A 112,352-nucleotide genomic window follows, 5' to 3' on the forward strand; every position below is an offset into this window, starting at 1 on the left:
CGGCCGCGTGCGCAGGCCGGCGCCGCCCACCCGGACCACATCCAAGAAGGAGAGCTTCACAGGATTCTCCCGTCGCGCATCTGGACGCGGCGGGGCAAGGCCGCGGCAATGTCCCGGTCGTGTGTGATGACGATCACTGTGGTGCCGTCCGCGTGCAGGTCCCGCAGGAGCGACAGGACGGCGGCGCCGGCGGCGGTGTCGAGGTTGCCGGTCGGCTCGTCGGCGAGCACGAGGGGTGGCGACCCGACGATGGCACGGGCGACGGCGACGCGCTGGCGTTCGCCGCCGGACAGCTGGTGGGGCCGGTGGGTGAGGCGGTGGCCGAGCCCGACCCGCTCGAGGGCGGCGCGGGCCCGGCGCCGCCGCGAAGCCAGCGGCACCCCCGAATAGAGCAGCCCGTCGGCGACGTTGTCCAGGGCGCTGACCCCGGCCGCCAGGTGGAACTGCTGGAAGACGAACCCGATCGTCCGGGCGCGCAGGCCGGAGAGCCGGTCGTCGTCGAGGGCGCCCACGTCGAGGCCGGCGATCTCGACGGTGCCCTCGGTGGCGCGGTCGAGCGTGCCGATGACGTTGAGCATCGTCGACTTGCCGGAACCGGAAGGCCCGACGATCGCCAGCATCTCGCCGGCCGCGACCGACAGCGAGACGCCGTCGAGTGCCTGGACGCCGCCGGGGTACGACTTCCGCACGTCCCTGAGTTCGATCATGCCGCTGCCCCGAAGATCATGCCGCGGTCCGAAGATCATGCCGCCGCTCCGAAGGCCACGCCGCTGCCCCGACGATCATGCGGCGGTCCGAGGTTCATGCCGCCGTCCCGACGGTGAGGCCCTCGCGGAGGTCCGGGCCCGAGACCTCGACCCGGCCGCCGGCGAACAGGCCGGTCGTGACGGCGACGGTCCGGACCGTGCTCCCGTCGAGCAGCTGCAGCCCGTAGCCGCCCTCCGCGAGCGCGACCAGCGCCGAAACGGGCACGATGAGCACGTTGTCGCGGCGCTCGGCGACGAGGGTGACGTCGACGGGCGCCGAGGAGTACCGGCCGAGCTGTTCCTGCTTCACGAGCGAAACGGTCACGTCGACCGTGACGATCGACGGCGGGCCCGGTTGCACGGTGGCGACGGCGCCGATGGCCGTGATGGTGCCCGGCACGGTGGCGCCGTCGGGGAGTTTCACGGTCGCCTGGTCGCCGACGGTGGCGAGGTCCTGCTTGGTGACGTCGAGCTTGACGGTGACCTGGCGGGTCGGGCCGGTCCAGTCCAGGACAGGGCCGGTGGCGTTGTCGCCGAGGTGGCCCTTGACGGCGCCGACCCGGATCGCGGCGGGGGCCATGACGACCCGGCCGAGGTCGACGACGCCGGTCTCGGATAGGCCGAGCCGTTCCTGCCAGTCCCGCACCGCCGACGCCGTCGCCGACGTGAACGCGTCGTCGACGGTGAACCCCTTGAAGCCGAGCGCCGACAGGTTGCTCTCGAACGCCGCGACGTCGGCACCGGAGTCGCCGGAGCGCAGTGGACGAAACAGCGGCGCGGTCCCGTACATGAGCAGCACCGGTGTGCCGTCGACCTGATAGAGCGGCTGGCCGCGCTCGACGGTGCGCCCCTCGCCGGGCAACCCCGTGATCATGCCGGGCAACCGGCCGACGACGGTGGTCGCGGCGCCGAAGTCGAGGGTGCCGTCGACGTCCTCGGTCTGCGTGATGGTCCCGCGGACGATCTTCGTGGCGGCCGGCGGGGCCGGGGCGGCGACCACGGCCGGGTCGCGGTCCAGCAGCAGCCACCCACCGGCGCCGGCGAGCAGCGCGGCCGGCAGCACGAACAGGAGGGTGCGCTTCACCGGCCCACCACCACGCTCTTGCACGCGTTGGCCGCGTCCCGGAACGCGGGGCTGTTGATGTCGATGGCGCCGTTGCCGAGCATGTCGGCGACGCCGCTGGCCGGGTCGGGGTCGGCCATGTCGACGCCGTGCTCGCGCATGCACCTGGCGAACGCCCGGGCCTGCTCGAGCTGCTCCGGGGTGAGGTTGCTCAGGGTGCCGCCGTTGGGCAGCAGCTGCCGGCAGGCGGACATCGCCTCGGCCGCCTTGCCGCGGTCGACGTCGCCGCTGATCTGCAGCTCGCCGTCGGGTCCGGGGTCGGCCATCTCGACACCGTGCTCGCGCATGCACTTGGCGAAGCGCCGGTTGGCCTCCGCCCTGTCGGCCGAAGGGGACGCCGACACGGTGGCGCCGCCGCCGGCCGTGGCGACCGGGGGGCCGGTGGTGGGCGAGCAGGCGGCCAGCAGCAGCACGGCCGCCGTCGTCAACAGAACGCGTCTCATGCCAGCAGGAGACCCGCGCGGCGATAAAACGGACATGAGGGAAACCGCTTATCCCTGGCTTACGCGGCGTACGGGCACCATGGACCTGTGCGGGTTCTGGTGGTCGAGGATGAGCAGCTGCTGGCCGACGCGGTCGCCGAGGGGCTGCGACGGGAGTCGTTCGCGGTCGACGTGGCCTACGACGGCGACGGCGCGCTGCAGCGGCTCGGGGTCAACGAGTACGACGTCCTGGTCCTGGACCGGGACCTGCCGGAGGTCGGCGGCGACGACGTGTGCCGGTGGGTGAGCGCCGAGCTGCCCGAGACCCGGATCCTGATGCTGACGGCCGCGTCGGCGGTCCTCGACCGGGTCGATGGGCTGTCGCTCGGTGCCGACGACTACCTGGGCAAGCCGTTCGCGTTCGCGGAGCTGGTCGCGCGGGTCCGGGCCCTCGGCCGGCGGGCCAGGGCCGCGACGCCGCCGGTGCTGGAGCGGGGGGACCTGCGCCTGGACCCGAACCGGCGGGAGGTGTTCCGGGCCGGTCACTACGTGGCGCTGACGCGCAAGGAGTTCGCGGTCCTCGAGGAGCTGCTGCGGGCCGGCGGCGGGGTGCTCAGCGCCGAGCAGCTGCTGGAGCGGGCCTGGGACGAGCACATCGACCCGTTCACCAACGTGCTGCGGGTGACGGTGATGACGCTGCGGCGCAAGCTCGGCGACCCGCCGGTGATCGAGACGGTGGCCGGCGTCGGCTACCAGATCCGATGAGCCGGCTCGGCATCAGGACCAGGCTGACCGTCCTGTACGGCGTGCTGTTCCTGCTCGGCGGCGCGACCCTGCTCGGCGTCACGTACTTCCTGGTCAAGCAGAACATCCACCAGCGCAACACCACCTCGGTCGGGTCGCTCCCGGCGGAGATCAAGTTCGGGGACGTGGACGTCAACGCGTTCGTCCGGCAGCTGCAGAAGCGCCAGGCCGAGATCGAGAACAACACCCTCGACGCGCTGCTCACCCAGGGTGGGATCGCGCTCGGGCTGGTGACGGTGATCGGGGTCGGGTTCGGCTGGCTGATGGCGGAGCGGGCGCTGCGCCCGGTCGGGCGGATCACGGAGACGGCGCGGCGGGTCGCCGGCGGCAACCTGCACGAGCGGATCGCGCTCAAGGGGCCGGCCGACGAGATCAAGGAGCTCGCGGACACGTTCGACTCGATGCTGGAGCGCCTCGACGCCGCGTTCGACGGGCAGCGCCGGTTCGTGGCCAACGCGTCGCACGAGCTGCGCACGCCGCTGACGATCAACCGGACGCTGATCGAGGTCGCGTTGGGCCGTGCCGCGCCGCCTCCGGAGCTGGTGCACCTCGGCGAGACCCTGCTCGCGGTCAACGCGCGACACGAACGGCTGATCGACGGGCTGCTGACGCTCGTCGCCTCCGAACAGGCGCTGACCGTGCACGAGACGGTGGACGTCGCGCAGATCGCCCGGCACGTCACGGCCGACAAGGTCGCCGAGGTGTCCCTGGAGGCCGCGGTCACGGTCGGCGACCCGGTCCTGCTGGAGCGGGTGGTGCAGAACCTCGTCGACAACGCCGTCGCCTACAACGTGCCCGACGGCACGGTCTGGGTCCGGACCCACACCACCGGGTCGCGGGCCGAGCTGGTCGTGGAGAACACCGGTCCGGCGATCCCGGCGTACGAGGTGCCGCGGCTGTTCGAGCCGTTCCGCCGGCTCCGGTCGCGGACCGGCTCCGCCACCGGGACGGGGCTGGGTCTGTCGATCGTGCGCTCGGTCGCGGTGGCGCACGGCGGGCGGGTCGACGCGCGGCCGCGCGACGGCGGCGGCCTGGTGGTGACGGTGACGCTCCCCACACAAAACTAACCGACCGATCGGTTTTTTAGTTGGTACGGTCAGCGCATGCCCACCGTGGACGGCCGCCTGCTGCGCGGCGAGCGTGCCCGCACCGCGACCCTCGACGTCGCCGTGGGCCTGGCGACGGAGTCGGGCCTTGACGGGCTCTCGTTCAGCCAGCTCGCCGAGCGGGCCGGGGTCAGCAAGTCGGGCCTGTTCGCGCACTGGGCCACCAAGGAGGAGCTGCAGCTCGCCGCGGTCGCGCACGCCGAGCAGCGCTTCACCGAGGTGGTGGTGCGGCCGGCCCTGCGGGCGCCGCGCGGCATCCGCCGGCTGTGGGCGCTGCAGGAGAGCCGCCTCGCCGACATGGCCAGCGGCGCCCTGCCCGGTGGCTGCTTCTTCACCAACGCGCAGTTCGAGTTCACCGTGCGCCCCGGCAGCGTCCGCGACGCGCTGAGCGCCGCCCTCGCCGACTGGCACACCCTGCTGGAGCGGCTGATCGCCGAGGCGGTCGAGCTGGGCGAGCTGCGCGCCGACGTGCCCGCGGCGCAGCTGGCGTTCGAGCTCAACGCGCTGGGCACCGCAGCGGTCTACGAGTCGCGCCTGTTGCGGGCGGACGAGATCTACACGTACGCGCGAACGGCCGCCCTGCAGCGGCTCCGCGGCCTTGCCCTGGTTCCGTATCTGGAGGATCTGCCATGACCACTGTCGTGCTGCCCGGTCACGTGTCCCCGTTCGTCGTGCACTTCGACGACCTCGACGCGATGGGCATCGTGCACAACGCCCGCTACGCGGTGTTCCTGGAACGGGCCCTGTCCCAGTGGTGGAGCGAGCGCGGCCACTCCTACGCCGGCGGCCGGCCGACCACGTCCGACGTGATGCACGCCGTCGCCGAATACTCGATCTCCTACAAGGCCCCGGTCCGCGGCACCGGCGAGATCGGCGTCCACTTCTGGGTCGAGACGCTGGGTGAGACGAGCGCCGTCTACCGCTTCCGCATCCTGTCCGCGGACGGGCAGACCGTGCACGCCGAGGGCCGGCGGGTCAACGTGAAGCTCGACCCCCGCACCCTGCGGCCCGCGCCGTGGAGCGACGACGCCCGCACGCACGCACGCAGCTTGCTAGCGCCGGTCGCCGAAGAAGCCGCGTAGCAGCACGGCGGACTCCTCCGCCAGGACGCCGGCGAGCACCTCGGGGCGGTGGGTGAGCCGGCGGTCGCGCAGGACGTCCCACAGGGAGCCCGCAGCGCCGGTCTTCGGCTCCCACGCACCGAAGACCACGGTGCCGATCCGGGCGAGCACCAGCGCGCCGGCGCACATCGTGCACGGCTCGACGGTGACCACCAGGGCGCAGTCCTCCAGCCGCCAGGCGCCGAGCCGCGTGGCGGCCCGGCGCAGGGCCAGGATCTCGGCGTGCGCCGTCGGGTCGCCGGTGGCCTCCCGCTCGTTGTGGGCGGCGCCGAGCTCCGTGCCGTCGGGGCCGAGGACGACCGCCCCGATCGGCACGTCGGCGCCGGCGGACGCGGCGACCAGCAGGGCCCGCCGCATCGCCGGCTCCCAGCGCTCGCGCACAGGCGTCAGGCCTCGCGCAGCTCTTCGATCTCGTCGCCGGCACCGATCGCCTGGCAGATCTCGGCCGTCAGGTCGGCCGGGAGCATGCCCTCCTGGGCGCACAGCTCCAGCAGCCGCCCGCCGGGCAGGCCCAGGTCGGCGAGGAGCTCCGGATCCCCGACCGGCTCGATGTCGGGCTCGACCGAGGGTCCCTCCTCCTCGTCATCGTCGTCGTCGGCGTCGTCGACCTCCTCGTCGGCGATCTCCGGCACCTGCTCCTCGATGTCGCCGAGGAGGATGGCGCCGAGACGCGACTCCGCGGCGAAGATCGAGTCGGAGCCGAAGATCCGCAGATCCTCACCGTCGTCGAGGCGCAGGATCACCAGATACGCGTCGTCGGACTCGACGAACAGCAGTGACACCGTCGCGTCCGGGTCGGTGTCGCGCAGGCGTTCGGTGATCTCCTCGACGTCGGCGACGCCACTGAGGTCGAGCTCGGCCGCGGCCCAGCTCTTGGAGCCGCGTGTGACAGCGGCAGCGAAGTGCGACACGGTCCCCCCGGTCGGTGCTCGTCGTTACCCGAGAACACTATTCGAGCAGATCGGCGGTTGGCGCAGGGCTAGTCGGCGAGTCGTCGGCGAGTCGCGATGAGCTCGCGGAGACGATCGGCGCGGAGACGGCGTGGATGGAGCCGCTCGCGAAGCGCTTTCGCGTCCGCGAGCTCGACCAGCAGCGCGAGCCGTCGACGACGCCGCTCGGGATCGAGCCGCTGCAGCCTCAAAGCCATGTTGCTGAGAGTGATACTCGTCGCAATCCACGTCAAGACCACGCGGCAAAGTCCTTGTGCCAGCTACTGAACGTAGCTTTTCGATGCGGCTCCGCTGCCACCTCCGACGCCGATCCGCGGCTACCAGAGCAGCCAGTCGCCACCGGCCAACCGGTAGGCCACGACGATCCCGGCGATCGCCAGGGCGATGCCGCTGGACGCCGCGACCCCGACGGCGACGCCGCGGTCGCCGAACCTCGCAAGGATGAACGCCGCGGCCCACGAGACCAGCCCGGCGATCAGCGTGAGCCAGATGTAGCCGCGGGCGGACGTGGCGAGCAGCCCGAACAGCAGCATCCAGGCGGCCCCGGCGGCGGCGCCAGCGGTGATCATCTGGCTGCGCACCGGCAGCGGCTCGCGATAGGTGGGCCGCGGTGGCCCCTGGCTGACCACGAACGGCGGCGGCCGCAGGACGCCCTGCCAGGCCCCGTAGGACGCGGCGGGGGTGAGCGGCCGGGTGGTGCTCAGTCGCGGCGGCGGCCCGATGACCGGTGACCCGTTGGCGCCTGGCCAGACCGGCCGGCCGGCGGGCATCGCGGCGGTCACCCCGGCCGCCCCGTGCGGGGGCGGGGCCACCGGATGTGCGCTGCTGGGCAACGGCGGCGCCGGCGTCACGGGGTGCTTCGCGGGGCGCGAAGCGTCCGGCGAGCTCCACTGCGACTCGTTCACTGCCACGAAAAAGAGCTTAGCCCGGCCTCCCCACAGGGACGACCGGGCTGAGCCACGCGACCTACCGAAGGACGAAGGACTATCCGAACAGAGCGATCCGCTTCTGCGTCACGCCGCCGATGGTGGTGAACTCGCCACCGGCGACCACCTGGTCGAGCGCCGGGTTGGCGGCCATGGCGCGCACGCCGGCGACCCCGTTGCCCTGCGGCGCCCAGTCCAGCAGCTTGCCGCGGGCGTCGATCGCGGCGAGCTTGACCCGCGACACCGACCCGTCCGTGCAGGCGCCCTGGGAGCCGTTGTTGCTCGTCGTGCAGGCCTTGTCGTAGTGCCCGCCGACGTAGGCGACGCCGTCGAGCACGGTGAGCGCCTGCACGTCGCCGTCGAAGACCCGGGTCCACTGGACCTTGCCGGCGGGGGTGTAGGCGACCGCACGTCCGCCCTGCCCGCCCATGCCCGCGTAGATCCCGTCCGGCCCGACCGCCACGGCGAGGACGATCGCCGACGGCCGTGGCATGAAGTTCTTGTCCAGCTTGCCGTCTTCCGCGTCGACCGCGGTGAGCCGCAGCGCGTTGCTGACCCCGTTGGTCTTGTGGAAGGAGCCACCGAGATACACCCGGCTGCTCGTCACCGCCAGGGCCTCCACCCGGTCGTCGGTGGTGGGGGCCCAGCCCGCGTCGAGTTCGCCGGTGGTGAGGCTGAACGCGGCGAGGTTGGTCCGCTTGGCGGTGTCGATCGTGGTGAACTTGCCGCCGACGTACAGCCGTCCGCCACCCACCCCGAGGGTGACCGGCGAGCCGGACACCGCATGGTTGAACGCATTGACGGCGCCGGTGGTCGCGTCGAGCTCCGCGAGCGAGTCCCGCTTAGCCCCCGCGACCTTCGTGAAGTCACCGGCCGCATACACAGAGTTACCGTTCACGGCGAGCGCCCGGACCGTGCTGTCGGCCGCCGGCGCCCAGTCGAGCAGCGCTCCGGTGTGGGTGTTGATCGCCGCGAGCCGGCTGCGCGTGATGCTCTTGCCATTGACGATGGCCTTGCCGAACGATCCACCGACGTAAACGGTTCCACCGTCGGAGGAGTAGGCCACGGCCCACACGGTGCCGTCGAACGACGGCGACAGCAGCGGCGTCTTCTCGACCACCGCGGCGCCGGCCTCGGCGCCACCGAAGAGGCCGCACACCACGGTGGCGGCCGCCGCCGCGAGCGCCGTTCTTACTATTTGCCGGAAAAGTCGCATGAGGCTCACGCTAACGGGTTGTAACCGCCCAAACGTGCTCGAATGGTCACGCTTAAGGCGTTCGGCGGCCGTCCCGAGCCGAACGGGTGATCGGGTGGTGTGCGAGAGTTCCGCAGTGCGTGATGCGACCTTGAACGTGGCGGTGATCGGACTCGGACTGATCGGCGGATCGGTCCTGCGTGCACTCGCGGCGCGCGGGCATCATGTCAGCGGCTACGACGCCGACCCCGCCACCAGGGCCACCGCCCGCACCGCCGCTGCCCAGGCGCCCGCCAACGCCCGCTGGCACGTCACCGCCACCGTCGCCGACGCCGTCCGCGACGCGGACCTGGCCGTCGTCGCCGTGCCCCTCCCGGCCGTCGGCGGCGTCTTCGACGAGCTGGCGTCGCTCGCGTACGTCGGCGTCGTCACCGACGTCACCTCCGTCAAGGGACCCGTGCGGGACATCGCCCTCGACCGGCTCCGCACCGGCGGGCAGTCCCTGGCCACGTTCATCGGCGGCCACCCGATGGCGGGCCGCGAGACCTCTGGTTTCACCGCCGCCGACCCGCGCCTCTTCGACGACTGTGCCTGGGTGCTCTGCCTGGAGGAGGACGGCGCCGGCCTGCGGGACTGGATCGAGCTCGCCGCCCTCATCACCGGCCTCGGCGCCCGCGTCGTGCCCGCCACCGCCGAGGAGCACGACCAGGCGGTCGCCACGATCTCCCACGTGCCGCACCTGGTCGCCGCCGCGGTCGCGGCCCGCATCGGCAGCGACCCGCTGGCCGGCACCCTCGGCGCGGGCTCCTTCCGCGACGGCACCCGGGTCGCCGCCGCCCGTCCCGAGCTGACCGCGGCGATGTGCGGCGGGAACGCCGAGGCGGTCCTCGACGCCCTCGACGCCGTGCTCGCCGACCTGGCCGCGGCGCGGGCCGCCCTCGACGGCGCCGACCCGATCACGACCCTGGTGCCGTGGCTGACGCCGGGACACACGGCGCGGCACGAGTGGCCGCCGACGCCCGGCGAGACGGCCGACCTCCCGGCGCGGGCCGATGTCCTGCTGCGGCTCGGACGCGTCGGCGGGTGGATCACGTCGGTGGCCGACGACGGCAGGACCGTCCGCGCCGTCCGGCCCGCCTGACGGCCTGCTTCTCATGATCCGGTAGAGGTTGAGCGCCCCTGGGTGTTCAACCTCTACCGGATCATGGGGAAGTCAGGGGTGCCAGACGCGGGTGTCCGTGACGATCGCGGTGACCAGGGACGCCGGGGTCACGTCGAAGGCCGGGTTGACCGCCGCGGTCCCGGGAGGAGCGGTGGAGCCGACGATCTCCGCGGCGCCGCGGTCCTCGATCTCGACCTCGGCCCCGGAAGGGGTGGAGAGGTCCACGGTGGACTCGGGGGCGACGCAGATGAACGGGATGCCCGCGGCCCGGGCGCCGAGGGCGTGGGCGTAGCTGCCGACCTTGTTGACCACGTCACCGTTGGCGCAGATCCGGTCGGCGCCGAGGATGACGGCGTCGACCTCGCCGCGGGCCATGAGGAACGGGCCGGCGGAGTCGACGGCGAGGCGGTGCGGGACGCCGGCGCGGGCCAGCTCCCAGGTGGTGAGGCGGGCGCCCTGCAGCAGGGGGCGGGTCTCGCTGGCGATGACGCCGCCGAGGGTGCCGCGGCGGTGCAGCTCGAAGGCGACGGCCAGGGCGGTGCCGCCGACCACGGTGGCGAGGGCGCCGGTGTTGCAGTGGGTCAGCAGCCGGACCGAAGCTCCGCACAGGGAGGTGACCAGGTCGGCGCCGAGGCGGGCCATCTCGGTGGAGGAGTGGATCTCCTCGTCGCGGATCCGCAGGGCCACCTCCAGCGCCGCGGCGGCGGAGGGCAGGACCGCGGCGGCCCGGCCGGCGCCGCGGGCGAGATTGACGGCGGTCGGGCGGGCGGTCTCGATCCGGTGCACCAGGCCGGCGACTACCGACGGGTCGGCGCTGGACCGCGCGGCCAGGGCCACGCCCATGGCGCCGGCCACGCCGAGGGCCGGCGCACCCCGCACGGCCAGGCGCTGGATGGCGTCGATGAGGGCATCCACAGTGGACAGTCGGAGCCAGACCACCTCGTGCGGCAGGCGGGTCTGGTCGACGATGACGACGGCACCGTCGACCCAGTCGATCGTTCGCATGTCAACTCCCAATGGTCATGATTTTCGGCAAATCCCCAACAACGAACGTTGACGGGCGTACATTCGCGGTTATGAGCACCGGATTGGCGCTCGCGACGGTTCTGGGCCTCATCGTGGCCGGTCCGATCGCGTTGATGAGGATTCCGACCCATCTGCAGCTGACCGTCACCGACACGGCCCTGGTCATCGAGCCGCAAGGATTGGACAGCTGGTGGGCGGGCACGGGCAGGGTCGAGGTGCCGCTCGCGGCGATCGCCTCGATCCGGATCGTGCCGCGCTCGGAGGCGCCGGCCGTGCCGCACCGGCACAAGCTGCGCCCGGGGGCGCTGCACCTGGCCGGGAAGATCACGGCGGGGGTGCACGACGGCACGTTCTGGGACGTGCGCAACGGCGACCAGCTGCTGATGATCACCTGCCGGCCCGAAACCCAGTTCAAGGCCCTGGTCCTGCAGTTCGCCAACCCGTTCGCCACGCTGACCCGCACGCGGACGGTCGTTGCGCACAGCGCCTCGAGGAGCACTACCTTCTAGGGCATGAGGGATCCGCTCGCCGATCTGCGGCGCATCGCGTTCCTGCTGGAGCGCGCCGGTGAGAAGACCTACCGGGTGCGCGCGTTCCGCGGCGCGGCGGCGACGCTGGCGAAGCTGCCGGAGGGCGAGCTGGCCGCCAGAGCGAACGCCGGCACGCTGAAGGACCTGCAGGGTGTCGGCGAGGTGACCGCGCGGTGCGTGGTCGAGTCGCTCGCCGGTGAGGAGCCGGTCTACCTGCGCCGCCTCGAGTCGACCGCGGGGCAGGACCTCGACGAGGCGACCGCCGCGATGCTGGCGGCGCTGCGCGGGGACTGTCACGCGCACTCGGACTGGTCCGACGGCGGGTCGCCGATCGACGAGATGGCCCTGGCGGCGGCCGCCATCGGCCACGAATACCTGGTGCTCACCGACCACTCGCCGCGGCTGACCGTGGCCAGGGGGCTGTCGGCGGAGCGCCTCACCGAGCAGCTCGACGTGGTCGCCGACCTCAACGCGGGCTTCGCCGGCCTCGGCATGTCGTTCCGGATCCTGACGGGCATCGAGGTCGACATCCTCGCCGACGGCTCGCTCGACCAGACCGATGCGCTCCTGGAGCGGCTGGACGTGGTGGTCGGGTCGGTGCACAGCAACCTCAAGGACGAGCCGGACGTGATGACCCGCCGGATGGTCACCGCCCTCGCGAATCCGCACCTGGACATTCTCGGCCACTGCACCGGCCGGTTGATCACCGGCGGGCGCGGCACCCGGGCGGAGAGCCGGTTCGATCCGGAGCGGGTGTTCGCGGCGGCGGTCGAGCACGACAAGGCGATCGAGATCAACTCACGGCCGGAGCGGCTCGACCCGCCGAAGCGGCTGCTGCGCGTCGCTCTCGAAACAGGTTGCAGGTTCTCGATCGACACCGACGCGCACGCCCCCGGCCAGCTCGACTGGCTGTCAAACGGCTGCGCGCGCGCCGTCGCCTGCGGGGTCCCGCTGGACCGGATCGTCAACACGCTGCCCGCCGCCGACCTCCTGGCGTGGACGAAGACGCACAAATAGCCCCTGCGAAATGCCGACACCCAGCAGGACGACGAGACCGCCGACGGGCTGGTTCCAGGTCAGGTGCTCGTGCAGGACGACGACCCCGGCGACGGCACCGACGAAGGGCGGCAGGTAGGTCACCATCGAGCCGGTGGTGATGCCGGCGGTCCGCACCACGTGGTTGTTCAACGCGAACGCGATCCCGGTGCCGAACACGCCGAGCGCGACGACCGCCAGATACACCCGGGGCGAGTGCGACAGCGGCGACGGCGGGGCACCGGCGATCAGCGGCGCCGCGATCAGCAGCTGCAGCGTCGACATGGTCAGCTGGCCGACGGACAGCTGCAGCGGCGACAGCTCGAAGCGCTTCATCAGCCAGCGGGTGTAGTTGAAGGCGATGCCGTAGCAGGTGACCGCGCCGAGGAGCATCAGCTGCCCGGCGAGGGAGCTGCCGCCGACCCCGTTCCAGACGCCGAGGACGACCAGCACCCCCGCGAACCCGGCGAGCAGGCCGGCGATCTGCCGGCGGGACGGCCGCTCGGAGCGCATCGCGATCAGGGTGACGACGAGCGTGGTGAGCGGGGCGGTGCCGTTCCAGATGCCGGCGAGGACCGACGGGACCCGCTGCTCGGCGTAGCCGAAGAGCGTGAACGGCACCGAGGTGGCGACGATCGCGTAGACGAACAGGTGGATCCACAGCCGCGTCCCGCGCGGCGGGCGCAGGCCCCGGGCGTACAGGAAGATCAGCAGGGTGAGCGCGCCCAGGAGGATCCGGTAGCCGGCGATGTAGACCGGCTCGAGCTCCACGAGGGCGTCCTTGATGAACATGAAGCTCGTGCCCCAGATCAGAGCGATGGCGAGAAACGCCGGGAGCCATCGGGCCGCGTTAGGGGCGGGAGCAGTCATGGGCCTTACTCTGCGCCTGCCGACCGGCTCCCGTCGCGCGGATTTCGGACCTCTGAGCGCAGGTCAGGCCACTGGTTGCGAATTGGCCTGGACACGGGCGACAACCGAGAATGCGGTCGCGTAGGGTCGGCCCGTGGGATCTATCGATGACATCGCCGACCGCTATGTCGAGCAATGGGCGCCCCTCGACCCGATCGGGGCGACCTTCGTCGGAGTGGCCGGGCATGACGACACGTTGACCGACCTCTCGCCCGACGGTTTCGCCGCCCTCGCCGACCTCGACCGGCGCACCCTCGCCGCGCTCGCCGCCGAGACGCCCGCCACCGAGACGGAGCGGGTGGCCAAGGAGGCCATGCAGGAGCGCCTGGGGCTCGCCCTGGAGCGGTTCGAGGCGGGTGACATGACCAGCGACGTCAACGTGATCTCCAGCCCGCTGCACGGGGTCCGGAGCTCGTTCGACCTCATGGCGACCGAGGGCGAGGAGGCGGTGGCCAACGTCAAGGCCCGCCTCGCCGCGGTGCCGGCGGCGCTGGAGCAGTGGCAGCGCTCACTGCTGCACGCCGCCCAGCAGGGGCACGTGGCGCCGGCCCGGCAGATCATCGAGGTCGCCAAGCAGTGCGAGGTGTGGGCCGACCCCGACGGCGACAACTTCTACCCTGACCTGGCCGCGAAGGTCGGCGGCGGCACCAGCGCGACGCTTGCCGCCGAGCTCGCCCGCAACGCCGAGGCGGCCCGCGCCGCGACGGTCGCGCACGGCGAGTTCCTGCGCCGCGAGCTGGCGCCGCTGGGCCGGGAGAAGGAGGCCGCCGGCCGCGAGCGGTATCAGCTCGCCTCCCGCTACTTCCTCGGCGCCACCGTCGACCTCGACGAGGCCTACGCGTGGGGCTTCGAGGAGCTCGCCCGCCTCGAGAGCGAGATGCGCACCGTCGCCGACAAGATCGTGCCCGGTGGCTCGGTCGACGACGCGGTCGCCGCCCTGGACGCCGACCCGGCCCGCACGATCCGCGGCAAGGAGGCGTTCCGCGACTGGATGCAGTCGCTCGCCGACGCGACGGTGCAGGAGCTCAACGGGCGGCACTTCGACATCCCCGCCCAGGTGCAGCAGATCGAGTGCATGCTGGCGCCGACGTCCGACGGCGGCATCTACTACACCGGGCCGAGCGAGGACTTCTCCCGCCCGGGCCGGATGTGGTGGGCGGTGCCGCAGGGCGTCGAGGAGTTCTCCACCTGGCGCGAGGTCACCACGGTCTACCACGAGGGTGTCCCCGGCCATCACCTGCAGATCGGCCAGACCTACGTGCGGGCCGAGCTGCTCAACCGGTGGCGCCGCATCCTGGCCTGGTCGAGTGGGCACGGCGAGGGCTGGGCGCTCTACGCGGAGCGGCTCATGGACGAGCTGGGCTACCTCGCCGACCCGGGCGACAAGCTCGGCATGCTCGACGGGCAGGCGTTCCGCGCGGTCCGCGTGATCATCGACATCGGCATGCACCTGGAGCTGGAGATCCCGCGGGACAACCCGTTCGGCTTCGCGCCGGGCGAGCGGTGGACGCCGGAGCTGGGCTGGGAGTTCCTGCGGGCGCACTGCCGGGTCGAGGAGAAGAGCCTCCGCTTCGAGCTCAACCGCTACCTGGGCTGGCCCGGCCAGGCGCCGTCCTACAAGCTCGGCGAGCGGGCGTGGCTGACGGCCCGCGACGACGCCCGGGCCCGCAAGGGTGCCGACTTCGACCTCAAGGCGTTCCACCGCGACGCGCTCAACCTCGGCTCGCTGGGCCTCGACCCGCTGCGGGCCGCGCTGCAACGCATCTGACCGTGGGCGCACTCGACGGGATCCTCGTCGCGGACTTCTCCAGAGTCCTCGCCGGGCCGATCGCCACGATGACGCTCGGCGACCTCGGCGCCGACGTGGTCAAGGTGGAGCGGCCCGGCGTGGGCGACGACACCCGCTCCTGGGGTCCGCCGTTCGCCGCCGACGGCCGCTCGACCTACTTCCTGTCCGTCAACCGCAACAAGCGCGGACTGGCGCTCGACCTGAGCACCGAGGACGGGCAGCGTGAGGCGTTGCGACTGGCGGAGTCGGCCGATGTACTGGTGGAGAACTTCGCCCCCGGCACCATGGAACGCTTCGGCCTGGGCTATGAGCAGATCGCCAACCCGAGGCTCGTCTACGCCAGCGTCACCGGCTTCGGGCGGCACCAGCACGCCCCCGGCTACGACTTCCTGGTGCAGGCGGTCGGCGGCCTGATGTCGATCACCGGCGACCCCGGCGGCGCACCGACGAAGGTGGGCGTCGCGCTCGTGGACGTCCTCGCCGGCCAGCAACTGACGGCGGGGATCCTGGCCGCCCTGTATGCCCGGGAGCGCACCGGCCGAGGCCAGCGGGTCGAGGTCGACCTGCTCAGCAGCCTGCTCGCCGGCCTGGTCAACCAGGCCTCCGCCTACGTCAACGCCGGGGTGGTGCCGCAGCGGATGGGCAACCGGCACCCGAGCATCGCCCCCTACGAGACGTTGCGGGCGAGCGACGGCGAGTTCGCGGTGGCGGTGGGCAACGACCGCCAGTTCCGGCGCCTGGTCGAGGCCCTGGGCCTGCCGGAGGACGAGCGCTTCACGACGAACGCGGGGCGGGTCGCCGCGCGCGAAGCGCTGATCGCACAGATCGAGGCGGTGACCGTACACCTGCCGAAAGCGCGATTGATCGAGCTGCTCGCTGCCAACGGGGTGCCGTGCGGGCCGGTGAACACGGTGGCGGAGGGGATCGCGCTGGCTGAGCGACTGGGGCTGGCGCCGGTGGTGGAAGTCGACGGTGCCAGGTCGGTGGCGTCCCCGATCAGACTGTCGGAGACCCCGGTGACCTATCGACTTCCACCCCCTGGCTGAAGCGGGCTCAGGTCGCGTAGGCGATGCTCAGTTCGTCTGCGGTCAGGACGTTGGACTGCACGTACACGAGCTCGATGTTGCAGTCGGTGTAGTACCCCGGCAGCGGAATCGGCGGCGGCGGGAACGACGGGGTGAAGGTCAACGGGATGATGCCCAGCACGTTGGCGGAGAACTTCGACGTGTAGAACTTCACGTTGCCCTCGACGGTCAGCTTCTTGCTCTTCGTCAGCAGCGGCTTCGGCGCACCGGGGGTCCGCAGCTCGAACGGCGTCGACACCGAGTTCTTCATGCTGAACGCCAGCACCTTGACCTTGCTGCCGTCCTTCTTCGTCAGCTCCGCAACCCCGTCGTAGACGAGGCTGTCCATGGTCATCGTCTCGGCGAGGAGGATCGACGGCGCGGCAGCCACGTGCGGCTGCCCCTCCGCGATCTTCGCCTTCTTGTCGTTGATCGAGGCCGAGGCGCTCGGGCAGGCCGTCGCCTTCGCCGGTGTATTCGCCGTGCCCGGCACCGGCGCCGAGGTGGCCGGCGACGCGGCCAACGCCGGTGCGGTGGTGGCCGACGCCGACGGCACCGGGTCGGCCTGCTTGCCGCCGCCGAAGATGCCGCCGAGCCAGTCGAGCAGGCCCGGCTTCTCCTCCTCGGTCTTCGCCGGCGACGGGCTGGGGCTCGGCGACGCGGAGGTCGCGCCGCCGCTTGGCGCCGGCTGGGTGCCGGTGCTGGCCTTCACCGAAGGGCTGGCACAGGCGGCCGGCGCGGCGAACGCCGGCGCGGCCCCGTTGGTGGCCCCGAACAGCGAGGCACCGGCGACGGCGCCGGTGAGCAGCAGCGCGAACAGCGGGATGCCGAGCCCGCGCCGCCGGGGCAGGCCGTCGTGGCCGTTCGGCGGACGCTCGTCGTCGGCGCTGCCCGCCCCGCTGCCGGTGGGTGCGTCGTAGTCGTCGTGCAGCGGGCTGCGCTGCGCGATCGGCAGCGAGTCCGTCAGCACGCCCGAGGTGGGCCGGGGGGTGGGCTCGTCGAACGCCGGCTGCTCCCGGGTCGGCTCGTCGTAGGGGGCGTCGGTCGCCTTGCGCAGCGACGGCCGCCCATACGTCGTGTCGTCCGGGTCCTCGGCGAGCAGGTCGTTCAGGGGAGCGCGCTCATAGGTCTGCGCGCCGTCCTCATCCTCATCCGTGGCGGGTGCGGTCCCGGGCGACCAGGCGGCGGCCAGGCCACCACCGACGACGCCGAGGATCATGCCGAGGAAGAAGCCACCGAGGTTGAGCCCGATGATCGAGTACAGCGCGGTGAGCGTGCCCAGAATGCCGTAGAACAGCCGCTGGCCCGGCGACAGCCAGGTCAGCACACCGCAGAGCACCAGCATCGCGGGGATGACGTAGGACAGGAACCCCGTCGGCCCGAAGTGGACCTCCAGAGCCAGTTTCAGGTTGGCGCTGAGGAAGAGTTCCACCCCGGACAGGATCAGGTACCAGCCGCCCCAGAACGGACGCTGGGCACGCCACCCACTGAAGCCACCTGAGGTCGCACGTCGTCTGGCGTGCGAGGGGGTGGGAGTGGTCACGGGATCCTCCAGCTGAAAGGTCTGACAGCAAGCAACTGGGCCCGCGGGTATGACGCCGCGGGCCCAGGCAGTGGAACTAGAAGCACTCGAAGGGGGTGCCACCGGTGGAGAGGCTCAGGTCGAGACCCGTGAGCTTGAACGTGCCGGCGGTGGTCGACCAGGCAACCTGCTTGAGGTTGGTGATGACCACGCTGTCCGCCTGCTGGGCGAAGCTGCCCTGCAGGCCCTTGGCGTTGGCGCCGCCCTTGGTGAGGTCGGACGCGTCGATGCCGATCTGGATGTTCTCGAACGTGGCGTCACCCTTGAGCGACGTCAGGTCGATCAGCAGGTCGGTCGCCTCGGCCGGGGCACCAGCGGCCTGGCCGGCGTGGATCACCATGCTGACGGGCAGCCCGGGGACCTTGACCGACTGGCACAGGTTGTAGAGCTTGGCGGACTTGATGCCCGAGACGGCGACGAAGTGGTTCTTCGGGTCGGCCGGGTTGGCGGGGTTGCCGCCCTTCTCGGTCGCGAGGCCGCCGTACTGGACGAAGCCGGTGCCCTCAAGCTTGTCGGCGGAGACCTTGAACTGCTGGCCGGAGACGCTGAACGACGCGGCGATCGCGCCGGTCGCCTGGCCGAAGACGATGGCGCCGGCGATGAAGGTGGCAGGCACGACGACGGTTGCGAAACGCTTCCATCGCGTGCGGCCCTTCACCGCGCTGCCCTGAGCTACGGACACGTGAAGCTCCTCTTGGGTCGCGGGGGTGCAGACGGTGCGGCGCTCCCTGTCACAACGGGCGCTCGCACCGGTGTTGGTGTCTCGACGCCCCGGCCGGCCCTGCGCAAGCAGGGGGTGGAACCGGGGGGTGGGGCGTGCGGACGATGTTGCCGCCTCCCTCGTGCGCGGACAAGGCCCGTAGTTACTGACCGGTAACGGCTGAAGTCCAGAAATCACACGCTGCGTAGTCGGTTACCGGAGCGTTTCCGGGGTGTGACCGGCCTTCAAAGAGCGCAAAGACGGACAAAGGACCGTTGTGACGGTTACCACATGTGAGCAATCTTGCAAGAGGTAACGGTTCTATAACGACAAACCCCGGAGGTTCTCAATGTGCACATCGACTGTCATGAGTTCTTCGCGCAATGGACGAAATGCCACATCTTGAAAAACTCAGCATTGCCGTTTGCTTCCTGCGGTGGTTAGTTAGCTCTGATAACTAACACGGTGGCCGCCATCCACCGCCACAGTTGTCACCGCCCGCGCGCGCGAAGGGTCGGCGCCCCGCACCGCACGCGATTCAGGAAGCGCGATCGGCGCGCGTCTTGCCTGGCTGGAACCCCCATCAGCCCAGGAAGGACCCCCCGCAATGGCACCATCCCCGCGCCGGTGGAGACGGCTGCTCACCGCAGCCACCCTCGCCGCCGGCAGTTCCGTCGTGGCCGCGGTGGCCCACGCACCCGCCGCCGCCGCGATCCCCCTCCCGGCCACCGACTACCAGCACGTCCAGCTGGCCCTCGGCAGCGCCGAGCTCGGCGAGGCGATGTCCCTGGCCGTGATGCCGGACCGCACCGTGATCCACACGGCCCGCGACGGCACAGTCCGCGTCACCGACGCCGCCGGTAACACCAAGGTCGCCGGCAAGCTCTCCGTCTACACGCACGACGAGGAGGGCCTGCAGGGCGTCGCCGTCGACCCCGGCTTCGCCTCCAACCGGTGGGTCTGGCTGTATTACTCGCCGACGCTGTCGACCCCCGCGGGCGACTCGCCGGCCTCCGGCACCGCCGCCGACTTCGCGCCCTGGAAGGGGCACCTCAACCTTTCCCGCTTCACGCTGAAGGCCGACAACACGCTCGACTTCGCCAGCGAGAAGGTCGTGCTGACCGTCGACAACGACCGGGGCAGCTGCTGCCACGTGGGCGGCGACATCGACTTCGACGCGTCGGGCAACCTGTACCTGACCACGGGTGACGACACGAACCCGTTCGAGTCAGGATCCTACGCGCCGATCGACGAGCGGACCGACCGCAACCCGCAGTACGACGCGCAGCGCTCTTCGGCGAACACCAACGACCTGCGGGGCAAGGTCCTGCGGATCAAGCCGAACACGGACGGCACGTATGCCATCCCGTCCGGCAACCTGTTCGCGCCGGGCACCGCGAAGACCCGTCCCGAGATCTATGCGATGGGCCTGCGCAACCCGTTCCGGATGAGCGTGGACAAGCCGACCGGCGTCGTCTACCTGGGCGACTACGGCCCGGACGCCGGCGCCGCCGACGCCAACCGGGGCCCGGGCGGGCAGGTCGAGTTCAACCGGATCACGGCCGCGGGCAACTACGGCTGGCCGTACTGCACCGGCACCAACTCGACCAACGAGACCTACAACGAGTGGAACTTCGCCACCAACTCGACCGGCCCCAAGTACAACTGCGGCGGCGGGCCCACGAACAACTCCTTCCGCAACACCGGTCTCGCCACGCTGCCCGCGGCGAAGTCCAGCTGGATCCGCTACGGGTTCGACTCGACCCCGCCGGAGTTCGGCGGCGGCTCCGAGTCGCCGATGGGTGGTCCGGTGTACCGCTACAACGCCGGGCTCAACTCGGCGGTGAAGTTCCCCCAGAGCCTGGACGGCAACTTCTTCGCCGGTGAGTACGGCCGCCGGTGGATCAAGCCGGTGAAGATCAACGCGGACGGATCCCCGGGCGAGATCTCGACCTTCCCGTGGGCCGGCACGCAGGTCATGGACATGGCCTTCGGTCCCGACGGCGCGCTGTACGTGCTGGACTACGGCACCGGCAGCAACAACCAGGCCCTGTACCGGGTGGAGTACATCGGCGGCGGCAACCGCGCGCCGACGGCGAAGATCACTCCGTCGGTGACGTCCGGCCCCAACCCGCTGACGGTGAGCTTCTCCTCGTCCGGCAGCTCCGACCCCGAGGGTGGCGCGCTCACCTACGCCTGGGACTTCGACGGCAACGGCACCACCGACTCGACGGCCGCGAACCCGTCCTTCACCTACACCACCAACGGCACGAAGACCCCGACGCTGACCGTCAAGGACCCGCAGGGCCTCACCGGCTCCGCGAGCACCGTCATCACCGTCGGCAACAGCGCGCCGAGCGTGACGCTGTCGCTGCCGGCCAACGGCCAGCTGTTCAACTTCGGCGACACCGTGCCGTTCACGATCAGCGTCACCGACCCCGAGGACGGCACGATCAACTGCTCGCGGGTGAGCATGACCTACTCGCTGGGTCACGACAGCCACGCGCACCAGATCACCTCGAAGACCGGCTGCACCGGCTCGATCGCCGTGCCGGTCGACGGTGAGCACGACGCGGCCGCGAACATCTTCGGCGTCTTCGACGCGGCGTACACCGACAACGGCGGGCTCACCACGCACGTGATCCGCACGCTGCAGCCCAAGCACCGCCAGGGCGAGCACTTCGGCGCCCAGTCGGGCGTCCAGGTCGCCCCGCACGCGGCGGCCGAGGGCGGCAACACGGCCGGCTTCATCGAGAACGGCGACTGGATCTCCTACACGCCGTACCTGCTGAACAACGCCACCCAGTTCACCGCCCGGGTCTCCTCGGCGGGCGCCGGCGGCACGATCGAGGTCCGCGCCGGCTCGGCGACGGGCACCCTGCTCGGCACCGCCACGGTCGCCCCGACCGGCGGCTGGGAGACGTTCGCCAACGTCACGGCGAACCTCTCCGGGGCGCCTTCTTCGGCGACCACGCTGTACCTGGTGTTCAAGGGCGGCACCGGCTACCTGTTCGACGTGGACGCGTTCACGTTCACGACCGGGACGGTCAGTGCCGGCCCGACGGTGAGCCTCCGTTCGCTGACGAACAACCAGTACGTGACCGCGGCGAACGCGACCACCGCACTGATCGCCAACTCGGCGACGATCGGCACCGCGCAGCAGTTCGAGCTCGTCGACCTCGGCGGCGGCAAGGTGGCGCTGAAGTCGAAGGCCAATGGCCAGTTCGTCTGCGCGGAGAACGCCGGCGCGAACCCGCTGCTCGCCAACCGGGCGACGGCCGGCTCGTGGGAGACGTTCAACCTGATCCGCAACGCCGACGGCAGCGAGAGCCTGCAGGCGACGGTGAACAGCCAGTACGTCACCGCGGAGAACAACGGCGCCGGCTCGCTCATCGCGAACCGGGCGGCGATCGGGCCCTGGGAGAAGTTCGAACTCATCGGCGCCTGATGTTGGAAAATGTGCGGTCCATTGTCCCGCGTGTGCGGGACATTGATGAGTGCCTCTTGACACTCTTCGTTGGATCGTGAGTGTATGTGTTGGTCCGTGGGGACGTCCGTCGTCTCCACGGACCAGCCTCGGCCGCCACCGGGGCTGACGCATACCTCGAGGAGCCTGATGAAGCTCTCCAGATGGTTCGCGCTCTCCCTGGCCCCTGTGCTGGCCACGGCGGGCACCGTGATCGCCATGGCGAGTCCGGCGAGCGCATGGACCCCCAAGACACCACCGATGACCACCCCGTGGACCAACTCGGTGTCCACGACCAACCCGCTGCCCGAGTACCCCCGCCCGCAGCTGACCAGGACCGACTGGCAGAACCTCAACGGCATCTGGGACTTCGCGGTCACCGGCAGCGGCCAGACCAGCCCGCCCGCCACGTTCGGCGAGCAGATCCGGGTGCCGTACCCCGTCGAGTCCGCCCTGTCGGGCATCCAGCGCAAGGTCACCGAAAACGACAAGCTCTGGTACAAGCGCACCTTCACGATCCCGTCGGGCTGGGCCGGCCGCCGGGTCCAGCTCAACTTCGGCGCGGTCGACTGGCAGAGCACCGTGTGGGTCAACGGCACCCAGGCGGGCGCCGTCCACAGCGGCGGCTACGACGCCTTCACCTACGACATCACCGGCCTGCTCAACGGCGGCACCAACACGATCATCGTCGGCGTGTACGACCCGACCGACGCCGGCACGCAGGCCGTCGGCAAGCAGCGCCGCAACGACGTGCTCCCGCACGCGGGCGGCGGCATCTTCTACACCGGCTCCTCGGGCATCTGGCAGACCGTCTGGCTGGAGCCGACCCCGACCGCCCGGATCACCCGGGTGGACCTGGTGCCGAACATCTCCAACAACACCCTGTCGGTGAACGTCCAGGGCGCCGGGCTGTCCGGGCAGACCGTGACCGCCACCGTCCTGTCCGGCACCACCCAGGTCGGCACCGCCAACGGTGGGGTGGGCTCCGCGTTCAGCGTCCCGGTGCCCAACGCGCACCGCTGGTCGCCCAGCGATCCCTTCCTGTACACCGTCCGCGTCGACCTCAAGAGCGGCTCGACCGTGGTGGACTCGGTCGGCAGCTACGCCGGGATGCGCTCGATCTCGATCGGCAACATCAACGGCAAGCTGCGCATCCTGCTCAACGGTCAGTTCGTCTTCCAGTCCGGCACCCTGGACCAGGGCTACTGGCCCGACGGCATCTACACCGCGCCCACCGACGCGGCCCTGCGCTCCGACCTGCAGGCGCACAAGGACCTGGGCTTCAACATGGTCCGCAAGCACATCAAGGTGGAGCCGCAGCGCTGGTTCTACGCCGCGGACCAGCTCGGCCTGCTGGTGTGGCAGGACATGCCCGCCATGCCGACCGGCAAGAACCCGACGACGGCCGCCCGCACCCAGTGGGAACTGGAGTTCGACCGCATCATCGACCAGCACCGCAGCTCGCCGGCGCTGGTCATGTGGGTCGACCAGAACGAGGGCTGGGGCCAGTACGACCAGGCCCGCATCGCCAACGAGGTCAAGGCCTACGACCCGTCGCGCCTGGTCAACAACATGAGCGGGGTCAACTGCTGCGGCTCCGTCGACGGCGGCAACGGCGACGTGATCGACAACCACATCTACGTCGGTCCCGGCTCCACCCTGCCGACCGCGACCCGGGCCGCGGTCCTGGGCGAGTTCGGCGGCCTCGGCCTTCGCGTGTCCGGCCATGAATGGTCGCCGGGCAACGGCTTCAGCTATGAGGACCAGGCCAACGCCGCGGCGCTCAACAACCGCGTCGTCGGCCTGTATGACCAGATCCGCACCGGCGGCATGCCCGCGGGCCTGTCCGCGTCGGTCTACACCGAGATCACCGACGTGGAGAACGAGAGCAACGGCTTCCTCACCTACGACCGGCAGGTGGTGAAGGTCGACGCGGCCCGGGTCCGGGCCGCGAACCAGGCGCTCATCAACGCCTCCACCAACCCGCCGCCGCCGGCCACGCTGCCCAGCGGATACCACTCGTTCCGGGTCGTGACGCCGTGCTGCACCACCAGGTACATCCGGCACCAGAACAGCCTCGGCTACACCGAGGTCGTCGACGCCAACAGCAGCGCGCTGCTGAAGCAGGACGCGACCTGGCGGATCGTGCCGGGCCTGGCCGACTCGACGTGCTACTCGTTCGAGTCACGCAACTACCCCGGCCAGTACCTGCGGCACCAGGCGTTCCGGATCCGCAAGGACGCCAATGACAACTCGGCGCTGTTCAAGGCCGACGCCACCTGGTGCGCCCAGCAGGGCACCGGCGGGGTCCGGCTGACCGCCTGGAACTTCCCGGGCCAGTTCCTGCGCCACCGGGCGTCGGAGCTGTGGCTGGCGACTCCCGGCGGCCCGAACGCGTGGGACAACCCCACCAGCTTCACCGAAGACACGACGTGGTCCGTGGAGAACCCCTGGGCCCCGTAGTAAAGGGTGGATCGAAACGGGGGGACGCCGACCGGCGTCCCCCCGTTTCTGTTTCTGGCTCCGTCGGCTTCGCAGGCGGTTCCGCGAGGGCCTTAGGCGCGCATCACGGTGGCAATCGGGATCCGCGCGGCGCGGATCGCCGGGATCAGGCCGCCGAGCAGCCCTGCCACGAGACCGGCGATGACCCCGGCGACGCCCGCCTGCCAGGGGAACGTGAGGTCCTGCAGCTGCGGCACGCGTGAGCCGAACAGCCCCGCCCCCACGTCGATCGCCACCACGCCGAGACCGATCGCGGCGGCCGCGGTGAGCAGCCCGGTCAGCAGCGTCTCGGCCAGCACGATGCCGGCCAGCAGCGAGCGTGGCGTGCCGACCGCCCGGCGCAGCGCGAACTCCTCGACCCGCTCGCCGACCGTGGCCAGGCCGACGTTGAGGATGCCGGCGACGCCGATGAGCAGTACCAGACCGGCCATGCCGAGGAAGATCCAGCGGATGATCGCCAGTTCTTCGGCGATGTCCTTGCGGGCGTTGATGGTCTCGACGTGCAGCATGTCCCGGGACACGCCGAGCGCGGTGATCTTGCGGACCACCAGGGCCTCGGTCTCTCCCGCCGTGGGGGCGAACAGCAGCTGCATGCCGGGGCCGTACATCTGGTTCGCGGTGGTCTTCGGCATCCAGTTGCGCATCTCGTCGACCCGGACGTAGGCGGTCGGCTGGCTGTTGCCGTCGTCCACCACCCCGACGATGCGCGGGGTCGGGTTCGCGGTGGCGCCCTCGACCCGCATCTCGGCCGGGATCTGGTAGCGGGTGAAGCCCTTCGCGGCCTCCTTGTTCAGCACCAGCCGCGGCGAATACGACGGGTCGCCGCTGAAGTCGAGCCAGTTGCCGGCCACCGGGCGGAACGGGCGGAACTGCCGGATGTCGCCGGTGAGCCCCTGCAGGACCAGCTCGACCGCCTGCCCGCGGGTCGGCTGCGCCGCCTGCTCGTCCTTGATGGGGCGGCACTCGCCGGTCATCGGGTTGCAGTCCATCTGCATGGGCGGCCCGTAGTAGCCGCCGTCGGTGTTGTCGAACGGCGCCGCGCCCTGGTTGATCGGCACCACGTTCGGCTCGCCGATGATCGCCTGATACCCCATGACGCCGACGGCGTCCGCCTTGCCGGCGACCGTGGTGAGCGCGGCGTCCATCGCGTCGGGCATCGACGGGATGTACATCTGCCGGGTGCCGTCCTTGCCGATGTGCAGCTCCAGGTCGGCCAGGCGCAGGGTCTTGGCGGTCTCCGCGCCGGCCTGGACGGTGACGACCGCCAGCACGCCCAGGAACAGGCTGATCATGGACAGGAACGTGCGCAGCTTGCGCGACCGGATGCCCTGCCCGCCGATGATGAGCGCGGAGCGGAACCGCCCGGAGAGTCGGATCATGTCAGCACCCCGTCGCTCAGGGACAGCACGCGTTGCATCTTGGCCGCGTGGGCGTGATCGTGCGTGACGAGGATCAGGCCGCAGCCGCGGTCGGTGGCGGCGCGCATGACCTCGATGACGAGATTGCCGGTCTCCGTGTCCAGAGCGCCGGTGGGCTCGTCGGCGAGCAGCAGGCTCGGGCTGCGCACGAGGGCCCGGGCGACCGCGACCCGCTGTTGCTCACCGCCGGAGAGCTTCGCGGGCCGCTGCTTGGCCAGGTGTGCGATGCCGACCTGGTCGAGCGCCTCGAGCACGCGGGCGCGGCGGTGCCGGCGTGGCAGCCAGCCCTGCCCGTTGACCAGGGCCATCGCCACGTTCTGCGCGGCGGTGAGGTGTTTGAGCAGGAAGAAGCGCTGGAAGACGAAGCCGAACTCGGCGCTGCGCAGGGCGGCGGCCTTGCGCTCGGGGATGCGGGCCAGGTCGCGGCCGTTCATGAAGTAGTGCCCGTCATCCGGCCGGTCGAACAGCCCGATGAGGCTCAGCAGGGTGCTCTTGCCCGATCCCGACCGGCCGAGGATCGCCACGCTCTCGCCGCGGTCGACGGTGAGGTCGACGCCGTCGAGGATCACCCGCGGCTCCTGCTGGCCCTTGAGGGTCTTGGTGATGCCCACCATCTCGATGAGCGGACTCACTTGGTGAACCCGGGCATGGGCTCTTGGTTCTTGGCGGCGGGCAGGTTCGGTCCCGGCACCGCCACGGTCTCGTCGCCGGTGAGGCCGCTCTTGATCTCGATGACCTTGCCGTCGCTGAGGCCGAGCGTGACCTCGCGGGTCTCCCGGGTCTGGTCCGCCTTGACCACGTCGACCTTGCCCTTGCCCTGCGATCCGGCGACCGCCTCGACCGGCAGGACGAGGGCGTTCGCGGCCCGGGCGGTGATCACCTCGACCGTGGCGGCGGCGCCGTTGATCGCCTTGACGTCGGCCGGCGGAATGCAGACGAGCCGCATGCCCGTAGGCTCCGACGGCTGTTGTTGCTGCTGCTGGCCGATCACCCTCGGCGGGGCCGCGCTGGCGGTCGGGTTGGGCGTCGGGGTCACCGGCTCGGGGATCGTGCCGGCCGGCAGCGCCGCGAGCGTGCCGAGCACCGTGCACGGGAACGGCCCCGGGCCGCTCTTGATCTGGGCCTGCACCGACTCGAGCTTGTCGGAGATCTGGTACGCCTGCGACCCGTCGATGTCCGCGACGACGCCGTAGCCGACCTGCTTCGCCGAGACGATCGGCATGCCGGCGGTCACCTTGGACCGGTCGTCGACGAGCCGGCCGCTGAAGATGGCCCCGGCCGGCACCTCGATGGGCGTGGCCTTACCGCTGACCCAGATGTTGGCGACCTTGGTGGGCTTGGTCGGCGTGCTCGTCGACGCCTTCACGTCGAGGTAGCGGATCTCGCCGTCGATCGGGGCGACCAGGCCGAACGTGGGGCTCAGCTGCACCTTGCCGGTCAGGCTCACCTTGTTGGTCAGGTCCTGGCGGGTCGGCTTCACCGTCGTCATCGTGACGCCCCGGTCGGCGAGGCCGGGCGTGTTCACCTCCTCCCCGCCTGACGCCGTGCAAGCACCCAGTGCACTCAGCGCACCGGCGGCGGCCACCGCGAAAAGGATTCGTCGCACCCGGGTTCACCCCCAGCAAGGATCGAAGTCCGGCAAAGGGTAGCGGTCGTCAGGGTGAGGTGATGCCCCGTCATGCATCTGATTCGGGTGAGGAAATGTACTGAAGATGACAGCGTTCCGAAGCAACCCCTCCCTTTTCCTGGACCTTCTTTAGAGACGCAGGCGACCGCCCCGCGCCGTTGCCGGTGCGGGGCGGTCGCCTGCGGGTGCGTCAGACCTTGTAGGTGAAGATCGACGCGGGGGCAGCGACGCTGGTGCCACCCTTGGTGATGACCTGGATCTGCACCGTGCCGGGCGAGCGCGGCGGCAGGTACACCTTGAGCCTCGTCTCCGACAGCTTCGCGAAGGAGACCACGGCACCGTTCGAGGTGACCCGGTCGACCGTGCCGAAGTTGCTGCCGGAGACCTCGACGGTCGTCCACGACTTGGTCCCGCCGGTCGCGGGGGTCACCGCGGCCACGGACGGGGCCGGCGGCGCGACGTAGGTGAACGGCGTGGCGGTGCCCTCGACGACGCCGCCGATGGTGGTGACCCTGATCTTCGCCGGCCCGGCCGGGTGGACCGGCATCGTGACCTTGAGCTGGGTGTCGGAGATGCGCTGATACATGGCGCTCACGTTGTCGACCCGGACGGCGGTGACGCCGCTGAGGTTGGTGCCGGTCACGACGACGGGCGTGGTGGTGTACGTCGGTCCGCTGGTCACGCTCAGGGCCGTGATCGTCGGCGCGGGCGGGTTGACGATCGCCAGTTTGCCGGCGGCGACCGTCGCGCTGACGCCGGACGGCGTCACCACCGTGACGTCGTAGATGCCGGTGACGAGCTTCGCCGGCACGGTGAACGCGACCGTCGTCGACGACATCACCTTCACGTTGGCGGCGGCGTTGGCGCCGATCCGGACCGCGGTCGCGCCGTCCAGGTTCGCACCGGTGACCGTCAGGACGTTGCCGCCGACCACGGACGCGGTCGCGGCGCTGAGGCTGGTCACGACGGGCAGCGGCGGCTGGTACAGGAAGCGCGCCTGCGAGTTCAGCGCGCTCGCTCCGGCGGCGTTGATGACGGTCACGTCGACGGCGCCCCTGGCGTGCGGCGGCGTCGTGGCGACCAGGGTGGTGACCCCGTTGGTCTCGACCTTGCGGAACTGCGCGGCGGTCTCGCCGAACTTCACCGCCGTGGCGCTGCTCAGGTTGCCACCGGCGATGATGACCTCGGTGCCACCCGTGACCGAGCCACGCACCTGCGACAGCGTCGACACCGACGGCCGCGGCGCGGTGACGGAGGACGGTGTGTTCACCCCGCTGATCGTGTACGCGGCCTGCACGTTCTTGTTGACGAAGTCCCACCCGAGGTGCGCGTCGCCGGCGGCGCCCCACGAGGTGCCCCACTGGTTGCGGATCCACAGGCCCTCGGCGTCGTACCCGTAGGCGGTCACCATGTGGCCGCCGAGGTTGGCCCCGGTCGTCGTCTTGTAGAGGGTGTTGCCGGTGAGGTACATGAAGTCCTTGAAGACCGGCATGCCGATGGCGACCGGCGAACCGGCGGCGATCGCCGTCTCCAGCGCGACCTGCCCGGCGGTGCCCTGGCCGGCCCCGGCGAACAGGGTGGTCCACTTGGCGACCTTGTAGTTGCGGGCGTTGGCGATCTCCGCGGCGGTGGGCTGGATCGTGTAGTTGCTGGTGCCCTGGACGTAGTCGTCCTGGGTGTCGACGCCGTTCGTGGTGGCCTCGGTCAGCGCCTTCTCCGGCTGCAGGCCCGTGTTCGGCGCGCCGCCCTTCTGCACCGAGCGCATGTACAGGTACAGCGGCGCGTACGGGGCGCCGGCCGCGGCGTCCTTCTTCGCGTAGTAGCCCATCAGGGAGTGGGCGATGGTCCAGGCCACGCACGAGGCGATCTGGCCCTGGTCGCCGACGGCCGGCAGGTTGGCCTTGACGCTCGCGCTGTCCGGCAGCGCGGCGGAGACGCCGATCGTGTTCTTCGCGTCCGTGCGGGTCGTCGGAGCGGTGAACCCGCCGACGGCGTGCGGCAGGCCGGCGTTCGGCTGGGTGGCGGCGGCAGCCAGGGGCACCGCCACGAGGGTGCCGCCGGCCGCCATCAACAGGCCGAAGGCGGTGCGGACGATGATTCGTGCTCCAGGGCGCATCCGTGCTCCTCAAAGTCGCTGACCGCGTCGTGCCTGCCATCGACTCCGCGGGAGGCGGCCTGAGGCGTTGCCGCGAAGACCACCCGGCCGGTGTCCACCGGCCGGAGGACATCCGCACTAGGCTGCGGGACCATGCCGGTGATCGTGCTGCTCGCGGCGATGGGGGCCTTCCACGGCCTCAACCCCGGCATGGGCTGGTTGCTGGCGGTCGCCAACGGGGTGCAGGAGCGCAGCCGGGCCGCGGTGCTCCGGGCGCTGGTCCCGATCGCCGCCGGGCACGCCGCCTCGATCTTCGTCGTCGCGGGCCTCGTCAGCGCCCTGCAGTCGGTGGTCGCGACCAGGTTCGTGGCGATCGGCGGCGGGATCGTCCTGGTCGGCTTCGGCCTGTGGCGGGCGGTGTCGCGCCGCCACGTCGGCGCACCCGGGCTGCACCTGTCCGCGGCCCAGCTCGCCGGGTGGTCGTTTCTCATGTCGAGCGTCCACGGCGCCGGCCTCATGCTCGTGCCGGTGCTGGTCGCGAACCCGCCCGCCGGTCTCGGTCACACCCATGGCGCCGGCGGCGACCCGCTGTGGATGGGCTTCCTGGCCACCGGCGTGCACACCGCCGCCATGGTCACCGTCGCCGGCGTGATCGCGCTGGTCGCCTACCAGGTGGTGGGCTCGCGGCTGGAGCGGCTGGCCCGCGTCGACCTGGACACCGTCTGGGCGGTGGCACTGGTCGGCGCGGGCGTCGCGACCGTCGCGGTGTCGTACTAGCCGACGTCGGTGACCTGGATCGACTCGCTCAGCGGGTGTACGCCGGGCGACGGCATCCGCACCCACGCGACCCGGACCGTGCCGCCGACCCAACCGACGCCCAGCGGGCCGGGGCGCAGCTCCTTGCCGACGGGGCCGCCGCTCACCGGGAACGGGGTCACCTTGCCCGTCGCGATGTCGATCTTCAGCAAGCTCACGGTCGCTTGTTCGTCGTCTCCGCCCTTCACCGCCATCGCGAGGGTCCGGCCGTCCGGGGACAGCCTGGCCGGCCACGCCGTCCGGCAGGACCACTCGGGCAGGCCCGGCAGGTGCACGGTGAACAGCTTGCGGCCCGTGGCCAGGTCGGTGGCCGTCAGGTCGCAGGACTGCTCCGGCACCGAGAGCAGCAGCCCGCCCTGGACCGACAGCCTGGTGGTCGCCCAGTCGGGCACCGACTTCAGCGCGGAGAGCGGCTGCTCGGCCCCGGTCTGGAGATCGTGCGCCATGATGCGGCCCGGGGTCCGGTACAGGTACGCGGTCGTCGCGGTCGCCCCGATCAGCTCGACGTCCTGGCCCTGGACACGCACCTCACGCTGCTGGGTGATCCGTCCGTCGGGGGTGAGGACCAGCAGCCTGATCGCGAAGTCGGTGACGTCGGGGCCGTCCTGCCGCTGGATGCCGGGCTTCAGGTCCTTGCCGCCGAGCACCACGAACCGGCCGTCGTCGAGCGCGACCCACGAGCGGACGTCGTCCACGACCGCCGGGAACGGGGTGGCGACGAGCCGCTTGTCGGGTCGCAGCTCCAGCATGGTCCGCACGTCGTAGACCGTGACCTTGCCGCCGTTCTTGTCCTGCCCCAGCGCCCAGCCGACGTCGAGTGGGAGCCGCTGCGGCTGGGCGTCCGGTGCCGGCGTTTCGGGTGCCGGGGTTGCCGGCGTCTGTTGGACCTGGGCCGGCGGTTGTGGTTGTTCGTGCCGTTGGGTGAGCGTCACCGTCGCGCCGGTCGCCGCGACGACGGCCACCATCGCCGCCACCGCCACGGCGGTGCGGCGTCGCTTGTTGATCCGGTGGCGCCGCAGCACCGTGGAGAGGTCGGAGCGGCTGTCGGGGACCGCGTCGGCCGCCCGGCGTACCGTGGCGGCGATGTCATCGATCGTCATGACTGCTCCTCACTCAGCGCCCGGCGCAGCTCCGCGAGGCCGCGCGCCATCCGGCTCTTGACGGTCCCCTCGGCGACGCCGAGGACCGCGGCGGTCTCAACGGTGGACAGGTCCAGCAGGACCCGGCAGACGATCACGGCGCGCTGTGGCAGCGGCAGCCGGCGCAGGGCGACGAGCGCGCCCGCATGCGTGTCCGGCCCGTCGACGCGGGCGCCCGTCTCCGTGGACGGCAGCGGGCGCTCCCGCCGGACCTTGCGCCACCAGGAGGTGGCCCAGTTGAGTCCGACGCGGAACGCCCATCCACCCGGGTTGTCGTGGTCACGGACCTTGCCCCAGTGGGCGTAGGCGCGTGCCAGCGCCTCGTCCGCGGCGTCGCGGGCGAGATGCGGATCGCCGAGCGTGACGGCGAGCGCGCGGTAGAGCCGATCGGCTTCGGCCCGGTAGAACGACTCGAAGTCGTCGACCGGTGCCCTGGACATCGCTGTCATCACTGGCGTCCCCACAGCACACACACGCGTGAGGACACCGCCGCGTTCCCTACTTTTTCAGGGCCGTTGCCACCGCTTGGGCGAGCGTCGTCGTCGGGCGCCCGATGAGCGCCGACAGGTCACCGGTCGCCACGTCGAGGCTACCCTGCGCGATCGACACGTCGGCGGCGGCGAGCACGCGCGCGAACCCCTCGGGCAGCCCGAACCCGACCAGCGCCTGCGCGTAGTCGTCGGCCGGGAGGTCCTGGTAGGCAACCTTGGTGCCCGACTGCGCGGTGACCTCGTCGGCCAGGTCGGCCAGGGACATGGTCGTGTCGCCGCCGGTCTCGTAGACCTTCCCGGCGTGCGCGTTCCCCGTTGCCGCGAGGACCGCGGCCGCGCCGGCGGCGAAGTCCGCCCGGGTCGCGGCGGCCACCCGGCCCGCACCCGCGGCACCGAGGATCACGCCGTGCTCCAGCGCCGTGGCCAGGCTGGCCGTGTAGTTCTCGAAGTACCAGTTGTTGCGCAGGAAGGTGTACGGCAGGCCCGACGCGACGATCAGCTCCTCCGTCGCCTTGTGCTCGGGTGCGAGCGGGTTGGTCGAGGTGTCCGCCCTGGTGATGCTCGTATACACGATGTGGCCGACCCCGGCCCGCACGGCGGCGTCGACGACCGCCCGGTGCTGCTCGACCCGCCGGCCGGCCTCGTTGCCGGAGATGAGCAGCAGCCGGTCGGTCCCCTCGAACGCCGGCACCAGCGTCTCCGGCCGGTCGTAGTCGGCCAGCCGGACGTTGTCGCCGCCGGCCGCGGCCGGGTTGCGGACCGCGGCCGTCACCGGCACGTTCTGGCTCTTCAGCGCGGCGACAACGAGACGGCCGAGCTGGCCGGTGGCACCGGTAACGGTGATGGTCATGAGAACTCCCTCGTCCTGGTTACTCTCCCACAGTAAGCACTAACTTCTAGAAAGTGCAAACCGTGAGTTACCGTTGTCTCATGTCCTTCGAGGAGCTGGTGTTCGACGTCTTCGCGCGAAACTGCACGTCGCGACCCGTCATGGACACGGTCGCCAGCCGGTGGGGCATCCTGTCGCTGGTCGCGCTGCAGGACGGCACGCACCGGTTCAACGAGCTGCGCCGCCGCGTCGACGGCGTGAGCGAGAAGATGCTGTCGCAGACGCTGCACGCCCTCGAGCGGGACGGTCTGGTCCTGCGGACGGTGCAGAGCACGATCCCGCCCCGCGTGGAATACAGCCTGACCGACGCCGGCCGCCGCATCGCGACCAAGCTCACGGAGCTGATCGAGCTGCTCGAGGCCTCCATGCCGGACATCTCCGTCGCACAGGCCCGCTACGACGAAGCCCGCTAGATTGCTGTTGCGTGCGCCTCGATCAGCTCTGCGTGGTGTTTGCGTGTGCCTCGATCAGCTCTGCGTGGTGTTTGCGTGCGCCTCGATCAGCTCCGCGACCCGCAGCAGGGGGCCGAACTGTGCCGGGATGCCGTCGGGCACCCCGATCCGCCCCGGCACGAAGGTCATCAGCTCGTCGCCCTCGACGCTCCAGTCCGGCAACCGCCCCGCGACGTGCTCCGCGACCAGCGGCCCGCCGAGCACGGTCCGGACCAGGCGCGGGTCCGGGGCATTCACCCGGTACGCACGGTCGAACGCCTCGTATCCGACCGCGGTCGCCTTGTCCCCGAACAACGTGCGCCACAGCTTCGACCCGCCGCCGCGCCGGTGCACGGCCACGGTCGGCCGCGGCATCCGCAACCGCACCACCACCGCGACATGATGATGGGTGGTGCTCGTCGTCTGGCTGGCCCCGTTGGCATCGGTCGACGTCGACGTCGTCGTGTGCGAGTAGTCACCGATACCCACCGGCCGACCACCCAGCGTCCCGAACAGCGCCAGCGACACACCCCGCCGGTTCCGGCCGGGCATCCGCCGCCCCCATTCGACCTGCGGCCGGTCCACCACCTGCCAGCCGTGCCGCTTCGCCCAGAGCCGCAACGCCTCCCGTCGCTGCCGCTCCCGCCGCGCCGCCACCACCGCCGCGACGACGATCAGCACGACGGCCACCCCGAAGCAGGCGACGACACTCACCACGATCGCCGAAGGCTCCATGAAACCCACGCTAAAGTCCCCGTGCCAGTTCCGCCTCCATCGCCTCTCGAGGACCCGCATGCACCTGTTCGAGTCCCTGATCGAGCCGGCCGCCGCCCTCACCGTGACCCCGGCGGCCGCGGCCCGGCACTCCTACGGCGGGCTGCCCGGCCTGCCTGACGGGACGGACTGGCCCACGTACGGCGGCGCCCCCATGACCCTCCTCGCCCACCTCGACTGCGCCGACCTCGCCGCCCTGCTACCGGAGACCTGGACCCTCCCGGCCACCGGCGCCCTGCTGTTCTTCCACGAGGACGCCTTCACCGCCGGGTCCGCATGGCACGGCGATCCGGGGCACGACGACGGTTGCCTGGTGCTGCACGTGCCCGCCGGCCTTCCCCCGCGACCCGCCCCCACCGGCGTCCAGGTCATCCCGCCGCTGCCGCTCGCCGCGAACCGGATCGGGTCCGTCCCGCCGTACGACGCCCCCGCCCTCCGCGACGCCTTCACCACCGATCCGGTCGCCGCGATGAACGCCCGCGACCTGGCCGAGGACACCGCCGGCCGGCCGCCCCGGCACCAGGTGCTCGGCTGGCAACGGGACGCCTTCCTGCACCTGCCCGGCCTGCGCCCCCTGCTCCAGTTGGAGGCCGAACCGGGCACCTCCTGGGGCGAGGTCGTCAACGTCTCCTTCTGGCTCCCCGAGGCCGACCTGACCACCGGCCGCCTCACCGACGCCCGCCGCTACCTCGAAACCGCCTGACCACTCCCGCCCGGCGGAAGGACCCCCACCATGCCGGCGTCGGCAGACGGGTCCTGGGCCGCGACGTCGCGCAGATGTTCGCCGAAAAGCGTGAAAGGCGGGGGCGTGTGGACGCCTCCCACGCTTCACGCTTGCACCGAGACGCGGCGGCGGATGCGGCTGTCCGTGACCTCAGGCGCCACCCGGCCGCACGTACGCCACGACAACCCCCGGTCCGATCCGTCTCAATGGGGTGGTGCCGGACCTGGCGCGGCCCACGTTGCCGGTTCGGTGGCCCCGGGCGTCGCACCTTGGAACGTTCCCGCTGGACGTCTCGCCCGAGGCCACCTGCGTTTCGTCGCCTAACCTGCGATCAGGAGCGCCTCCAAAGCGTCCATGGCGCCGGGGTGGGATTCGAGCAGGGCCTGGACCGTGGACCTGCCGGGTGTGGCGGGCGTGTTGAGCAGGTCGAGGTCGAGCCAGCCGGGGCCGTCCCCGCCGTCGCCCGGAATGCCGACCAGTCCGGCAACGTCGTCGCAGGTCGAAGGGTGCTCTGCCAGCAGGCGGAGCACCGGCATGGCCGCGTCCCAGCGCGCCGAGCCCGGACCGGACCCATCGCCCGGTCCACCCGCGGCACCGCGCCCTGCCCAGCCCGCGGAGCCCCCACCTCCGCCGACAAGCCCGCCCGCCGGTCCGCCAGGCCCGCCGGCGGCACCGCCTGGGCGCGGTCCAGCGATTCCTGGTGATCCCGGGCCCTGGGTCGGTGTGCCGGTGGTGGCGGTCCACGGTGGGACCCAGGCATCGACGGCGGGGAGCGTGGCGGGGAAGGTGCGGCCCGCCTCGCGGATCAGGACCGGCACCAGCTCGCCGGCCTGGTCGCGCAGGGTGGTGATGAGCGTTGGCAGCCAGGGCAGGAGGACCGGGTCGGGCAGGTGGGCGAACGCGTCCGACATCACCTCCACCACGAAGGCGGCCAGCTTCGGCACCGGCTCCAATGCCTGGACGAAGCCGCTCAGGTATTGCGGGAACGTCGGCACGACCAGCGGGTTGCCGAGCAGGTCGGCGCACCGCGCCCGCAGGTCCGCCAGCGGCAGCAGGCCGAGCTGGTGGTGAGCGGCCCAGAGCAGCGCGACCTTGGCCGGCGACTCGGGGTGCGACTGGCGGACGGCGAGCTCCAGCTGGGCCCGGTCGCAGCCGAGGGACAGCGCGAGGCCCTCCATGGTGAAGAGAAAGCCGAGCATCGCGCCGACCTGCCGGACGCCGGTCTCGTCGTCGACGAAGGCGGTCGGCAGCAGGGTGCAGTAGTGCGCATAGCCGGCGGTGACGAACGACCCGCACCACGCGGGCAGCTCCGGCTCGGTGGCCCGGTAGTGCGCGAGGAGCCGACGGATGCGGCGCAGCACGTCGGGGGCGTCGTCCACGGTGCGCTCGGCCGCGAGCAGCTCGACGGCCCGGGCGCCGAGCTCGTCGGTGAACCGCCGGCTGCCGAGGAACAGGATCGAGTCCTCGACGGCGCGCAGGGCCACGGCCGCGGTGGCGTCGGGTGCGTACACGGACCGGCGCAGCCGCCGCTCGACGACCTGCTCGACGGTGACGCCTTCATAGCCCAGCTCGATGATGTACCGCTGGTGCTTGCCGATGGAGAGGTCCCAGCTCTCCTGGATGGAGCGCTCACCGAGCCGGCGCGAGCCCATGATGGGGCGGACGGCGCCGTCGGGCAGCAGGTAGCGCAGCATCCACAGCAGGTGCGAGCAGGGGGTCAGCTCCGGACGGCCGTTGAGGTCGAGCAGCGCCCGCTGCACGGTGCTCTTGCGCAGGTCGAGGCCGATCGGGGTGAGCCGGTCGTAGACGTCGCGGGCGAGGGGTGGCAGGGCGTCGTAACCGACCTGGCCGACCCGGTCGCCACCGAGCAGGATCTCGCAGAGCCGCCGCACGTCGCGCCGGCCCGGGATGACGTCCTTCTCGATGCAGGTGACCGCCGCGTCCTGGAAGTCATACGGCGTGGGACGGGCCCGGTTGCGCATGCCGGCCAGCAGGATCGACGTCTCGAACACGGCGATGGCGTCCGCGGTGCTGGCCAGGTAGCCGTTGCGGCGGGCCAGCCGGACGATGTCGACGCACCAGCCGAGCAGCTCCTCCTCGTCGAACCCGTGCAGGTCGGGCGGGCTGGCCAGGAACTGGGTCAGCTGGTCGGCGACCGGGCCGGCCTCGACCGCCCCGGCCGCCGGGCGGGCCGCCCGTTTGCGGCTGCCACGCTGGCCTTCGAGTTGGAACGTGGCGAGCTTCGAACGGCTGACCGCCTTGGCCCAGGTCGCCGCCGCGATCGACACGGAGCCCGAGGCGAGCCCGAACTGGCCTTCGATCGCGGAGTGGCTGGAGGGGATCAGCCCGTAGAGCCACTTCGTCGCGGTGCGCGGGGTGATGTCGAACGGGGCCGCGTCGGGCCCGGTGCCGAACTGCTCGACCCGGCTGGCGGCGTGGAAGGCGCCGCACACGTACAGGCAGTCGGACCGGTCGACGCCGGACGTGGCGAGGTGCTCCCGCATGCGCGTCCACATGTAGCGCTCGCGGTCCTCGTCGACGGTGACCCGCTCGGCGCCGCTGGGCGCCAGCCGCCTGAAGAGGCTGCCGATGAGCACCATGACCTGCCGGTAGGTGGCGTAGTCGGCGTCGACGAGCGGCTGCTCGACATACTGGTCCCACCACTCCGACCAGTGGCGCACCTTGCCGTGGTGCAGCAGGTGCGTCTCCAGCTCGGCGAAGCGCGGCCGCAGGTCGCCGATCTCGATGCCGACCGCGTCGCCGTGCAGTTCACCGGCGTCGTCCTCGTCCGAGGAGTCGGAATCCGGGGAGTCGGCGTGCGCCGGTGTGGCGGGGGTGCGCGGCTGCCATTGGAAGACGTGGTCGGTGGAGCGGTCGACCAGCACCAGCTCGACGCCTGGGGTGTCCAGCGCGTAGGCGATGGCCTGGTATTCGGCCGAGGCCTCGGTGATGGGCGCGATGACGCTGAGCGGGCCCCAGTCCTTCGGGAACGTGTCCAGCTCGGACGCGAACGCCTGCAGGGCCACCGGCAGCCGGCAGTTGCGCAGCTCCGTCAGCAACGGCGTGAGGTCCTCGCACAGCTCCAGATAGATCACCTTGGGCTGCTTCTCGCGCAGCCTGCGGACCATGGCGAGGGCGGACGCCGGCGAGTGGTGGCAGACCGGGAAGATCTCCAGCTCCTCGCGCAGCGCCCGGTCGACGTCGTCGACGATCCCCGCCAGGATGTCGGGCACGGCGCCCGGCGAGGCGGCGAACGCGGTCGCCGCCTCGACGAGCTGTTGCCGCAGCGCCCCGAAAGGCTCGCTCATGACAGGGTGGCGATCGCCTCGCGGCCGCCCTCGAGGAAGGCCGACCAGTCCCCGCCGTCCTGCTTGCTGCGCGGCTCGACGACGCCGTGCCAGTACTTGTTGAGGATCGCGAGATCCTCGGGGCTGCGCCGGGCGAGCGAGCCGACGAGCGAACCCGCCAGGGTCTGCGCGCGCAGCGTGCGGTCGCCGAAGAAGGTGCTGTGCAGGATCGCGTCCTCCAGCACGCCGATCTGCTCGGCGGTCGACAGCGCCGACTCGAGCTTCTCGTCGTCGCTGGTCGCCGACGCGGCCGCGGTGCGCAGGTCGGCGAAGCTCTGCAGCAGGATGTCCAGCAGGTTGGGCGGCACGTCGAGCTCGATGCGGTGCCGGCGCAGCAGCTCCGCGGTGCGGAACCGGACGATCTCGGCCTCGCTGCGCTTGTTCGTCACCACGGGGATGCGCACGAAGTTGAACCGGCGCTTGAGCGCGGAGGACAGGTCGTTGACCCCGCGGTCGCGGCTGTTGGCGGTCGCGATGATCGAGAAGCCGGGCTGCGCGAAGACGATGTTGTCGTCGTCGAGCTCGGGGATCGACACGTACTTCTCGGACAGGATCGAGATGAGCGCGTCCTGCACGTCACTGGTGGAGCGGGTCAGCTCCTCGAACCGGCCGATGACGCCCCGCTCCATCGCCGTCATGATCGGCGACGGGATCATCGAGGCCCGCGACTGGCCCTTGGCGATGACCATCGAGACGTTCCACGAATACTTGATGTGGTCCTCGGTGGTGCCGGCGGTGCCCTGCACGACGAGTGTCGAGTTGCGGGAGATGGCCGCGGACAGCAGCTCGGCGAGCCAGCTCTTGCCGGTGCCGGGGTCGCCGATGAGCAGCAGGCCGCGGTCGGAGGCGAGCGTCACGATGCTGCGCTCGACGAAACTCCGGTCGCCGAACCATTTCTGCGACACCTCACGGTCGAGGCCGTCGGCGCGTTCCGAGCCGAGCACGAACAGGCGGACCATCTTGGGGCTGAGCCGCCACGAGAACGGCTTCGGCCCGTCGTCGATCGACTCGAGCCAGTCGAGCTCATCGGCATATTTGACCTCGGCGGGGGCGCGCAGCATGTCGTCGGTCATGTCGGTCTCCTATGCGAGGAAGTTCTTGAGTTCGGTGATGAGCTTGCGGATGTGGCCGGAGATCACGGGCGTGCCCATGTCCTTGAACCGCTGGCGGAACCACGGGTTGACGCTCTGCTGGCCGCCGCTGCTGACGGAGCCGATCGGGATGAACCTGACGCCGGACCGGTGCACCGCCTGGATGCCTTCCAGCAGCGGCTGGGAGCGGTCGAACTCGTAGAAGTCGGAGATCCAGACCATCACTGTGTTGGCCGGGTCGGCGATCTTCGGCCGGGCCATCGCCATCGCGACCGGGCCGTCGTTGCCGCCGCCGAGCGAGGTGCGCAGCAGCACCTCGAACGGGTCGTGCACCCATGGGGTCAGATCCAGCGCCCGCGTGTCATAGGCGATGAGGTGCACGTCGACCTTCGGCAGCCCGGCGAAGATCGAAGCGAGGATGGTGCAGTTGACCATCGAGTCGACCATCGAACCGGACTGGTCGACGACCACGATGAGCCGGGCCGGCGTGGTGCGCTTCGCGGTCTGCTTGTAGAAGAGCCGGTCCACGTAGAGCCGCTCGTCCTCGGGGCTCCAGTTGGTCAGGTTCTTCCAGATGGTGCGCTCGAGGTCGAGGTTGCGGTAGACCCGTTTCGGTGGCACCGACCGGTCGATCACGCCGGCGCTGCTCTGCTGCACCTGGGTGCGCAGCACCTCGGCGACCTCGTCGACGAACCGGCGGATCAGCGCCTTCGCGTTGGCGAGGGCCACGCCCGACAGGTTGCTCTTGTCGCGCAGCAGCTGCTCGATGAGCGACATGCTCGGCGTCAGCTGCTTGGCCAGGGCCGGGTTGGCGAGGACCTCCCGCAGGTGCATCCGCTTGACCAGGTCGCCTTCGAGCCCGCCGAGAACACCGGCGAGACCACCGGCGTTGGGCCGGCCGCGCAGCTCGCCCGGGTCCATGCCGAGGGCCCGCTCGAACCAGCCGGCGTCGGCCTGCCAGTTGGCCAGCTGGGTGGCGCTCACGTTGCCGCTGCCGGTCGCGAACACGTTGATGAGCAGCTTCGACACGAGCGCCGCGCGCCGGACCTCGTCGCCCTGCGGGGTGTCGTCAGCGGGTGCCATCAGCCCGTCGAACGCACCCGCCAGGTCGGGGTGGCGCTGCACCAGGTTGTCCACGGAGACGCCCGGGTCGAGCAGCGCCGCGGGCAGGCCGATGTCCTCGACGATGGCGACGCTCGCCGACTCGAGGGCATGCTGCTCGTCGGCGTCGAAGACACGGGCCAGCATCCGCCAGTACAGAACCTGGCGACGGTTCTCATCACTCATTTGCGCAGCAACCTTCCGGCCCGCTCGCGCAGCACCGCGACCGCGTCGCCGGCCGCGGCGGCCGCCTTGACCACCTTCGGGTCGGTCGGGCCGAGCGCCCAGTCGGTGGTGTGCACCCCGACGGGCTGGCGCTTGACCATGGTGAGCACCGCGATCGGCTGCAGCGACCACCCGCCGTCGTCCCACCGCAGCAGCCCGATGCAGGCGTGCGAGGCGGCGACGAGCTGCGGGGTCAGCGGCCCGCAGGACGGCAGCCGGGTCGTGTCGACCGCGATCGTCCGGTCCCCGAGCGTGAACGCCCCGTCGACGGCCGTGTAGCCCTCGACGAACACCGGCTCGCTGATGCGGGCCGGGTGGCGCTCCAGCGGCGGCACCGCCGGGGCGGCCGCGCCGGCGAGCAGCACCCGGGCGGTGGCGAACGGGTCCGCCGGCGGTCCGGCCTTGGCCCGCGCGTCGCTCCACAGCAGGTCGCCGCTGTCGAGCAGCGGCAGGTCGGTGACGTCGAGCGTCAGCCGCTCCGCGAGCGCGCCCAGCAGCACCGGATGCGCCGCGAACAGCCGCCACACGGCCGGGCCGACGATGGTGTCGACCTTCGGCGCGGCCACGCTGGTGCGCACCAGCCGCGGCGCGGTGCCCGGCGTCTCCAGGATGCCGTGCACCTGGATCTGCACCGCGGTGGCGTGCTCGTGCACGTCGGCGCCGAGGACCAGCAGCCGCCCGGTGACCGGCTCGGACGGGGTGAGCCGGCCGCCGTCCTGCGCGAGCAGCATCGCGCGGCTCCACAGGTCGCCCCACCGCCGGACCGGCAGCCGGTCCATGGTCGCGATCGGGCTGCACGCGCGCAGCTCGGCCGCGAGCCCGTCGAGCAGCGTCGCGAGCCGCCGCAGCCGGGGCTCGGCCAGCGCCGCCTCGATGGTCTGTCCCGCGGCGGTGACCAGGTCGTGGTCGACACCGCGCCAGCCGGTGATGGCGAGCTCCCGCAGCCACGACCGGCTCCCGGCGAGCAGGTTGGCCGCGGTGGCGGCGTCGCCGGAGCCGCCCGGCCACGACGCGCGGGTCCGGCCGAGCGCGGCGTCGGCCTGGCCGAGCAGCGCGTCGTGCACGGCCCCGAACAGCGCCGACCGGGCGCCGGCGAGGACGAACAGGTGCTCGTCGGAGATCGACCCGGCGGCGATCTTGTCGGCGGCCTCGGCGACCCGGTCCCGCAGCGGGCTGCCGGCGAACGCGTCGACGAGGCCGCCGAACGCCGACGGCGACACCCGGGCCAGGCCGTCGACGAGACCCTGGTCGAAGGATGAAACGAGATCCAGCGCCTCGGGCACACCCGGGGCAGGATCGGCGAGCAGGGCGCTGAGCTGGGTGGGAAGCATCAGTGCGCCGCCCCGACCGACGGGAACCAGTGCAGCTCGGGCACCGGTGCCGTGGTGTCGGGCAACTCCAGATAGGCCAGGTGGCGCAGGAAGCTGCTGAACACGGTCGCCGCCGGGGACGGCTCATGGTGCGCGCGCAAGCCGGCGGTGAGGCTCCTGCCCTCCTCGACGTCGATGCGCAGGTAGCGGGCGACCCGGTCGGCGCCATACTGCAGCACCGCCTCGTCGAGCAGCGCCTGCAGGTGCTTGCACGGATAGGAGCCGCGCAGCCCGCCGCAGGGCCGGTTGTTGTTGGTGCTGCAGCTCAACCCGTGGCTGCCGGCCCCGATCGAGGAGACATAGACCCGCTCCACGTCGGAGCCGCTCGACACGACTCCCTGCAACCGCCCGTCGGCCAGCTCGACGAACGGCACCTTGGCCAGCTTGCGGGGCTTCACCGGCGGGATGATGGGCGCCACTGAGCGCCTCTCCACGTCCACAGCCATCGACCTCCAGCGTCGGACGATCCTTGACGCCGGTAGTTTTACAGCATCGGTACGACAAAATTTTCGACGGCTTCGTTCAGGCAGCTCGGGACGCCTTCGAGGTGACACAGCCACTCATCTGGCTCGATGTTCTCGAGGAAGCCGGCGTACCCCACGGCACCTCGACCTCGAACGGCGGCAACGCGCCGAGCACGTCGCCGCCGGACGAGATGAGCACGAGCGTGACGACCCGCGGGTCAGATCGCGCTGGCGTGCCCCGCGATCACTCTCCAGCCGGAGGCGTCGTCGTGCAGCCACGTGCGGGTGTACCGCAGCCGCCCGTCGAAATCGTTGCCCTTGAACGTGCCCGCCAGCCGGCCCACGAACCAGGTCACCCCGGTCCGCCCGTCGACCAGCGAGAGCAGGTCCTCCTCCTGCACCGCCGTCATCTTCTGCGCACCGGTGCGGTGCAGGAGGAGGTCGTCCTCCTTGCGGTACAGCACGCCGTCAGGGCCGGTGAAGACGAGCCGCTCGTCGATCAGCTCGTCGAGGACCGCCGCGTCACCGGCCAGCTGCGCGGCCTGCAGGCGCCGCTCGGCGGCCAGCAGGGTCTCCACGGAAGCCGACGCGGTCACAGCGTGCGCGCCAGGCGGTCGGCCACCAGCCGGGTGAACCGGGACGGGTCGGTGAGCTCCCCGCCCTCGGCGAGCAGCGCAACCCCGTAGAGCAGCTCCGCCGTCTCCTCGAGACCGTCGCGATCGTCGCCGGAAAGCGCCGAACGCAGACCCGTGACCAGCGGATGCGCCGGGTTCAGCTCCAGGATCCGTTTGGTGTGCGGCATTTCCTGCCCCATCGCCCGGTACATCTTCTCCAGCGTCGGCGTGATGTCGTGCGCGTCGCCGACGATGCACGCCGCCGAGGTGGTGAGCCGCGAGGAGAGCCGGACCTCCTTGACGTCGTCCTGGAGCGTCTCGCCGAGCCAGGTCAGCAGCGGCGCGAACTCCTCCTGCTGCTCGGCGGGCGTCTCCGAGGCACCGAGGTCGACCTGCCCCTTCGCGATCGACTGCAGCGGTTTGCCGTCGAACTCGTTGACCCGCTCGACCCACACCTCGTCGACCGGGTCGGTGAGGATCAGCACCTCGTAGCCCTTGGCGAGGAACGCCTCCATGTGCGGCGAGTGCTCGACCATCGCCCGCGACTCGCCGGTCATGAAGTAGATGTCCTTCTGGTCCTCCTTCATCCGCGACACGTAGTCGCGCAGCGTGGTCAGCTCGCCGGACGCGGTGGACGGCAGGAGGAGCAGGTCGAGCAGGGTGTCGCGGTTGTCGGCGTCGTCGAGCAGGCCTTCCTTGAGCGCCCGGCCGAACTCCCCCCAGAAGGTCCCATATCGATCCGAGTCCTTCCCGCGCAGCTCGGTCAGTGTCGACAGCACCTTTTTGACGAGGCGCCGCCGCACGACCTGGATCTGCCGGTCCTGCTGCAGGATCTCGCGGGAGATGTTGAGCGACAGGTCGTGCGCGTCGACGACGCCCTTCACGAACCGCAGGTATTGCGGGGTCAGCGCCTCGCAGTCGTCCATGATGAAGACGCGCTTCACGTAGAGCTGCACGCCGTGCTTGCCGTCGCGGCTGAACAGGTCGAACGGTGCCCGCGACGGGATGAACAGCAGGGCCTCGTATTCGAAGGTGCCCTCCGCCTTCATGTGGATCGTCTCGAGCGGGTCGGTCCAGTCGTGCGAGACGTGCTTGTAGAACTCGTGGTATTCCTCGTCGCTGACCTCGCTACGGGGGCGGGCCCAGAGCGCCTTCATCGAGTTCAGCGCCTCGGTGGAGCCCTCCATGCGGATGGGCCAGGCGATGAAGTCCGAGTAGCGCTTGACGATCTCGCGGACCTTGCGGTCCACGGCGTAGTCGTGCAGCTGGTCGTCGGTGTCCTCGGGCTTGAGGTGCAGCGTGACGGAGGTGCCCTGCGGCGCGTCGTCGGCGGCCTCGATCTCATACGTGCCCTCGCCGGTGGACTCCCATCGGGTGCCGCCGGTGTGGCCGGCCCGCCGGGTCACCAGCGTGACCTTGTCGGCGACCATGAACGTCGAGTAGAACCCGACGCCGAACTGCCCGATGAGCTCCTGTTTGGCGGTGGCGTCCTTCGACTCGCGCAGCTTGCGCAGCATCTCGGCCGTGCCCGACTTCGCGATCGTGCCGATGAGCTGGATGACGTCGTCGCGGGACATGCCGATCCCGTTGTCCCGGACGGTCAGCGTCCGCTCCTCGGCGTCAACCGCGAGGGTGATGTGCAGGTCGTCGGTGTCCGCGACAAGATCCTTGTCGATGAGCGACTCGAGCCGGAGCTTGTCCAGGGCATCCGATGCATTGGAGATCAGCTCCCGCAGGAAGATGTCCTTGTTCGAGTAGATCGAGTGGACCATCAATTGCAGGAGCTGCCGCGTCTCGGCCTGGAACTCCAGCGTTTCGCTGCTCACGTGAAACCCCTTCCGTGAAGATGCCGCAGAAAAGAATACGTGGGACCTGCGGTACAAAGGTGCCCATGAGGCGGTATCTGCTCAGCGTGATCGAACCCAGTGAGGGCAATCCCCCGACGCCGCAGGAGATGGCGGAGATCGAGGCCGACGTGGACGCGTTCGACCAGGGTCTCCGCGACGCGGGCGTGTGGGTGTTCTCGGGTGGCCTGCTCCCACCCGGCACCGCCACCGTGCTGCGGCCGAAGGACGACGGCGTGCTGCTGAGCGACGGGCCGTTCATCGAGGGCAAGGAACACCTCGGCGGCTTCTGTGTGATCGCCGTCGAGGACCTCGACGAGGCGCTCGAATGGGCCGGCAAGGCGATGCGTGCCACGCGCCTGCCGATCGAGGTGCGGCCGTTCCGGTGACGGCGGACCCGGTCGAGCAGGCCTTCCGGGAGCAGTACGGCCGAGCGGTCGCCGTCCTGGTCCGCCTCCTCGGCGACCTCGACCTCGCCGAGGAGGCGGTCCAGGAGGCCTTCGCCGCGGCGGTCCAGCACTGGGCGCAGTCGGGCCCGCCGCCGAGCCCGGCCGGCTGGATCATCACCACCGCCCGCAACCGGGCCGTCGACCGGCTGCGCCGTGAGGCGAAACGCGAGGACCGGCACCGCGAGGCCGCTCTGCTGCAGGCAGGTGACACCCCGGAGCCGCTCGACCGCCTCCGCCTGATCTTCATCTGCTGCCACCCGGCGCTGCCGACGAGCGCACAGGTGCCCCTCACCCTCCGCCTGCTCGGCGGGCTCACCACCACGGAGATCGCGCACGCGCTACTGGTGCCGGAGTCGACCGTCGCGCAGCGGATCGTCCGGGCGAAGCAGAAGATCCGCGACGCCGGGATCCCGTTCCGCGTGCCCCCGGCGGAGCGACTGCCCGAGCGGCTGCGACCCGTCCTCGCCGTCATCTACCTGATCTTCAACGAGGGATATGCGGCCAGCTCCGGCGACCGGCTGATCCGCGACGACCTGTGCGCGGAGGCGATCCGGCTCGGCCGGCTGCTGCACGAGCTGATGCCGGACGAGCCCGAGGTCACCGGCCTGCTCGCGCTGATGCTGCTCACGGAGGCGCGCCGGCCCGCACGCACGAATCCCGGCGGCGAGCTCGTCCTCCTGCGCGACCAGGACCGCAGCCGCTGGGATCAACGCCTGATCGCCGAAGGCCACCTGCTCGTCAGGCAGTGCCTGGCCCGCGACCGCCCGGGCGTCTATCAGCTGCAGGCGGCGATCAACGCCGTCCACACGGACGGGCCCGGCACCGATTGGCAGCAGGTGTTGCAGTTGTACGACCAGCTCCTGCACCTGTCACCGACGCCGGTTGTGGCGCTGAACCGTGCCGTCGCCGTCGCGGAGGTGACCGGACCGGCCGCGGCGCTGGATCTCGTGGACGCCCTTGACCTGGCCCGCTACCACGTCTTTCACACCGTGCGAGGGGATCTGCTGCGGCGGCTCGACCGCGAGCCGGAGGCCAGGGAGGCGTTCCGCCGGGCGGCCGAACTCGCCGGCAACGACGTGCAGCGGTCATACCTTCTGACACGTTGCTCTTCCGAACCGTGACAAGCGGTGGCACGCTCGAATGGTGAACCACGCAGCCTTGGCCGAGCTTCTCGCGATCGCCTTCATGGTCGCCGTCCTCGCCCTCGCGATCGTCGCGGTCCCCGCACCGAAGCGTCGCGACGGCGGCAACGCCCGCGGGATGAGCGCCGACCCGCGCGCGTGGCGCGGCAACTTCTACGTCAACCCCGACGATCCGGCGCTGTTCGTGCCGAAACGCCAGGGCGCCGGCTGGACGCTCAACTTCGCCCACAAGTGGACCTGGCGACTGGTCTGGATCATGGTCGGTTCACTGGTCGCGGCCGTCGTCCTCAGCACGACCCTCGCGCACGACTGACCCGGCCCTTTCCAGGCGGCGGGCCAGCGCCATGACCTCGTGGCGCAGTTCGTCGGGGCGGTGGATGGTGAACCCCCAGCCGAGGCCGGCCAGCATCTGCGCCATCCCGTCCAGGTGCTCGGCCCGGCACGTCAGCAGGACGCCGTCCGGGTGCTCGGCGAGCGTGCCGACCGTGGCCGGGATGCGCCGGGCCGCCTCGACCAGTCCCGTGTGGAGCAGCACCTCGACGTCGTGCTGGTACGGCACCGCGGCCAGCCCGGCCACCACGTGCGCGACCGGGTCGAATCCGGCCAGCGGCTGGAAGTACACCTCCAGGCTCTTGATCGAACGGATCCGGTCCAGCCGCAGCGTGCGGACCTCACCGCTGCGGTGGTCATGGCCGGCGGTGTACCACCGTCCGTTGTGGACGACGACGCCATAGGGGTCGAAGTCGCGTTCGGTGTCGTCTCCGCGCCAGGACCGGTAGGTCACCCGGATCCGGCGGTGCGCGCGGGTCGCCTCACCCAGCACCAGGAGGTGGCCGGCCGGCGGTGGCGCCGAGTCGCGGGCGGGCGCGGTGAAGCCGAGCGTCTCGCGGACCGCCTGGACCCGCTCCCGCAGCTTCGCCGGCAGGACCCGCTCGATCTTCGCGAGCGCCAGGGGCGTCGTCACTCCCTGCCGGGCGGCGACGAGCAGGCCGAACACGACGGCGACGGCCTCGTCGTCGGTGAACATCAGCGGCGGCAGCTTGTAGCCGGGTAGCAACCGGTAACCGCCATACCTGCCACGGTCCGCCTGGACCGGCACGCCCAGGTCGACGAGGGTGCCCACATACCTGCGGACGGTGCGACCGTCGACCTCGAGACGACGGGCCAGCTCAGGGCCGGTCAGGCCGGGCTGCGCCTGCAGCAGCTCCAGCATCGCGAGGACCTTTTCGGTGGACTGCGCCACCCGGTCTTTATATCAGGGCGGAATCGGCCCGGATTCAGTTCTACGGTCATGCCATGACGAAATTCATCCTGGTGCCGGGCATGTGGCTCGGTGGTTGGGCGTGGGACGCGGTCTCCGCGCGACTGCGGGCGGCCGGCCACGACGTGACCGCACTGGACCTCGACATGACCGCCGGGGCGACCCTCGACACCCACATCGGGCAGGTGACATCCGCCGTTGCCGGCGCGGAGGACGTGGTGCTGGTCGGGCACAGCTATGGCGGGCTGCCCGTTCGTGGCGCGGCCGACCGGATTCCCGGCCAGGTCGCCCGGGTGATCTATGTGGACAGCGGGCCGCTGCCCGACGGCGTCTCGCAGGCCGACATGGGCGGACCGGCCACAGTGGACGGCGAGTTCATCCCGCCGCCGTCGTTCGACCCGGCCGACGACCCGGTGCAGTTCGCCGGCCTCGACGGCCTGACGGACTCGATCCTCGCGCGGGCGGTCCCGCACCCGCTGGCGAGCGCCCGGCAGCCGTTGCGGCTGGACAGCGCCTCGCAGCCGCCGACGGACCTGCTGTGCACGACGTTCGCGGCCGAGGTCGTGCATCAGATGATCGACGCGGGACATCCGTTCTTCAGCGGGCTCGACCGCCGGGACTACCGCGTCCACGAGCTGCCCACCGGGCATTGGGCCATGTTCAGCCGGCCGGACGACCTGGCTGCGCTGCTGTCATCGTTGGTGACGGTTCCGGCCAGCTGACCGCCGGTTCCTGCCATCGTCGTGGCAGTTTCGGGGGCCGGGGGTAGGTTCTGGCCATGCGGACGGTCGCGGTGCTGGCCCTTGACGGGGTGATTCCGTTCGACCTGTCGACGCCGCTCGAGGTGTTCGGGCGGACCCGGCTGCCGTCGGGTGCTGGGGCGTATCGGGTCGTGGTGTGCTCGCCGCTTCGGTCGGTGTCGGCGGGTGGGTTCCGGCTCACCGATTTATCGGATTTATCGGTTATGTCTTCTGCGGCGCTGGTCATCGTGCCTGGTTGCGCCGACCCTTCGGCCGCGGTCCGGCCGGATGTGGTGGACGCGTTGCGTTCGGCCGCCGCGGCGGGGACCCGGATCGCCTCGATCTGCTCCGGGGCGTTCATCCTCGCCGCGGCCGGCCTGCTCGACGGGCTCCGGGCGACCACGCACTGGGTCGCCGCCGCTGAGCTCGCTCGGGCGTATCCGGCCGTCACGGTCGATCCCGATGTCCTGTACATCGACAACGGCCAGATCCTCACGTCGGCGGGCGCGGCGGCCGGCCTGGACCTGTGCCTGCACCTGATCCGCCGGGACCACGGCTCCGCGGTCGCCGCCGACGCGGCCCGGCTGTCGGTGATGCCGCTGGAACGGGAGGGCGGGCAGGCGCAGTTCATCGTGCGCGACCAACCGCCGACGCCGCAGGGCGCCGAGCTCGAGCCGTTGTTGCGCTGGATGCAGGACAACCTGGCCCGCGAGCTCACCCTGGACCGGCTGGCCGCGCGGGCGGGCATGAGCGTGCGCACCCTCAACCGGCGCTTCCGCGACCAGACCGGCACGACCCCGTTGCAGTGGCTGCACCGGGCGCGGATCCGCAGGGCGCAGCACCTCCTCGAAGCGACCACCGACCCCGTGGAGCGGATCGCGGCCCAGGTCGGGTTCGGCTCGCCGACCGCATTCCGGGACAGGTTCAAACGCATCATCGGTACTGGTCCGCACGCATATCGGCGGGCGTTCCGGGGTGCGTGATCCGATTTTTTGTCGGTGGGTGGGTGCAGACTGCAGGCATGGGTCCGGGGAGTCGTGGTCGTAGCCACAAACGCAGACATCGCCAGCAGTCCGTCCACCGCCGCACGCCGCACCGGCGGGCTCCTTCGACCGCGGCCGGCCCACCGGGCCTGTTCGCGGCGGTCGTCGGTGACGTCGACCCCCTCCTGCGGCGCATCCTCGGCGGCCCCGCGGCGCTCGTCCCCGACGACGACCCGACCGACGCCGAGTTCGCCGGCGCGGCGTTCGTGTCGATGGCCGCGCTCACCATCGGCGACCCGATGGCCTCCGTCACCGCCGGCGGCACCCTCGAGGCGGTCCTGCTCTCCGACGTGATCCCCAGCTTCGAGCGAGCGGTCACGCCCATGGCCCCCGCGGTCGTGCTCGGCCTCGGCAGCGTCGCGGGCGGCCGGGTCGCCGCCGCGGCCGCCGCCACCGTCGAGCGGATGGTCGCGGCCGGCGCCCACCGGCCCGTCTGGTCGCCGGAGCTGGCCGGCCCGCTGCGCGCCGGCGGCTGCCACCGCCTCGTCGCCGCCGACGGCACCCACGTCGGGCTCGGCTTCTCCGTCGCCCGCGCCGGCTGGACCAAGTCCGTCGAGTGCTACCTGGACCGCACCGACGGCAGACTCGTCCGCACCTACCTGACGTTCCTCGTCGGCGTCGGCTCCCCGGCCCACGAGCAGCAGCTCGGCGTGCGCCGCCACCTGCACGAGGCGATCCGCGCCGTCCGTGAGGACGTGCCGCCGGCCGACTTCCGGGCCCTGGTCGAGGACGCGCTCGAGCGCAGCGACGCCCACGACCGGCACCGGCCGACGCCGCTGATCGACCCGTTCGTCTTCGCCGGCGAGCACCTGTCGCTCACCGGGGCGTCGCCGATCGACGACGCGCCGGCGAGCCCGCTGACCCGCACCGTCGCGCCCCTGCTGCGGTCCTGGATGCGCAGCCTGCCCCGCGAGGTGCGCAGGTTGCAATGACCGGCGACACTGGGTGCTGCGAGACGAGCGGTTGATTTCGCAAGTCGAACGGTAGGTTTTGCGGGACGAGCGGTAGACGAGGATCGCGGCAGTGGACGACATGCAGGACAGCCCCGCGACGGTGACAACCAGGCCGGCGTTGGCGAACCTCCTGCGCGACCTGCGCCGCCGGCAGGCCCGCGCCACCGGCCGTCCCCCGCTGACCTACCGGCAGCTCGCCGCCCGCACCGGCTGGTCACACGGGATCATCGGCGAATACCTGGCCGGAAGGGTCCTGCCGCCGACGGACCGCTTCGACGATCTCGTGCGGTTGCTCGGCGCCACCCCGTCGGAGCAGGCCGCCCTGGCCTCGGCCCGCGACCGGGTCGAGGAGCAGCGCGCCGCGGACCACACCGTGCAGGCCCCTCGCGACCGGTCCGGGGTCGCGCCCCGGCAGCTGCCCGCCGACCTGGTGACGTTCGCCGGCCGGACCTGGCAGCTGGCCCTGCTCGACCGGCTCACCGCCGACCGGCGGCCAATCGTGCTGTCCGGCACGGCCGGCGTCGGCAAGACCGCGCTCGCGGTGCATTGGGCGCACCGGGTCGCCGGGCTCTTCCCCGACGGACAGCTGTTCCTGGATCTGCGCGGCTTCGGGCCGAGCAGCCGCGACCCGGTCGCTCCGGCCGATGCGCTGAGCGTCGCCCTCGGCCTGCTCGGGGTCCCGCCCGCCCAGGTTCCGGCCGAGCCGCAGTCCCGCGCCGGCATGTATCGCGGCCTGCTGCGCGACAAGCAGATGCTGATCGTGCTCGACAACGCCGCGACCGCCGAGCAGGTCCGCCCTCTGCTCCCCGCCGGCGACGGCGCCGCTGGCGATGGCGGCGGCGGTGGTAGCGGTGCTGATGGCGGCGGTGGCGATGCTGATGGCGGTGGTGGCGGTGACGGTGCTGATGGCGGCGGTGGCGGTGGCGGTGCTGATGGCGGTGGCGGTGGCGGCCGTGGTGGTGGTGGCGGTGGCGGTGCTGATGGCGGTGGGAGTGGCGGTGCCGGTGCCGGTGGGATCGGCGGCGGCAGTGCCGGTGGGATCATCGGTGGCGTCGCTGGTGGCGGGGGCAGCCTCGTCCTGATCACCAGTCGCATCGATCTTCCCGCCCTGGTCACGATCGACGGCGCCCGACCGGTGACCCTCGACCTGCTCGACGCCGCCGACGCCCGCACGCTGCTCGCCGGCCGCATCGGCGCCGCCCGCACCGCCCGCGAGCCCGAGGCGGTCGACAGCATCGTCGCCGCCTGCGCCCGGCTGCCCCTCGCCCTGTCCGTCGTCGCCGCCCGCGCCGCCCTGCACCCCGACTTCAGCCTCGCGGCGATCGCCGCCGAGCTGTCCAGCGCCCATGGCCGCCTCGACGCCCTGCGCTCCGACGACCCGAAGGCCGACGTCGAGACCGTCTTCTCCTGGTCCTATCAGCGACTCACCCCGCCGGCCCAGCGCCTGTTCCGCCTGGGCGGCCTGCACCCGAGCCCCGAGCTGGGCATCCCCGCCGCCGCGGCGCTCGCCGGCCTGTCCGTCGCCGCCGTCCGTCCTCTGCTGGCCGAGCTCATCCGCGCCCAGCTCATCACCGAACCCCGCCCCGGCCGCTTCGGCATGCACGACCTGCTGTGCGCCTATGCGTCAGGCCTGGCCCACCAGGACGAGCCCGCTCAGGAGCGCGCCGCCGCCCGCCGCCGTCTCATCGAGCACTACACCCGCGCCGCCACCACGGCCGCCATGGTCCTCAACCCGTCCCGCCACCCAGCCGGCCTCAACCCCACCGTCCCCACCCCACCCCACGATCCCGCCACGCCGTTTCCCTCCCCACCGCCGCCTTCCCCGCCGCCGCCTTCCGCCCCATCTTCTTCCGCGCCGCCTTCCTCCGCGACGCCGTCCTCCGCCCCGTTTCCTTCCGCGCCGCCTTCTTCCGCGTCGCCGTCCTCCGCCCCGTCTTCTTCTGCGCCGCCTTCTTCCGCGTCGCCGTCCTCCGCCCCGTCTTCTTCTGCGCCGCCTTCTTCCGCGCCGCAGGCCACCCGGCCGCGGCTGGCGCCCTTCACCGGTTCCGGCGAGGCCGACGCAGGCGAGCCCCATCGGCCCGGGCGAACGGCCGTGCGGACGGACCGGTCACCGGCGCATGGCGATCGCGACATGGTGGTGCCGGACCTCGCCTCCGTGGACGGCGGGGCGGCCTCCGTGGACGGGCTCACCCCCGTGAACGGGCTCACCCCCGTGGGCAAGCACGCTCCCGTGGACGGCGGGCTCGCCTCCGTGAACGGGCACGCCTCCGTCAACGCGCCCACCTCCGTGGACGAGCCTGCCGACGAGGCGGCGGCTGCGGAGTGGTTCGCGGCGCAGCGGCGGGCGCTCATCGCATCGGTGCAGGTGGCGGTTGCGTGCGGGTTCGACCGGGAGGCGTGGCGGCTGGCCTGGGCGATGGCTGACCACCTCGACCGGGGTGGGCACTGGGGCGACTGGATCGCGACGCAACGGGCCGCGGTCGGCGCCGCCGAGCGGCTGGGTGACACGGCGGCCCTTGCGCTGGCGCACCGGAGCCTGTCCAGCGGGTACATCCGCAGTGGACGGCACGTCGAGGCGCGGCGGCACCTTCAGGTGGCGTTCGACCTGTTCGTCGAGCATGCGGACCACGCCGGGGCGGCCAGGTGCCAGCACGCCCTCGCCTGGCTGCTGGAGACGCAGGACCGGTTCGCGGAGGCCGTTGCGCACGACGAGCGGGCGCTGGACCTGTTCCGGCTGGCCGACGACCCGGTCGGCCAGGCGAGGGCGCTCAACTCGGCCGGCTGGCACCACGCCCGGCTCGGCGACCACGACCTGGCGCTGGAATGCTGTGAGGAGGCCCTGGAGCTGCAGCGGGGGCTCCGGGACGCGGCCGGGGTCGCGGCGACCCTCGACAGCCTCGGCTACATCCATCACCGGCTCGGCGAGCACGACCAGGCGATCGAGCGCTATCAGGACGCATTACTGCTGTACGCGGAGCAGGGTGACCGCTTCAACGAGGCCGACACCTCGATCCGGCTCGGCGACACCTGGGCCGCCGCCGGGCGGTGGGACGCGGCCCGGCTGGCGTGGCAGCGCGCCGTCGAGACACTCGACCGCCTGGCCCACCCGAAGGCGGCCGAGGTCCGGACCAGGCTGAAGGACCTCGACACACCGACGGTCGACGGCCTGCGGTGGCCCGTCGCCACCTGACAGCGCTGAAACCGCCGGGGACGACGATCACCGCAAACGCACTGCCGACGGCGACGGACCACCGACGCGGGCCGCCCCAAGGCAAGCCCGCCCAACCAGAACACCCAGGAGCGCGATCGTGCCCGATCGGGCCGGGCCGCCCTCGCGATCCTGGACAGCGTTGGACAGCAAAACAGCGTTGGACAGCGAAACACGGAGCGGGCCCGACGACGCTGTCGGGCCCGCTCCTCCCCATTCCCGCGAACTCAGACCAAGCGAACTACGACCACAAAGCCGGGACGTTCGGCGGCTCCCAGCCGACCTGCGAGGTGTGTCCTTGCAGGCAGCGGTAGGACCGGCCGCCGTAGGTGACGGTCGCGCCGGTCGCGTATGCGGTGTTCGGTGCCCACGTTCCGCCCTGCGGCGGGGTCGTCGTGGCCGTTGCGGTGGGGCTCGGGCCGCCACCCGAGGTGATGAGGGTCAGTCCGTAGGCCTGCAGGATCTCGTTGACCGGCTGGTAGTACATGGTGCCTCCGGAGGTGCAGTTGCCGGAGCCGCCGGAGGTCACACCCTGCGCCTGGGTGCCGGACAGCCATGAACCGCCGGAGTCGCCGGGTTCGGCGCAGGCGTTGGAGCGCACGAGGCCGGTCACGGTGCCCTGGGAGTACGTGACGGAGGCGTTCTTCTGCTGGATCGTGCCGCAGCGCCAGCCCGTCGTGGAGCCGGAGCGGCAGACGGACGCGCCGACGGCCGCCTCGGTCGAGCCGGCCACGGCGACGGTGCCGCCGCTGTAGTTGTTCACCAGGCCGCGTGGGGTGTTGCCAGCGTCGACCTGCACCCACGAGTAGTCGTTGCCGGGGAAGCTCGAACCGCGGAACGTGCCGCTCGGCTGGGTGGTGCGGGCGCCGGTGGTGCCGCAGTGGCCGGCGGAGACGAAGCCGCCGGTGACGGAGAACCCGATCGAGCACCTGGTGCCGCTGCCGATGTAGTACGCGTTGCCGCCGACCACGTCGATGTACGGCTTCGGGTCCTCGCTCGTCGCCTCGACCCTGACCGCCGACGGGTCGACGGCGGCCGCGGCCAGGAAGCCCGTCGCCGCGGATCCGAGGACGACGACGGCGTTGGCGCGCAGGTCGGCGTACCAACCCTTGACGGTTCGCGGCGCGGCGGCGGCGTGTTGGTCGAGCCGGGCGACGATGTCGTTGAGCTGCGCCTCGCTGCGGCCGACCAGGACCGGGGTGGCGCCGAGGTTGTGCACGGCCTTCGACTGCGCGAGGTCGGTGACGCCGACGGCGACCGACCGGCCGTCGGTGCTGACCCAGGTGCCGCCGTAGCCGGCGCCGAGGGTCTTGCGCAGCACCTGCTGGGTGGTCGCGGCGCGGCTGTCGAGGGTCAGCCGGTCGCGGGCCTGTGCCGGGGTGAGGTGCAGGTCGCGTTGCAGGGCGTTGAAGACGGCGGGTGCCACACCGGGCGGTGGTGCGGCGGCGGTGTTGGTGCCGGCGAGGGCGTTGTGGGTGAGTACGCCGGTCGTGACCAGGGCGGCGGTCACGGTGACGGACAGCACCAGGGCAGTTCTGCGCATCGCAGTTCCTTCCCGGAGGGAGGGTGGTGGCCGGCATCGGGGCGGGGGAGGCTCCCGGCACCCCGATGCCGGAGACTGTGGGGGTGCGCAACTGGCTGATTAACTCCAGTTACCGTCGTTGTTGCGTGAACGCTAGGACTCGTACAGGCGGCTGTCAATACGCAGTTGATGTGGGAAGGTGGCGCGGTGACGGAGGAGGAGTCGCTCGGCGCGCGGATCAGGCGGCTGCGCCTGGAGCGTGGGCTGACGCAACGGGAGCTGGCCGAGCCGCGGTACACCCGCGCGTTCCTGGCCGCGATCGAGGCTGGCGTCCGCGTCCCGACTGCCGAGACGCTCGCCCACATAGCGGGCACGCTTGGGGTCGACGCCGACGACCTGCGCCACGGGCGCCCCGCGGACGCGGCCGACGTGCTGGCGGACGTGCTCGCCGAGGCGCGCCGCGAGCTGTCCCGCGGCAGGACGCGCGACGCGGCCGCCAAGGCCGCTGACGTCGAGCGCCGGGCCCGCCGATACGCGCTGCCCGAGCTGCGGTGCCGGGCCGTCCACCTGGCCGGGGACGTCGAGCTGCACAGGGGTGACGTGGGTGCGGCGATCCAGCTGTACACCACCGCGAAAACGTTGCTCGAGCCGCAGCACGTCACCCTGCGCGCCGCGGTGGTCGCCCGCGAGGCCTACTGCCTGCAGATCACCGGCGCGACCAGCGAGGCGATCACGTTGCTCGAGACCGAGTTGCGGAGCGTCCGCGCCGACGCCGACCCCGATCCCGACGCGCAGATCCGGTTGACCAGCGCGCTGGTGTACACGTTTCTGGAGCTGGACTGGCGCGAGCGCGCCCGCCGGCTCGAACGCGAGGCGCTGCCGCTGCTGCCGAGGGTGCGCAATCGCGAGTGGCTGGCACAGTTCAGCGTCACCGTCGCCCAGCTGCGGCGTGATCACGACCTCGCCGACACCGAACGGCTCCTCGGTGAGGCCCTCGCCATCTACACCGATCTCGGCCTCACCCGGGAGATCGGCATTTGCCAATGGGCACACGGGTACGTCCTGCGCCGCGTCGGCCGGGTCGGCGAGGCCGCCGCGAGGTTCGAGCAGGCCCGGGCCATCCTGCGCGAGGTGGGCGCCGTGCAGGACCTGGCCGGCGCCACCCTCGAGCTGGCCGAGGCGCGCCGCCTCGACGGCGACCTGGACGGGGCGGAGCGGCTCGCCACCGAGGCGGCCGGCATCTGCCACCGCACCCAGCACCAGGAGTGCATGGCCGAGGCGGACCGCATCCTCGGCCGGATCGCCGGCGCCCGCTCTCCCGGCGACCCATTCGCCGATCAACTCCTCAGCAGGGCCGCCGATCGTTACGCGGAGTCAGGACTCACCGCCGAACTTGTGACGACGAGCAGGTTGTTGGGCGAGCAGCGGCGTGCTGCCGGTAACGTCGAGGGTGCGGCAGAGAGCTTCCGGCGGGGGCTTCTCGCCGCCGCCCGCCCGTTGGTGACGCCACATGAATGACGGCATCGGCGGACGGATCCTGGCCCTGCGCACCGGCAAAGGGCTGACCCAACGTGACCTCGCCGAGCCCAACTACACGGCCGCCTATGTCTCATCCGTCGAAAACGGTCATCGCGTCCCGTCCAACGACGCCCTCGCCCACTTCGCCAACCGCCTGTCCGTCGACGTCACGCAGCTCACCACCGGCCGCCACCCTGGCGACGCACTGTCCATCGAGATCCAGCTGATTGAAGAGCGACAACCGCAGCTCTGGTACGAGCACCGCGCCGCCGATCCGGTCGAACCCCCGGTTCGCCGGGCCACGGCCGAGGTCGTGCTGGGCCGCCGAGCCCTGAAGATCGCCACTCCCGACGACGCCGCAGCTCACTTCGAGCGGGCCCGACGTCTCATCCCACCGACCCTTGCCCACCTGCGGACGTCGGCGGTCGTCGGGCTCGCCCTGTGCGCGCGACTGCAGGGCGACCCGGGGTATGCCGCGTACCTGCTGACCGACCTCCGCGACGAGCTGCACCGCGCCGGGCTGCCGGATCCCGTGTCGGTGCTGGCGATCCACGCCGTGCTGGCGTTGTGCCAGTCGGACCTGGGTGAGGACGCCGCCGCGGCCGCGGAGACCGCGCTGGCGCTGGCCGGACCGGGAGCGGGCGTGGTCGAGGCGCAGCTGGCGACGGCCCGGACGCTTGCCGCGTCGAACCATCTGCCCGAGGCGCGGGCGGCGCTCGTCGCGGCGGGTGGCGCGAGCCTGGAGTCGTGGCTCGCGGACGAGATCGCCGGGGCGCAGCGGATCCGGGCCCGGGGGCGGCTTTCGGCGGGCGACCTGGCCGGTGCGCTGACGGATCTGACCGCGGCGCGGCGGCGTTCGACGGGGCCGGCGGCGCTGGACGCGATGGTCGATCTGGCGGAGGTGCATCGTGCGCTGGGCGACCCGGCGACGGCGCGCGCCCTGCTGTCGGCAGCCGACCGGCTGGTCGACCCGAACGGACTGGGCGGCGTTGACGAACTGGCCGACGTTGACGGGCCGGCTGGCGTTGACGGGCCGGCTGGCGTTGACGACCCGGGCGGAGCTGACGACCCGGGCGGCGTGGACGGGACAGCCGGCGTGGACGGGCCGGGCGGCGTGGACGGGCCGGCCGGCGGCTCCGCGGTTGATGTGCGGCGGGCGCGTGCTCATCGCGTGCGGGCGCTGCTCAGTCAGGACGCCGGCGATCTCGACGCGGCCGAGCGGCACCTCCGCGCCGCGATCACCATCCATCGCCGCACCGGCCCCCGGCGCGAGCTCGCCCAGCTCTCCCTCGACCTGGCCGACCTGCTGACCGCGATGCGCCGCCCGGACGACGCCCTGTCCGTCCTCGCCGACGGCCTCACCGCCGTCGACGGCCACGCCGGATAGCCACGCCGCGACTGCCTCCCACGACGGTGCGGCACACAGTCACGCCACGGCACGACCGCGACGCGTCACGCACGCCACGGCCGCGACACGTCGTGGCACAAGGCCGCTGGTGTTGCACACGGTCGCGGCGCGGCACGACCGCGATGCGTCGCACACGCCACGGCCGCGACACGTCGCGGCACAAGGCCGCGAGTGTTGCGGCGCGGCACAAGGCCGCGGGTGTTGCGGCGCGGCACGGCCGTGACGCGGCGTGGCACAAGGCCGCGGGTCCGGCACATGGTCGCGGTGCGGCGGGCAGCCGTGCCGGCGAGGGAGGCAGCCGTGCGCTGCGGGGTCAGTCCGCGAGCCGGGCCGGAAACCCACCCGTGGCGATCGGACCCCACGACTCGATCGTGACGCGCAGCAGCGACTTGCCCTGCTGGCGCATCGCTTCGCGGTACTCGTCCCAGTCGGGATGCTCGCCGGAGATGCAGCGGAAGTACTCGACCAGCGGCTCCAACGCCTCCGGCAGGTCCAGCACCTCGGCGACCCCGTCGACCTGGACCCAGGGACCGTTCCACTCGTCGGAGAGCACGACGACCGAGACGCGGCTGTCGCGGCGGGCGTTGCGGATCTTGGCGCGCTCCGGATACGTCGAGATGACGATCCGCCCCTGCGCGTCGACCCCGCTGGTGACGGGTGAGGCCTGCGGGCGGCCGTCGGCTCGGGTGGTGATGACCAGCGCCCGGTGCCGGCTCGAAAGGAACTCGATCAGCTCGGAGCGGCCCACGTCAGTGTTTGTCGCGATGGTACGACCCATGCCTCAACCCTAATCGCAGCAAGGGTTGAAGGATTTCTGAACTATGGTTAGGTCGGCTGGTGACCTCCGACGCACCTGGCTGGGACGCCATCGACGCCGCGCTCGACCGCCTTTACCCCGGCATCGAGCCCAAGCACTACGCCACGCTGCTGAAATGGTCGCTCGGCGGGCCGGATCCACTGGATGGCATCAGCTTCTACGCCCGTGAAACGCCGGTGCCGCACTGGCACATCGTCAGTTACGGCATGAGCGAGCTGTATTCGGCGCCCAATCCGGACGCGGAGTGGTCCGGCTGGGGATACGAATTCACGTTCCGGGTGCGCCGCCAGCCGGGCGAGACCCAGCCGCCGGTCTGGGCCGCCAACTTCCTGCAGAACCTGGCCCGCTACAACTTCAGCAGTGGCAACGGCTTCGCGCCCAACCATCAGATGGATCTCAATGGGCCGATCGCGCTGGAGTACCAAACCCTGATCCGCGCCATCGCCTTCGTCGAGGACCCGGAGCTCGGCGTCATCGATGCCCCGTTCGGCAAGGTCCGGTTCCTGCAGGTCTTCGGCATGACCCTGGACGAATACGCGGCCACCCAGACGTGGAGCGTGGAGGCGGTGCTCAACCTCGTCGCCGGGCACGCCCCACTGTTCGTCACCGACCTGCGCCGCAAGTCGCTCACCGACATCCCCGCCTTCGCAGAGAAGGTCGCCGCTGGCCGCCGTCGCGACGGTTCGTCCACCAGCAGCCTGGCCGTCGCCGAGTTCGCCTGGCTCCCGGACGGCGACGGCTACCGCCTGATCGTCGGCGCCCACGCGGTCGAGCGCATCGCCGCGGTCCTGCGTGGTCGCCTCCGCTTCGGACGAAGCCTGGTCGTCGACGGCCCCGACAGCAGCGTCGAGTTCTCGTCCGGCAGTTTCGGCCTCGGTACCAACAGCGACCCCGTCCTACTTAAGATCGTTCTGACGGACGAGGCCCTGGATCACCTGACCGGCGTGCTCGTCCCCCTGGCCGGCGTCTCCCCCGTGCCGGAAGCCCCCGGCCTCATCGTCGACGTCCGCCCAACCCTCATCCGCGACGGCGACGGCAACGTGGTCGAACGCATCGGCTGACCCGCCGATTCCGGAAGAAATTGTCGGTCGTCTCCATAGACTGGAAGCATGCTTGACCACCTCGGGATCCAGGTAGCCGACCTGACCGCCAGCAAGGCGTTCTACGACGCGGTCCTCGCACCGCTCGGCGCGAAACGCATGATGGAGTTCCCCGGCGTCGCCGGTTACGGCGTCACCAAGCCCGACTTCTGGCTCGGCCCGGTCACCATCGACGTCGTCCAGCGCGAAGTGCACGTCGCGTTCTCCGCCGCCGACCGCGCGACGGTCATCGCCTTCCACGAGGCAGGCGTCGCATTCGGCGCAGAGGTCCTCCACGCCCCACGACTCTTCCCCGAATATCACCCCGACTACTTCGGCGCCTTCCTCCGCGACCCCGACGGCAACAACGTCGAAGCCGTCTGCCACTTACCCGCCCCGTAGCCAGCACCACCCGCCGCCACCACCGCGAACACGTCGGCGGCAGCGGGCTCGACGACGCCCCGGGTCGGGCTCATCATGAAATTCCCCGCGGAACATTGCCGGGCAAAACGTCGGCGCGGTCGGGGGGCAGGGCGGCGCCGTGACCACGGGCGGCCGGTTCCACCACGACACCGCAATCGGATGCCGCCACGGACCGGTCGACGTCAATCACCACGCCTGGGCGCAACCGACGGTGACGCCTGCCGTTGTCCGGCGGGGACCTCGTCGTCGGACAGGCGGTAGAGTTGGCGTACCGCCCGGCCCCGGGCGACGTTTCCTTTGGCCGCACCGTCGGCGTGTCCGTTCTACCGGCGCGCTGCCCATTCGATGGGCAAACCCGTTCGATGGGCAGGCGATGGTGATTCCCGGCTGACTGATGACCACCGTCCAGCAGTCACCACTTCGGGAGCAGCCATGAACGTAGCGAAATCCAAGATCCTCGAAGTCCTACGCAGCCGCGGGCAGAACGACCGAGCGGACTGGGTCGACCGGACAATGCCGGACGAGATCGACACCGCGAAGAACTCGGGCCTGCTCAGCCTGCTGAAGCTCGACGCCGCCGACCTGACCGACGAGCCGGACCGCCAAGCAGGCTAGCGGCGAGCCAGGGAGGCCAGGCGCCAGGGAAGCCAGGCGCCAGGAAGCCACGGAAGCCACGGAAGCCACGGAAGCCACGGAGCGAACGTCAGCGCCGGGATGGGGTGAGGGCCGCGCCTACGCCGTCCAGGTGGCGTAGCACCTCGCGCCACGAGCGCCACAGGCTGGTTTCGCAGTAGTCGACGCCGTTCTCGGCGCAGAAACGCCGGACGAGGACCTGGGCCCGGCGCAGGTTGGGGCGCGGCATGCTCGGGAAGAGGTGGTGCTCGATCTGGTAGTTCAGGCCGCCCAGCGCGGTGTCGACGAGCCAGCCGCCGCGGACGTTGCGGGACGTGAGCACCTGTCGGCGCAGGTAGTCCAGGTTGTTGTCGGCGGAGAGGATCGGCATGCCCTTGTGGTTCGGGGCGAAGGCGCTGCCCAGGTAGATGCCGAAGAGGCCCTGGTGCACGGCGATGAACACCAGGCCCTGCAGGGGGTTGAGGACGACGAAGACCGCCGTCAGGTACAGCACGGCGTGGGCGGCCAGCAGCGTGATCTCGGTCGGGCGGCGGCGCAGTTTGGCCCGGAACACGGCCTGGACACTGCTGAGGTGCAGGCTCATCGCCTCGAGGGTCAGCAACGGCAGGAACAGGTAGCCCTGCACGCGGATGAAGGCGGCCCGCAGGCCGCGCAGGCCGGCGGCCTGGCGGGCGCTGAAGGCCAGCGGGACGACCACGATGTCGGGGTCGGCGCCCTCGGTGTTGGGGTTGGCGTGGTGCCGGCTGTGCTTGTCGACCCACCAGCCGTAGCTCAGCCCGATGGCGAGGTTGGCGTGGAGGATGCCGAGGAGGTCGTTGGCGCGGCGGGACCGGAAGATCTGGCGGTGGCCGGCGTCGTGACCGATGAACCCGACCTGCGTGAACAGGGCGGCCAGGAGCACCGCGGTGAGCAGTTGCCACCAGGACTGGCCGATGAGCACGAACGCCGTCCAGGTGGCGACCAGCAGCCCGCCGACCGCCGCAATCCGGGTCGCGTAGTAGCCGCCGCGGCGCTCGAGGAGGCCGGCCTGTTTCACGTGGCGGGAGAGTTGGGCGTACTGCGAAGGCTGGACGAACGCGCTCATGATGTCCCCGACCGTGGGAGGCGTGAAGGCGGAAAGCGCAGCACCACCAGGCCGTTACGCTACCGCTCCCGGAGCGTGCCCGCACGGTGACGGTCAGAAGACGTCCATCGCCGCGGCCACCTGCCGCTCGGTCTCGCTGCCGCGGTGGTCGGCGCGCAGGTCGTCGCGGACCCCGGCGATGTCCTCGGCGCTGCGGTTCTGGCTCAGTTTCCACTTTGCCTCGACCCTGGTGATCACGAGCTCGATGCCGACGATCGCGCGCAGTTGCCCCTCGATGAAGGCGCGTGGCGCGTCGGCCACGGACCAGGGCGACGGGCGACCGGCCTCGTGGCGCTCGGTGAGCCGGCGCACCAGGTCCTCGGTCCACGCGGGGTCGTCGTGGGCGACGAGCGTGCCGTAGACGTGCGCGGTGATGTAGTTCCAGGTCGGCACGACGCGGCCGTGTTCGCGTTTGGACGCGTACGCCGACGGTGACACGTACGCGTCGGGACCCCGCACGATCGTCAGCGCCTCGCTGCCGGTGTGCTGCCACTGGGTGTTGTTCCGGGCGACGTGCCCGGACAGCACCCCCGCCGCCGGGTCGAACAGCAGCGGCAGCGTGGTCGCGACCATGCCCTGGCCGTCCCAGGTGACCAGGTCACAGGCCGCCGCCCGCGACAGCAACTCGTGGACGGCGGCATCGGACGGCGCGGCGAAGTGCTTGGGCACATACATGAACACCAAGCGTAAACGGTGTCAGCAGCCGCGCCAGACCACCGGCGAGAGCCCACCGGGCCCGTCGCTGTGACCGACCAGCGTGTGGCCGTCGCCGGCGAAGCCGCTGACGATGGCCCGCCGCCCGTCCAGCGACGGCAGCGTGAAGAGGGCGCCGTCGCGCCAGACCGTCGCCTGCTCCCCGGGTCCCCGCCCGGCGATCGCGCCGGTGCCGTCCACCGCGACCGGCACGACGGGTAACCCTGTGCTCGACGGCCCCGGTGGCCAGGTTCCAGCGGACCGGCGTGCTGCGGGCGACCAGCTCCTCCTTGCCGTCCTCGCCGCCCGGCCGGTGGACGCGACCCCGATCGCCCAGTCGCCGCTGATCGCCTGGCCCTCGCTGCTGAGGTACCCCTCCGGCAGCGCCAACGCACGGCCGGTGCCGTCGGGTGTCCAGCGGTATGCCCGCTCCCGTGTGCCGACGGTGCCGACGGTGCCGTCCTCCCCGATCCCGGCCGCCATCGTGTCCTTGCCCCCGGCCTGGAGCAGCCGCGCCCGGTCGTGGGTGGCCGGCCAGACGACGGCCTTGGCGCTGGAGTCCGGGTAGTAGACGATCCCGGCGATCTCGCCCCGGTCGTTGACCGCGACCGCGTCGCTGATGACCGCCCCGTCCGGCATGGGAAGGTCGGCCACGGCGCCGTCGCGGAGAATGGCGGCCCGCCGGTCCTCCAGCCTGCCGTGGGTACCGACGGAGACGGGAACACCAAGACGATGCACGGCACCCGACACGGGGTTCAAAACCCGTGTCGGTGCCGTGTCGGCCCCGTGTCAGCGGCCCCGCGCACGGTGGGTCCATGACAGACGTGATGGTCGAGGCCGAGGGCCTCGTCAAGCGATTCGGGGAGACGAGGGCGCTGCAGGGCGTCGACCTCGCCGTCCCCCGCGGCACCGTGCACGGCGTGCTCGGACCCAACGGTGCCGGCAAGACCACCGCCGTGCGCATCCTGTCCACGCTGCTGCGGCCGGACGCCGGGCAGGCCCGTATCGCCGGCTTCGACGTGGTCCGCGACGCCGAGAAGGTCCGGTCCCGCATCGGGCTGACCGGCCAGTACGCGAGTGTCGACGAGGACCTGACCGGCCGGCAGAACCTGGTGCTCTTCGGCACCCTGCTCGACCTGCGCAAGAGCGCCGCGAAGCACCGCGCCAAAGAGCTTCTCGAGTGGTTCGACCTGACCGAGGCCGCGGACCGGCCGGCCAAGACCTACTCCGGTGGCATGCGCCGCCGGCTCGACCTGGCCGCGAGCCTCGTCGGCCGCCCGGACGTGATCTTCCTGGACGAGCCGACGACCGGCCTGGACCCGTCCAAGCGCGAGGACATGTGGCAGGTGGTGCGCACGCTGGTCCGCGACGGTTCGACGGTGCTGCTGACCACGCAGTACCTGGAGGAGGCGGAGGCCCTCGCCGACGAGATCACCGTCATCGACCACGGCCGGGTCATCGCCAACGACACCCCGGAGCAGCTGAAGCGGATCGTCGGCGGGCAGACCCTCGAGGTGCGTCCCGCCGACCCGGCGGACCTGGAGAAGACCGGGCTGATCCTGGCCTCGGTCGCGACCAACCAGAAGCCGGCGGAAATGACCCGCAAGGGCGTCCTGGCGGTCCCGGTCAGCGGCGACGAGGCGCTCACCGAGTCCGTCGCCCGGCTCGCCACGGCCGGGATCGTCGTCACCGAGCTCTCCATGCACCTGCCCAGCCTCGACGAGGTCTTCTTCACCCTGACCGGCCGCAAAGACACCGAAGGGAACCACAAGTGACCGCCATCGCCGTACAACCCTTGAAGAGCCAGTTCAAACCCCTGCGACTGGTACGCCATTCGCTCGAACTGACAAAACGCAGCCTGATCAAGACCTGGCGGACCCCGGAGGCGTTGATCGACGTCACGGTCCAGCCGGCCCTGTTCCTGGTCATCTTCGTCTACATCTTCGGCGGCGCGATCGCCGGCGGCACGCACGAATACCTGCAGTTCCTGATGCCGGGCATCCTCGCCCAGACGGTCGCGATGGGCGCCATCTCCATCGGCGTCAACCTCAACAACGACCTGGAGAAGGGCATCTTCGACCGGTTCCGGTCGCTGCCGATCGCCCGGTCGGCCCCGCTCATCGGCGCGGTCCTCGGCGACGTCGTCCGATACGTCATCGTCACCATCTCGACGTTCGCGTTCGCCTACCTGATGGGCTTCCGCATCCATGCCAGCCCGCTGCACGCGATCGCCGGCTGCCTGCTCGCGGTCCTGTTCGGGGTCTGCCTGAGCTGGGCGCTGGTGTTCGTCGGGATGCTCGTGCGGACGTCCGGCGCGGTGCAGGGCATCGGGTTCCTGGTGATCATGCCGCTGACGTTCGCGTCCAACGTGTTCGTCGGCACGTTCACGCTGCCCGGCTGGATGCAGGGGTTCGTGAAGGTCAACCCGCTGACGCACCTGGTCCAGTCGATGCGCGGGCTGTTCCTCGGCACGCCGGTCGGCAACCACGTGTGGTGGACCCTCGGCTGGTGCGCGGCCTTCGTGATCGTGTTCATGCCGCTAGCCCTGGCGGCCTACCGTAAGAAGGTCTGACATGAGGGCACGGACGCGGTCGGTGGCTTCGGTCACCGGCCGCTCGTGCCAGTTCCAGCCGTCCTCGCCGGCCGGCGGCACCCCGGCACCGTCCGGGAACAGCAGCTCGACGTTGCCGCCGAGCCGCAGCCCGAGCGCCCACAGCTCCGCCGCCGAGGGTGCGCCGCGGTGCGCCGCGAAGGTCGCACCGGCCAGCGTCAGCACCCCGAACACCGGGATGTCGTAGGTGGTCAGCGCCTCATCCAACGCCTGCCGGAGCAACCCACCGGCCCGGGAAGGCGCCGACAGGCGCAGCAACAGCACGGCGACGCAGCTGCGGTACAACACCCGCACCTGCGGCACGTTGATCTCGATGCCTTCAAGGACGGCGAGGACCCGGCCGGCCCGCGCCTCGGCCTCGGCGTGGTCGCCGTGCGCCAGGGCGAGCTGGCCGAGCACCAGGTCCGCCAGCCCGGCGTCCATCTCCTGCGTGCCGGGCGCCCGGGCCACGGCCCTGAGCCGGTCGGCCGCGGCGGTGTCGCCGGCGAACGCTGCCCGCGCGTCGAGCTGGACCCGGATCGAGCCGAGGTCCTGGGCGGCGCCGAGCAGGTCCATGTGCCGCTCGCTGCGCCGCAGCCACTCCTGCGCGTCCGGCCCGCCGCGCCCGCCGATGGTCTGCGCGGTCGTGCCCATCCCCCAGTGGTCGCCGACCTCCTCGAAGCGCTGGTAGGCCAGGGTCGCGTCGGCGACGGACCGGGCGAGGTCCCCCCGGTTCTCGTGCATGAGGGCCCGGAAGTAGAGCCCGAAGCCCTGCACGTACCGGTCGGGGTTGCCGACCAGGTCACCGGCGGCGAGCACGGCCGCGTCGAGGTCCGACGAGCTCAGCGCGCGCAGCGACGACGCGAGGGTCCAGGCCCGGGTCGACACCTCGTGGCTGCGCGGGCCGAACGCCCGCAGGACCTTCAGCACGAGCGCGAACAGCCGCGGCGTGTCCACGACGAACGCGTTGAGCCCGGTGAACAGGCACAGCCAGGTGGCCCGTTCGGCGTTGACGACCGGATCCCCGCGCAGCAGCGCCGAGCGGTGCTGGGCCGCCGGGTCGTCGACCCGGAGCACCCGCAGCGTCCACGTGATGACCTCCGGGTGCAGGCCGCGCACCGTCCACAGGTGCGCGAGCGCCGTCATCACGTCGACCGCCGCCGCGTCGTCCTCGTGGGCCAGGGCCCACCGCAGCGCGGCGATCAGGTTGTCCTGTTCGAGCCCGCACTCCCGGAACGCCGGCAGCTGGTCCGGCGTGAGGAAGGCCGCGGCGACCCGCGCGCCCAGCCGCGCCGCCCACCGGACCAGGCCGCCCATCGCGGCGTCGCGGGTGCCGGCCGCGTCGAGGCGGACCTCGCCGTATTCCCGGACGGTCTCCAGCATCCGATACCGCGGCACGCCGTCCTCGCCGGCCTCCAGCGACAGCAGCGACTGCTCGACCAGCATCGCCAGCCCGCGCCGGACGTCCCGATCCTCCACAGCGGCGACAGCGCCGGCGAGCGCGGCGGTGAACGGCGCCGGGATCACCGCGAGCCGCTCCAGCAGCTCCCGGTCGCCGGCGCCGAGCAGCTCGCGGCTCCAGTCGACCATCGCCCACAGGCTCGCGTGCCGGTCCGGCAGCCCGCGCAGCGCGTCGTCGAGCAGCCCGAACCGGTCGGCGAGCCCGGCCAGGACGTCGTCGATCGGCATGTGCCGGAGCCGGGCCGCGGCGAGCTCGAGCGCGAGCGGCAGGTTGTCGAGCCGGTGGCACAGCTCCAGGGCGGCGTCCGGATCGCCGGGCGTCGCCCCACCGGCCCGGACCCGCGCGTCGAGAAGGTCCAGCGCGGCGGCGTCGGGCAGCGTCCCGAGCCGGTGGACCACCTCGCCGGGCAGGCTCAGCGGCGCCCGGCTGGTCGCGAGCACCGCGAGGTCCGGCGCGGCGAGCAGTTCCGCGGCCGCTGCGGCCGCCGCTTCCAGGACGTGTTCGCAATTGTCAAGAACCAGAAGCCCGTGCAGCTCCGGTACGACCAGCGCCAGCCGCTCGCCGGAACCGGCCGACCGCCACTCCGCCCGGCCCACCCCGGAGTCCGGCCCACTGACCGCGGCGAGCACCGCCGGCAGCACCTCGGCCGAGGTGCGCACGCCGGCCAGCTCCACCACGTGCACGGCCCGCCCGCGGGCCACGACCCGCCGGGCGACCTCGGCGGCGAGCCTGGTCTTCCCGGCCCCGCCGGCGGCCACGACCGTCACCAGCGGCGCCGTTTCCAGGGCCGCGAGGACCGCGGCCACGTCCCGCTCCCGCCCGACGAGCGGGGTCATCGCCCGCCGCCACCCGGCCGGCAGCGCCGTCTTCGGCGCGACCCGCGGCGTGAGCTCGCCCCGCAGCAGCGCCACGTGCGCGGCCGCGACCGCCGGCGACGGGTCGGCGCCGTAGCCGTCGGCGAGGTCGGCCCGCAGGCGTTCGACCACTTCCAGGGCCTCGGCGTCGCGACCCTGCGCGGCGAGGATCCGCACCAGCAGGACCGCCGACGGTTCGTGCGGCGGCCGGTGCGCGACGAGCCGGCGCAGGTCGGCGTCGTCCCCGGGCCGGCCGGCGGCGAGCGCCGCCTCCGCGGCCAGGCCCGCGGTCTCTGCGAACAGCGGGGCCGGGCCGGCGGCGTCGTCGAGGTCGGGCGCCTCCGGGAAGAGCGCTCGGGCCTCCCGCGCCGCGGCCGCCGCCGCGTCGGGGTCACCGCGGTCCAGGGCGCGCCGCCCGTGGTCCAGCAGCGCCCGGCCCACGACGACGTCGACCTCGACGGCCTCGACGGGCACCAGGTAGCCACCGGGAGCGGCGGTCACCGCCAGTCCGAGCCGGCGGGCCCGCGACACCAGCGCCTGCACCGCGCCGGGTGCGTCGTCGGGCGGATCGGCGTCCCAGACGGCGTCGACGAGCGCGCCGACGGACACCGCCCGCCCACGCGCGTCGATGAGCGCCCGGACCACCGCCGCCAGCCGCGCGCCCTTCACCGGCCGCCCGTCGACGGTCAGCTCCCCCAGCGTCGTGACGCGCATGGGTCCGATCATGCCGGGTCCGGACAGACGAACGCCCCGGGGGAGGGCCCCGGGGCGTTCGCCGCTACTTGTGTTCGGTCGCGCTCTTAGGCGACGTGGGTCCACCAGCCCCAGGTGCCGGAGTTCGGCGCGGACTGGACGCGGTGCCAGACCGATCCGTCCGCACCGACCGCGAAGACCTCCATCACACCGTCGGCGCGGGTGAACGCCGTCGGGTTGCTGTAGATGAGGCCGCTCATGTTGGTCCAGCCGGACCACTGCGACGGGTCGGCCGGGTCGGTCTGGACCTGCGAGTACAGGTTGCTGTCCTGACCGCGGGTGAAGACCGCGACGGTGCCGTCGGCGTTCTGCGCGACCTCGATGTCGATGGCGTACTTCTCCGCGCCGAGGCGGGTCCACCAGGCGAAGGAGCCGTCGCCGTTCTGCAGCCGGTACCAGATCGAGTGGTCGCCGCCGATCGCGAAGACCGTGATCCGGCCGTTGGCGTTGAGCACGGCGGTCGGGTCGCTGAAGATGAGGCCGCTCAGGTTGGTCCACGCGCCCCAGGTGCCGTTGGCGGCCTGGACGCTCGTGTACAGGTTGTTGTCGCCGCCACGGGCGAACATCTGCGACAGCCCGTCGTGGTTGGTGATGATCGGCCCGTGCATCGCACCGGCGGAGCCGGGAGCCGCACCATCGGTGGTGATGGGGGTCGACGCGGCGGTGCTGTACACGGTCGGGCTGGCGTAGGCGACGACGGTGACGTCGTATGCCGTGCCGGGCGTCAGTCCGTTGATCGAGCAGGTGACAGCCGGCGCGACGGCCGTGCAGCTCAGGGCCCCGGCGCTGGCCGCGGCCGGTGCGGTGGGAGTCGCGGTCGCGACGTAGTACACGACGGCGGCACCACCGACGGGAGCGGCAGGGGTCCAGGCGATCGTCGCCGAGGTGGAGGTGACGTCATCGGCGGCGGGCGGCGTGACGGCCGGCGCCGAGGGCTTCGGCACCACGGCGGGCATGACCGTGGGCGGCACCGAGGCGGTGGCGGCGGACTGCGTGCCGCTGCTGTTGATGGCCGCGACCGCCAGGGTGTAGGTGGCCCCGTTGGTCAGGCCGGTGACGGTGCAGGTCATGCCGGTGGTGACGCACGTCTTGATCACACCGGCCGACGTGGCGGTCACCCGGTACTTGGCGGCGGTGCCCGACGCCGGCGCGGCCCAGGACACGGTGGCCTCGGTGTCGCCACCGGTCGCCACGATGCTGGTGGGCACGCCCACACTGCCCAGGATGTTGATCTCGTTCGAATCGGCGGCCGCCGAGGTCAGCGCGCCCTTGGCCGCGGTGACCTTGAACTTGTACACCGCGCCGGCCACCAGGGACGTGGCGGTGCAGGTGATCGCCGTGGAACCGGTGACGACCGGCGTGCATGTGGTGGTGGGCGCGTCGGCGACGTCGTTCTTCCACGCCGTGACCGCGTAGCCGGTGACCCCGGCGGTCGCCGAGGGGGTCCAGGACACGGTTGCGGTGCCCGCGACCGTCGTGCTGGCGACCACGTCGGTCGGCGCGTCGGGCGCCACACCGGGCGTCGCCGGTCCGCTGGCGGTGCTGGCCGCCGAGACCGTCGAGCTCGGGCCGTTGGCGACCGCGGTGAAGGTGTAGGCGGTGCCGTCGGTCAGTCCGGTCACCGTGCAGGTGTAGACCGAACCGTTCGTGCTGGTGCAGGTCTTGTCCGTGGCAACGCCGGCGGCCAGGGCCGTCACGGTGAAGTTGTTGACGGTGGCCCCGGTGTTGTTACCGGGGAGCCAGGAGACGTCCACCTTGCCGCTGACGCCGGTGGCGGTCGCCACCACGCCGCTCGGTGCCGCCAGCGCGGTAGGCGTCGTGGCGGCGCCGGCCGCCGTCACGGTCGGCGTGGCGGACAGATCCGCGGTGTTGGCGAGATTCCGCGCCTTGGTGGTGACCGTGTACTGCTGGCCGGCAACCAGATTCGGGATGTAGCACTGCACCGTTGTCGCGTTTCCGCCGGGCGTGGCGACGGTGCAGCTCGAGTCCGGGGTCGAGTCGGCGTCGGTGCCGTCCGCGTATGCGGTGAAGCTGCTGAGGTCGTCCGCTGCCGCTGGGACGACAGCGCCGGTGGCGTCGGTGTCGGTGTTGGTGAAGACCACCTTCAGCGACAGCGGAGCGGCCGTGACGTCCGCGGAGTAGGTGGTGAGGTTGCCGGCTGCCGAGGCCGGCGAGGCCACCAACAGGGAGCCCGCCGTCATTGTCAAAACAGCCGCCGAGCCGAGCAGGCCGCGTCTGGGCCCTGCCCGGCGGTCGCGCGGTTTGCTCACTTGAATCATTGCGTCCAACCCCCCGTTGCGAGGCGCCAGCACCGGTGCCGACGCGCCATCTCCTAGCAATGTATGGCGGTGCTGTACTTTTCGGAGCAAATTGGGTAATAAGGCTTTTTGACAGGTGGCGAGGACTCCCGCCGTGCTAGTGACGATCGGCCCTGGGCAGGCCAGACCCGGTGTGAGACGCCCAGTTGGCGCGGTTGGGCGGCAATCCGCGCGACCGTCTGCACCCCGCGCGCGACCCGCGCGCGACCTTCGGCGCCGCGGTCAGGACCGGTCCGCGCCCGCCGGATTCCGCGCGATCGCATCGCGGGCCGCGTCGATGACCGCCTCGCGGCTCGGGACCGGCACGTCCGTGCGGGTGCGGGAGCCCGCACCGGCGGGTGCGTCCGGTGCCTGGTCCGCGGCGGCGTGCAGCAGCGCGGCCGGCTCGTGGTCGCCGGGGCGGTGCGGCAGGTCGGCGAGGTCGCGCAGGGTCGCCCACTGGTGGGTCCAGTTCCCGGTTCGCGCGAAGGAGCCGACGACCTCGCGATAACCTTCGAGCGCCTCGTGGACCCGGCCCGCGCGGCCGCGGACCGTCAGCAGCCCCACGGTCGCCACCCCGACCAGGAAGGTCGCGCCCGACGTGCGGGCCAGGTCGATCGCGCGGGAGTAGTGCGCCTCGGCCGCCTCGCCGCGCCCCGCTGACGTAGGCGATCCAGGCCAGCATGGTGAGGCTCACCGCGCCGGCGGCGTCCCGGCCGTGCGGCGCCCGGGACCGGTCGGGGTCCCCGGCGTAGGCCGCTGCGAGCGCCTCGTGGCTCCGGCTCACGCGGGCGGCCGCGGCGGCGAGCGCGGGCTCGATCGCCGCCGCTTCCGCCGCGCCGCCCAGACCCCGCCCAACCTCGTCTACGAGATCAAGCTGCAGCCAGCCGGATCCGCGCGGCCAGTGGGAGGTGGTCGCTGCCCGTCGCGGGCAGCGGCCACAGCTTCGTGACCGTCGCCGAGCGGGTCATGACCTGGTCGATGCGGGCCACGGGCAGCGCCGCCGGCCAGCTGAACGCGAGGTCCGACCGGGCCGGGGTCAGCACCGCCGTGACCGGGCGCAGGCCGCGGTCGTCCACGGTGCTGTTGAGGTCGCCGAGCAGGACGACCGTGCCGAGGGGTTCGGCGCTCAGCGCCCGGCCGAGCCGCACGGCGCTCTCGTCGCGCCTGGTGACGTTGAACCCGGCGCGCAGGCCGAGGCGCACCGACGGCAGGTGCGCCACGTAGACGGCGACGTCTCGCGCCGGCAGCCGGACCACGGCGCGCAGGCCCCGGTTCCAGTCCTCGCCGACGCCGGTGGGCCTGATGTCGATCGCCCGGGCGGCCAGGATCGGGTGCTTCGACCAGAGGCCGACGGTGCCGTGCACCACGTGATGCGGAAACTGCGGCGCGAGCGTCGCGGCGTAGGTGTCGACCGCCTCCGGAAGGAGCTCCTCCAGGGCGATGAGGTCCGGCCCGACCTTCGCCAGGGCGCGTGCGGTGCCCGCCGGGTCGGGGTTCTCGTCGCTCGCGTTGTGCTGCACGACGGTGAGGTCGTAGGCGGCGCCGGGTCCGGGCAGGGCACCGCCGAAGAGGCCGAGCCATGCCACGACGGGCAGCAGCACGGCGAGCAGCGCGACGAACGACCGGCGCAGCAGCGCCGCCTCCAGCACCACCGGGATCACCAGGCAGAGCCAGGGCAGGAACGTCTCGAGCAGGCTGCCCAGGTGACCGCCGCCGCCGGGCACCGCGGCGGGCGCGGCGAGCAGGAAGGCGGCGAGCCCGGCCAGCCCCGCCGGCACCGCGCCGCGCCGCCAGCTCCACCGCATGACGTCCATCTTCGCGGGTCGCGTCCCGCGCGGATGTCCCGGACGTCGCGCTGGTCCTCACGGTGCCCGGTGCGGGCGGCCGCCTCACGGTTCGGGTCGGGTGCCGGGCTGAGTTCCGGCGCCGTCGCCGTGGCCGTCGTCATGGTCCGCGGCGTGAACGGCGGCGACGCGGCGGCGGCCGGGTTGGGGCTCGGCGGGCTCGGCGGGCTCGGCGGGCTCGGCGGGCTCGGCGGGCTCCGCGGGCTCGGCGGGCTCCGCGGGCTCGGCGGGCTCCGCGGCGAGCAGTTCCCGCAGCCGCGGCGCGGGCCCGCCCATCAGGATCGGGAATCCTGGGCGGCGACTGGTCCGGGCCCGGTGGACGATCCGGCGCCGGCGGAGGGCGACACCGTCGCGTAAGTCCCCGGTCACGGCAGTTGCCAGCGCTGGCTCGTGCCGCCGGTGCACCGGGCGAGGAACGGCTGTGTGCCGCCCTTGCCGGTCAGGCACTGCTGGGACGAGCGGGCGACCAGCGTGCCCCGGGCGGTGTCCCACTGCTGTGCCGCGCCGCCGGTGCAGCGGGCCAGGACGAGGCGCAGCGCGGTCGGCTGCAGGCACTGGCCGGCCGTGCGCAGCGTGCTGTCGGCGGGGGCGGTCCAGGTCTGGGTGGTGGCGCCGGTGCAACCGTGCAGCTGGACCGCGCCGGTGCGGGCCTCCAGGCAGAGGCCGGCCGGGCCGACGAGCGGGCCGGCCGCGACCGGCGCAGGCCCGGGCGCGAGCCCCAGTGCCGCGGCGCCCGGCGCGGGCACGACCGCGACCTGCAGCTGGCCGGCCGGCGCGGCGGTGACCTCCGCCGCGACCGGCTCGGCGCCCGGCGCGGAGGTGGCGGGCCGGGCGCCGGCCTTCAGGGCGAGTCCGGTCGTGGCGAGGGTCAGGACCAGCACGGTCCAGGCCACCGCCGGGTAGTGCCCCGGTCCGCGGCCGGGGCGCGCCTGGTGGACGCCGTCGATGCGGTGGGTGTTCGGCTCGGCCACGGGCGGCGGCAGCAGGGTGGTCCAGGAGGAGTGCCGCGGGTGGTAGAGCGGCGGCACGGGTCGGTTCGCGGCGGGCGCGCTGTTGGGGTGCGCGGCCGGCGGGATCTCGTGGTGTGCGATGACTCTTACGTACGGGCGGACCAGGACGGGAGGCATGCCGCGACGCTATCGGCCATCAGTGCGCACCGATGCGGTCCGGACCGGGTGAACCCGCAGAATCACCCTGCGTCTCACCCGGCCGTTGGAGCGCTTTCACGGGTGGTCCGGAAGATCAGTCCGGCACGCATTCTCGAAACCCTTGCCCGGCACCACGGATGGATCGCACGGAACGTCCGTATTTCCACTGGAAGATCGATCGGTTCGCAGAAAATCGGGGGTGCCGGGACGTAGCGCACGGCCGATTTACACGGTAGAAACAACACTCTGGAGAGAGCGCTCTCACGCCTGCGCCGACGCATTCCGCGATGCATCTCCTACACCCCTTCATATCCGTGTACCTCACACCCGCCCGCACGATCGAGAGGACGCACCCGTATGACGATCCAGTCCGAGCATTCCGTGAGGCGGTGGGTCAGCCGTAGCACCATCGGCCGAGTGTTCGCGCTCAGCCTGGTCGCGACGACTGCCACCGCCACGATGGGGACGGCGGCCGTCGCGGCCCCGTCGACGCACGGCGGGTCGCAGGACCTGGGCCCGAACGTCACCGTCTTCGACCCGAGCACGCCGGTCAGCGAGATCCAGGCGAAGCTCGACGCGACCTACGCCAAGCAGGTCGACAACGAGATGGGCACCGCGCGGTACGCCTACTACTTCAAGCCCGGCACGTACGGCACCGCCGACCAGCCGCTGCAGTTCAAGGTCGGCTACTACACCGAGATCGCCGGCCTGGGCGCGAACCCCGGCGACGTCGTCATCAACGGCAAGGTCGAGGTGTACAACCGCTGCCTCGAGAACGGCGGCACCAGCAACTGCCTCGCGCTGGTCAACTTCTGGCGCACGCTGTCCAACCTGTCGATCAACGTCAACGGCAAGGGCCAGGACGGCTGCCGCGGCTCGGCCAACTTCTGGGCCGTGTCGCAGGCCGTCTCGCTGCGGCGCATCAACGTCACCGGCGGCAACCTGTCGCTGATGGACTACTGCACCGCGGGCCCGCAGTACGCCAGTGGCGGCTTCATCGCCGACTCGAAGGCCGGCACGATCGTCAACGGCTCCCAGCAGCAGTGGCTGACCCGCAACAGCGAGGTCGGCACCTGGTCCAACGGCGTGTGGAACCAGGTCTTCGCGGGCGTCGTCGGCGCCCCTGACGACTCGGCCTTCCCGAACCCGCCGTACACCACGCTCGCGACCACCCCGATCAGCCGCGAGAAGCCGTACCTCTTCGTCGACGCCAACGGCAAGTACAACGTCCGCGTGCCGTCGGCCGCGAAGAACACCAGCGGCACCACCTGGTCGGCCGGTCAGACCGCGGGCCGCACCATCCCGCTGTCGGACTTCTACGTCGCCAAGCCGGGCGACTCGGTCAGCAAGATCAACCTGGCGCTGCTCGCCGGCAAGAACCTGCTGCTCACCCCCGGCACGTACGACATCGCCCGCAGCATCGAGGTCCGCTGGCCCAACCAGGTGGTCCTCGGCATCGGTCACGCCACGCTGACCGCGGTCAACGGCTCCACCCCGCTCGAGATCGCGGACGTCCCCGGCATCATCGTCGCCGGCGTCACGATCGACGCGGGCACCAAGGAGTCCGACGTCCTGCTGCGCGTCGGCAAGGAGCACAACTGGCTGCGCTTCAGCGACCCGAAGAACCCGACCACGCTGTCGGACGTTTACTTCCGCGTCGGCGGCCCGCACATCGGCAAGACCGACACCGCGCTCCAGGTCAACAGCGACAACGTGCTCATCGACCACACCTGGGTGTGGCGCGGTGACCACGGCGTCGAGGGCTTCACGGGCGGCGTCAACGGCGACAACCAGCGCTGGGTCACCAACACCGGCCGCTACGGCGCCGTCATCAACGGCGACAACGTGACCGCGACCGGCCTCTTCGTCGAGCACTTCCAGAAGTACAACACCGTCTGGAACGGCGAGCACGGCACCACGGTCCTGTACCAGAACGAGCTGCCGTACGACCCGCCGACGCAGGCCGACTGGATGAACGGCACCGTCGAGGGCTACGCCGGCTACAAGGTCAACAACAAGGTGAAGTTCCACAACCTCTACGGCGCCGGTGTCTACGTCTTCAACCAGAACAACCCGACGATCCACACCGAGAACGGCTTCGAGGTCCCCTCGACGCCCGGCGTCAAGCTGCACCACATCATGACCGTCAACCTCAGCGCCGGCATCATCGACCACGTCGTCAACGGCGTGGGCGACCCGGCCGACACCACCAAGATCGGCGTGCCGGTCTACCTCGCGGACTACCCGGCCGCGTAACACCACAGCACCAAAAGGGGCCCGTCGCGTGCATCGCGACGGGCCCTTGCCTGTGCCGTCGACCGTCAGCTCACTGCCTGCTTCACGAGGGCGGCGATGCGGGTCTCGTCCGCCTTGGTCAGCGTGGTCAGCGCGAAGTACGCGGCCCACATGCTGCCCTCGTCCAGGTTGGCCTCGTCGCTGAAGCCGAGCGTCGCGTAGCGGGTCTTGAACTTCGCCGCGCTCTGGAAGAACAGGACGACCTTGCCGTCACGGGCGTAGGCGGGCATGCCGTACCAGAGCTTCGGGGTGAGGACCGGCGCGTTCGCCTTGACGATGGCGTGGATGCGCTCGGCGGTCACGCGGTCGGCGTCGGACATCTCGGCGATCTTGGCGAGGACCTCCGGCTCGGTGTCGGCCTTGGCGCCGCGGCGGGCGGTCGACTTGAGCTCCTTGGCGCGTTCCTTCATGGCACCGCGCTCGTCCTCGGTGAAACCCTCGTGCTTCGTGGTGGCGGTGGTGGTGTTCTTCGTGGTCGCCATGATGACGTTCCTTTCGGATCGGAAAAGACGGGTTGGAGGAGGGCGGGACTACCAGGCACCGGCCTGCTGGCGGGTCGGCACGTTGAGCCGGTTGAACGTGTTCGTGATCGCGATGTTGAGCAGCAGCGCGGCCAGTTCCTTCTGGTCGAAGTGCTTGGCCGCCATGTCCCACACCTGGTCCGGCACCGGGTCGGCCCGGTCGGCGAGCCTCGTCACGGCCTCGGTCAGGGCGAGCGCGGCGCGCTCCTCGTCGCTGAACCAGGGCGTCTCCCGCCACGCGGCGACGGCGTCCACCTGTTCCACGGTCGCGCCGTTGCGGCGGGCCTGACCGGCGCCGCCCGCCACGCACGGCCCGCAGCCGTTGATCTGGCTGGCCCGCAGGTGGCTCAGCGCCAGCAGCTTGCCGTCGACCCCGGCACCGGCGACGGCCCGGCTGACGGCCATCAGGGCCTCCATGGCCTCGGGGATCAGCATCGCCGGGTTCGGCATCCGTTCGGTCGGCATCTCGTGCTCCTCTGTGCGGTGGCGGTGGTGCGGTGGCGCTCGCTGACAGGACCCATCGGATCACCGGGGCGCCCCGCACCGCGTGGGCCGTGGGACACCGTGGGACAGTGGAGATCCGCCTGACCTGCACAAACAGGCCGCCGATCCGTTGCCGTAGGGCGGGACGGGTACGGTGTTGCACGTGTCCGGCCCGCAAGAACAGCTGGTGGCCCAGCTCGCCAGGATCAAAGACCTGAGTGGACTCAGCCTCCGGGCGCTCGCCACCCAGGCGGGCCTGAGCAGCTCGTCGCTGTCCCGATACCTGACCGGCAGGCTGGTGCCGCCGTGGGAGGCGGTCGTGGCCCTGTGCAAGGCCGTCGGCCGGGACCCCCGCCCGCTGCGCCCGGTGTGGGCCGAGGCGACCAAGGCCGGCGCGGCGCCCGCGCCGCGGCGCAACGACCTGCCGGCCGACCTGTTCGACTTCACCGGCCGGGAGGCGGAGTCAGCGCAGGTCGAGGAGCTGCTCCGCACCGCCGGCGCGGTCGCGATCGACGGCATGGCGGGCGTGGGCAAGACCAGCCTGGCCGTGCACGTCGCGCACCGGCTCGCCGCCGCGTATCCGGACGGCGGGCTCTACCTGGACCTGCACGGCTTCACCCCGGGCCAGGAGCCGCTCGAACCGCTCGCGGCGCTGGGCCGGCTGCTGGCCGCGCTGGAGATCACGCATCCGCCGGCCGGCGCCGTCGAACGTGCGGCGCTGTGGCGCTCGGAGCTGTCCCGCCGGCGGGCGCTCGTCGTGCTCGACAACGCCGTCGACGCGGAGCAGGTGCGCCCGCTGCTGCCCGGCGCGGGCAGGTCCGCGCTCCTGGTCACCAGCCGGAACCGCCTGGTCAGCCTGGACGGCGTGCCACCGGTGTCGGTGGAGCCCTTCACGACCGGCGACGCGGCCGACCTGTTCGGCCGGGCGGCGGGCCTCGGGGCCACCGACGACCAAGCGGTCGGTCAGGTGCTCCAGCAGTGCGGCGGGCTCCCCCTGGCGCTGCGGATGGCCGGTGCCCGCCTGCGTCACCGGCCCGGCTGGACCGTGGCGGTCCTCGCGGAGCGGCTGCGCGACACCGCCGGCCGCTTCGACGCGGTGTTCGGCATGTCCCTGCATCAGCTCGACCCGGCGCAGCGCCGCATGTTCCGGCTGCTCGGCGTCCTGCCCGGCGCCGACTTCGACGCGGCGGTGGCGGGCGCGCTGGCCGATGTGCCCGCCGGGCGGCTCGGCGCGGTCCTCGACGAGCTGGTCGACGCCCACCTGCTGCAGGAGCTGGCGCCCGGGCGGTTCCGGATGCACGACCTGATCCGGCAGTATGCGGCCGACCTCGCCGACGACGAGGAACCGCAGGCCGACGCCGCGCTGCGCCGGGTCGTGCACCACTACCTGGCGCAGGCCGTGGCCCACGATCGGATGCTGCCCTCGCCGCAGCGCCCGCAGCCGGCGGCGGGCAACCCGGCGGAGGCGCTGGCCTGGTTCGACCTCGAATACGTCAACCTGGTCGCCGGCTTCGACGCCGCGGTGCGGCTCGGCGTCGACGAGGTGGTCGCGGAGCTGCCGCAGGCCATGCGGGTCTGGTTCTTCCGGCACCGCGGCACCGACGATCAGACCCGGCTGCTCCAGGCGGCCGCCGACGCCGCCGCCCGGCTCGGCCGCCACCAGGAGCGGGCGGCGCTGCTGTCGGACCTCGGCTTCGCGCTCGCCGCCGCCGGGCGCCTGGCCGAGGCGCTTGCCGCCTATGAGGTCGCCGAGGGCGAAGGACCGGACGACGAGTTCGCGGCCGGCCTGGCGCTGCGGACCGGCCTGGCGCGCCGGGACCTCGGTGACCTCGAAGCGGCCCAGGAGCAGCTGCGGCGGGCCCGCGAGCTGTTCGAGAAGCTCGGCCGCCCAGCCGGGCAGTCGCAGGCCCTCGCCTTCGAAGGCTGGGTGACGCTGCGCCTGGGGCGGCGCGCCGAGGCCGTCGACCTGGCCCGGGCGTCCGTCGCCCTGGCGGCCGGGCCGGGCCGGGTCACCGGGTTGGTCACGCTCGGCCTCGCGGTGGAGGATCCGGCGGAGTCGCTGCGGACGCTCCACGAGGCGCTGCGGCTGTCCGAGGAGCACAACCTGCAGCACAACCAGGCGTGGTGCCACAACGCGCTCGGGGTCGCGCTGCGCGGCATGGGCTCGCTCGACGAGGCGCTCGAGCACCACCGGCGGGCGGTCGCGCTGCTGGAGCCCCTCGCCGAGGTCCAGCTGGAGATCGACTGCCGGCACGAGTACGCCGAGACGTGCCGAATGGCGGGCCGCCCCGACGAGGCCCTGGCGCTCCTCGACCGGATCGTCGCGCTGGCGCGTGAGCTGGGCCGCCCGCACGACGAACAGCTCGCCCGGGCGGCCCGGCAGAAGATCTAGAGCACGAGCCCGCCGTTCACCGCGCGGCCAGGTCTGGTGCCGCGACGTGGCCGAGCTGATCGGTTCAGTCCACCAGGGCCGGGATGGCCGAGAAGGCGTTGTCCGGGTCGTATCGGCGCTTGGCGGCCAGGAGCCGGTCGAGGTTGCCGGCGAACGAGTCGCGGGCCCGCGCGTCGTCGTCGGGGCCGAGCAGGTTGGGGTAGGCGCCCGGCAGCGAGACCGGGTCCAGCCCGGCCACCACCGAGTCGGCCCAGGCCCGGTGCCGGTCGGCGGCGTCGGTGGGCGGGTACACCGCGATCACCTCGACGACCTGGTGCGGCACCCGGTTCGCGAACGCGGTCGCGGCCGGGTCGACCCGCGCCGCGGCGCCGTGGAACCGGTTGACGATCAGCGTCGAGAACGGCGAGGAGATCTCCGCGGCCGCGGCGATCAGCGCGTCGGCGGCGACCGGCGACACCGAGGGGAGCCAGCGGCTGCGCAGCAGGTAGTGGTTGCCCTCGACGATGTTGGCGTCGAACATGCCGAGCGCGGCGACGTACGGCATCACGCCGACCTGGTCGACGAACGGGTGGCCGAGGGCGCGCAGCTTGGCGATCGCCCGCTCGCCGGCGGCCAGGTCGGCGCCGGACCAGAACGGGCACAGGAACGTCATCGGCCCGTCCGGGCCGGGCAGGAACCCGGTCATGACGGTCAGCTCGTCGGGCGCGCCGGCGACGATCTCGGCGTAGCCGGCGAGGACCGCGCCGGCCTCGGCGAACGGGAACAGCAGCATGCCGGCGAGCACGGTGGGCAGGTCGTGCAGCCGGAACCGCAGGTCGGTGACGACGCCGAAGTTGCCGCCGCCGCCGCGCAGCGCCCACCACAGCTCGGGGTCACCGTCCGGCCCGGCGGTCACGGTGCTGCCGTCGGCGAGGACGACATCGGCGCCGAGCAGGTTGTCCAGGGCCAGCCCGAAGCGGCCGATCAGCGGCCCGTACCCACCGGCGGTGGTGAGCCCGGCCACCCCGACGGAACGCACGACGCCGGTGGCGGTGACCAGGCCGTGCGGTGCCGTGGCGGCGAGCAGGTCGTCGGTCGTCGCGCCGCCCTGCACGGTGACGGTGCGCCCGGCCGGGTCGGCGGTCGCATCCCGCATCCCGGTGAGGTCGATGACGAGCCCGCCGTCGCGCAGGGCCCGGCCGGCCCAGTCGTGACCGCCGGCCCGCACGGACAGCGGCAGCCCGGCGTCGCGGGCGGCCAGGACGGCGGCGGCGACCTCGGCCGTGTCGCGGCACCGGGCGATCAGGGCCGGCCGGCGCGTCACGGCCGCGTTCCAGACCTTCCGGGCGCCGTCGAACCCGCCGTCGTCCGGCAGCAGGAGGCGTTCGCCGAGCCGTGGCCGGAGCGCCCGGACGGCGGTGTCGATGTCGGCTGCACTGATGGCGGTCATGGCGGCTCCCCGGTGGATTGGTGCGGCGACGGTACCGCGCACCTCACCATCCGTGCCGTCACGAACACGACGCGCTGCGATTGAACCGGTGCCGGCGCACAGCCGTACGCCGCGTCATAGACGGGTGTCACGCATGGCTGTCACGATGAACAGCATGTCCGGACGTCTGCAGCAGCAGCCGAACATCGGCCATTACGCGCTGCTCGCGCTCATCCCCCCGGCCGCCGGTCTTCTCGTCTGGCGGGCTTCGGAACACTTGGCCGGCCACGGGTACGGCTGGGTCATCATCGGCGGTGGCGTCCTCATCGGGGTCGCGACCGCGGCGGTCTGGGCCCGGCGAATACGGACCAGCGTCTCCGCGTCGCTGGTGGCCACGGGGTTCGTCGTCGAGTTCATCGGCGAGCTGATCCGCAAGGACGGGCCGGCGGACGCGATCGGGTTCGCCGAGGGGCTGCTGGCGGGAGGGCTCCTGGTCTGCGAGGTGGTGCTCGCGCTGTGGCTGCACGGTAACTACCGCCTGGAGGTCGGCCACCGCGTCCGGGTCTGGCTGCTCGAGGGCGAGACCGGCGACGACCCGGAGTACTACCAGGCGATCTGCGAGTGCACGTGGCACAGCGAGCGGTTCGCGATGGAGGTCGGCGACGACTCGGAGGAGCGCGCCTTCGCGGCCGCCCACGGGCACAGCCCGACCGTCCGCACGGACATCGCGATGCGGCACTGAGGCGCGACGGCCGGCCGACCACCACGGGTCGACCGGCCGTCAGGGCAGATCAGGAGCAGATCAGGACAGGTCGAACCGGTCGTTGTCCATGACCTTCGTCCAGGCCGCGACGAAGTCCGCGACGAACTTGTCCCGGGCGTCGCTGCTGGCGTAGACCTCCGCGAGGGCCCGCAGCTGCGAGTTCGAGCCGAAGATGAGGTCGACCGCGGTCGCGGTGAACAGCACCTTGTCGCTGGCCAGGTCGCGGATCTCGTACACGTGCTCCTCGGACTCCGACGCCTTCCACCGGGTGCCGGGGGACAGCAGGTTGGTGAAGAAGTCGTTGGTGAGCACGCCCGGCCGGTCGGTGAGCACGCCGTGCTGGGTGCCGCCGACGTTGGCCCCGAGGGAGCGCAGGCCGCCGATGAGGACGGTCGCCTCGGGCGCGGTCAGGTCCAGCATGTAGGCGCGGTCGATGAGCAGCACCTCCGGCTGGGTCTTCTCGCCGGGACGCAGGTAGTTGCGGAACCCGTCGGCGCGCGGCTCGAGGACCCGGAACGACTCGACGTCGGTCTGCTCCTGCGTGGCGTCGGTGCGGCCCGGGTGGAACGGCACCGTCACCTCGACGCCGGCGTCGCGCGCCGCCTTCTCCACGGCGGCCGAACCGGCCAGCACGATCAGGTCGGCGAGCGAGATCTTCGCGCCGCCGGCCGCGTTGAACTCCGCCTGGATGCCCTCGAGCGCGGTCAGGACGGTCGCCAGCTGCTCGGGCTGGTTGACCTCCCAGCTGCGCTGCGGCTCGAGCCGGATCCGGGCGCCGTTGGCGCCGCCGCGCTTGTCGGTGGACCGGAAGCTCGCGGCGGAGGCCCAGGCGGTGGAGACCAGCTGGGCGGTGGTGAGCCCGGACTCCAGCACCTTCGCCTTCAGGGCGGCGACGTCGGCGTCACCGACCAGGCCACCCTCGGCGGCCGGCACCGGGTCCTGCCACAACTGCGGCTCGGCGACCCACGGCCCGAGGAAGCGGTCGACCGGGCCCATGTCGCGGTGCAGCAGCTTGTACCAGGCCTTGGCGAACGCGAGCGCGAACTCGTCGGGGTTCGCCAGGAACCGGCGCGAGATCTGCTCGTACGCCGGGTCGACGCGCAGCGACAGGTCGGTCGTGAGCATCGTCGGCCGGTGCTTCTTCGCCGGGTCGTGCGCGTCCGGGATGATCGCCTCGGCGTCCTTGGCCACCCACTGCTTGGCGCCGGCGGGGCTGGTGGTCAGCTCCCACTCGTAGCCGAAGAGGATCTCGAAGAACCGGTTGCTCCACTGCGTGGGCTTGTCGGTCCAGGTCACCTCGAGGCCACTGGTGATGGCGTCGGCGCCCTTGCCGCTGCCGTGCGTGCTGAGCCAGCCGAGGCCCTGCGACTCCAGCGAGGCACCCTCGGGCTCCGGGCCGACGTGCTGGTCGGCGTCGCCGGCGCCGTGCGCCTTGCCGAAGGTGTGGCCGCCGGCGATGAGGGCGACGGTCTCCTCGTCGTTCATGGCCATCCGGGCGAACGTCTCCCGGATGAAGTACGCCGCCGACAGCGGGTCGGCGTTGCCCCGGGGACCCTGCGGGTTGACGTAGATGAGGCCCATCTCGGCCGCGCCGACGTCGCTGGCCATCTCGGCCTCGCCGGTGTAGCGCTCGTCGCCGAGCCAGGTGTCCTCCGGGCCCCAGAAGATCTCCTCGGGCTCCCAGACGTCCTCGCGACCGAAGCCGAAGCCGAAGGTCTTGAAGCCCATCGACTCCAGCGCGACGTTGCCGGCGAGCACGAGCAGGTCGGCCCACGAGACCTTCTGGCCGTACTTGGCCTTCACCGGCCACAGCAGGCGGCGGGCCTTGTCCAGGTTGGCGTTGTCGGGCCAGCTGTTGAGCGGGGCGAAGCGCTGCCCGCCGTCGCCGGCGCCGCCGCGGCCGTCGTGGATGCGGTACGTGCCCGCGGCGTGCCAGCTCAGCCGGATCATCAGGCCGCCGTAGTGCCCGAAGTCGGCCGGCCACCAGTCCTGCGAGGTGGTGAGGACCGTGGTGATGTCGCGCTTGAGCGCCTCGACGTCGAGTTTGGCGAACTCCTTGGCGTAGCTGAAGTCCGCGCCCAGCGGGTTGCCCTTGGACGAGTGGGCGTGCAGCACCGACAGGTCGAGCTGGTTGGGCCACCAGTCCCGGTTGGTGCGCGGGCGGCCGCCGGTCTTCGGCTTCGGCGAGTCGATCGCCGGGTTTTCGCTCTCGCTGCCATGTGCGGCGACCGAGTCGTGCGCGACGGGGCAGCCGGCTGCCTTGTCCTGAGAGTCGCTCATCTGCTTCCTTTCGAACCTAGCGGCGTGATGGTTTCGCGGCACAATCGGGGCAGACGCCCCAGTACACAACTTCCGCCTCGTCGATCACGAAGTCGTGGTCGTCCGAGGCGGTGAGACAGGGAGCATGACCAGGGGTGCAGTCGACGTCGGCGATGGCGCCGCAGGAGCGGCACACGAGGTGGTGGTGGTTGTCCCCGACCCGGGCCTCGTAGCGGGCGGTCGCCCCGGCGGGCTCGATCCGGCGCACCAGACCCGCGACGGTCAGTGCTCTCAGTACGTCGTACACCGCCTGGTGGGAGACCGTGGGATGTTCGGCCCGAACCAGCGAGATCACCGTGTCCGTGTCGACGTGCGCGTGGTCCCGCAGGGCGGCGAGCACCGCCAGCCGGGGCCGCGTCACATGCAACGAGGCCGCCCGCAACCGCGCCTCGAGGTCGGACGTCACGCGATCAACACTAGGCCACTTGTCTGGAACAGTTCAAGTTTTCGGCCGGCGCGTTTGCAAAACTCACCCTCGCCCGCGCGGACCGCACAAGCCGGGGCGCCACCTGCCGTTTCGGCTGGTGAAGCCCCCTGCTGCCGGGATGCTTCGACGCCGGTCGACTGAAGACCCGTGCCGGCTCCTCAGTCGTCGTGATGCCGCTCGTGCTGCTGGGCAACGCCGGGTCTACAGCGGGCGGCTGAACATCTTGCGGTTGGCGAAGTTGTGGTAGCCGGCGCGCTGGAAGGCCTTGAACATGGCGACGTTGCCGGCGTCGCAGTCACCGCGGATCTCCGTCGCCCCGGCGGCGACAAGGACCTTCGTCCCGCGGGCCACGGTGGCGGTGGCGTAGCCGTGACCGCGTCCGGCCGTGGCGACGGCGACCAGGCCGATCACCGCGGAACTCGCCGTCCGGGCGGGCAGGCTGATCGCGACCGGCCGGTCCTGCTGGTCGTAGCCGATCTCGAACCAATCCTGCTCGTGGTGCAGCTCCAGCATGTCGGCGAGGTTGCGCTCGGCGGCGCCACGCAGGCCGTGTTCGTCGATCTCGGCGAGGAAGATCGCGTCCTTCGTGTCGGTGAAGGTGTCGGCGAGCAGCTCGACGAACGGCTCCTCGCCCAGCTCGGCGAGTGACCGCCAGCGCAGCCGGTCGTCCTGGGCGGGAAGCGGATCGCCGGCCTGCCAGAGGAACCGGCATCCGTCGCGGGTGACGGAGAAACCGTGCGCCGCGAGCAGGTGCTCGCGGCGCTGCGGGTCACGCTGGAACTGCGGGGCCTGGGCCGGCGAGTCGAGCACGTGCCCCTGCGTCTGCGCACCGAGCGAGCGGGCCAGCTCGGCGGCGTGCGTCAGCAGGGCGGCGGCGGTCTGGTCGTCGCCCGGCTCCAGCAGCACGAGGTCCATGGGCACCGAGCGGCCGGAGATCGTCCACAGCACGACGTTGCCGACGAGCTCGTCGTCCCGCTCGGCCACCAGGCACCAGGCCGGCTGCGTGCAGCCGCTGTCGAGCAGCCCGGACAGGTAGGCCGCGGTCGCGCTGTTGCGTTCGTCGTCGTTCGGGTGCGCCGTCAGGGCGGGCAGTTCTTCGGGCCGGGCGGGGCGGATCGTCAGCACAGTCAGTGGTCCTTCGTCGGTGGTTGTCGGCAACATATGCGGGCTGCGGATGGGAGAGCAGGAGCCCACCATCGCCCCACCGTCGCGGCGGAACAACGCGAAAGACCGACCCGCCGCATAAGCCGCCGGTTATCGTTCGACGTCAGGCGCGGCCCGGGTCACGAGCCGTCGTCGCTACCGCCGCCCAGACCGTCAAACTCCGAACAGCGGCGACAGGCTCACGACACGCATCGTCCCACAATGACGGACACGGCGAAGGGCCTGAGCCGTATCTGCGCAGTTCAGGCCCTTGCCGATCGTGCGTGCCCGAAGGGCTCGAACCCCTGAGGAGCTATGCGGGTTCAGGTACGGCTTGGGCGGTTGCCGGCGACGACTCCTCGACCACCGGTGGCTTCAGGAAGCTGGTCCCCCAGGCGACCGCGATGGTGACCACGGAGAAGATCAGACCGGTGATCACGGTGGCGGAAGCGCCGGAGTCGTCGATCGCGAATCCGCCGACGAACGCGCCGAACGCGATACCGACGTTGGCTGCGGAGACAGGCAACGACTGCGCGAGTTGGCCACCGGGGCCGGCCAGGGTGATCACCCGAACCTGGAGCGAGGGCACGATGCTGTAGTGGGACAGGCCCCAGGCGAGCAGCACGAGCGCCACGAGCCACGCGATCGAGCCGACGAAGTAGAGCACCAGCAGGGAGACCGCGATGCCGATGGACCCGATGATCAGGGTGCGCGCGGCGTTCCGGTCGGCGAACCTGCCGCCGCTGAACGAGCCGACCGCCGTGGCCACACCGTAGGCCAGGAGGAACACACTCAGCAGGGCTCCGGAGATGCCGGTGACGCTTTGCAGGAACGGCACGATGTAGGTCAGCGCCGCGAACGTCGTCGCGAACACGATGAAGTTCAGGAACAGCACGGCGAGCACCCTGGGGGCGAACGCGTACCTGGCCTGGTGGCCGGCATTGGCGCCGGCGAGCGGCACGGACGGGATCAGCGCCACCGTGGCGACCAGTGTGACCACAGCGATCGCCACGATCGCCATGAACGAGCCGCGCCAGCCGAGGGTCTGACCGACCAACGTGCCCAGCGGCACGCCGAGCGCGGTCGCCACCGAGACACCGGAGACGACGATCCCGATCGCCAGGCCCATGCGCTCCGGCGGGACGACCGACATGCCCGCATTGAACGCACTCGCGATGAACAGGCCGCCCAACGCGCCGATGAGGAAGCGCAGCCCGAGGAACACACCGTAGTCGGCGGTCAGCACCGCGACCAGGTTGCACACGATGAACAGCGCGAGCGTGCCGATGAGGACGATCTTCTTTTCCAGCTTGATCGTCAGCGCGGTCAGGATCGGACCACCGATGGCAAGGCCCAGGGCGTAGGCGGTCACCAGGGTGCCGGCCGCGGGGATGGTCACGTGGAGGTCTGCGGCGATCCGGTCCAGCACGCCGACCACGAGCAGTTCGCCACTGCCCAGGACGAACATTCCCAGGAACAGCGTGGCCAGGGCCAGGTTGGCCCTGGCCGGGCTCAGCGCCGCTTGCCGGGCGCTCACTTCTTCCACTCGATGATCTGGAGGTAGTTCCCGTCGGGGTCGGCGAACGTGCCGAACTTGCCCTTCGCCCGGTCCTCGACCGAGATCCACTCCACGCCGGCCGCATTCAGCTGGGCCTCCACAGCGTCGAAGTCGTCGACGTGGAAGTTGATGATCGTGCGACCCGGTTCGTTGTTCTTCGCCTCGACGTCGTCGCGCCCGTCGATGACCAGCAGGAAGCCGCCCAGGTCGATCGCGCCCTCGCCGGTGAACTCCGGCGCCAGCGCCTTGATGTACCAGGCCCGTAGCTCGGCGGGACGGGTCGTGCCGAGCAGCATGCTTCCGGGCTTCAGCGTCGTCATGTCGAATCTCCTCGTTGTGTGATCACGATCGCGTCCATCGCTGTCGCGGCCGCCCTGGGTCCAGTACTGCCGCGCGAACCAACAGTAAACACGGTAGGTTGTTAAAAGCAACCATGATTGATGGTGAAAGACAACTAGATACTGTGGTAGTTTCAGATCAGATTGGGAGGAGAGCGGCCATGCCAACCAGCCGGAGCTATCGGGACTCATGCGGGATTGCCCGAGCCCTCGATGTCGTCGGGGAGCGATGGGCGCTGCTGGTCGTCCGCGAGCTGCTCTTGGCGCCGCAACGGTTCTCAGAGCTGCGGCACGCTCTGCCCCACGTCAGCTCGAACCTGCTCGCGGACCGACTCCGAGAGCTCGAACACAACGGGGTGATCCGCCGTGGACTCGCACCGGCGGAAGACCCCCGGGTCTACGAGCTGACCGAACGGGGCCGGGCGCTGGAACCGATCCTGCTGGCTCTGGGCGACTGGGGTGTCGACGCCCCGCAACCCCCGCCGCCGACCGCGCTCAGCGCCACCTCAGTGCTGATCTTCCTGCAACATGCCGCTCGCCCCGACCCCGCGGCGCCGCCAACGAATTGCCGTCTCGAACTCGACGGCCGGGTCTGGACGGTCCGCCTGGCGTCCGGCCGGGTTCAGGTGCAGCCCGGTGAACCCGCGACGGCGGCCGCCTCGCTCCGCGCGGAGCCCAAGACGCTCAGCGCCATGCTGGCCGATCCAGCCACACTCGCAACCGCATGCGACGACGGCAGCGCCGCCGTCGTCGGAGATCTGTCGGTCATCGGCCGGCTGCTGCACGCCGTCACCGACCCGTGGCCCACCGGCGAGCAGACGGGCACCTCTCAAGAGCGCCACTCGGACATGGCCGGTCCCCACACCCGGTAGATCACCAGTCCTGGTGAGGACCGCACCGCTCGGTCGCGTGGACGGTGGAGCGCTCGAACGGCATCACGGACCGTCACGACACCACCGCGGCACCCGCGTGACGCCCACCGTCCACAGCGGACAGACACAAAAAAGCGGCTGCCCCGCGTTTCCGCAGGCCAACCGCCTCTTGATCTTGCGCGCCCGAAGGGACTCGAACCCCTAACCTTCTGATCCGTAGTCAGATGCTCTATCCGTTGAGCTACGGGCGCTCGGTGCTCGCCTAGTGTACACACCAGGTTTTGCTGGTTTTGCGCGGAGGCTCCGGGATTCGAACCCGGGATGGGCTTTAAGACCCAAACCGCATTAGCAGTGCGGCGCCATAGACCGAACTAGGCGAAGCCTCCAACAGCGCCTGTCGCCAGGAGCCGCCGTCCGAGGATACAGGGACAGCAGAGGACCGGGCAAAGCGGGTACGCTCCCGGCGCGTCGCGGCGACCGCCATCACTGGCGGGAGCGCGGTTTCCGCTGCTCAGAGTGTCGGCGTGGCGCGCCACCCCCTTTCGCTACCCAGGAGCGCCATGCTCACGCGTGTCCTCCGCCGTCCCCTGCTGCTGGCAGTGGCGACGGCGACCACCATCGCCGCCGCGGTGGTTCCCATCACACCGGCCTCCGCGGCCGACCCGACGAAGGGCAATCTGGTCGGGCATCTCACCGATTCGCACGGGGCGGCGGTCGCCGGGGCGCGGGTCACCGCCCAGGTCGACGGCTGGCCGTTCAGCACCGCGACCACCGACGGTGCCGGCGGGTACAACTTCGCGGACCTGCCGCCGGGGCAGTACCAGGTCGGCTTCACCGTCACCGCACCCAGCGGCCAGGCGAGTTACACGCAGTGGGCGCACCAGCAGACGGAATGGTGGAGCGCACCGGCGTTCACCGTGGACGCGGGAGCCACGGTGGCTGTCGACGAGCGGTTGCTGCCCACCGGCACCGTCAGCGGCCGGCTGCTCAACTCGGACGGCACGCCGGCGAGCGTGGCGGTGACCTTCCACGACGCGGCCACGCAGAACACCGCGGCGACGGCCTCCTCGGCGGCCGACGGGCACTTCGAGGTGCTGGTGCCGGCCGGTGGCTACAAGGTCTCGTACGTCGTGAACGGCCAGTCCACGCAGTGGTCCGGCGGCAAGCGGACCTTCGCGACCGCCGACACCGTCACGGTCGCCGACGGCCAGGCGGTCACGGTCGAGGAGCACGCGCTGCCCGCCGGGTCCATCGGCGGCCGGCTCACCGCGGCGGACGGCGCTCCCGTCGCCGGCTCGTGGGTGACGGTCACCGACGAACTGGGCAACGCCACCAACGGCACGACGGACGCCGACGGGCGGTACCGCGTCGACGGCCTGCCCACCGCCGGCCGGTTCACCGTGGGGTTCGGCGCGGCGCACGCGGTCACCGTGTGGGCGCACGGGTCACTGACGGAGGTCGGCGCGCAGCGGTTCGTGGTGACCGAGGGTCAGACGGTCACGGTGGACGAGAGCCTCCCGCCGACCGGCGCCGTCCGGGTCGTGGCACACGACGCGACCACCGGCGCGCCGATCCAGCGGTTCTGCGTGTGGACCGTGGCGCCCTCGACCTACCAGGGCTGCGCCGGGAGCGGTGAGGTCCTCATCGACGAGGTGTACGCCGGCGCCTGGCACCTGAACGTGAGCCTCGACGACGGTGTACACCTGGACCGGGTCGCCGGGGCGGTCGTCACCGGCGGGCAGACAGCGCAGGTCGACGTCGCCCTCACCGCGGGCGCCACGATCACCACCACGCTCACCGAGCGTGCCACCGGCGGCCCGGCGCAGGGCTGCGTGCAGCCGGTCGACGTCGACGCGGCGCTGGTCGACACCGGCTTCCGCCAGTGGTGCACCGAGGAGGGCGGCAACACGCTGCGGATCGGTCCGCTCGCACCCGGCACGTACCAGCTGATCGCCGACCCCGGCCCGGACGCGCTCGGACTGCAGTGGGTCGGCGCGACCGGCGGCACCGGCAGCCGGGAGGCGGCCCAGCGCATCACGGTCGCCGCCGGCACCGTCGCGGCCGGACCGGCGGTCCTCTTCGACCGGGCCGGCACCATCCGCGGCCGGTACACCGACGCCGTCACCGGCGCGCCGGTCGGCGGTGCCTGCGTCTCCGTCATCACCCCGACCCGCAACGCGGTCGGCGGCGACGGCTGCGGCCGGGCCACCCAGCCGGACGGCACCTACACGCTGGCCGGCATCGGGCCCTACACGTGGGCGGTCGGCTCCGCGAAGTCGTCCTACCAGTGGCGCTGGACGGGCAACGCGGTCAACCGCCACGAGGCGAGCACGGTCACGGTCGTCGCGGGCAGGACGGTGACGGCCAACCTGAAGGCGCGTGCCGGCGGTGGGACCGTCGTGGGCACCATCCGCGACAGCACCGGCGCCCCGGTCCTGGCGCACCTGAGGGTCGTCGACGCGCTGACCGGCGAACCGGTCGCGTTCGCCGCCGACACCGGGATGGACGCCACGTACACGATCGCGAACGTCCCGCCGCAGCAGGTCAAGGTCTACTACGTCGTGAGCGACGGCCGCGCGGGCTGGCTCGGTGGCACCAACCTGGCCACCGCGCGGACGTACAAGATCAAGAATGGTGTGCCGACGACGATCACCGTCACCATCCCGGTCGCCTGACCGTGCGGCCCGGGGGACTCGTGCCAGGTCCCCGGGCCGCACGACGGGTGCTGAACCCGCAGGCGCATTACGCTCTTGCGGATGGGAGAGGATCCGAAATCCACTGAGCCCACTGGCTCCGACGAGTCACCCTCCCGCCCGAGGGTGCTCGGCGACACGTCCCTGCGCTTCGAACCGCCGCCGCTGGAAGCCGCCCCGGACGCGCCGCCCCCACCTGCCGCTTCGCCGCGCCCGGCGACCACGCCGTTCGGTGCGCCGCCGGCCCCGGTGGAGCCGCCCCGCCAGGTGCCGCCGCAGCCACGGACCCCTCGCCCGTCGACGGCGCCGGTGACCCCGTTCGCCCCGCCGCCCCCGGCGAAGGCCGCGCCCGCACCTGCCGCCCCGGCCAAAGCCGCGCCCGCACAAGTGGTGCCTGCGAAGGCCGCCCCAGCCAAAGCCGCGCCCGCGAAGGCCGCACCCGCACCGGCGGTGCCTGCGAAGGGCGCCCCAGCCAAGGCCGCACCGGCGGTGCCGGCAAAGGCCGCGGCCGCACCGACGGTGCCGGCAAAGGCCGCGGCCGCACCGACGGTGCCGGCAAAGGCCGCCCCCGCCAAAGCCACGCCCGCACAGGTGGTGCCTGCGAAGGCCGTTCCCGCCAAAGCCGCGCCCGCACAGGTGGTGCCGGCGAAGGCCGTTCCCGCCAAGGCCGCGCCTGCGAAGGCCGCGCCCGCACCTGCGACGGCCGCGCCCGCACAGGTGGTGCCGGCGAAGGCCGCGGCCGCACCGGTGGCGAAGACGGCGCCCGAAACGCAGGCTGCGGCAACCGCGCCGACGACGGTGACGGCTCCCCCGACGAAGATTCCCGCGGTGAGGCAACCCGAGCCACCCGTCGTCGAGCCGGTGGTCGCCGTCGAGCCCGGTCCTGTGGCGCCCGCGAAGGCGGCAACCGCGCCGAAGAAGGCGCCCAAGAAGGCCGTCGCGAAGAAGGCGCCGGTGAAGCAGGCGGCCGAGCCGGTCGTCGAACCGCCGGCGGAGACGCAGCCGGTCCCGGAGCCGACCGCCACCGAGACCGCCGCGCCCACGAAGAAGGCCGCCGCCAAGAACGCCGCCGCGAAGGCACCGGCACCGGCGAAGAAGGCGGTGAAGAAGGCCGCCGTCAAGGCGACCTCGACCCAGGAGGTCCTCTTCCCGGCATCCACCGCACAACCGAAACTCGAGCCGGAACCCCAGCCGGAACCCCAGCCTCAGCCGGAACCCGCGCCGCAGCCGGCGCAGCCTCAGCCGGAACCCGCGCCGCAGCCGGAACCCGCGCCGCAGCCGGTCGTCGAAGCGGCCGAGCCGCAGCCGGCCGAGCCGCAGCCGGCCAAGCCGCAGCCGGTCGATGCGCAGCCGGTCGATGCGCAGTTGGTCGAGCCGCACGTGGTCGAGGTGCGGGTCGAGGTCGACGAGGCCGACCCGACCGACCTGGGCACCGTGGAAACGGCGGCGGCGGAGGAGGAACCAGCGGCGGAGGAAGCGGTGGTGCCGGCGCGGGACGGGCGGATCAATCCCGCCTACCTGCCGGAGCTGCTGGCCCTCGCCGCCGTCGCCGGGCTCGGGGAGAGCGCCCGGCAGCGGGTCGAGTGGTACGCCGTCAACTACCCGGGCGCCGGCGGCGACGCGGTGTCCAGGGCGATCACCCGTGAGTTCGTGCGGCGGGCCAGGCGGCTGGGGTTCGCCGCCGGGGCGGCCGGATCGCTGGGGCTGGTGGTGGAGGCGGCCGGGGTCAACTGGTTGCACGCGAAACTGGTCCTGCACCTCGCCGCGGCGCACGGGCACGACCCGCTGGACCGGCAGCGGGCCGCCGAGTTGCTCGTCCTGCAGCGGGTGTACGCCGAGGTCGCCACCGCCGAGGCAGCCATCATGGCGGCCGAGCAGGCGCAGCGCTCCCGCCGGGCCGGTCCCGGGGTGGGGGTGTCCAGGCTGGCCGGTCCGCTGGGCCGGACGCTCGGCGGTGGTCTGCTGCAGGCCGCCGGCCTCAGGCTCGCCCGGCGGGCGGTGCCCGGCGTCGGACCGGTGATCGGCGCGGTCGCCGCGGTCAGGTCGACCGAGGCGATCGCGATGCGCGCCACCCGCTACTACCGCCGCAAGCCCAACCCGTGATCCGGAAGACCTTGTGCACCCCTGGGTGTGCAAGGACTCACGGGCCGACGGCGACCGTGGTCCAGGCGCGTGCCGTGGTGCCGTCGCTGAACTCGACCATGCCGAGGTAGCGACGCAGCGGGTCGAGGCCCTTCCACGCGACGTCGAAACTGACCACCTGGCCGGGGCGCACCTGGGCGGTGCCGGGCGTGACGGTGAGGTTGCCGGCGGCTGTGTCACCGACGAGGAACGTGTGCGCCCGGACGGGTGTGGTGTCCGCTCCGGGCGGGGACGCGAAGCGTACGACGTACACCTCGAACACCCCGGTGGAAGTGAGCGCGATCTCCTCGTCCGCGCTGGTGCCGTCGCTGCGGTCCACGAGCTCGCCGTCCTGGTAGACGTAGAGGTCGACGTCGGTGCCGGGGGCCTGGTCGGCGGCGTAGGTGGCCAGCCGGGCGACCTCGGTGCCGGACGGCACGGTCACGGTGAACTTGAAGGCGGCGGGGCCGGTGGCCGGGGCGGTGGGCACGAAGCCGGCGGTGCTCCCGGTGAGCTTCTGCTCGTTGACGACGGACGGGGCGAGGCCGTAGACCCTGGTGGTGATGGCGCCGGCGTAGCCGCCGGTGAGGTCGATCGTGGTGGCGCCGACCGCGCCGGAGCCGGTGACCTCGCCCGGGCCGGCCAGCGCGACGGGCCGGGCGCCGATGGGGCTGCGCACGGTGTGTCCGCGCAGGTCCGCCCAGGTGAGGGAGCCGAAGGTCCAGGTCCGGTACGCGGCGTCGGTGCGCGTGATGGTGACCTCGAACGTAGCGCTCTTGCCGGGCGCGACGGTCAGGGTGCTGGGGTTGACGGTGACGGCGATGCCCTGGGGGTTGGTGACGGAGGCGACGTAGACGCTCGGCTGGTTGGACACGTTGGTGACGGTGCGGGTGACCGTCTGCGTCCCCGGCAGCGCGGCCACGGCGATCGACGGGTAGTTGAGGTCGCTCGGGTCGATGCTGCCGACGGTGGGGCACCAGTCGCTGACCCGCTGGAGCTGGCCCAGGCCGCAGGCGTAGCGGGCCCAGTCCTGGGCGCCGGACTCGTAGACGAGGCCGGGGTCGAAGGCGCGGGCGGGGGTGACGTGGCCGGCGCCGTAGTCGAACGGGCTGGCGATCTTCCCGGCGCGCTGGATCATGCCGTCGGTGTTGTCGAAGACGCTGGCCGTGGTCATGAGCGCCGACTGGACGGCGGACGGTGACCAGCCGGGGTGCGCGGCCCGGATGAGAGCGGCGATGCCGGCGATGTGCGGGCTGGACATGGAGGTGCCGGACTCGCCGTCGAACAGGTTGCCGTGGTGGCCGGCCGGGGAGACGCCGGCGACGATGTCGACGCCCGGGGCGGTGATGTCGGGCTTGATCAGGTCGCCGCCGCCGGCGACGGCGGGTCCCGCGGAGGAGAACGCGGCCATCGCGGGGGCGCGGGGCACGACCTTCGACACGGCGGACAGGGACGCGGTCGGCGCGGCGGTCTTCAGGTACGCCTTGATCGCGGCGCCGGCGACGTGGTCGACGTGCACCGTCGGGATGATGTGGTAGTCGGCGTTGAGGGAGTTCTCGCTCGGGTTGTAGAGGACCATGCCGACGCCGCCCGCGTCGCGGACCGCGATGCTCTTGTCGGTGCGCGGGTTGACCCCGCGCTTGCACAGCACGATCTTGCCTTTCACAACAGCGGGGTTGAGGGCGCCGGGGTAGCAGAGCTCGACCTTGTCGGCCTCGGCGGTGGGGAGGCCGGCGGCGACCGAGTCGACGAGCGGGGCGGACGGCACGGCCGGGCCCTGGCCGGCGCCGAGGTAGGTGGTGCCGTTGCCGAGGGTCACTGACTTCTCGGCGCCGCGGTCGTGGGAGCTGGCGGCGACGGTCGTCACCCAGGGCGCGTTGTGCGCGACGGTCGACGGGTCGGGGCCGCTGTTGCCGGCGGACGTGGCGATGAAGACGCCGGCCGCGGCCGCGTTGTAGAAGGCGAGGTCGATCGGGTCGACGATGAGGTCCTCGGAGCCGGACACGGAGTAGTTGATGACGTCCACGCCGTCGCTGACCGCGTCGTCGACGGCGTCGAGCAGGTCGACGGTGCCGCCGGATCCCTCGCCGTCGGACTGCCGCCACAGCGCCTTGTAGACCGCGATCCGGGCGGCGGGTGCCATGCCGGAGACCTTGCCGACCGGGTCGCCGTTGATGGTGGCCGGGATGTCGTGCAGGCCGGCGGCGGTGGTGGCGGTGTGGGTGCCGTGGCCGTCGTAGTCGCGGGGGGAGCGGAACTCGGACTCCCAGCCGCCGAAGCCGCTGCCGTCGTAGTACCGCGCGCCGATGACCTTGTTGTTGCAGGTGATCTTCTGCTGGGCGGTGCCGGTGCCCTCGTCGCACTTGTCGACCCCGCCGGCGGCCCACTTCTTGTCGATGACGGCCTGGTCGGGGCGGGGCTCGGGGAGCGGGGCGAGGCTGGGGCTCTCGGGCCAGAAGCCCGTGTCGATGACGCCGACGATGATGCCCTCGCCGGCGTGGGCCGGGTCGCCGAACTGCTTGGCCCAGGCGCCGCCGTCGCCGGCGAGGCCCAGGAAGTCGGGGGTGGAGATGGTGTCGAGGGTGCGCCGTTCGTTCTTCCAGACCCGGCGCACGCCCGGGGTCTGCTCGACGCGGGCCTTCTGCGCCGGGGTCAGGGCGGCCGCGAAGCCGTTGAAGGCCGACTCGTACTCGGCGACGGCCTTGCTGACGCCGGCCCGCCGCATGATCGTCGCGCGGTCGGCGCGGATCCGCCCGCGGGCGGCCTCCTGCCGGCCGGCCGGATCACCCGCCAGCTGGACGATGTACAGCGAGGTGTCGGTCTGCGCTCGGGCCGGGACCGGCACCGCGAAGGCGGACGAGGCGACAAGGGTGACGGCAAGAAGGATTCGGCCCACACACGAAGCCTAATTGTGGCGATTTGCCCTATGTCAGGAACGTCAAATACTTCTTGAACAGGGCGTACCCCACGAAGGCGACGATGTCGAGGATCGTGTGGGCGACGATCAGCGGCATGACCCGCTTGGTGCGCTGGTAGAACCAGCCGAAGATCAGGCCCATGACGAAGTTGCCGATGAACCCGCCGAAGCCCTGGTAGAGGTGGTACGACCCGCGAATGGCCGCACTGGTCACGATCGCCGTCCACGGGTGCCAGCCCAGGTCACGCAGGCGGGTCAGCAGGTAGGCGATCATGACGATCTCTTCGAGCACGCCGTTCTGCAGCGCGGAGAGGATCAGCACCGGCACCGACCACCAGTTATCGCCGAGTGCCGCGGGCACGATCTGCGCGCTGATGCCCAGTTGGGTGGCGGCCCAGACGAGCGCGAGACCGGGCAGGCCGATCAGGGCGGCCAGGCCGACGCCATAGCCGAGGTCGGAGGCCGGGTGCACGTCCAGCCGCCAGTTCTCGTGGTCGCGGCGCAGGAGGTACACCGCCAACAATGGAGCGACGAAGCCCAGCCCTATTTTGACCAGTTGGTATGCCAAGTCGAGCCACGGCCGGTCGGGCGCGATCGACGGGTTGAGCGTGGCGGTCTGCTCCGACAGCGGCTTGACGTAGGTGAGCTTGTCAATGATCTCGAGGATCGAATAGATCGCAGACCTGCCGAGCGACACGCCGAGCAGCAGCAGCACCTCGATACTGACGACGCGTCTGTCGATCACGCCGAAACTGTAATGCGGTGGGGGCGCCGCCCGCACGAACGGCGCCCCCACCGTCCTACGAGTCCCCGAAGGCGTCGTATTTGATGCGGATTGCGGGGACCTGCATCTCCGCGAGGGTGCGCAGGGTCGAACGCACCATCTGCGGCGAGCCGGAGACGAAGAAGTCGTGGTCGTTCCACGGGCCGTAGCCGGCGACCACGTCGGAGATCTTGCCGTGCTCGCCGGGGAACTCGGGGTCGTCGCTGGTGGCGGCCACCACCGACAGCCACGGGTACCGGGCCGCGAGCCGGTTGAGGCAGGCCAGGTCGTACAGGTCGTCGCGGTCCCGGGCGCCGAAGAAGACGTGCACCCAGCGGGTCCGGTTGGCCCGGGTCATCTCCTCGATCAGGGCCTTGATCGGGGCGAGCCCGGTGCCGCCGGCGACGCAGACGATGTCGCGGGTCGAGCGCCGGTCCATCACCATGGAGCCCATCGGGGCGCCGAGGCGGATCATGTCGCCCGGCTGGACCCGCCGGACCAGGGCCGAGGACACCCAACCGGCGCCGAGGGCCCGCACGTGGAAGTCGATCGAGCCGTCCTTGCGCGGGGCGTTCGCCGCCGAGTACACGCGCCACAGCCGGGGCTGATACTTGCATTCGACGCTGATGTACTGCCCGGCGCGATACTCGAGCGGTTGGAGCGGCCGGCACGTCAGGACGGCGATGTCCTGGCTGCGCCGCTCGTGATACAGCACCTCGGCGTGCCAGTACGGCGGGTTGGTCGAGTCGGCCTCGGCGCCGGCGATCATCTTGGCCGCGATCACCGCGTAGGCGTCGCGCCAGGCCTGGTCGAACTCGACCGTCCACTCGTCGCCGGCGAACGTGCGCAGGGCCTCCATCAGCGCGCCGCCGACGGCGTCGTAGTGCTCGGGCTGGACGTGGAACTTGCGGTGGTCCCGGCCGAGCGACTGCAGGTATTCGGCGAACACGTCGGGGTCGTCGACGGTCTGCACGGCGGTGACGATCGCGCCGAGGAGGCGGGAGCGCTGCACGTCCATCTGGACTGGGAAAAGGTCCCTGAGCTGTGGATTGTTCAGGAACATCCGCGCGTAGAAGTAGCTGGCGAGCTTGTCCTGCTGCTCCTCGACGAGGGTCCAACTCTCCTTCAGTAAACGCGACAGATTGCTCATCGGTGCCCTTCGCGGTCAAACGTAGGTGCCGTAGGAGAGCCAGCGTCGCCACCAGGGAAGACCACGCATCGCACTGACTGTGCGACGTCTCGTGTCGGTCGCTTGTTTTCCCCTCGACGCGCCGCTAGTGGGCACTGGACACGGGGGTGTCCAGGGGGCCGTTCGGCTGTGTCGCACTGACTGTCCGGTCGTCTCACGGACCCGGTGTTTGGCTGACCGCAGGCGTTCGTTCTCCCGGAGGTGCACCGTGCCGACACTGTCCGACCACGAGGTCCGTTCCGAGCTCGATGACCGGATGCAGAACTTCGTCCGCCGTCAGGAGATGCTGTTCGTGGCGACCGGCGAGCCGGAGGACGGGCACGACTGCACCTTCGTGACCGGCGGCGCCGGCTTCGTGCGGGTCCTGTCGGTGAACCGGCTGGCGTGGCCCGAGTTCGACGACGCCAGCCTGTCCGACGCGATCTCCGACATCGAGCGCGACCCGCGGGTCAGCCTGCTCTTCGTCGACTTCGCCCGGGGCGCGATCGGCCTGCACGTCAACGGCAAGGCGAAGATCCTCGACGACGACGCCATGCGGCGGGCGTACCGGGCGCTCAACCTCGACCCGACCCTCGATCTGGTCTCGGACCGCCGCCCGTCCCGCTGGATCACCGTCTACGTGGAGTCCGCCTACATTTCGGCTGCGGGCGAGTTGTGACGCTTTCGCGTTTGCTGCGACGCTTTTCGCGTTTGTTGTGACGCTTTTCGGGTTTTAGGCGTAGTGCCACGGTTTGCCGGTTTGACGGTACTCCGTCGTCGGTACCAGTGGCGCGTCGTGCTCCATCCGGTCCAGGTAGAGGCGCCCGTCGAGGTGGTCGATCTCGTGGGCCACCAGGCGGGCCAGGGCGCGCTCGAACACCGTCGTGATCGTCGTGCCGTCGAGGCTCTCGCTCTGCACGGTGATCTTCAGCGGGCGCCGCACCAGCCCCCGGACGTCGAAGAACGACAGGCAGCCCTCGAACTGCTCGTCGGCGTCGCCGGACTCGGCCACGACCTTCGGGTTGATCAGCACGATCTGCTCCGCGTCAGGCTCCGCCGGGCGGATGACCGCCACCGCCAGCCCCGGACCGAGTTGCGGGGCGGCGAGCCCCACGCCCTTCACGAAAGGGTGCAGCGCCTCGATCCGGTCCAGCGCCGTGGACAGCTGGTCGATGACATCCTCGGCCCGCGCCGACTCCCCGGGCAGGTCCAGCCGGCGGACCGGCCGGTCGAGGCCGGCGTCGCCGCGCTGGATCACGCCGGCCGCGCGCATCGCGTCACTCGAGGCCGGCTGCACGAAAGGGGGCTCCTCCCAGTCGTCCGGCTGCTCCACCGCCCCCTCGGGCCGGGTGCCCCGGAAGCGCCACTCGAGGCGGTAGCGGTCGTGCAGGGTCGCCTGCTCGGTGTGCCACGAGAAGACCGCCCGCCCGTCGGCGGACAGCTCCTGGGTGATGGGGGTGCGCAGCGGCACCTCCTCCGCCGACAGTGAGGTCTGCACGCCCCAGACGACCGGCCGCATCCGCGCCGGGAACTCGACCTCGATGGTGAGCTGCCGGGTGGGCAGGCGGACGGTGCGCTGGAACCAGTGGCCCCACTTCTCGACGCTGATGTGCCACGAGTACGCGATGGTGGTGCGCTGCCCCGGGTACAGCGGGAAGCGCCCCTGCGCGTTCTCGAACAGCAGCCACGCCTCCTTGAGCGCGTCCCGGTCGGTCTTGGACCGCCAGTCCATGGGCTCACCCGCGCACGACGCGACCATCGCCAGCTCGTCCCACGACATGGGGTGGTCGCGGTGATGGCGGTTGGAGCGCGCGGGATCGTCCGGGTAGCGGTCCACGGAGATCCGCACCAGGTAGCGCGTGACCGGCTCGGTGCCGGCGTTGTACAGCGCACGGCGGACCGTGCACCGGTATTTGCCGTCGACGTAGGACAGCCGGGCGGTCTCCCGCTCGACGACCAGTCCCGTGCCAGGCGGCAGCCACTGATCCGGCACCGGCGGGTCACGGCCGGGCAGCCCGACCCGGCTCCGGGCGGTTGCGCGCAGTTCGTCGTATTCCTTGTACCGCTGCCAAACGGCGCCACCGCTCTGCAGGATGGCCTCGGCGCGCCGGGCGAAGTCCTCGGTGGGGCGGTGCCGGCGGGCCTCGACATGGCTCACGTAGGAGGCGTCGAACCCCATCGCGGCGGCCAGCTGCTTCTTGGACATGCCGCGCTCGATGCGCCACCGCGCGAACTCCGCGACGAACGCCTCTGACGCCCGCTGCACGGGAGAGTCGCTCGTTGTCATGTCCGGCCCAGCCCGCAGGGAGACGGCCCCTGCTCGATCAGTGTCCCTGGGGGACGCAGCCGAACAGGTCAAGCGGACAATTTGCCGACAAAAGGGTTGACAACACCACCTCATCGGCGTTGATCAACCTTCCGAGTTCAGCAACACGCTTGTGCAAAGTCACACAAAGTTACGACGGATGACAGACAATCCTAGAGTGGTTAGGCTTACCTAATCGCTGTATCGTGAGCGCTTGGCATGCACGTCTGGGGGTATCGGCCGGTGGTGAGCACCGCACACACGCAGTCGACGAGCGCCGCGCCGCGGCGCCCCCGCCGCGTGTCCCCCGGCCGAATCGGCGACCCAACGTGACCGCGCTCATCAGCCGCACGACCGCTGACCCGCTCGCGCCGGTGATCGCATCGCTCGCGCGGATGGGTATCCGGCACGGAAAAGCATCACTCCAGGGGCTGTCGACCGGACTGGTCACCGCTGACCTCCCCACTGGCACGGCGCGGTTCGACACCGGCCGGACGCCCGGCTGGCGCAACGCCGGCGAGCTGCTGACCGCCGATGGCGTCCGCGACTGGCTCGACGCCGCCGCGGGGCGCTGGAGCGCCCAGCCGCACGCGGCCGCCGCCCTGGCCTGGAAGTGCTACTCCTACTGGCTGGCCCTGCCGGCCGTGATCGGCTTCGCGACCTCGCGCCGCGTGCCGCTGATGACGCCGGACCACGTGCTGGTCCGCTTCAGCGAGCGGCAGCCCTTCCTCACCCTCGCGCTGCGCGGTCCGGTCACCGCGGTCCTCGCGACCGACCCGATCGTCGCAACCGAGACCCCCGGCCTGCTCATCGTCGAGGACGAGGACGAGCTGCTGGGCGTCCTGCGCCGCTCGCTGGTCGACGCGCACCTGGACCCGATGCTCGACGAGGTGCGCAAACAGGCCCGCCTCAGCCGGCGGACGCTGTGGGGCTCGGTCGCCTCCGGGATCTCCTACGCGATGTCCCGCGGGTTCGTCGCGCCGCCCGACATTGTCCTGGACACCACCCACCGGGTGCTCGACGCGCTCGACGCCGACGACCTCGTCGACCTGGCCGTGCGGGAGCAGGGCGGCCTGGACATCAAGCGGCGCACCTGCTGCCTGGCGTTCACCCTGCCCACCCCGAAGGTCTGCTCCGGCTGCTGCATCCGCCAGTAGATTCTTTTCCGGGGCCGCTGGGTAAGTTGAGGAACATCAACGACAGCGTCTCGACCAAGCACACCGGGCACGTCCGCCTGGGCGACCACCTGTGCCTGCCGTTCGCGAGCGATCTCGAGCAGCGCGAGGTGGTCTCCGCCTACATCGCCGACGGCCTCGTCCGCGGCGAGCGGGTGCTCTACTACTCCGACCGGACCGCGCCCGGCGCCATCGACGCGTGGCTCGACCCGCGCGGGGTCGACGGTGCCCTCGCGATGGCCCGCGGCCAGCTGGAGGTGCGCCCGGCCGCGGACGACGAGTTCGACCCCGACGTCCTCGTCGACGGCATCCGGCACGCGGTCCGCGACGCCCGCGCCGCCGGCTTCCAGGGCCTGCGCCTCACCGGCGAGATGAGCTGGGCCCTGCCCGACACCGTCCGCCTGCACGAATACGAGTCCGGGGTGGCCTCGACCGTCACCGGCTCGGACGGTCTCGCCGCGATCTGCCAGTACGACGAGCGCCTCTTCGACAAGGCGGACTTCAGTGGTCTCGTCTCCCTCCACCCCGGCCTGGTGAGCGTCGACCCGCTGCACGACGACCGGCGGTTGCGGGTCGTGCCCACCTACTCGCCGCGCGGCCTGCGCGTCCACGGCACCGTCGACGAGCTGACCGCCGCCCCCTTCGCCGAGGCGCTCGCCCACACGGCGGACTGGCCGGAACGGGTCGTCGTCATCGACTTCGCCGACCTGCAGTTCATCGACGTCGCCGGCATCCGCACCCTCGTCCGCGCCGCCGAGGCCCTCCCACCGGACCGGACGCTGCAGGTGCGCCACCTCGCCCCGACCCTGCGCAACGTGCTGCGGATCGTCGGCTGGGACAACACCCCGGGTCTGCTCATCGTCTCGGGGGGTGCTTCGTGACACTGATCCACCAGGCGCTGCTGTTCGAATCGCCTGAGCAGTTCCTCGCCGCCGCCCTGCCCTTCATCGTCGAAGGCGTCGACCGCGGCGACACCGTCCTGGCGGTCACCTCCACCGACAACACCCGCCTCCTGCGCGAGCAGCTCAGCGGCGCCGCCGACGAGGTCACCTTCCTCGAGCCGGCCGGCTGGTTCGACTCGCCCGGCCGCACCCTCGACGCCCACCACCGCCGCATCGACGCCCTCGCCACCGAGAGCGCCTTCCTCCGGGTCATCGGCGAGCCCGTCTGGGCCGGCCGCGACGACCTCGAGACCTCCGAATGGGGCCGGTACGAGTCCGTGGTGAACATCGCGCTCGCCGACTCCCGTGCCTGGGTCGTCTGCGGCTACGACCGCAGCAGCCTGGCCAGCGCCATCGTCGAGGACGCCCGCCGCACCCACCCCCGGCTCGCCGTCGGCACCGCCAGCGAGATCAGCGCCGACTTCACCGATCCCTCGTCCTACTACGCCTCGCGCGACACGCCGTTGACGCCGTACCCGACCACCGGCGTCGAATGGATCCCCGTCCACCCCGACCTGGCCCCGCTCCGGCAGTTCATCGCCGACCACGCCACGCGGCTGGGCGTCGTCGCCGACCGGATCGACGACTACATCCTGGCCGTCAACGAGATCGCCACCAACGTCCTGCGTCACGGCGGCGGCAAGGGTGAGGTCCGCATCTGGGCCACGGACCGCAGGGTCGTCTGCGAGGTCACCGACACCGGCACCGCCACCGGCAACTTCCTGGGCTTCCTGCGCGCCGGCCCGCACTCGGAGCGGGGGCACGGGCTGTGGATCGCGCGGCAGATCTGCGACCTGATGGAGATGCGTACCGGCTCCTCGGGGACGACGGTGCGGTTGCACATGCGGCGGTCGTTCTAGTTTCTTCGTTCTTCTATGTCGGGCTTTTCTTTGTCAGGCTTTTCTTTGTGGGGCTCTTCTTTGTGGGGCGGTGCCCCGCGCGGGCACCGCCCCTGACGTGCGTCCCGTGGACTACCCCCAGCGCACGGGATTCCTGCGGCGTGGGACCGTGTTGATCGGCCACCACCTCCCCCCTCGGTTGACGCCCAGTTACCTTTGCATTACGCAAGATGCGTTCACCATCAGCAGACCGGCGTACCCCATTGGATGGACACGTGACCGCCTCCTTCTTCGAAGCCGAAGGCCCGCCCGAGGCGGAGTTCCACCCCGGCATCGCCCGGCGCATGGCCCACAAGACGGTCGCCGCAGGTGCCCTGATCAGGGATCCGTCCGACCGGATCCTGTTCGTGGTGCCCAACTACAAGCCCTACCTGGACCTGCCCGGCGGCATCGTCGAGCCCGGCGAACCCCCGTCCGCCGCCTGCCGCCGTGAAGTACTCGAAGAAGTAGGGCTCGACCGCCCGACCGGCCGCCTCCTGGTCGTCGACTGGACCCCGGGCCGCGGCCCCTGGAGCGACCAGGTCCAGTTCGTCTTCGACGGCGGCATCCTCGACCCGGCCACTGTTCTGCGCCCCGCCGCCGACGAACTCACCGGCATCCAGTGGCTCCCCCTGGACGCCGCCCAGATCCGCGCATCCCTGCACCGCCGCCTGTCGTTGGCATTGACAGCACTCACCACCGGCACCCCGATCCACGCCGAGATGGGCCACCGCTACCTCTAGCGTTACTCAACGCTCCGTCACTACCTACTCGCCTCCGAACGGGGGAACCCGGACGGCCCCACACCCCTGCTGACCAGCGCAGGAGCACGACCATTCGTGTGCTGACGACCCAGCGCCCGACCGCGCACACTCTGTGTCGTGACACGGTTCATTGAGGAAGCAGCATGATCGGCCACACGCCCCGCCACCGGGAGCCCGGCCACACCGCCAAGATGCTGCGCAAGGTGCGCTGGCTCCGGGTGACGCACCCACGCCCGTCAACAACGATCACCCTGGACCTGGATCCCGCCTGCCGCACTGCCGCGCTGTCCTCCGCGGCGGTCGCGCCGTAGGACCGGCCCGACCAGACCGACACCGACGGTCGTGCTCCACACCCACCACCAATAGAAACGCCTATACCCGCGGAGGCGGCCCCGGTGCGACGGAGCCGCCTCCCGCAACGTTCCGGCGCGGCGCTCTTCGATGAAGAGCGTGGGCGGGAGATGAACCAGGTCCTGTAGGAGTTCCTCGAGTGAGACCGAGGACGGGCCGACGATGACGCCCGCCGAGCGGCGTTGCTGCTGCTCAGCGGGCGTTTCGGCCTGGTGCTTGCGGAGGGCGTGGGATTCGAACCCACGGAGACGCGGAACGCCTCACCGGTTTTCAAGACCGGCGCCATCGGCCACTAGGCGAGCCCTCCAGCGGAACGTCGACCAGTCTGCCAGATCGCCTCCGAGCGTTGGCGGTCACCCGTGTGAGGGACGCCGGACGTTCGGGGGGTGGTGGCGGACTGGGCGACCGCGACCAGATGACATCGTGACACTCCGCCTCAAATGCCGCGTGACATCAGCCTGACCTGCGCAGACTCAGGGCGCAAGTGAAAAACCACAGGCGGGGGGCCTACGGCATGCATCTGTTCTTCAACGATCCACGGGTCGCGTACGTCACCAGGCATCGGCGGATCGTGCGGCATCCGTTGATGGCGCTGGTGGCGGGTGGGGTCGGGGTGGCGGCGCTGGGTGTGGTGATCGGTGCGGCGGGGTGGGAGCCGCCACAGCAGGGCAGGCCCGCACCGCAGGCGGCGCATCAGGGGATGGCGATGCCCGATCCGGTGCAGGACGTCAACCTGTACGGGGTGCCCGCCGCGCCGCAGCCGGTCCTGGACCTCGGTGCGCCGCCGCGGTCGCTGGCGGCACCGGCAAAGCCGCAGCAGCCGGCGAACGCGAAGGCCAAGGCCAAGGCGAAGACGGCCGAGAAGACCAGAGCGGCCACAACAGCGCCCACAACCCAGCCACCGGTGATCCCCGAACCAACCGTGGAACCCACCAACGAACCCACCGCAGAGCCGACCCAGGAGCCAACGGCAGCACCGACGGCAGAGCCAACGGCGGCACCGACCCGCTGGCACCCGGGCGTACAACACGAATGGCCGCAGAACCATGGTCACTGGCCGTGGGAGCAGAGTCAGGCCGCGACGCCGGACGCCAGGCAGCCGTAGCGCAAAATGGTCGGCATGCGCGCGATCACGATCGAGCAGCCGGGCGGTCCTGAGGCACTGCGGTGGACGGAGGTCCCCGATCCGGTGCCGGCACCGGACGAGGTGCTGATCGAGGTGTGCGCGGCCGGGGTCAACCGGGCCGATCTGCTGCAGCGGCAGGGGCATTACCCGCCGCCAGCAGGAGCGCCGCCGTATCCGGGCATGGAGGTGTCGGGGCGGATCGTGGCGGTCGGGGGTGGGTCGCACCACTGGCAGGTCGGTCAGGACGTGTGTGCGCTGATCTCGGGCGGTGGGTATGCCGAGTTGGCGGTGGCTCCGGTCGGGCAGCTGCTGCCCGTGCCGCGGAATGTGCCGGTGGAAGACGCGGCCGCGCTGCCCGAGGTGGCGGCTACGGTCTTTTCCAACGTCGTGGACGTGGCGGGGATCAGGCCGGGCGAGACGCTGCTGGTGCACGGTGGCGGCAGCGGGATCGGCACGTTCGCGGTGCAGCTCGGCAAGGCGCTCGGCGCGCACGTGGTGACGACGGCGCGGCAGGGCAAGCACGAGGCGTTGACGCGGCTCGGTGCGGACCGGGTGATCGACTACACGGTTGAGGACTTCAGCGCGACGGTCAAGGCGGACGTCATCCTCGACATCATCGGCGGCGCGTATCTGGCGGGCAACGTGAAGGCGCTCAACGAGGGTGGCCGGCTCGTCGTGATCGGGATGCAGGGCGGCCGGAAGGCGGAGCTCGACCTGGGTGCGCTGCTGGCCAAGCGCGGCAGCGTGTTCGCGACGGCGTTGCGCTCGCGTTCGCTGGCGCAAAAAGCTTCAATCATCCGTGGTGTACGGGAGGAAGTCTGGCCCCTGATCGACGAGGGCCTCATCGGGCCGGTCGTGCACAGCAGGGTGCCGCTGCCGGACGCCACCGAGGCTCACCGGCTGATGGAGTCCAGCGAGCACTTCGGCAAGATCATTCTGACGAGGCCGTAGTTCATTCTGACGAGGCCGTGGATCAGTCCGACGAGGCCGTGGATCAATCTGACGAGGCCGTGGACAGGATCACCGGGCCGGGGCCGCGGGTGGCGAGCCGGTCGGCCGCGTTGGCGAGCTGGCAGTTGCTCAGGGACAGGCAGCCGCATCCGATGCAGCCGGTCAGCGTGTCCCGGAGCCGCTCCAGCAGCGCGATCTGCGCGTCGAGGTGGCCACGCCAGTTCCGGGACAGCCGCGCCCAGTCGGCCCGGGTCGGCGTGCGGTTGGCGGGCAGGGAGGCCAGCGCTTCCTTGATCGTCTCCAGGGGGATGCCGACCTGCGCGGAGATCCTGATGAACGAGACGCGGCGCAGCTCGGTGCGCTCGTAGCGGCGCTGGTTGCCGCCGGTGCGGGTCGAGTGGATCAGGCCGAGCTTCTCGTAGAACCGCAGCGCGGATGGGGCGACTCCGCTGCGCGCCGAGAGTTCGCCGATCGTGAGGAGCTCAGCCATGCGGGTCAGCGCTTGCGCGACGGCTTACGGACCCGCTCACGGGAGAGGATCCACAGCGCCTCGACGCCGTCCTTCCAGGTGATCTTCTTGCCCTCTTCGCGGGTGCGCGCGCGGTAGCTGATCGGCACCTCGTAGGGCCGGTGCCGGTTGCGCAGCAGCTTGCCCGTCACCTCCGCCTCCATGCCGAAGCCGGCGGAGCGGATCTGCAGCGACCGGTAGAGCTCGACGGGCATGAGCTTGAAACAGGTCTCGAGGTCGCCGAGATAGCAGTTGTACAGCATGTTCGCGGCAGTGGTGACCGCCTTGTTGCCCATGACATACCAGAAGGAGAACGAGCTGTGGCTGCCGAAGGTCCGATTGCCGTAGACCACGGTCGCGCGGCCGTCGAGCACCGGCTCGAGCAGCTTCGGGATGTCCTGCGGGTCGTATTCGAGGTCGGCGTCCAGGATGACCATGTAGTCACCGGTGGCGTGCTCGACCGCAGTGCGGATGGCTGCGCCCTTGCCCTTGTTCCTGGGGTGCAGCACGACGCGGATGCGCTCGTCGTGCAGTGCGTTCAGGATCTCGGCGGTGCGGTCCCGACTTCCGTCGTCGACGATGACAAGCTCGGTCTCAGTCGGGTAGTCCACGTCGAGCGCCTGCTTGATGGCGTCGGCGACCCGGACTTCCTCGTTGTAGACCGGCATCAGGATCGACAGTTTCATCACGATCTCCGAAGGTTCGGGCCTGGGAACATCAGACTAGCCTCCCATCACCCTTGCGTGTGATGTCCCCGCCTGGGGTTGCACACCTCGTACGGTGTGGCCTATGACGAGCGCAGCGAAGCAGTTGGGCGACGAAGCGTACATCGCGGTGACGACGTTCCGCCGCGACGGGACGCCGGTGTCCACCCCGGTGTGGGTCGCGGGGGACGGCGAGGCGTTGGTGATCTGGACCGTCGGCGAGTCCGGCAAGGTCAAACGGATCCGCAGGGACGGCAGGGTGACGGTCGCCCCGTGCACGGTGCGCGGCGTGCCGACCGGCGAAGCGGTGCCGGGACACGCGACGGTCCTCGGCGCCGACGGCGGCCGGACCGCGCGGGAGCTCATCAAGCGGAAGTACGGCCTGCGCGGCCGCCTGTTCGTCTGGATGAGCATCAGGCGGCGCGGCGCGGACGCGACGGTCGGCGTGCGGATCACGCTGGACTGAACGGCCGGCGTCGCACAAAGCAACGCGCTCGGATCACCGGGGGGTGACGATCCGAGCGCGTTGCGGGAACAAGCGTGTTGTTTTGGCACCTGAGGGAGGCGCGAGGTAGGGTTGCGCCTCAGTCGCCCTGGCGCTGCTGCGGGATCTGTCCCTGGAGCAGGGCGCGCACCTCGGATTCGCGATAGCGGCGGTGCCCACCGAGGGTGCGGATAGCGCTCAGCTTGCCCGCCTTCGCCCATCGGGTGACGGTCTTCGGGTCGACGCGGAACATCGACGCGACCTCAGCCGGCGTTAGCAACGGCTCAGGCTCATGCGTGCGAGATGGCATCGGTCACTCCTCCACAGGTACCCAGGAACGTCGGACGGGGTCCCGCCGGCCGACGCGTTTCCTATGGTCCGGCTAGTCCCCGATGTCCGACATGGGCCGAACGGCTGAAGGTCCCTGTATGGACGGATGATGAATAAGTGAATTTTCCCATTTTGATGACACGAAATGGGATAAAGCGGGACCGGATGTGACGCTGTGTGGGTGAGTCGATACGAATCTAGCTCACCCGACCGGGTGAGCGGTAGCCCACAAAGTCCTCCCAATAACCCATAACGGACACCCCTGAGGAGCGATTCGGTTGCTAAGGGTGACACCCGTTCGTGGCAGTAGGGATCCGGACATTTATCACCGCCGATGCCAAGATCCAGACCTCCGGCCGATGTCACCCGAAGGGGTTACCCGGACCCCGACCGATCCACTGACAGGCCGCGTTCCGCCGTCAATCACCGCCAGTGATCGCCCGGGCGACGGTGCGCCAGGCACCGGCCTTCCACTTGCGCGGTGGTGCGAATCCGAAATTCCGGGCCTAATAGCGCGGCGCTGGGCGGTGGGGTCAGCGGCGGCGGGTGGCGGAATGCCCGGACCGCCCAGGGTCGGCGCCGGGCGAGGACCGCGGCACCCGCACCCTGTGCCGCGCCCCCGGCCGCGGACCGGCGGGAGCGGTCAGTTGCAGCGCTCCAGCAGCTGCACGGCACGCCAGCGCTCGACCAGCTTCTCGTACACCTCGGTCGCCTCGTCGGCGTCGCCGCGCGCCACGCTCGACAGCCCCGCCGACACCAGGCCCGGCGAGTCGTCCTCGACGAGGGTCTCGTCGGAGAGCAGACCGACCAGGCCGCCGTAGTCCAGCTCCACGATCGACCGGGAGTGGAACTCCTCCAGCCACCGGGCGGTCTCCTCGACCGCGACGGTGATCGGCGCGTCGCCGATGGCGCGGCGCAGCACCGCGTATGCCCGGTGCGCCCGCCGGCGGGCCTTGGAGATCTCGGTGCGATAGCGCAGGACCCGGCGCCCGGGGCGCAGCGAGAGCTCCCGCTCCTCCAGGTCGACGAAGACAAACCAGCGCAGCGGCACGCCCCAGGTGGCGACCTGCTCGTGGACGCGGGGCAGACCGCGCTCCAGGACGTGGTCGCCGCTGCGCCAGTCGTCGACGATGGTCTGGGCCAGGCCAGCGAGGACCGGCGGGACGAAGGCGTCGGCGATCACGCTCGGCACGCCGTCGCGGGCGGTGAGCGCGGCCTCGGCGACGCGGATGCGCAGGTTCCAGGGGCAGACGAGCAGGGTGTCGTCGGCCTCCAGGACGTAGGCCTCGTCGGGAAGGTCGGGCAGGCGCGTCCATCCGGCGCCGAGCGCCTCGATGACCGCGGTCCGCTGGCGGCCGGGCCCGTCGGACAGCGCAACGGCCCGGCCCTCCTTCACGTAGCGACGCCAGTACAACTGGTGGTCGCGGTCGAAGGCGGCCAGCGGCTCGTATACCCGCAGGTATGACGCGAAGAGCGACGGCACGGCCCGATCGTCGCACGAAACTGTCGTCCATCGGTATTAGGGTCGGGTACACAGGCGCCGTCTCACGAGGATCGGCCCCACCGACACAGGAGCATCCATGGGTGTCTTCACCACCAGCCACGAGCAGGTCGTCTACTGTCACGACCGGCCGTCCGGCCTGCGCGCGATCATCGCCATCTACTCGACGGCGCTCGGACCGGCGTTGGGCGGGACCCGTTTCTATCCGTATGCGTCGGAGGATGACGCCCTGCACGACGTGCTCGACCTGTCGCGCGGGATGGCCTACAAGAACGCCCTGGCGGGGCTCGACCTCGGCGGCGGCAAGGCCGTGATCTGGGGTGACCCGGACAAGGACAAGAGCGAGGCGCTGCTGCGCGCCTATGGCCGGTTCGTCCAGTCGCTCGGTGGCCGGTATTACACGGCGTGCGATGTGGGCACGTATGTGCAGGACATGGACATGGTGGCGAAGGAGACCCGGTTCGTCACCGGACGCTCCGAGTCGCACGGTGGCGCGGGTGATTCGTCGGTCCTTACCGCCTATGGGGTCTTCCAGGGCATGCGAGCGGCCGCCGAGCACCGCTGGGGCAGCCCGACACTGGCCGGTCGGCGGGTCGGCATCGCCGGTCTCGGCAAGGTCGGCAAGCACCTCACCAAACACCTGATCGACGACGGCGCGGCGGTCGTCGCGACCGACGTCTCGGAGCGTGCGGTCGAGTGGGCCCAGTTCACATATCCGCAGGTCGACCTGCTCGATGGCGCCGACGAGCTGGTCGCCGCGGACCTCGATGTGTATGCGCCGTGCGCGCTCGGCGGGGCGCTCAACGACGAGACGGTGGCGGTGCTGCGCGCCAAGATCGTCGCGGGTGCGGCGAACAACCAGCTGGCTCACCCGGGGGTGGAGAAGCTGCTCGCCGAGCGCGACGTGCTCTACGCGCCGGACTATGTCGTCAACTCGGGCGGGGTCATCCAGGTGGCCGATGAGATCGAGGGCTTCAACTTCGCCAGGGCACAGCAGCGGGCCGGCCGGATCTTCGACACCACACGGGAGATCCTGCAGCTCGCGGCCGCTGAGGGGGTCCCACCGGCGGTTGCCGCGGACCGTCTCGCCGAACGGCGGATGGCCGACGTCGGAAGGCTCCGTACGATCCTGTTGTAAGCGTGACGACCACGGTCCGACGGTGGTGCTTACCCAACTGGTCCGGTCGGGTAAGCAACGCCACCGAATTGGTCAGCAGGGGCGAGATGCCGAAAGGTGCCCTCGACATGTACCGTAAGAGCCACGAGAGATGCCTGACGTTGTCGGGGCCTGCCGGTAATGGCTGCCCCGTAATTCTGTGCGAGGGGGTCGAGCCATGGGGCGCGGCCGTGCGAAGGCCAAGCAGACTAGGGTGGCCAGGGAGTTGAAGTACCACTCCCCCAACACCGACCTCGACGCGTTGCAGCGCGAGCTCGCGGGCAGCCCGAAGTCTTACGACGACTACGCCGGTTCCGGCGAGCAAGTCGACGATGAGGCCGACGACGAGGACGACGGTAACTACGACGACTCCTCCAGCGACAGCGATTGGCGCTCACGGAGTCGTTGATCATCGGTCAACCCGGCTGACGGGCACGTGGAGACCCCACGTGCCCGCGTCGTGTCCGAGGCGCCCGCGCGGTGGCCGTTCTCTCGACGGCGCACCGCGTGGGCGTCCAGGCACATCTTGATGCTTCTGGAGCGACCCTCAACGGGGACGGTTGTTCCAGTTGTAGAAGGTCGGGATGTTCTCGAAGTGGTTCCAGGCGCAGACGGCGTTCGCGCCGTCCTCACCACTCGCCTCCGCTCGGGCGGCCCTTGCCACAGCGGCCTCGTCGAGCAGCACACGAAGGCCGTCAGCGGCCCCGTGGACTCGCTCGGTGACCGGGTCAGCGTGCTCCGGCATGGTCCAGCACTCCCTCCAGAAGGCAAATCTTGCTGTTGCGGCAGTGATTCGTCTCGGTGCCGTCGAACCTGCCGTGCTCGAAGTAGCGGTTCGCCGCGTGGGCGCCGCCGCAGAAGCCGAAGTACGGGCACGTCGAGCGGCACGCCTCGACGCCGCGCAGGTACTCCGGCACCCATCCTGCGGAACCGGCAGCACCGGCCAGGATGGTGGCCAGGGACGTCTCCAGGACGTTGCCGGACGAGAAGTCGCCGTAGTGGGCGTCGGTGAACCCCGCCAGCTCGGGTGAGAGCAGGAAGACCCGGCCGTCGGCCGCGATCGTCGGGATCGGGTCGAGCGCGGCCGGCAGGACGTCGTCGGCACCGCCGGACAGGACCGCGCCGGCGTAGCGGAGGGTCCACTCGATCTCCCGCACGTGGATGCGCGGGTCGCGCCGCCACGCCGCCACGAGCTCGGCCCAGAAGGCGCGGACCGGGGCGGCGCCGAAGTCGTTGGCGCGGGCGTTGACGCCCTCCTGCTCCTCGATGTTGATCCCGAGGACGTCGCAGCCGAGGTCGAGGAAGTAGTCGTAGAGCCGGGTGGCGAGGCCTGGTGCCGGGCGACCGACGACGCACAGCGCCGAGAACGGGATCTCGTGCCGGCGCAGCGTCTCGATGCCGCGGAGGATCCGCTGA

101 protein-coding genes, 3 tRNA genes and 1 pseudogene (2 of these 105 running past the window's edge) are annotated in these 112,352 nt (G+C 71.5%); 46 read left to right on the plus strand and 59 right to left on the minus strand.

Annotation, left to right across the window (positions count from 1 at the left end; genetic code table 11):
- The 4 genes from Dsi01nite_RS27680 to Dsi01nite_RS27695 all read right to left on the minus strand — a co-directional run.
- On the minus strand, positions 1-60 hold the 5' end (the start) of the coding sequence (locus Dsi01nite_RS27680) for an ABC transporter permease (RefSeq protein ID WP_203849197.1). 1,104 nt of this gene lie to the left of the window's left edge; only the first 60 of its 1,164 coding nucleotides appear in the window; the start codon lies at positions 58-60; its stop codon lies off the left edge, out of view.
- A complete protein-coding gene (locus Dsi01nite_RS27685) occupies positions 57-707 on the minus strand; it encodes an ABC transporter ATP-binding protein (RefSeq protein WP_203849198.1) in 651 nt (216 codons plus the stop codon). The genes Dsi01nite_RS27680 and Dsi01nite_RS27685 overlap by 4 nt, the downstream gene beginning before the upstream one ends.
- Before the next feature lie 94 nt (positions 708-801).
- Positions 802-1,830, minus strand: a complete 1,029-nt coding sequence (locus Dsi01nite_RS27690) for a peptidoglycan-binding protein (RefSeq protein WP_203849199.1) — start codon at positions 1,828-1,830, stop codon at positions 802-804.
- The gene (locus tag Dsi01nite_RS27695) at positions 1,827-2,312 is read right to left on the minus strand and encodes a hypothetical protein (protein ID WP_203849200.1); all 486 of its coding nucleotides are present in this window, start codon (positions 2,310-2,312) and stop codon (positions 1,827-1,829) included. Before Dsi01nite_RS27695 ends, Dsi01nite_RS27690 begins: the two co-directional genes overlap by 4 nt.
- An 87-nt stretch (positions 2,313-2,399) precedes the next feature.
- Here Dsi01nite_RS27695 and Dsi01nite_RS27700 point away from each other — a divergent pair, with 87 nt between their 5' ends.
- The 4 genes from Dsi01nite_RS27700 to Dsi01nite_RS27715 are packed head-to-tail and all read left to right on the plus strand — an operon-like array spanning position 2,400 to position 5,283.
- Positions 2,400-3,056: a response regulator transcription factor gene (locus Dsi01nite_RS27700; protein ID WP_203849201.1), complete on the plus strand. Its 657-nt coding sequence runs from the start codon at positions 2,400-2,402 to the stop codon at positions 3,054-3,056.
- Positions 3,053-4,162 (plus strand): sensor histidine kinase, encoded by a 1,110-nt coding sequence (locus Dsi01nite_RS27705; RefSeq protein ID WP_203849202.1) that lies wholly within the window; start codon positions 3,053-3,055, stop codon positions 4,160-4,162. The genes Dsi01nite_RS27700 and Dsi01nite_RS27705 overlap by 4 nt, the downstream gene beginning before the upstream one ends.
- 36 nt (positions 4,163-4,198) lie before the next feature.
- Positions 4,199-4,834 carry a TetR family transcriptional regulator C-terminal domain-containing protein gene (locus Dsi01nite_RS27710; protein ID WP_203849203.1) on the plus strand — a complete coding sequence of 212 codons (636 nt, stop codon included), beginning with the start codon at positions 4,199-4,201 and terminating at the stop codon, positions 4,832-4,834.
- Positions 4,831-5,283: an acyl-CoA thioesterase gene (locus Dsi01nite_RS27715; RefSeq protein ID WP_203849204.1), complete on the plus strand. Its 453-nt coding sequence runs from the start codon at positions 4,831-4,833 to the stop codon at positions 5,281-5,283. The genes Dsi01nite_RS27710 and Dsi01nite_RS27715 overlap by 4 nt, the downstream gene beginning before the upstream one ends.
- Here the strand turns inward: Dsi01nite_RS27715 and Dsi01nite_RS27720 are convergent.
- The 4 genes from Dsi01nite_RS27720 to Dsi01nite_RS27735 all read right to left on the minus strand — a co-directional run bounded on the left by Dsi01nite_RS27720 (position 5,254) and on the right by Dsi01nite_RS27735 (position 8,414).
- On the minus strand, positions 5,254-5,679 hold the full coding sequence (locus tag Dsi01nite_RS27720; RefSeq protein ID WP_203849205.1) for a nucleoside deaminase: 426 nt from the start codon (positions 5,677-5,679) through the stop codon (positions 5,254-5,256). The two genes, Dsi01nite_RS27715 and Dsi01nite_RS27720, sit on opposite strands and share 30 nt — an antisense overlap.
- Before the next feature lie 29 nt (positions 5,680-5,708).
- Complete coding sequence (locus tag Dsi01nite_RS27725) at positions 5,709-6,233, minus strand: tRNA adenosine deaminase-associated protein (protein WP_203849206.1); 525 nt, start codon at positions 6,231-6,233, stop codon at positions 5,709-5,711.
- 356 nt (positions 6,234-6,589) lie between these two features.
- The gene (locus tag Dsi01nite_RS57555; RefSeq protein ID WP_239136214.1) at positions 6,590-7,183 is read right to left on the minus strand and encodes a hypothetical protein; all 594 of its coding nucleotides are present in this window, start codon (positions 7,181-7,183) and stop codon (positions 6,590-6,592) included.
- A gap of 73 nt (positions 7,184-7,256) precedes the next feature.
- A complete protein-coding gene (locus Dsi01nite_RS27735; RefSeq protein ID WP_203849207.1) occupies positions 7,257-8,414 on the minus strand; it encodes an NHL repeat-containing protein in 1,158 nt (385 codons plus the stop codon).
- A gap of 115 nt (positions 8,415-8,529) precedes the next feature.
- On the opposite strand from Dsi01nite_RS27735, the gene Dsi01nite_RS27740 reads away from it, so the two are divergent.
- Positions 8,530-9,534, plus strand: a complete 1,005-nt coding sequence (locus Dsi01nite_RS27740) for a prephenate dehydrogenase/arogenate dehydrogenase family protein (protein WP_239136215.1) — start codon at positions 8,530-8,532, stop codon at positions 9,532-9,534.
- A 72-nt stretch (positions 9,535-9,606) separates the two neighbouring features.
- On the opposite strand, the gene mtnA is transcribed toward Dsi01nite_RS27740, so the two are convergent.
- Positions 9,607-10,560, minus strand: coding sequence for an S-methyl-5-thioribose-1-phosphate isomerase (mtnA, locus tag Dsi01nite_RS27745; RefSeq protein WP_203849208.1), 954 nt, complete (start codon positions 10,558-10,560; stop codon positions 9,607-9,609).
- A 71-nt stretch (positions 10,561-10,631) separates the two neighbouring features.
- Here mtnA and Dsi01nite_RS27750 point away from each other — a divergent pair, with 71 nt between their 5' ends.
- On the plus strand, positions 10,632-11,090 hold the full coding sequence (locus tag Dsi01nite_RS27750) for a hypothetical protein (protein ID WP_203849209.1): 459 nt from the start codon (positions 10,632-10,634) through the stop codon (positions 11,088-11,090).
- Between the two features lie 3 nt (positions 11,091-11,093).
- Positions 11,094-12,128 (plus strand): PHP domain-containing protein, encoded by a 1,035-nt coding sequence (locus Dsi01nite_RS27755; RefSeq protein ID WP_203849210.1) that lies wholly within the window; start codon positions 11,094-11,096, stop codon positions 12,126-12,128.
- Here Dsi01nite_RS27755 and Dsi01nite_RS27760 read toward each other — a convergent pair.
- Positions 12,024-13,016, minus strand: a complete 993-nt coding sequence (locus Dsi01nite_RS27760; protein WP_203849211.1) for a DMT family transporter — start codon at positions 13,014-13,016, stop codon at positions 12,024-12,026. The two genes, Dsi01nite_RS27755 and Dsi01nite_RS27760, sit on opposite strands and share 105 nt — an antisense overlap.
- Before the next feature lie 133 nt (positions 13,017-13,149).
- On the opposite strand from Dsi01nite_RS27760, the gene Dsi01nite_RS27765 reads away from it, so the two are divergent.
- The gene (locus tag Dsi01nite_RS27765; protein ID WP_203849212.1) at positions 13,150-14,823 is read left to right on the plus strand and encodes a DUF885 domain-containing protein; all 1,674 of its coding nucleotides are present in this window, start codon (positions 13,150-13,152) and stop codon (positions 14,821-14,823) included.
- A gap of 2 nt (positions 14,824-14,825) precedes the next feature.
- A complete protein-coding gene (locus Dsi01nite_RS27770; protein WP_203849213.1) occupies positions 14,826-15,890 on the plus strand; it encodes a CaiB/BaiF CoA transferase family protein in 1,065 nt (354 codons plus the stop codon).
- A gap of 7 nt (positions 15,891-15,897) precedes the next feature.
- Here Dsi01nite_RS27770 and Dsi01nite_RS27775 read toward each other — a convergent pair whose 3' ends face one another.
- Together Dsi01nite_RS27775 and Dsi01nite_RS27780 are read right to left on the minus strand one after the other, a co-directional pair.
- Complete coding sequence (locus tag Dsi01nite_RS27775; RefSeq protein WP_308442108.1) at positions 15,898-17,553, minus strand: DUF6114 domain-containing protein; 1,656 nt, start codon at positions 17,551-17,553, stop codon at positions 15,898-15,900.
- Positions 17,528-18,172 carry a DUF6230 family protein gene (locus Dsi01nite_RS27780; RefSeq protein ID WP_239136216.1) on the minus strand — a complete coding sequence of 215 codons (645 nt, stop codon included), beginning with the start codon at positions 18,170-18,172 and terminating at the stop codon, positions 17,528-17,530. The genes Dsi01nite_RS27775 and Dsi01nite_RS27780 overlap by 26 nt, the downstream gene beginning before the upstream one ends.
- 625 nt (positions 18,173-18,797) lie before the next feature.
- Here Dsi01nite_RS27780 and Dsi01nite_RS27785 point away from each other — a divergent pair.
- Together Dsi01nite_RS27785 and Dsi01nite_RS27790 are read left to right on the plus strand one after the other, a co-directional pair.
- Positions 18,798-21,638, plus strand: coding sequence for a PQQ-dependent sugar dehydrogenase (locus tag Dsi01nite_RS27785; RefSeq protein WP_203849215.1), 2,841 nt, complete (start codon positions 18,798-18,800; stop codon positions 21,636-21,638).
- A 168-nt stretch (positions 21,639-21,806) separates the two neighbouring features.
- The gene (locus Dsi01nite_RS27790; RefSeq protein ID WP_239136217.1) at positions 21,807-24,119 is read left to right on the plus strand and encodes an AbfB domain-containing protein; all 2,313 of its coding nucleotides are present in this window, start codon (positions 21,807-21,809) and stop codon (positions 24,117-24,119) included.
- Between the two features lie 92 nt (positions 24,120-24,211).
- Here Dsi01nite_RS27790 and Dsi01nite_RS27795 read toward each other — a convergent pair whose 3' ends face one another.
- The 4 genes from Dsi01nite_RS27795 to Dsi01nite_RS27810 all read right to left on the minus strand — a co-directional run bounded on the left by Dsi01nite_RS27795 (position 24,212) and on the right by Dsi01nite_RS27810 (position 29,319).
- Positions 24,212-25,537 carry an ABC transporter permease gene (locus Dsi01nite_RS27795; protein ID WP_203849216.1) on the minus strand — a complete coding sequence of 442 codons (1,326 nt, stop codon included), beginning with the start codon at positions 25,535-25,537 and terminating at the stop codon, positions 24,212-24,214.
- A complete protein-coding gene (locus Dsi01nite_RS27800) occupies positions 25,534-26,208 on the minus strand; it encodes an ABC transporter ATP-binding protein (protein WP_239136218.1) in 675 nt (224 codons plus the stop codon). Before Dsi01nite_RS27800 ends, Dsi01nite_RS27795 begins: the two co-directional genes overlap by 4 nt.
- Entirely contained in the window at positions 26,205-27,182 is a 978-nt protein-coding gene (locus tag Dsi01nite_RS27805; protein ID WP_239136219.1) for a permuted SH3 domain-containing protein, read from the minus strand. The genes Dsi01nite_RS27800 and Dsi01nite_RS27805 overlap by 4 nt, the downstream gene beginning before the upstream one ends.
- A 211-nt stretch (positions 27,183-27,393) precedes the next feature.
- Positions 27,394-29,319, minus strand: a complete 1,926-nt coding sequence (locus Dsi01nite_RS27810; protein ID WP_203849217.1) for an IPT/TIG domain-containing protein — start codon at positions 29,317-29,319, stop codon at positions 27,394-27,396.
- Positions 29,320-29,451: 132 nt separating this feature from the next.
- Here Dsi01nite_RS27810 and Dsi01nite_RS27815 point away from each other — a divergent pair, with 132 nt between their 5' ends.
- A complete protein-coding gene (locus Dsi01nite_RS27815; RefSeq protein WP_203849218.1) occupies positions 29,452-30,075 on the plus strand; it encodes a hypothetical protein in 624 nt (207 codons plus the stop codon).
- Here the strand turns inward: Dsi01nite_RS27815 and Dsi01nite_RS27820 are convergent.
- From Dsi01nite_RS27820 to Dsi01nite_RS27830, 3 genes are read right to left on the minus strand one after another with little or no spacing between them, the layout of a single operon-like run.
- Positions 30,072-31,214: a hypothetical protein gene (locus tag Dsi01nite_RS27820; protein ID WP_203849219.1), complete on the minus strand. Its 1,143-nt coding sequence runs from the start codon at positions 31,212-31,214 to the stop codon at positions 30,072-30,074. The two genes, Dsi01nite_RS27815 and Dsi01nite_RS27820, sit on opposite strands and share 4 nt — an antisense overlap.
- The gene (locus Dsi01nite_RS27825) at positions 31,211-31,693 is read right to left on the minus strand and encodes a SigE family RNA polymerase sigma factor (RefSeq protein ID WP_239136220.1); all 483 of its coding nucleotides are present in this window, start codon (positions 31,691-31,693) and stop codon (positions 31,211-31,213) included. The genes Dsi01nite_RS27820 and Dsi01nite_RS27825 overlap by 4 nt, the downstream gene beginning before the upstream one ends.
- Positions 31,694-31,751: 58 nt before the next feature.
- Positions 31,752-32,594, minus strand: a complete 843-nt coding sequence (locus tag Dsi01nite_RS27830; protein ID WP_203849221.1) for an SDR family oxidoreductase — start codon at positions 32,592-32,594, stop codon at positions 31,752-31,754.
- Between the two features lie 80 nt (positions 32,595-32,674).
- Between Dsi01nite_RS27830 and Dsi01nite_RS27835 the strand changes: the two genes are divergently transcribed.
- The gene (locus Dsi01nite_RS27835) at positions 32,675-33,046 is read left to right on the plus strand and encodes a winged helix-turn-helix transcriptional regulator (RefSeq protein WP_203849222.1); all 372 of its coding nucleotides are present in this window, start codon (positions 32,675-32,677) and stop codon (positions 33,044-33,046) included.
- A 54-nt stretch (positions 33,047-33,100) separates the two neighbouring features.
- On the opposite strand, the gene Dsi01nite_RS27840 is transcribed toward Dsi01nite_RS27835, so the two are convergent.
- On the minus strand, positions 33,101-33,799 hold the full coding sequence (locus Dsi01nite_RS27840) for a hypothetical protein (protein WP_203849223.1): 699 nt from the start codon (positions 33,797-33,799) through the stop codon (positions 33,101-33,103).
- Positions 33,800-33,857: 58 nt separating this feature from the next.
- Here Dsi01nite_RS27840 and Dsi01nite_RS27845 point away from each other — a divergent pair, with 58 nt between their 5' ends.
- Positions 33,858-34,541: a DUF1963 domain-containing protein gene (locus Dsi01nite_RS27845; protein WP_203849224.1), complete on the plus strand. Its 684-nt coding sequence runs from the start codon at positions 33,858-33,860 to the stop codon at positions 34,539-34,541.
- A gap of 341 nt (positions 34,542-34,882) precedes the next feature.
- On the opposite strand, the gene Dsi01nite_RS27850 is transcribed toward Dsi01nite_RS27845, so the two are convergent.
- From Dsi01nite_RS27850 to htpG, 7 genes are all read right to left on the minus strand, one after another.
- Positions 34,883-37,870 (minus strand): DUF5682 family protein, encoded by a 2,988-nt coding sequence (locus tag Dsi01nite_RS27850; RefSeq protein WP_239136221.1) that lies wholly within the window; start codon positions 37,868-37,870, stop codon positions 34,883-34,885.
- Positions 37,867-38,982: an ATP-binding protein gene (locus Dsi01nite_RS27855; RefSeq protein ID WP_203849225.1), complete on the minus strand. Its 1,116-nt coding sequence runs from the start codon at positions 38,980-38,982 to the stop codon at positions 37,867-37,869. The genes Dsi01nite_RS27850 and Dsi01nite_RS27855 overlap by 4 nt, the downstream gene beginning before the upstream one ends.
- A 9-nt stretch (positions 38,983-38,991) precedes the next feature.
- Positions 38,992-40,287, minus strand: a complete 1,296-nt coding sequence (locus tag Dsi01nite_RS27860; RefSeq protein WP_203849226.1) for a VWA domain-containing protein — start codon at positions 40,285-40,287, stop codon at positions 38,992-38,994.
- On the minus strand, positions 40,284-41,657 hold the full coding sequence (locus Dsi01nite_RS27865) for a hypothetical protein (RefSeq protein WP_203849227.1): 1,374 nt from the start codon (positions 41,655-41,657) through the stop codon (positions 40,284-40,286). The genes Dsi01nite_RS27860 and Dsi01nite_RS27865 overlap by 4 nt, the downstream gene beginning before the upstream one ends.
- Positions 41,657-42,142 carry a hypothetical protein gene (locus Dsi01nite_RS27870; protein WP_373318847.1) on the minus strand — a complete coding sequence of 162 codons (486 nt, stop codon included), beginning with the start codon at positions 42,140-42,142 and terminating at the stop codon, positions 41,657-41,659. Before Dsi01nite_RS27870 ends, Dsi01nite_RS27865 begins: the two co-directional genes overlap by 1 nt.
- A 236-nt stretch (positions 42,143-42,378) precedes the next feature.
- Entirely contained in the window at positions 42,379-42,738 is a 360-nt protein-coding gene (locus Dsi01nite_RS27875; RefSeq protein ID WP_239136222.1) for a nuclear transport factor 2 family protein, read from the minus strand.
- 14 nt (positions 42,739-42,752) lie between these two features.
- A complete protein-coding gene (gene htpG, locus Dsi01nite_RS27880; RefSeq protein WP_203849229.1) occupies positions 42,753-44,600 on the minus strand; it encodes a molecular chaperone HtpG in 1,848 nt (615 codons plus the stop codon).
- Between the two features lie 65 nt (positions 44,601-44,665).
- Between htpG and Dsi01nite_RS27885 the strand changes: the two genes are divergently transcribed.
- Genes Dsi01nite_RS27885 through Dsi01nite_RS27895 form a run of 3 tightly spaced genes read left to right on the plus strand, consistent with a single transcriptional unit; the run spans position 44,666 to position 46,522 of the window.
- Positions 44,666-45,007 carry a YciI family protein gene (locus tag Dsi01nite_RS27885; protein WP_203849230.1) on the plus strand — a complete coding sequence of 114 codons (342 nt, stop codon included), beginning with the start codon at positions 44,666-44,668 and terminating at the stop codon, positions 45,005-45,007.
- On the plus strand, positions 45,004-46,188 hold the full coding sequence (locus Dsi01nite_RS27890; protein ID WP_239136223.1) for an RNA polymerase sigma factor: 1,185 nt from the start codon (positions 45,004-45,006) through the stop codon (positions 46,186-46,188). Before Dsi01nite_RS27885 ends, Dsi01nite_RS27890 begins: the two co-directional genes overlap by 4 nt.
- A gap of 37 nt (positions 46,189-46,225) precedes the next feature.
- Positions 46,226-46,522, plus strand: a complete 297-nt coding sequence (locus tag Dsi01nite_RS27895) for a DUF5808 domain-containing protein (RefSeq protein WP_203849232.1) — start codon at positions 46,226-46,228, stop codon at positions 46,520-46,522.
- On the opposite strand, the gene Dsi01nite_RS27900 is transcribed toward Dsi01nite_RS27895, so the two are convergent.
- Positions 46,475-47,452, minus strand: a complete 978-nt coding sequence (locus tag Dsi01nite_RS27900; RefSeq protein WP_203849233.1) for a helix-turn-helix transcriptional regulator — start codon at positions 47,450-47,452, stop codon at positions 46,475-46,477. The two genes, Dsi01nite_RS27895 and Dsi01nite_RS27900, sit on opposite strands and share 48 nt — an antisense overlap.
- 53 nt (positions 47,453-47,505) lie before the next feature.
- Between Dsi01nite_RS27900 and Dsi01nite_RS27905 the strand changes: the two genes are divergently transcribed.
- The 4 genes from Dsi01nite_RS27905 (at position 47,506) to Dsi01nite_RS27920 (ending at position 53,396) form a co-directional block, all read left to right on the plus strand.
- Positions 47,506-48,192: an alpha/beta fold hydrolase gene (locus Dsi01nite_RS27905; protein ID WP_203849234.1), complete on the plus strand. Its 687-nt coding sequence runs from the start codon at positions 47,506-47,508 to the stop codon at positions 48,190-48,192.
- Between the two features lie 56 nt (positions 48,193-48,248).
- Positions 48,249-49,193 carry a GlxA family transcriptional regulator gene (locus tag Dsi01nite_RS27910; protein ID WP_203849235.1) on the plus strand — a complete coding sequence of 315 codons (945 nt, stop codon included), beginning with the start codon at positions 48,249-48,251 and terminating at the stop codon, positions 49,191-49,193.
- Positions 49,194-49,231: 38 nt separating this feature from the next.
- On the plus strand, positions 49,232-50,185 hold the full coding sequence (locus Dsi01nite_RS27915; protein WP_203849236.1) for a hypothetical protein: 954 nt from the start codon (positions 49,232-49,234) through the stop codon (positions 50,183-50,185).
- Positions 50,186-50,285: 100 nt separating this feature from the next.
- Entirely contained in the window at positions 50,286-53,396 is a 3,111-nt protein-coding gene (locus Dsi01nite_RS27920) for a tetratricopeptide repeat protein (RefSeq protein WP_239136236.1), read from the plus strand.
- Positions 53,397-53,655: 259 nt separating this feature from the next.
- Here Dsi01nite_RS27920 and Dsi01nite_RS27925 read toward each other — a convergent pair whose 3' ends face one another.
- Entirely contained in the window at positions 53,656-54,957 is a 1,302-nt protein-coding gene (locus Dsi01nite_RS27925; protein ID WP_203849238.1) for a carbohydrate-binding protein, read from the minus strand.
- A 186-nt stretch (positions 54,958-55,143) separates the two neighbouring features.
- On the opposite strand from Dsi01nite_RS27925, the gene Dsi01nite_RS27930 reads away from it, so the two are divergent.
- Entirely contained in the window at positions 55,144-56,454 is a 1,311-nt protein-coding gene (locus Dsi01nite_RS27930; protein WP_203849239.1) for a helix-turn-helix domain-containing protein, read from the plus strand.
- A complete protein-coding gene (locus tag Dsi01nite_RS27935; RefSeq protein ID WP_203849240.1) occupies positions 56,447-57,841 on the plus strand; it encodes a helix-turn-helix domain-containing protein in 1,395 nt (464 codons plus the stop codon). The genes Dsi01nite_RS27930 and Dsi01nite_RS27935 overlap by 8 nt, the downstream gene beginning before the upstream one ends.
- 334 nt (positions 57,842-58,175) lie before the next feature.
- Here the strand turns inward: Dsi01nite_RS27935 and Dsi01nite_RS27940 are convergent, their stop codons facing one another.
- Positions 58,176-58,640, minus strand: coding sequence for a PPOX class F420-dependent oxidoreductase (locus Dsi01nite_RS27940; protein WP_203849241.1), 465 nt, complete (start codon positions 58,638-58,640; stop codon positions 58,176-58,178).
- A gap of 59 nt (positions 58,641-58,699) precedes the next feature.
- On the opposite strand from Dsi01nite_RS27940, the gene Dsi01nite_RS27945 reads away from it, so the two are divergent.
- From Dsi01nite_RS27945 to Dsi01nite_RS27955, 3 genes are all read left to right on the plus strand, one after another.
- Positions 58,700-59,740: a suppressor of fused domain protein gene (locus tag Dsi01nite_RS27945; RefSeq protein WP_203849242.1), complete on the plus strand. Its 1,041-nt coding sequence runs from the start codon at positions 58,700-58,702 to the stop codon at positions 59,738-59,740.
- Positions 59,741-59,788: 48 nt separating this feature from the next.
- A complete protein-coding gene (locus Dsi01nite_RS27950) occupies positions 59,789-60,160 on the plus strand; it encodes a VOC family protein (RefSeq protein WP_203849243.1) in 372 nt (123 codons plus the stop codon).
- 453 nt (positions 60,161-60,613) lie between these two features.
- On the plus strand, positions 60,614-60,796 hold the full coding sequence (locus Dsi01nite_RS27955) for a hypothetical protein (RefSeq protein WP_203849244.1): 183 nt from the start codon (positions 60,614-60,616) through the stop codon (positions 60,794-60,796).
- Between the two features lie 88 nt (positions 60,797-60,884).
- Here Dsi01nite_RS27955 and Dsi01nite_RS27960 read toward each other — a convergent pair whose 3' ends face one another.
- The 3 genes from Dsi01nite_RS27960 to Dsi01nite_RS27970 all read right to left on the minus strand — a co-directional run bounded on the left by Dsi01nite_RS27960 (position 60,885) and on the right by Dsi01nite_RS27970 (position 63,368).
- On the minus strand, positions 60,885-61,898 hold the full coding sequence (locus Dsi01nite_RS27960; RefSeq protein ID WP_203849245.1) for a fatty acid desaturase family protein: 1,014 nt from the start codon (positions 61,896-61,898) through the stop codon (positions 60,885-60,887).
- 93 nt (positions 61,899-61,991) lie between these two features.
- The gene (locus Dsi01nite_RS27965) at positions 61,992-62,612 is read right to left on the minus strand and encodes an FMN-binding negative transcriptional regulator (protein ID WP_203849246.1); all 621 of its coding nucleotides are present in this window, start codon (positions 62,610-62,612) and stop codon (positions 61,992-61,994) included.
- A 21-nt stretch (positions 62,613-62,633) separates the two neighbouring features.
- Complete coding sequence (locus Dsi01nite_RS27970) at positions 62,634-63,368, minus strand: hypothetical protein (RefSeq protein WP_203849247.1); 735 nt, start codon at positions 63,366-63,368, stop codon at positions 62,634-62,636.
- Between the two features lie 77 nt (positions 63,369-63,445).
- Between Dsi01nite_RS27970 and Dsi01nite_RS27975 the strand changes: the two genes are divergently transcribed.
- Together Dsi01nite_RS27975 and Dsi01nite_RS27980 are read left to right on the plus strand one after the other, a co-directional pair.
- Positions 63,446-64,405, plus strand: coding sequence for an ATP-binding cassette domain-containing protein (locus Dsi01nite_RS27975; RefSeq protein ID WP_203849248.1), 960 nt, complete (start codon positions 63,446-63,448; stop codon positions 64,403-64,405).
- Positions 64,402-65,202 carry an ABC transporter permease gene (locus Dsi01nite_RS27980; RefSeq protein ID WP_239136224.1) on the plus strand — a complete coding sequence of 267 codons (801 nt, stop codon included), beginning with the start codon at positions 64,402-64,404 and terminating at the stop codon, positions 65,200-65,202. Before Dsi01nite_RS27975 ends, Dsi01nite_RS27980 begins: the two co-directional genes overlap by 4 nt.
- Here the strand turns inward: Dsi01nite_RS27980 and Dsi01nite_RS27985 are convergent.
- From Dsi01nite_RS27985 to Dsi01nite_RS28000, 4 genes are all read right to left on the minus strand, one after another.
- Entirely contained in the window at positions 65,170-68,250 is a 3,081-nt protein-coding gene (locus Dsi01nite_RS27985) for an ATP-binding protein (RefSeq protein ID WP_203849249.1), read from the minus strand. The two genes, Dsi01nite_RS27980 and Dsi01nite_RS27985, sit on opposite strands and share 33 nt — an antisense overlap.
- Before the next feature lie 86 nt (positions 68,251-68,336).
- On the minus strand, positions 68,337-70,490 hold the full coding sequence (locus Dsi01nite_RS27990) for a fibronectin type III domain-containing protein (RefSeq protein ID WP_203849250.1): 2,154 nt from the start codon (positions 70,488-70,490) through the stop codon (positions 68,337-68,339).
- 339 nt (positions 70,491-70,829) lie between these two features.
- Entirely contained in the window at positions 70,830-71,153 is a 324-nt protein-coding gene (locus Dsi01nite_RS27995) for a hypothetical protein (RefSeq protein ID WP_203849251.1), read from the minus strand.
- 305 nt (positions 71,154-71,458) lie between these two features.
- Positions 71,459-72,394 carry an endonuclease/exonuclease/phosphatase family protein gene (locus Dsi01nite_RS28000; protein ID WP_239136225.1) on the minus strand — a complete coding sequence of 312 codons (936 nt, stop codon included), beginning with the start codon at positions 72,392-72,394 and terminating at the stop codon, positions 71,459-71,461.
- A gap of 69 nt (positions 72,395-72,463) precedes the next feature.
- On the opposite strand from Dsi01nite_RS28000, the gene Dsi01nite_RS28005 reads away from it, so the two are divergent.
- Positions 72,464-72,790, plus strand: a complete 327-nt coding sequence (locus Dsi01nite_RS28005; RefSeq protein WP_203849252.1) for a hypothetical protein — start codon at positions 72,464-72,466, stop codon at positions 72,788-72,790.
- 8 nt (positions 72,791-72,798) lie between these two features.
- Here the strand turns inward: Dsi01nite_RS28005 and Dsi01nite_RS28010 are convergent, their stop codons facing one another.
- Entirely contained in the window at positions 72,799-73,560 is a 762-nt protein-coding gene (locus Dsi01nite_RS28010; protein WP_203849253.1) for a ricin-type beta-trefoil lectin domain protein, read from the minus strand.
- 378 nt (positions 73,561-73,938) lie between these two features.
- Here Dsi01nite_RS28010 and Dsi01nite_RS28015 point away from each other — a divergent pair, with 378 nt between their 5' ends.
- Complete coding sequence (locus Dsi01nite_RS28015) at positions 73,939-75,837, plus strand: pectate lyase-like domain-containing protein (RefSeq protein WP_373318848.1); 1,899 nt, start codon at positions 73,939-73,941, stop codon at positions 75,835-75,837.
- Between the two features lie 65 nt (positions 75,838-75,902).
- Here the strand turns inward: Dsi01nite_RS28015 and Dsi01nite_RS28020 are convergent, their stop codons facing one another.
- Both Dsi01nite_RS28020 and Dsi01nite_RS28025 read right to left on the minus strand, forming a co-directional pair.
- Positions 75,903-76,358 carry an iron chaperone gene (locus Dsi01nite_RS28020; RefSeq protein ID WP_203849255.1) on the minus strand — a complete coding sequence of 152 codons (456 nt, stop codon included), beginning with the start codon at positions 76,356-76,358 and terminating at the stop codon, positions 75,903-75,905.
- A 48-nt stretch (positions 76,359-76,406) separates the two neighbouring features.
- Positions 76,407-76,862: a carboxymuconolactone decarboxylase family protein gene (locus Dsi01nite_RS28025; RefSeq protein ID WP_203849256.1), complete on the minus strand. Its 456-nt coding sequence runs from the start codon at positions 76,860-76,862 to the stop codon at positions 76,407-76,409.
- Positions 76,863-77,043: 181 nt separating this feature from the next.
- Here Dsi01nite_RS28025 and Dsi01nite_RS28030 point away from each other — a divergent pair, with 181 nt between their 5' ends.
- A complete protein-coding gene (locus Dsi01nite_RS28030; RefSeq protein WP_239136227.1) occupies positions 77,044-79,272 on the plus strand; it encodes an ATP-binding protein in 2,229 nt (742 codons plus the stop codon).
- 64 nt (positions 79,273-79,336) lie between these two features.
- On the opposite strand, the gene Dsi01nite_RS28035 is transcribed toward Dsi01nite_RS28030, so the two are convergent.
- Positions 79,337-80,701 carry an FAD-binding oxidoreductase gene (locus Dsi01nite_RS28035; protein WP_203849258.1) on the minus strand — a complete coding sequence of 455 codons (1,365 nt, stop codon included), beginning with the start codon at positions 80,699-80,701 and terminating at the stop codon, positions 79,337-79,339.
- A gap of 154 nt (positions 80,702-80,855) precedes the next feature.
- Here Dsi01nite_RS28035 and Dsi01nite_RS28040 point away from each other — a divergent pair, with 154 nt between their 5' ends.
- Entirely contained in the window at positions 80,856-81,422 is a 567-nt protein-coding gene (locus Dsi01nite_RS28040; RefSeq protein ID WP_203849259.1) for a hypothetical protein, read from the plus strand.
- 60 nt (positions 81,423-81,482) lie between these two features.
- Here the strand turns inward: Dsi01nite_RS28040 and katG are convergent, their stop codons facing one another.
- The 5 genes from katG to Dsi01nite_RS28065 all read right to left on the minus strand — a co-directional run bounded on the left by katG (position 81,483) and on the right by Dsi01nite_RS28065 (position 87,210).
- Positions 81,483-83,723: a catalase/peroxidase HPI gene (gene katG, locus Dsi01nite_RS28045; RefSeq protein WP_203849260.1), complete on the minus strand. Its 2,241-nt coding sequence runs from the start codon at positions 83,721-83,723 to the stop codon at positions 81,483-81,485.
- Between the two features lie 16 nt (positions 83,724-83,739).
- Positions 83,740-84,168 carry a Fur family transcriptional regulator gene (locus Dsi01nite_RS28050; RefSeq protein WP_203849261.1) on the minus strand — a complete coding sequence of 143 codons (429 nt, stop codon included), beginning with the start codon at positions 84,166-84,168 and terminating at the stop codon, positions 83,740-83,742.
- A gap of 222 nt (positions 84,169-84,390) precedes the next feature.
- Positions 84,391-85,314 carry a GNAT family protein gene (locus Dsi01nite_RS28055; protein WP_239136228.1) on the minus strand — a complete coding sequence of 308 codons (924 nt, stop codon included), beginning with the start codon at positions 85,312-85,314 and terminating at the stop codon, positions 84,391-84,393.
- A gap of 331 nt (positions 85,315-85,645) precedes the next feature.
- Positions 85,646-86,869, minus strand: a complete 1,224-nt coding sequence (locus Dsi01nite_RS28060; RefSeq protein ID WP_203849263.1) for an MFS transporter — start codon at positions 86,867-86,869, stop codon at positions 85,646-85,648.
- Positions 86,866-87,210 carry a VOC family protein gene (locus Dsi01nite_RS28065; protein ID WP_203849264.1) on the minus strand — a complete coding sequence of 115 codons (345 nt, stop codon included), beginning with the start codon at positions 87,208-87,210 and terminating at the stop codon, positions 86,866-86,868. The genes Dsi01nite_RS28060 and Dsi01nite_RS28065 overlap by 4 nt, the downstream gene beginning before the upstream one ends.
- Before the next feature lie 179 nt (positions 87,211-87,389).
- Between Dsi01nite_RS28065 and Dsi01nite_RS28070 the strand changes: the two genes are divergently transcribed.
- On the plus strand, positions 87,390-88,100 hold the full coding sequence (locus Dsi01nite_RS28070; RefSeq protein ID WP_203849265.1) for a winged helix-turn-helix transcriptional regulator: 711 nt from the start codon (positions 87,390-87,392) through the stop codon (positions 88,098-88,100).
- 178 nt (positions 88,101-88,278) lie between these two features.
- On the opposite strand, the gene Dsi01nite_RS28075 is transcribed toward Dsi01nite_RS28070, so the two are convergent.
- Together Dsi01nite_RS28075 and Dsi01nite_RS28080 are read right to left on the minus strand one after the other, a co-directional pair.
- Positions 88,279-88,351, minus strand: a tRNA-Arg gene (locus Dsi01nite_RS28075).
- Positions 88,352-88,395: 44 nt separating this feature from the next.
- Positions 88,396-88,486, minus strand: a tRNA-Ser gene (locus tag Dsi01nite_RS28080).
- Between the two features lie 174 nt (positions 88,487-88,660).
- On the opposite strand from Dsi01nite_RS28080, the gene Dsi01nite_RS28085 reads away from it, so the two are divergent.
- Positions 88,661-90,775 carry a carboxypeptidase-like regulatory domain-containing protein gene (locus tag Dsi01nite_RS28085; RefSeq protein WP_203849266.1) on the plus strand — a complete coding sequence of 705 codons (2,115 nt, stop codon included), beginning with the start codon at positions 88,661-88,663 and terminating at the stop codon, positions 90,773-90,775.
- A gap of 81 nt (positions 90,776-90,856) precedes the next feature.
- The gene (locus tag Dsi01nite_RS28090) at positions 90,857-92,896 is read left to right on the plus strand and encodes a hypothetical protein (RefSeq protein ID WP_203849267.1); all 2,040 of its coding nucleotides are present in this window, start codon (positions 90,857-90,859) and stop codon (positions 92,894-92,896) included.
- A 37-nt stretch (positions 92,897-92,933) separates the two neighbouring features.
- Here the strand turns inward: Dsi01nite_RS28090 and Dsi01nite_RS28095 are convergent, their stop codons facing one another.
- From Dsi01nite_RS28095 to Dsi01nite_RS28105, 3 genes are read right to left on the minus strand one after another with little or no spacing between them, the layout of a single operon-like run.
- Positions 92,934-95,810, minus strand: a complete 2,877-nt coding sequence (locus tag Dsi01nite_RS28095; protein ID WP_203849268.1) for a S8 family peptidase — start codon at positions 95,808-95,810, stop codon at positions 92,934-92,936.
- 28 nt (positions 95,811-95,838) lie between these two features.
- Positions 95,839-96,627, minus strand: a complete 789-nt coding sequence (locus tag Dsi01nite_RS28100) for a CPBP family intramembrane glutamic endopeptidase (RefSeq protein ID WP_373318849.1) — start codon at positions 96,625-96,627, stop codon at positions 95,839-95,841.
- 4 nt (positions 96,628-96,631) lie between these two features.
- Positions 96,632-97,744, minus strand: a complete 1,113-nt coding sequence (locus Dsi01nite_RS28105) for a globin domain-containing protein (RefSeq protein ID WP_203849269.1) — start codon at positions 97,742-97,744, stop codon at positions 96,632-96,634.
- Positions 97,745-97,991: 247 nt separating this feature from the next.
- Here Dsi01nite_RS28105 and Dsi01nite_RS28110 point away from each other — a divergent pair, with 247 nt between their 5' ends.
- Entirely contained in the window at positions 97,992-98,441 is a 450-nt protein-coding gene (locus tag Dsi01nite_RS28110) for a pyridoxamine 5'-phosphate oxidase family protein (RefSeq protein WP_203849270.1), read from the plus strand.
- A gap of 54 nt (positions 98,442-98,495) precedes the next feature.
- Here the strand turns inward: Dsi01nite_RS28110 and Dsi01nite_RS28115 are convergent, their stop codons facing one another.
- The gene (locus Dsi01nite_RS28115; protein ID WP_203849271.1) at positions 98,496-100,049 is read right to left on the minus strand and encodes a peptide deformylase; all 1,554 of its coding nucleotides are present in this window, start codon (positions 100,047-100,049) and stop codon (positions 98,496-98,498) included.
- 347 nt (positions 100,050-100,396) lie between these two features.
- On the opposite strand from Dsi01nite_RS28115, the gene Dsi01nite_RS28120 reads away from it, so the two are divergent.
- The 5 genes from Dsi01nite_RS28120 (at position 100,397) to Dsi01nite_RS28140 (ending at position 104,136) form a co-directional block, all read left to right on the plus strand.
- A complete protein-coding gene (locus tag Dsi01nite_RS28120; RefSeq protein ID WP_203849272.1) occupies positions 100,397-101,224 on the plus strand; it encodes an IucA/IucC family C-terminal-domain containing protein in 828 nt (275 codons plus the stop codon).
- Positions 101,225-101,250: 26 nt separating this feature from the next.
- Positions 101,251-102,123, plus strand: coding sequence for an MEDS and STAS domain-containing protein (locus Dsi01nite_RS28125; RefSeq protein ID WP_203849273.1), 873 nt, complete (start codon positions 101,251-101,253; stop codon positions 102,121-102,123).
- The gene (locus Dsi01nite_RS28130; protein WP_203849274.1) at positions 102,120-103,043 is read left to right on the plus strand and encodes an anti-sigma factor RsbA family regulatory protein; all 924 of its coding nucleotides are present in this window, start codon (positions 102,120-102,122) and stop codon (positions 103,041-103,043) included. Before Dsi01nite_RS28125 ends, Dsi01nite_RS28130 begins: the two co-directional genes overlap by 4 nt.
- A 254-nt stretch (positions 103,044-103,297) precedes the next feature.
- Positions 103,298-103,804 carry an NUDIX domain-containing protein gene (locus tag Dsi01nite_RS28135; protein WP_239136229.1) on the plus strand — a complete coding sequence of 169 codons (507 nt, stop codon included), beginning with the start codon at positions 103,298-103,300 and terminating at the stop codon, positions 103,802-103,804.
- Positions 103,805-103,968: 164 nt separating this feature from the next.
- Positions 103,969-104,136, plus strand: a complete 168-nt coding sequence (locus tag Dsi01nite_RS28140) for a hypothetical protein (RefSeq protein WP_203849276.1) — start codon at positions 103,969-103,971, stop codon at positions 104,134-104,136.
- Positions 104,137-104,395: 259 nt separating this feature from the next.
- Here Dsi01nite_RS28140 and Dsi01nite_RS28145 read toward each other — a convergent pair.
- Positions 104,396-104,483: transfer RNA gene (locus tag Dsi01nite_RS28145), tRNA-Ser, on the minus strand.
- Positions 104,484-104,690: 207 nt separating this feature from the next.
- On the opposite strand from Dsi01nite_RS28145, the gene Dsi01nite_RS28150 reads away from it, so the two are divergent.
- The gene (locus tag Dsi01nite_RS28150) at positions 104,691-105,281 is read left to right on the plus strand and encodes a hypothetical protein (RefSeq protein WP_203849277.1); all 591 of its coding nucleotides are present in this window, start codon (positions 104,691-104,693) and stop codon (positions 105,279-105,281) included.
- 15 nt (positions 105,282-105,296) lie between these two features.
- A complete protein-coding gene (locus Dsi01nite_RS28155; RefSeq protein ID WP_203849278.1) occupies positions 105,297-106,253 on the plus strand; it encodes an NAD(P)H-quinone oxidoreductase in 957 nt (318 codons plus the stop codon).
- Between the two features lie 43 nt (positions 106,254-106,296).
- Here Dsi01nite_RS28155 and soxR read toward each other — a convergent pair whose 3' ends face one another.
- Positions 106,297-106,743 carry a redox-sensitive transcriptional activator SoxR gene (gene soxR, locus Dsi01nite_RS28160; RefSeq protein WP_203849279.1) on the minus strand — a complete coding sequence of 149 codons (447 nt, stop codon included), beginning with the start codon at positions 106,741-106,743 and terminating at the stop codon, positions 106,297-106,299.
- A gap of 5 nt (positions 106,744-106,748) precedes the next feature.
- A complete protein-coding gene (locus tag Dsi01nite_RS28165; protein WP_203849280.1) occupies positions 106,749-107,447 on the minus strand; it encodes a glycosyltransferase family 2 protein in 699 nt (232 codons plus the stop codon).
- A gap of 103 nt (positions 107,448-107,550) precedes the next feature.
- Between Dsi01nite_RS28165 and Dsi01nite_RS28170 the strand changes: the two genes are divergently transcribed.
- Positions 107,551-107,931 (plus strand): PPOX class F420-dependent oxidoreductase, encoded by a 381-nt coding sequence (locus Dsi01nite_RS28170; protein ID WP_203849281.1) that lies wholly within the window; start codon positions 107,551-107,553, stop codon positions 107,929-107,931.
- A gap of 118 nt (positions 107,932-108,049) precedes the next feature.
- Here Dsi01nite_RS28170 and Dsi01nite_RS28175 read toward each other — a convergent pair whose 3' ends face one another.
- Positions 108,050-108,259, minus strand: coding sequence for a BldC family transcriptional regulator (locus Dsi01nite_RS28175; RefSeq protein WP_033365012.1), 210 nt, complete (start codon positions 108,257-108,259; stop codon positions 108,050-108,052).
- A 663-nt stretch (positions 108,260-108,922) separates the two neighbouring features.
- Positions 108,923-109,762, minus strand: a complete 840-nt coding sequence (locus tag Dsi01nite_RS28180; protein ID WP_203849282.1) for a DUF8083 family protein — start codon at positions 109,760-109,762, stop codon at positions 108,923-108,925.
- 97 nt (positions 109,763-109,859) lie between these two features.
- Between Dsi01nite_RS28180 and Dsi01nite_RS28185 the strand changes: the two genes are divergently transcribed.
- Both Dsi01nite_RS28185 and Dsi01nite_RS28190 read left to right on the plus strand, forming a co-directional pair.
- Entirely contained in the window at positions 109,860-110,918 is a 1,059-nt protein-coding gene (locus Dsi01nite_RS28185) for a Glu/Leu/Phe/Val dehydrogenase dimerization domain-containing protein (RefSeq protein ID WP_203849283.1), read from the plus strand.
- 196 nt (positions 110,919-111,114) lie between these two features.
- Positions 111,115-111,345 carry a DUF3073 domain-containing protein gene (locus Dsi01nite_RS28190; protein ID WP_203849284.1) on the plus strand — a complete coding sequence of 77 codons (231 nt, stop codon included), beginning with the start codon at positions 111,115-111,117 and terminating at the stop codon, positions 111,343-111,345.
- 138 nt (positions 111,346-111,483) lie between these two features.
- Here the strand turns inward: Dsi01nite_RS28190 and amcA are convergent, their stop codons facing one another.
- Both amcA and amcB read right to left on the minus strand, forming a co-directional pair.
- Positions 111,484-111,621 carry a multiple cyclophane-containing RiPP AmcA gene (gene amcA, locus Dsi01nite_RS28195; protein ID WP_373318852.1) on the minus strand — a complete coding sequence of 46 codons (138 nt, stop codon included), beginning with the start codon at positions 111,619-111,621 and terminating at the stop codon, positions 111,484-111,486.
- A gap of 33 nt (positions 111,622-111,654) precedes the next feature.
- Positions 111,655-112,352 (minus strand): annotated as a pseudogene (gene amcB, locus Dsi01nite_RS28200) (cyclophane-forming radical SAM peptide maturase AmcB); its annotated part runs 404 nt beyond the window's last position; the annotation flags it as partial.

This window comes from Dactylosporangium siamense (assembly GCF_016862795.1).
In the GTDB taxonomy this organism is placed as follows: Bacteria; Actinomycetota; Actinomycetes; order Mycobacteriales; family Micromonosporaceae; genus Dactylosporangium; species Dactylosporangium siamense.

What these genes read in the sequence shown, in the direction of transcription:
- Dsi01nite_RS27975 (WP_203849248.1), top strand. Translation starts at nt 63,446, where the DNA reads ATGACAGACGTGATGGTCGAGGCCGAGGGCCTCGTCAAGCGATTCGGG.
- Dsi01nite_RS28010 (WP_203849253.1), bottom strand. Translation starts at nt 73,560, where the DNA reads ATGCCTCCCGTCCTGGTCCGCCCGTACGTAAGAGTCATCGCACACCAC.
- Dsi01nite_RS27965 (WP_203849246.1), bottom strand. Translation starts at nt 62,612, where the DNA reads ATGTATGTGCCCAAGCACTTCGCCGCGCCGTCCGATGCCGCCGTCCAC.
- Dsi01nite_RS27990 (WP_203849250.1), bottom strand. Translation starts at nt 70,490, where the DNA reads ATGACGGCGGGCTCCCTGTTGGTGGCCTCGCCGGCCTCGGCAGCCGGC.
- Dsi01nite_RS27845 (WP_203849224.1), top strand. Translation starts at nt 33,858, where the DNA reads ATGCACCTGTTCGAGTCCCTGATCGAGCCGGCCGCCGCCCTCACCGTG.
- Dsi01nite_RS27985 (WP_203849249.1), bottom strand. Translation starts at nt 68,250, where the DNA reads ATGCGCGTCACGACGCTGGGGGAGCTGACCGTCGACGGGCGGCCGGTG.
- Dsi01nite_RS27870 (WP_373318847.1), bottom strand. Translation starts at nt 42,142, where the DNA reads ATGGCTGTGGACGTGGAGAGGCGCTCAGTGGCGCCCATCATCCCGCCG.
- Dsi01nite_RS27695 (WP_203849200.1), bottom strand. Translation starts at nt 2,312, where the DNA reads ATGAGACGCGTTCTGTTGACGACGGCGGCCGTGCTGCTGCTGGCCGCC.
- Dsi01nite_RS27935 (WP_203849240.1), top strand. Translation starts at nt 56,447, where the DNA reads ATGAATGACGGCATCGGCGGACGGATCCTGGCCCTGCGCACCGGCAAA.
- Dsi01nite_RS28140 (WP_203849276.1), top strand. Translation starts at nt 103,969, where the DNA reads ATGATCGGCCACACGCCCCGCCACCGGGAGCCCGGCCACACCGCCAAG.
- Dsi01nite_RS28025 (WP_203849256.1), bottom strand. Translation starts at nt 76,862, where the DNA reads ATGCCGACCGAACGGATGCCGAACCCGGCGATGCTGATCCCCGAGGCC.
- Dsi01nite_RS27905 (WP_203849234.1), top strand. Translation starts at nt 47,506, where the DNA reads ATGACGAAATTCATCCTGGTGCCGGGCATGTGGCTCGGTGGTTGGGCG.
- katG (WP_203849260.1), bottom strand. Translation starts at nt 83,723, where the DNA reads ATGAGCGACTCTCAGGACAAGGCAGCCGGCTGCCCCGTCGCGCACGAC.
- Dsi01nite_RS28165 (WP_203849280.1), bottom strand. Translation starts at nt 107,447, where the DNA reads ATGAAACTGTCGATCCTGATGCCGGTCTACAACGAGGAAGTCCGGGTC.
- Dsi01nite_RS27685 (WP_203849198.1), bottom strand. Translation starts at nt 707, where the DNA reads ATGATCGAACTCAGGGACGTGCGGAAGTCGTACCCCGGCGGCGTCCAG.
- Dsi01nite_RS27705 (WP_203849202.1), top strand. Translation starts at nt 3,053, where the DNA reads ATGAGCCGGCTCGGCATCAGGACCAGGCTGACCGTCCTGTACGGCGTG.
- Dsi01nite_RS28115 (WP_203849271.1), bottom strand. Translation starts at nt 100,049, where the DNA reads ATGACAACGAGCGACTCTCCCGTGCAGCGGGCGTCAGAGGCGTTCGTC.
- Dsi01nite_RS27720 (WP_203849205.1), bottom strand. Translation starts at nt 5,679, where the DNA reads ATGCGGCGGGCCCTGCTGGTCGCCGCGTCCGCCGGCGCCGACGTGCCG.
- mtnA (WP_203849208.1), bottom strand. Translation starts at nt 10,560, where the DNA reads ATGCGAACGATCGACTGGGTCGACGGTGCCGTCGTCATCGTCGACCAG.
- Dsi01nite_RS28155 (WP_203849278.1), top strand. Translation starts at nt 105,297, where the DNA reads ATGCGCGCGATCACGATCGAGCAGCCGGGCGGTCCTGAGGCACTGCGG.
- Dsi01nite_RS27910 (WP_203849235.1), top strand. Translation starts at nt 48,249, where the DNA reads ATGCGGACGGTCGCGGTGCTGGCCCTTGACGGGGTGATTCCGTTCGAC.
- Dsi01nite_RS27790 (WP_239136217.1), top strand. Translation starts at nt 21,807, where the DNA reads ATGAAGCTCTCCAGATGGTTCGCGCTCTCCCTGGCCCCTGTGCTGGCC.
- Dsi01nite_RS28185 (WP_203849283.1), top strand. Translation starts at nt 109,860, where the DNA reads ATGGGTGTCTTCACCACCAGCCACGAGCAGGTCGTCTACTGTCACGAC.
- Dsi01nite_RS27750 (WP_203849209.1), top strand. Translation starts at nt 10,632, where the DNA reads ATGAGCACCGGATTGGCGCTCGCGACGGTTCTGGGCCTCATCGTGGCC.
- Dsi01nite_RS28070 (WP_203849265.1), top strand. Translation starts at nt 87,390, where the DNA reads ATGCCAACCAGCCGGAGCTATCGGGACTCATGCGGGATTGCCCGAGCC.
- Dsi01nite_RS28065 (WP_203849264.1), bottom strand. Translation starts at nt 87,210, where the DNA reads ATGACGACGCTGAAGCCCGGAAGCATGCTGCTCGGCACGACCCGTCCC.
- Dsi01nite_RS28150 (WP_203849277.1), top strand. Translation starts at nt 104,691, where the DNA reads ATGCATCTGTTCTTCAACGATCCACGGGTCGCGTACGTCACCAGGCAT.
- Dsi01nite_RS27715 (WP_203849204.1), top strand. Translation starts at nt 4,831, where the DNA reads ATGACCACTGTCGTGCTGCCCGGTCACGTGTCCCCGTTCGTCGTGCAC.
- Dsi01nite_RS28175 (WP_033365012.1), bottom strand. Translation starts at nt 108,259, where the DNA reads ATGCCATCTCGCACGCATGAGCCTGAGCCGTTGCTAACGCCGGCTGAG.
- Dsi01nite_RS28170 (WP_203849281.1), top strand. Translation starts at nt 107,551, where the DNA reads ATGACGAGCGCAGCGAAGCAGTTGGGCGACGAAGCGTACATCGCGGTG.
- Dsi01nite_RS28040 (WP_203849259.1), top strand. Translation starts at nt 80,856, where the DNA reads ATGTCCGGACGTCTGCAGCAGCAGCCGAACATCGGCCATTACGCGCTG.
- soxR (WP_203849279.1), bottom strand. Translation starts at nt 106,743, where the DNA reads ATGGCTGAGCTCCTCACGATCGGCGAACTCTCGGCGCGCAGCGGAGTC.
- Dsi01nite_RS28105 (WP_203849269.1), bottom strand. Translation starts at nt 97,744, where the DNA reads ATGAGCAATCTGTCGCGTTTACTGAAGGAGAGTTGGACCCTCGTCGAG.
- Dsi01nite_RS27855 (WP_203849225.1), bottom strand. Translation starts at nt 38,982, where the DNA reads ATGACCGACGACATGCTGCGCGCCCCCGCCGAGGTCAAATATGCCGAT.
- Dsi01nite_RS28085 (WP_203849266.1), top strand. Translation starts at nt 88,661, where the DNA reads ATGCTCACGCGTGTCCTCCGCCGTCCCCTGCTGCTGGCAGTGGCGACG.
- Dsi01nite_RS27830 (WP_203849221.1), bottom strand. Translation starts at nt 32,594, where the DNA reads ATGACCATCACCGTTACCGGTGCCACCGGCCAGCTCGGCCGTCTCGTT.
- Dsi01nite_RS27840 (WP_203849223.1), bottom strand. Translation starts at nt 33,799, where the DNA reads ATGGAGCCTTCGGCGATCGTGGTGAGTGTCGTCGCCTGCTTCGGGGTG.
- Dsi01nite_RS27865 (WP_203849227.1), bottom strand. Translation starts at nt 41,657, where the DNA reads ATGCTTCCCACCCAGCTCAGCGCCCTGCTCGCCGATCCTGCCCCGGGT.
- Dsi01nite_RS27860 (WP_203849226.1), bottom strand. Translation starts at nt 40,287, where the DNA reads ATGAGTGATGAGAACCGTCGCCAGGTTCTGTACTGGCGGATGCTGGCC.
- Dsi01nite_RS27810 (WP_203849217.1), bottom strand. Translation starts at nt 29,319, where the DNA reads ATGCGCCCTGGAGCACGAATCATCGTCCGCACCGCCTTCGGCCTGTTG.
- Dsi01nite_RS28035 (WP_203849258.1), bottom strand. Translation starts at nt 80,701, where the DNA reads ATGACCGCCATCAGTGCAGCCGACATCGACACCGCCGTCCGGGCGCTC.
- Dsi01nite_RS28020 (WP_203849255.1), bottom strand. Translation starts at nt 76,358, where the DNA reads ATGGCGACCACGAAGAACACCACCACCGCCACCACGAAGCACGAGGGT.
- Dsi01nite_RS27915 (WP_203849236.1), top strand. Translation starts at nt 49,232, where the DNA reads ATGGGTCCGGGGAGTCGTGGTCGTAGCCACAAACGCAGACATCGCCAG.
- Dsi01nite_RS27950 (WP_203849243.1), top strand. Translation starts at nt 59,789, where the DNA reads ATGCTTGACCACCTCGGGATCCAGGTAGCCGACCTGACCGCCAGCAAG.
- Dsi01nite_RS27835 (WP_203849222.1), top strand. Translation starts at nt 32,675, where the DNA reads ATGTCCTTCGAGGAGCTGGTGTTCGACGTCTTCGCGCGAAACTGCACG.
- Dsi01nite_RS27850 (WP_239136221.1), bottom strand. Translation starts at nt 37,870, where the DNA reads ATGAGCGAGCCTTTCGGGGCGCTGCGGCAACAGCTCGTCGAGGCGGCG.
- Dsi01nite_RS27760 (WP_203849211.1), bottom strand. Translation starts at nt 13,016, where the DNA reads ATGACTGCTCCCGCCCCTAACGCGGCCCGATGGCTCCCGGCGTTTCTC.
- Dsi01nite_RS27710 (WP_203849203.1), top strand. Translation starts at nt 4,199, where the DNA reads ATGCCCACCGTGGACGGCCGCCTGCTGCGCGGCGAGCGTGCCCGCACC.
- Dsi01nite_RS27885 (WP_203849230.1), top strand. Translation starts at nt 44,666, where the DNA reads ATGAGGCGGTATCTGCTCAGCGTGATCGAACCCAGTGAGGGCAATCCC.
- Dsi01nite_RS27940 (WP_203849241.1), bottom strand. Translation starts at nt 58,640, where the DNA reads ATGGGTCGTACCATCGCGACAAACACTGACGTGGGCCGCTCCGAGCTG.
- Dsi01nite_RS28015 (WP_373318848.1), top strand. Translation starts at nt 73,939, where the DNA reads ATGACGATCCAGTCCGAGCATTCCGTGAGGCGGTGGGTCAGCCGTAGC.
- Dsi01nite_RS27815 (WP_203849218.1), top strand. Translation starts at nt 29,452, where the DNA reads ATGCCGGTGATCGTGCTGCTCGCGGCGATGGGGGCCTTCCACGGCCTC.
- Dsi01nite_RS27820 (WP_203849219.1), bottom strand. Translation starts at nt 31,214, where the DNA reads ATGACGATCGATGACATCGCCGCCACGGTACGCCGGGCGGCCGACGCG.
- Dsi01nite_RS27755 (WP_203849210.1), top strand. Translation starts at nt 11,094, where the DNA reads ATGAGGGATCCGCTCGCCGATCTGCGGCGCATCGCGTTCCTGCTGGAG.
- Dsi01nite_RS27960 (WP_203849245.1), bottom strand. Translation starts at nt 61,898, where the DNA reads ATGAGCGCGTTCGTCCAGCCTTCGCAGTACGCCCAACTCTCCCGCCAC.
- Dsi01nite_RS27955 (WP_203849244.1), top strand. Translation starts at nt 60,614, where the DNA reads ATGAACGTAGCGAAATCCAAGATCCTCGAAGTCCTACGCAGCCGCGGG.
- Dsi01nite_RS27920 (WP_239136236.1), top strand. Translation starts at nt 50,286, where the DNA reads ATGCAGGACAGCCCCGCGACGGTGACAACCAGGCCGGCGTTGGCGAAC.
- Dsi01nite_RS28190 (WP_203849284.1), top strand. Translation starts at nt 111,115, where the DNA reads ATGGGGCGCGGCCGTGCGAAGGCCAAGCAGACTAGGGTGGCCAGGGAG.
- Dsi01nite_RS27925 (WP_203849238.1), bottom strand. Translation starts at nt 54,957, where the DNA reads ATGCGCAGAACTGCCCTGGTGCTGTCCGTCACCGTGACCGCCGCCCTG.
- Dsi01nite_RS27735 (WP_203849207.1), bottom strand. Translation starts at nt 8,414, where the DNA reads ATGCGACTTTTCCGGCAAATAGTAAGAACGGCGCTCGCGGCGGCGGCC.
- Dsi01nite_RS27825 (WP_239136220.1), bottom strand. Translation starts at nt 31,693, where the DNA reads ATGTCCAGGGCACCGGTCGACGACTTCGAGTCGTTCTACCGGGCCGAA.
- Dsi01nite_RS27785 (WP_203849215.1), top strand. Translation starts at nt 18,798, where the DNA reads ATGGCACCATCCCCGCGCCGGTGGAGACGGCTGCTCACCGCAGCCACC.
- Dsi01nite_RS28000 (WP_239136225.1), bottom strand. Translation starts at nt 72,394, where the DNA reads ATGCGGTGGAGCTGGCGGCGCGGCGCGGTGCCGGCGGGGCTGGCCGGG.
- Dsi01nite_RS28090 (WP_203849267.1), top strand. Translation starts at nt 90,857, where the DNA reads ATGGGAGAGGATCCGAAATCCACTGAGCCCACTGGCTCCGACGAGTCA.
- Dsi01nite_RS27795 (WP_203849216.1), bottom strand. Translation starts at nt 25,537, where the DNA reads ATGATCCGACTCTCCGGGCGGTTCCGCTCCGCGCTCATCATCGGCGGG.